The sequence below is a fragment of the Kitasatospora sp. NPDC057904 genome, from assembly GCF_042887925.1.
Lineage (GTDB): Bacteria > Actinomycetota > Actinomycetes > Streptomycetales > Streptomycetaceae > Kitasatospora.
Map to the genome: position 1 here is coordinate 556,354 of NZ_JBHVOL010000001.1, position 115,343 is coordinate 671,696.

A 115,343-nucleotide genomic window follows, 5' to 3' on the forward strand; every position below is an offset into this window, starting at 1 on the left:
GAGGTGCTCGCCGGGGTGCGCTCGGCGGTGTCCTCGACGGCCAGCAGGGCGTCCACGCGCGCCGCGGCGACGCTCGCCGCCTCCTCGCGCAGCCGCCACTGGCCGGCGACCTCGCGGTAGCCGCGTTCCTGCGCGGCGAGCATGGCGCGGACGGCGTCGGGGTGCGTCGACCCGGCGGAGTGCTTGACCCGGACGGCCCGGTCGGTGTCGAAGGCGCCGGACAGCAGTGCGGCGGGTTCGGGCACCCGGTGGCCGTGCTCCCCGGCGATCGCCGCGAGCAGCGGGCCGTCGGGGTCGGCCGCGGTCAGGCCCTTCGCGACGGCGGCCCTGACGTAGGCTCCGGCGATCACCTGTGCCGTCCGCCAGGGGACGCCGGCCTCCAGGGTCAGCAGGTTCGCGAGGGTGAAGCCGCCGAGGAAGTCCGCCTCGCAGGCCTCGCGCATCCGGTCCGTGCGGAACACCGCGCCGGCGAGGGCGGTGCGGGCCAGCCGCAGGGCCGAGCGCAGCGCGGCGACCTGGGCCTGGAGATGGCGCCCGGCCTCCTTGGAGACCTCGACGCTGTTGGCGTACGGGGTGCCGCACTGGGCGAACGCGAGCTGGGTCGCGCAGCCGACCACGTGCGAGCAGCGGCCGCGGATCCGTTCCAGGACCGGGAAGTTGCGCTTCTGCGGCATCGCGGCCGAGATCCCGGCGAGCGCGTCGGGGAAGTCCACGAAACCGAAGCCGGCGCCGCTCCACGTCATCAGGTCGGTGGTGAAGCGGCTGAGCAGCACGGCGGGGTCCGCCAGCGCGGAGGCGACCGCGAGGGCCCAGGACCGGGAGGCCACCGAGACCAGGGCGTGCGGCTGCGGCTGCCGGAAGCCCAGCAGGCCGGCCATCCGCTCGCGGTCCCAGGGCAGTTCCTGGCCGGCCATGCTGCCCGCGCCGAGCGGCGAGCGGTCGATCTCGTCGTAGGCGGTCAGCAGGCGCCGGGCCGCGCCGAGGATCTCCTCGGAGAGCGCCGAGAGGTAGAAGGCGGGCGTGATGGTCTGCGCGGCCTGCGCGTGGGTGTAGCCGGGCATGGGGCTGTCCGGCAGTTCGGCGGCGCGCGCCGCCGCCGTGCGTCCCAGGGCGATGAGGTCCCCGGCGACGGCCCGGACGTTCTCCCGGCAGGACAGCAGCTGGCCGCAGGCCTGGAAGTCGTTGCGGCTGCGGTCCACGTGCCAGGCCGCGAAGGGAGCGGTGGCGCCCCGGGCCACGTGGCGTTCCATGGCGAAGAAGATGTCCGACATGTTGTCCCGCGGGTCCGCCCGGATCAGCTCGGGGGTCAGCTCGTCGAGCCGTCCGGCGATCGCCGCAGCCCCCTCCGGGTCGACCAGGCCCATCCTGCGGTACTCCAGCAGCAGCACCTTCTCGATGGAGACGTAGTGCGGCAGCAGGGCCTCGGCCTCGTAGGCGAACTGCGGGGCCAGCACCTCCTCGTCCCAGACCTCGCTGGGCACGCCGTCGATCCGGCCGGTCACTGCCATGTCTCTCCCTCGGAGTCGTTCTGCTCGTGCCGGTGGGGCGTGGTGCGCCGGTCCAGCACGGCGGCCAGCCCCGCGACGGTCGGGTTCGCGAAGAAGGCGTCGACGGTGGTCTCGACGCCGTGGTCGGACGACAGCCGGGCGAGCAGGCGCAGTGCCTGCAGCGAGTGGCCGCCGGCCGCGAAGAAGTCGTCGTCGACGCCCACGCGGTCGACGCCGAGGACCTCCGCCCAGGCGCGGGCCACCAGGGCCTCGGCGGCGGTGCGCGGCGGTACGCGGCCGGGCAGTGGGGCCGGTGCCGCTCCCGGCCCCGGGCCCGGGCCGGCCGGGAGCCGGGACAGCGGGGTCGCCGGGTCGGCCAGGGCCGCCGTGAGCACCGCCGCGTAGTCGGCGAGCAGCCCCGCGGCGGTCTCCCGTCCGAACAGCGCGGTGTTGTACTCCAGGCGGACCGCCGTGCCCGAGACCTCCAGCAGCAGGTCGTCCTCGGCCGCCGTGGCCGGGGGCCCGAAGCCCTCGGCCGCCGTGACGTTGAACGCCAGCTGGTAGAGCGGGGGCAGGCCGGGCCCGCGCTGCGGCGCGAGCTGCTGGACCACGGCCTGGAACGGCATCTCCTGGTGGTCGCGCGCCGCCCGCCACACCGCCCGGACGCTGTCCACGAGCGCGGCGTACGAGGGGTCGCCCGAGGCGTCCACCCGGAGCGCCACCGTGTTCACGAACGTGCCGACGAGGGGCAGCAGTTCGGGCCGGTCCCGGCCGGAGAGCGGCACCCCGAGGACGAGGTCGTCCCGGCCGGAGCGCCGGTGGACGAGCGCGGCGTACCCGGCGAGCAGGAGCTCGAACGGCGTGGCCCCGGACCGGCCGGCCGCCGCGAGCGCCCGCGCGGTGGAGGCCGGGAGCGCGGCCCGGAGCTCCGCGCCGGCGAAGGACCGCCGGGCCGGGCGCGGCAGGTCCAGCGGAAGGCCGTGCGCGGGCGGCAGGCCGGCCAGCTGCTCCCGCCAGTAGCCGGCCAGCGGGGCGATCCCGTCGCCGCCGAGCCGGTCGCGCTGCTGCCGCGCGTAATCGCCGTAGGAGACGGGGAGTTGGGGAACGTGCGGCGTACGGTCCTGCTCGAAGGCCGCGCAGAATTCGGCGATCTCGGCGTGGAGGTTGAAGAGTGACGGTGCGTCGCAGACGGCGTGGTGGGCGACGAACAGCAGCCGCCAGCGGCCCGCGCCGAGCCGGACCAGCCCCGCGCGCCACAGCGGCGCGCGGGAGAGGTCGAAGGCCGTGTGCTTCAGCCGGTCGGCGAGGGCCTCGCGGTCCTCGCGCCGCCGCTCCTCGGGGCGGCCGGACAGGTCGACGACCTCGACGTCGGGGTCGACGCGGTCGTGGACGACCGCGGTCAGCACGCCGTCCACGACCCGGAACCCGGTGCGCAGCGGCTCGTGCCGCGCCACCACGGCGGCCAGCGCCGCCCGGATCTGCCGCTCGGAGAGGTCCCCGTGCAGCGGCCACTGGTCCGCGACGTGGTACAGGGCGGTGCCGGCCGCGAACCGGCTGGCCAGCCAGGCGCGTTCCTGCGCGAAGGACGCGGCGGTCATCCGGCCGCACCGCCGGGCAGGACGTGCCCGGGCAGCCGCACCGGGTCGCCGAGGACCACGGCGACCTCGCGGGGGCCCTCGTACGGCTCGCGGCTGTGGGCCGTCCGGATGTTGTCGACGACCAGGACGTCGCCGTCCCGCCAGGTCTCGCCGAAGGCGGCCGCGTCGTAGACCGCGTTGACGGCTGCGACGGTGCCGGCCCCGACCGGGGCGCCGTCGCCGTGGGCCGTGGTGAAGGGCAGGCCGGTCGGCCCGTACTGGTGGAGGAGGTACTCGCGGACCGCCGGGTCCATGGTCAGCTCGTTGAGGAAGGCGATCTGGTTGAACCAGCCGGGCACGCCGGTGCGGGGGTGGGCGACGACGGCGGCCCGGCGCTGCACGGTGCGCAGCGCGCCGTCGCCGGACCACGCGTGTGCGATGCCCTCGGCCGCGCAGTAGGCGTCGACCGCGGCCCGGTCGTCGGTGCCGAAGGCGTCGGTCCACGGCACGCCGACGTCCTGGTAGGCCCGCAGCAGCCGCCAGCCGTCCCGGCGGAACGGCTCGACCAGCTCCGGGGGCAGGGCGCGCAGCACCTGTTGGGAGTCGGCGAGCATCGTGCGGCCGCCGCGCCGCGGGGCGGTCAGGCACCCGAACACCAGCAGTCCCGGGACCTCGGCGGCGTAGCTCTGCTCGTGGTGCATGCACATCGGGGTGTCGGCGGGCCAGTGCGAGGCGGAGTGGACGCCCTCGCCGAGGCGGTCGCGGGGCGCGAAGCCCTCCCGTTCGGCCATCGGCTCGATCCCGAGCGCGGCGGTGACGGCCGCGAGCCCGGCGGCCGAGGCGACACCCAGGCCGCGCAGGAGGACGGCCCCGGAGGCCTCGACCTCGGCGAGGACCTCGGCGCGGTGTTCGGCGGCCCACTCCGGGCCGGGGGCGGCGGCGAGCACGCGCAGGACCGGCACGGCGTCGGCGGCGGGGGTCATCGGCGCGCCTCCGCGGTGCGGCCGGCCGCCTTGCGGTCGAGGAGCGCGGCCACCTCGGCGACGGTCGGGGTGTCCTTCAGCTCGCCCACCGTCACCGCGCGGTCCAGGGCGATCGCCAGCCGGATCGCGGCCAGCGAGGTGCCGCCGAGCTCGACGAACCGGGAGCCGCGGCCGACCCGGTCGAGCGGGACGTTGAGCAGCTCGGCCCAGAGCCCGGCGACCCGGCGCTCGGTGTCGGTCTCCGGGCGTGCCGCGTCGCCGTCGGCCGCCGCCGGGCCGCTCGTCCGGGCGTTCGTCCGGGCGGTGGCGGTGAGCGCCTTCCGGTCGATCTTGCCGTTCGCGGACAGCGGCAGCCGGTCGAGGCGGTGCAGTCGGCCCGGCACCATGTAGTGGGGCAGGACGGCGGCCAGGGCCCGCTCCACGGCCCCGGGCTCCGGCGCGCCGCCGCCGCTGTAGAAGCCCACCAGCTGCGGGTCCTCCGCCGTCCCCGCGATCACCACGGCGCCGTCCCGGACGCCGGGGACCTGGAGCAGCCGGTTCTCGATCTCGCCGATCTCGATCCGGAAGCCGCTCACCTTCACCTGCGAGTCCCGGCGGCCGAGGTACTCGAACTCGCCGGTGGGCAGCCGGCGGCCGAAGTCGCCCGAGCGGTAGAGCCGTTCGCCCGGCCGATACGGGTCCGCGCGGTACGCGGCGTCGGTGCGGGCGGCGTCGTTGACGTAGCCGCGGCCGACGCACACCCCCGCGAAGACGATCTCCCCCGGTGCCCCGTCGGGGACCATGCGCAGCCGCTCGTCCACCACGTACACCCGGACGTTGCGGGTCGGCGGGCCGAGCGGGACGGAGCGGCCGGCCGACGGGCCGTGCAGCACGCCGTGGTTGGTGTCGTCCGAAACCTCGGTGGTGCCGTAGCAGTTGACCAGCGGAATGCCGGGGAAGGCGGCGAACCAGCGGTGCACCAGCTCGGTCTTGAGCGCCTCGCCGGTCACCGCGAGGCAGCGCAGCGACGGCAGGCCCGGGCTGTCGCCCCGGAGCGTCTCCAGCACCAGGTCCAGGTAGGAGGGCACCAGCTGGGCCACCTGGACGCCGGCCCCGGTGACGGTCTCCACGAACCGGCGGACGTCGGTGACGGTCTCCTGCCCGACGATCTCCGTCCGGCCGCCGACCAGCAGCGCGCAGACCAGCTGCCACAGCGAGATGTCGAAGCACTGCGGCGCGGTCTGGGCGATGACGTCCCCCTCCCGGACGCCCAGGTCCTCGATCTTGGCGTAGAGGTGGTTGAGGAAGCCCGCGTGCTCGCACATCGCGCCCTTGGGCTCGCCGGTCGAGCCCGAAGTGAAGTAGATGTACGCCAACTGGTCGGCTGCGACCGCGAGTCCGAGGTCGTCCTCGCGGCCGGGCGCGGCCAGCACCTCGGTCAGCACCGAGACGGTCACCGCCTCGCGGCCGCGCACGGCCTCGTCGAGCTGCGCCGGCCCGGGGTCCGCGAGCACCCGGCGGCAGCCGCTGCGCTCCAGCACGACGGCGATCCGCTCGGCCGGGAACGCCGGGTCCAGGGGCAGGTAGCAGCCGCCCGCCTTGAAGACCGCGAGGACGGCGGCCAGCCACTCCAGCGAGCGCTCGGCCACCACGGCCACCACGTCCTCGTCGGCCAGCCCCTGCTCCCGCAGCGACCACGCGATCCGGTTGGCGCGGCCGTTCAGCTCCGCGTACGTCCAGCTCCGGCCGTCCTGCGCCGCGGCGACCGCGTCGGGGTGCCGGCGCACGCGCTCCTCGAACAGCTCGTGGAACCGGCGGTCCGGCAGCGCCCGGACCGGGCCGGCGGAGGCCGAGAGCACGGCGGCCAGCTCCTCGCCGGCGACCAGGCCGTGTGCGTCGTGCGCCTCGTCCGGGGAGCCGGTCATCCGCTCCAGGACCGTACGGACGTAGCCCTCGGTGCGGTCGGGGCCCACGTGTCCCTGCTCCGCCGCCTCTTGGAGGACCTTCTCCGCATCGGCCCGCCCCTCCGGGGCGGCCACCCGGGCGATCAGCTCCCGCCAGCTCCGGCCGCCGTCGCCGAGCGCGTCGGAGCCGGTCAGCACCGCCGCGACCTTGAACGACGCGGCCAGCCGCACGGTGTCCGGATCGACCCCGGCCTCGGCCGCCAGGGCCGCGACCGCCGCTTCGGCGTTCCTCATGATTCGTCACCCTTCAGCTCGTTCAGCTCGTTCAGCGCGTTCCGACGTGCCGGCAGGGGCCAGGGCAGCCGCGCACGATCACGTTTGTTGGTGGCGGTGCGCGGCAGATCGGCCAGCACCGCGATGAGGTCGGGCACGGCGGGCGCCGGCAGCCGCCGGGCCACGAGCCGGCGCAGCTCCTCCGGGGAGACCCCGGCGTCGGCCACCACGTAGCCCACCAGGCAGGGGTCGCCGGTCGCGGTGGTGCGCACGGCCGCGGCGGCCTCCCGCACCCCGGCCTGCCGCTCCAGGACCGCCTCGACCTCGTCCAGCTCGACCCGGTTCCCGCGGATCTTCACCTGGTTGCCGGTCCGGCCGGTGAACGCCAACGTGCCGTCGGCCCGCCAGTACCCGCGGTCGCCGGTGCGGTAGAGCGTCCGGCCGGGCCGCCACGGGTCGGGCAGGTACGCCGAGGCCGTCTCGGCGGGACGGCGGTGGTACGAGCCGGCCAGGAACGGGCTGCGCAGGTGGATCTCGCCGGGTACCCCGGCCGGGCACGGCCGCCCGAGGGCGTCGAGGACGAGCGCCTCCCGGCCCGGGATCGCCCCGCCGATCGGCACGGTGGCCGGGAACGCCGCGCCCGGGGGCAGTTCGTGGTGGGTGGCGAGGATGCACTCGGTGGGCCCGTACAGGTTGTGCAGCGCCGGGCGCACCGGCCGGTGCGCCCAGGCCTCGGCCAGGTCCACCGGGAACACCTCGCCGGCGACCAGGACGTGCCGCAGGTCCGGCAGTTCGCCGCCCTGCGCGTCCAGCGCCTCGGTGAGCAGCCGGAGGAACGACGGCACGGTCTGGATCTGGCCGATCCGCTCCCGCCGCAGCCAGCGCACCACCGCGACCGGGTCGCGCCGGGCCCCGCCGGGCGGCAGGCACAGCGCGGCGCCCGCAGTGAGCGCGGCGAACACCTCGGTGTACGCGGCGTCGTAGGTGAGCGGCGCCCACTGGGCGATCCGGCTCCCCGGCCCGATCCCGAACCGCTCCCGCTGCCACTCGGCGAACTGCGCGAACGCGGCCCGCGACAGCGCGATCCCCTTGGGCGTCCCGGTGCTCCCCGAGGTGTGCACGATGCACAGCGGGTGGTCGGCGGCGGGCGGGGCCTCGAAGCCGTCGTGGTCTCCCGGCGGGTCCTGGGGCGGGACGGGCTCCAGTGGGAGCACCGGCAGGCCCGCGAACCGGCCGTCCGGGTCGAGCAGTTCGGGGTGCGCCGCGACGGCGGTCCGGTCGGCCAGCACGCAGACGGCGCCCGTTCCGGCCAGGATGTCGCGCAGGCGGGCGTCCGGGTCGGCGGGGTTCAAGCACGTGAACGTGGCGCCGGTGCGCATGGCGCCGAGCACGGCCGCGATCCCGCCGGCGCCGCCGCCCGGCAGGATCGCCACCACCCGCCCGGGGCCCGCGCCGTGACCGGCCAGGGCGTGGGCGATCCGGCAGCTCCACCGGTCGAGCCCGCGGTAGTCGAGCGTGCCCTCCGGGGAGCGCACCGCGACCGCCTCGGGGGCCTCCTGCACGCGTGCCGCGAACTCCTCGTCCAGGAAGGCCAGGTAGTCGCGGTACGGCCGCGCGGTGCCGGGGACGGGCGCCGGGTGGGGCGCGGGGCGGCCGGAGAGGTCGAGTTCGGCCAGGGGCCGGTCCGGGCCGTCCTGCCCGAAGCGCAGCGCCCGGACGAGGTGGTCGGCGAAGCCCTCCGCCGTCGTCTCGCCGGGCAGGGTGCCGGTGAGGGCGACGGTGAACCCGTGCGGCCCGGTCACGGCCAGGGTCAGCCGGCCCCACGGGTCGGGCGGGGCGTCGACGGTCACCTCGGCCGCGACGCCCGGCAGGTCCAGGACCGCCGCCGGGAGGTCCCGCCCCGCGAACACGGCGCGGATCGGGAAGTCCGGTACGTCGTCGGCCTCCGGCGCGGTGCGCACCCGGGCGACCAACTGGGCGGACGTCAGGGCGCCGGAGAGGTCCAGCCGGATCGCCCGGTGCTCCGGACCGTCCGCCACCGCCACCACCGCCTCGGCCGTCCCGGCGTACCTGCCGAGCACGGCCGCGAAGGCGGCGAGCACCCGCTCGGCGCCGGCGTCGTCGGGCAGCTCGCGGGCCGCCCGCTCCCCCGGGAACCGGACGCCCGGCCGGGGGCCGGGCCCGGGCGCCGGTGCGGCCCCGGTCCGCGCACGGTAGGCGGCGCCGAGGTCCCCGGTCAGCGCCGCGACCGACCACTCGTCGGCCCGCGCCGCGTCCACCGCGATCAGGAGCTCGTACGCCCCGGCGCCCAGCCCCGCCAGGCAGGCCCGCAGCCGGGGGCGGCCGGCGGCCCCGACCGGCCGGGCGGCCTCGTCCGCCGCCAGGTCCGCCAGGACGCGCCCCTGCTGCTCCCCGCCGGACCGCGCGAGGTCGATGACCCTCAGCCGGACCCGGCCGGGCCGCTCGCCCTTGAGCTGCGGGTGCGCGGCCACCACGTCGTCGACGGCCGCGGACAGCGCGGTGACGTCCAGCTCGCCCGTCAGACGGGCGCGGAGCAGCGCGTTCGCGACGGAGGCCTTCGCGACGGAGGCGGTCACGACGGGCTCCCCGCCGTGCGGTCCGTCACCGCGGCGGCGAGCCCGGCGACGGTGGGGTCCTGGAGGAACGCGCGCAGCGGGAGGTCGACCCGGTACTCGTGCCGGACCCGGTCCATTAGGCGCGCGATCGCGAGGGAGTCGCCGCCGAGGAGGGTGAAGTCGTCGTCGCGGCCGATGTCCGCCAGGCCGAGGATCTCGCTCCAGATCGCCGCGATCCCGGTCTCCGTCGGCCCCTTCGGCGGTTCCGCGGCCTCCGCCGCCCGCTGCAGCGCGACCTTCGGCAGGGAGCGGCGCTCCACCTTGCCGTTGAGCGTCCGGGGGATCGCCGCCATGCGGACGAACACCGAGGGCACCAGGCCGGGCGCGAGGCGCCGCGCGGCGTGCGCGCGCAGGTCGGCGTCGGAGACGTCCGGGGCCACCACGTAGGCGACCAGGGCGGTCGTCACGTCCTCCGTGACCGCCGCCGCGCAGACGTCCTGCACCCCGGGGCGGCCGCGCAGGGCGTTCTCGACCTCGCCGAGGTCGACGCGCACGCCGTGGACCTTGACCTGCTGGTCGCGGCGGCCGTACAGCTCCAGGCTCCCGTCGGGCCGCAACCTGCCGAGGTCGCCGGTGCGGTGGGTGGTGGCCGTGCCGCGCCACTCGTCGTCGCCGAGGTAGCCGAGGAGCGGGAACGGGACCTCGATCTCCACCTCGCCGAGCGCGTCCGGCGGGTCGCCGGGCCCGGTCAGGACCCGGGCCGACACGCCCGGCAGCGGCCGGCCGACCGGCACCGGCCGGGCGTGGGCGTCCTCCTCCGTCGTCCGGTGGAAGAGCTTCGTCATGGTCGTCTCGGACGGCCCGTACAGGTTGACCAGCTCCTTGCCGCCGCCGAACAGGCCGCGCCACCAGGCGACGTCCGAGGGCTGGAGCGGCTCGCCCGCGAGCAGCACGGCGCGCAGCGCCGGGAACGAGCCGGGGGTGAGGGCGGCGGAGCGCAGGGTGCGGAAGAGGGTCGGCACGCAGTGCAGGACCTCGACCTCGTGCTCGGTGAGCCAGCGCGCCAGGCCCTCGCCGACCGGCGTCCCGCCGGCCGGGGGCGCGCAGACGGTGCCGCCCGCGCACAGCGGGGCGAAGGCGTCGCGCAGGAACGCGTCGAAGCCCGGCGAGGTCAGCTGGGAGACCCTGGTGCCCGCGCCGATCCCGAACTCGGCGATCTCCCAGTCGACGAAGTGGTGGACCGCCCGGAGGCTGCCGCGGATGCCCTTGGGGCGCCCGGTCGTGCCCGAGGTGAAGTAGACGTACCCGCGGTCCTCCGGGGCGGACCGCTGCCAGGCCTCCGCGGACCACGCCCGCGGCTCCAGCTCCTCCGGGCGGACGAGCCGTGCGCCGCCGGGCGGTTCGCGCTCCGCGAGCGCCGCGCGGCCCGGGGCGTCGGCCACGACCGCGCCCGGCCGCAGGGCGGCGAGCACGCCGTCCAGGACGGCCGCGGGCAGCCTGGGGTCGACCGGCGCGAAGGTGCGGCCGGCGGCCGCGCAGCCGAGGACGGCCGCGATCACCTCCACCGGGTCGGCGCAGGAGATCAGGACCGGGTCGGCGGGCCGCACCCCCTCGAAGGCGGCCTGGTAGCCGGCCACCCGGCCCGCCAGCTCTTCGTAACTCACCTTCCGCTCACCGGACTTGACGGCGCAGCGGGCGCCGTCGCGGGCCAGGCCGTCCGCCCATCGCGTCAGAACCGTCGGCGTGGTCATATCTCTCCGTTCCTGATCCGCCGTGCGATGACGGTCATCGGGTCGATGCTGGGCAGGTGGCGGGTCAGTCCGCGGGCCTCGATCGCCCTGGTCACCAGGTGCAGTTCGGTGCAGCCGGCGACGAACGCGGACGCCCGGTACTTCGGCAGCAGGCCGCGGACGAAGTCGACCGTCGGGAGCCGGTCGGCGTTGCGCTTGAGCCGGTAGATGTGGTGGTGCAGCTGTTCCTGGTCGGCCTCGTCGGGCAGGACCAGGCGCTGCGCGTACTGCGGCCACCGCTCGTGGCCGGTGAAGACGCCGGCCAGCACGCTGCCCCGGGTGCACAGCACCAGGTGCCGGCCGGGGCGTTCGGCGAGCTGCTCGAAGACCAGGTCCACCAGGGAGACGCAGCGCGAGCGCAGCGCCTCCGGCAGCAGCCGGATCGCGGGGTGCGCGGTGATGCAGGCCACCACGACGACGTCGGCGCCGGCGGTGAGCAGGCGCTCGACCGAGTCCTCCAGCGCGTCGCGGACGAGGCCGACCGTCCCGGACTGGATGGCGGTGGTCCGGTCGGCCACGGCCGGGTCGGACCACAGCAGGATCCGGGCGGCGAGCTGCTCGTGCTCGGGCGGTTCGAGCCCGTACACGGTGTTGAGCAGCTCGGTGGAGGCCAGCGGGCCCATTCCGCCGATCACGCCGATCAGCGGCTTGCGGGCCCCGGGCTCCCCGGTGCGCGCGGGGGCGCCGGCCGGCAGGGGTCGCGCGGCGGCCGCCGGGGGCGTGGTGACGCGTTCTCGGGTCATCCCAGGCACGGCAGGCCGAACTCCTCCAGGAAGATCGCGAAGGTCGCGATGACGAGCAGGTAGTCCGTGTCGAGGTGCGGGTGCACGGTGCGGGCCCCCGAGGTCTGGCGGCGGATCAGCTCGGCGACGACGGCCGGGTCGAAGTAGCCCTGCCGGCGCACGGTCGCGGGCGAGAGCAGGTCGTCGAACCACTCGTCGCCGGCCAGGAGCAGTTCGGTGCTGGTCTGGCTGCGGAAGCCGAACTTGCGGCGGTCGAGCACCTCCTGCGGGACGAGGCCCTCGGCCGCGCGGCGCAGCACGGCCTTCTCCCGGCCGCCGGCCGTCATCAGGGACGGCGGGATCGTGGTCGCGTGCCGGACGACGTCCCTGGCCAGGAACGGGAAGCGCATCTCGACGGAGCTCGCCATGGCCATCCGGTCGCCGTGGTCGCCGAGCAGGTGGTCGGCGAGCCGCAGGTGGAAGTCCAGGTAGGAGCGCTGGTGCAGCGGGTGGCGCCCGATCAGGCGCTCCGGGTCGACGAGGCGCTGGGAGGTGACCGAGAAGGCGTCGAACTCCTCGGCCAGCGGGCCGCTGTAGAGCTGGCGGCGCAGGTCGTGGGCGGGCACCTGGTCGGTCTCGTAGCGCAGGTCCAGGCCCCACATCCGGTGGGCGGCCGCGCGTTCGAGCTGCTCCTCCAGGAGGTCGGCCGGGCCGCGGCCGGGGCCGCCGGTGTCGAACAGGTAGCCCGGGTAGCCGCCGAACAGCTCGTCGGCGCCCTCGCCGCTGAGCACCGCGACCGTGCCGGTGGCGCGCACCTCTCGGGCCAGCAGCATCGAGCAGACGTTGTAGGACTCCTTCACCGGGGTCTCGGCGTGCCGGACCATGGCGCCGAGCAGGCCGGCGGTGTCGGCGGCGTCGACCGGCACCTCGTGGTGGCGGGTGCCGATCTTGCCGGCCACCAGCCGCTGGTAGCGCGCCTCGTCGATGCTGCTGCCGGGGAAGGTGACCGCGTAGCTGGGCCACGCGTGGCCGGGGCGGCCGGCGGCCAGGAGCGCGCCGATCAGGCTGGAGTCCAGGCCGCCGCTGAGGTAGGTCCCGACGGGGACGTCCGCGACCGAGCGGGAGCGGACGGCGACTTCAAGGAGGTCCCGGGTGCGGTCGGCGCAGGTGTCGAGGACGCGCGGGTCGCGCAGGGCGGCGGCGTCGCGGCGGCGGGCCTCGTCGTCCCAGAGCGGGTAGTCGAGGTCCCAGTAGCGTTCGGTGCGGTGGCCCGAGCGGTCCGCGACGAGCCGCTCGCCGGGGCGCAGCGACCTGATGCCCTCGAACATCGTCCGGGGGCTGACCAGTCCGGGCAGCGAGAGGACCTGGTCGAGTCCGCGCAGATCGACCCGGCGTTCCACCAGCGGGTGGCGCAGAATGCTCTTGGCCTCGGAGGCGAAAACGATTCGGCCGGCCACCTCGGTGTAGAACAGCGGCAGCACTCCGCAATGGTCGCGGGCGAGCACGAGGCGGTCCTCGCGCCGGTCGTAGAGGGCGAAGGCGAACTGGCCGTCGAGGTGGTCGGTGAGTTCGGTGCCGTATTCCTCGTAGAGGTGGACCAGGACTTCCGTGTCCGAACCGGACCTGAATGCGTGGCCCTTTCTCCGGAGTTCCTCGCGCAGTTCCCGGTGGTTGAATATCTCGCCGTTGCACACCGAGACCACCGAGGAGTCCGGGGTGGCGTGGGGCTGTCCCCCGCCGGCCAGGTCGACCAGCGACAGGCGGCGGAACCCGGCGGTGAACGCGCCGGTCTGGCAGGTGGTGTGCGCGTCTGGCCCCCGGTGCACCAGCGCGTCGGTCATGGCCGTCAGGACGTCGGGGTCCAGGCCGGCCGGGTCGTCGAATCCGTAGACCCCGGCTATTCCGCACATCGAGCACAGGCTCCCATCACCCGGTCGCTCACACGAATCCTGACGGAATCCGCTGTTCTTCCGATAACTCCGCCGGTCACATTAGGAGCGGCGCCTCGCACGGGTCAACGATTTACCGCTCGTCCTTTGGGACAGAATCCCGGCCCTACCGGAGTACAGGTCGGTTCTCGACCTGCGGGCGGCGACGCGCGGCGCTTTCCCGGCCTAGCGTGAGGGCCGAACGATTTCGCGTGGCAACGACGGTGAGGTTGGAGACTATGCGCGTCCTCGGCTACAGCGGGCTGAACGGCGGACTGGAATTCAAGCGGGCGGCTTTCCCCGGGCTCGATCCCCGGCTGCACAGGTTCGCCCAGGGCTACGACTCGGCGGCTGCCCTGGTGATCGACGGCGAGGTCGTGGCCGCCGCCGCGGAGGAGCGGTTCACCGGCGAGAAGACCACCGGGTCGTTCCCGGCCAACGCGATCGCGTTCTGCCTGGAGCAGGGCGGGCTGAAACCCGACGACGTCGACGTCCTGGCGCACGGCTTCGCCTACGGGGAGCCGGCCGGCGGCGCCGGGAGCACCTACGCGGCCACCCGGTTCCGCGAGGTGTACTCGACGGCGTCGCAGATCGCCCTGGCCGAGAAGTTCCTTCCCGGCCGGCCCTGGGGCGACCGCTTCCGGCCCGTCCCGCACCACCTCGCCCACGCCGCGAGCACCTTCTACCCCAGCGGGTTCGAGGAGTCGCTGATCGTGGTGAGCGACGGGATGGGCGAGTCCGAGAGCCTCACCGTCGCGGTCGGCCGGGGCGAGGAGATCGAGGTCCTGCGCACCGTCCCGGCCATGCACTCGGTCGGGATCCTCTACAGCCTGGTGACCCACCACCTCGGCTTCGTCCCCTTCATGGACGAGTACAAGGTGATGGGACTCGCGCCCTACGGGGACCCGCAGCGCTACTACGACCGCTTCGCCGACATGGTGCGGCTGCGGGAGGACGGCACGTACACCGTCCCCGTACTGGCCCGGGACCGCACGGCCTTCGAGCACGAGACCCACGAGGGCGTCCTGCGCGAACTGGCGGCCGTGCTCGGCCCCGCGCGGCTCCCGGGGCAGCCCTCGACCCAGGAGCACGCCGACATCGCCGCGGCCCTCCAGGCGATCACCGAGCAGTCGATGCTGCACGTCCTGCGCGCGGCCCGCGAGCGCACCGGCCTGAACCGGCTCTGCCTGGCCGGCGGCGTCGCGCTCAACTGCACGCTCAACGGCCTCGTGTCGCGCAGCCGGCTGTTCGACGACGTCTTCGTCCAGCCGGCCTCCAGCGACGACGGCACCGCGATCGGCGCGGCGCTCGCGGCGGACGCCGCCGCGTCCGCCGGGGCCGGGCGGATGTCCATGCCGTACTGGGGGCCCGGGTTCTCCGACGAGGAGCTGGCGGCGGCGGTCGGCGAGCCGGCGGGCTGCACCGTCGAGGAGTACGCCACCGACGCCGAACTCGCCGAGCGGGTCTCGGAGCTGCTGGCCGACGGCCGGATCACCGCGTGGGTCCAGGGCCGGATGGAGTTCGGCCCCCGCGCGCTCGGCAACCGCAGCATCCTCGCCGACCCGCGGACCGAGGCCATGCGCGACCGCCTGAACGAGGTGGTCAAGGAGCGCGAGAGCTTCCGGCCGTTCGCGCCGGTCGTCCGCGTCCAGGACGCCTCCGAGTACTTCGAGATCGAGCCCGGCACCGAATCCCGGTACGCCCACATGCTGTTCGTGACGCAGACCCGCGCCGGGCACCGCGACGACCTCGGCGCGGTCACCCACGTCGACGGCAGCGCGCGCGTCCAGGTGCTCCACCCGGAGAGCAACCCGCGGTTCTTCGAGCTGATCGGCGCCTTCGGCCGCCGCACCGGCACCCCGGTGGTGCTGAACACCTCGTTCAACCTGCGCGGCCAGCCGATCATCGCGACCCCGCAGGAGGCCCTGCGGACGTTCCTGCGCTCGAAGCTGGACGCCCTCGTCCTCGGCCGGACCGTCGTCGTCAAGGGCGCCGAGGAGTCGATCGCCGATGTCGGCTAATCCCTTCCCGTCCCCGGCCGCCCACGCGACCCTGCCGCCCGACCGGCCGCGCCCGCCGGTGCCGCAGTTCCGGCGCGCGACGGTGGGCCTCGACGGCGCCGCCTTCGCCGAGTGCCTCACGGAGGTCTCGGCCCGCTACGGGATCGAGCCGCGGACGGCGGCCGTCGCCGCGGTCGCCGCCGCGCTGGCCGCCCGCCACCGGCGCGGGCGCACGGTGCTCGCGGTCGGGACGGACCTCGGACCGGCCCGGCTCGTCGACGTCGGGGTCGAGCTGGGCGGGCGGACCGCCGCGGCGGCGGCCCTCGGCCGGCTGGAGGCCGAGCTCGAAGCCGGGCTGGACGCCGAACTCGAAGCGGAGTCGGGTCCGGAGTCCGCCGAACGCTCCGGCGTCGCCGTGCTGTTCGGGCGCCCGGCCGAGCAGTGGAGCGGCCTCGGACCCCGGCTCGCCGACCGGGACCTGGTCCTCAGCATCGACCCCGACCGCAAGGAGGCCGGCTGCGAGTTCGACCGCGACCTCTACGACCCCGCCGGCGTGACGGCCTTCTGCGCGGACGTCCGCCAGGTGCTGGCCGCACTCCTGGACTCGCCGGACCTGCCCGTGCTCGACGTCGAGGAGAGCCCCGGCCCGGAAACGGCCGACGCCACGGCCCCGGACGCTCCCGCGCTGAGCTCCGCCGAAGCCCTCCTGGCGGGCATCTGGGCCGAGGTGCTGGACGTCTCCCCCACCGAGATCGAGGCCGGCTCCGACTTCTTCGCCCTCGGCGGGCACTCGCTGCTCGCCGCCCGGGTCGCCATGCGGGCGGGCACCGTCTTCGGCGCCGAGGTCACCGTCGAGGACCTCTTCCACCACCCGACGCTGTCCGGCCTCGCCGCCCTGATCGGCCGGGCCGCGCCGACCACGGTGGCGCCGATCCCGGTGGCACCGGCCGGCGGCGCCCACCCGCTCAGCTCCGCGCAGACCGGCATCTGGCTCGCCGAACAGCTCGACCCGGGCGCGGCGCAGTACAACTTCCCGCTGTACTGGCGGCTGCGCGGCACGGTCGACCCGGCGGCGCTGCGGCGGGCCCTGGACGGGCTGGTGCGGCGTCACGAGGCGCTGCGGCTGCGGATCACGGAGTCGGACGCCGGCCCGGTCCAGGGCGTCGCCCCCGTCTCGGCGGTCCCCTTCGAGACGGTCGACCTGCCCGGACACGACGACGCGGCCCTCGCCGCACTGGTCCGGCGCACCGTCGACGCGCCCTTCGACCTGGCCGAGAACGCGCTGCGTGCGCTGCTCGTCCGCCTCGCGGACGACGACTGGGCCCTCGTCCTCGTCGTCCACCACATCGTCTGCGACCAGTGGTCGCTCGCCCACCTCGTCGACGAGCTCGGCACCCTGTACGCCAGCCGGGCGGGCGCGCCGCAGGACGGACCGCGCACCGGCTACCTGGACTACGCGTCCTGGCACCGGGACGTGCTGGCCGAGCGGCTGCCCGCGCTGCGGGAGCACTGGCGCGAGGACGTCGTCACCGCCCCCGAGGTGGACCTGACGGCCCTGCACCGCGCCGACGCCGGCCCCGGCCTGCGCGCCGGCTGCCACCGCTTCGAGATGCCCGCCGGGCTCCTCGGCGAGGTCGAGGCCCTCGGACGGCGCAGCGGCGCGACCCCGTTCATGGTGCTCTACGCCGCGTTCCTCGGGCTCCTCCACCGCTACTCCGGCCAGGACGACCTGACCGTCGGCACCTCCGTCGCCGGCCGCGGCCACCCCCAGCTGGAGACGGTGGTCGGCTCGTTCGTCAACCTCGTGCAGCTGCGCACCCGGCTCGCCCCCGGCGTCCCGTTCCGCGAGCTCCTGGACCGCGCCCGGACCACCGTCATCGACGCCTACGCGCACCAGGACTACCCGCTGGAGGCGGCCCTGCGGGAGCGGCGGGCCCACGGCGCCCCGGGCACGCCGCCGACCTCCGTCATCTTCGAGCTGCTCAACGTCGACCCGGTGCGGCTGACGCTCCCGGGCGCCGAGGCCGAGGAGGTGCCCGTCCGGGTCGGCTCGGCGAAGTTTGGCCTGATGGTGACGCTGGAGGCCACCGCGTCGGGGACCATCGGCAACGTCGAGTACCGGGCCGACCGCTACGACGCGGCGCGCATCGCCCGGTTCGTCGAGCACTACCTGTCGCTCCTCGCGGCCGTGGTGCGGGACCCGGAGCTGCGGGCCGACCAGTGGCTGCCGGCCGGGGACCCGGCCGTTCCGAGCCCGGCCGCCCAGGCGGTGGCGGTCGCAGCCGACCAGGAACAGGACCACGGCGCCACTCCGGCCTCCCGCCAGCGCGACGCCCTCGAAACCGTCCTGGCCGGCATCTGGGCCGACGAGCTCGGCGTCGCCGCCGTCGGCGCCGACGAGGACTTCTTCGCGCTCGGCGGCTACTCGCTGACCGCCACGAGGATCGTGGCCCGGCTGCGCCGCGAGCTGTCCGTCACGGTGCCGCTGCGCGTCCTGCTCGTCGACGGGACGGTCGCCTCGCTCGCGGCCTACGTCGAGGCGCACGAGCCCGACCTCCCCGGCCTGCAGCGGACCGTCCGGGTCATCCGGCTCGCGCGGGCGGACACCCACCGGCAGCGGCAGACCGCCGACCAGGAAGGGATGTGACCACCATGACCCGCTTTCTGTCCCCCACGCAGCACGGCATCTGGCTCGCCGAGCAGGTCAACCCGGGGCAGCCGGTCTACAACGTGCCGGCCGCGCTGCGCCTGCGGGGCGAGCTGTCCCCGGACGGCCTGCGGCACGCGGTCGAGGCGCTCGTCCGGCGCCACCGCGCGCTGCGGACGCGGTTCGTGTCCGTCGCCGGGCTCCCCCGCCGGACCGTCCTCGACCACGCCGACGTCCCGGTCCGGGTGCTGCGGCTGCCCGACGAGGCGGCGGCCCGGCAGGCCATGGACGAGGAGATCGCGCGGCCCTTCGCCGTCGCCACCGACCCCCTGCTACGGGTGTCCGTCATCCGCTACGCCGAGGACGAGTGCTTCCTGCTGCTGGTGTCCCACCACCTCGTGAGCGACGGCTGGTCGGTGGACGTCCTGCTGGAGGAGCTCGCCGCCCACTACCGGGCCGACGGGGACCCCGTCTCCGTGGATGTCCCGGCGGACGCACCGGCTGAGCCCGAGCTCCCGCCGCTGGACGCCGCCACCGCCGAGGAGAACCTCGCCTTCTGGGAGCGGACGCTGCGCGACGCCCCCGCGGCGACCGAGCCGCTCGGCTCCGGCCGCCGGCCGTCCGCCCGCACCAACCGCGGCATGACGTCCCGGTTCACCCTGCCCGACGAACTCTGCGCCACGATCCGCGAGTTCGGCCGGACCCGCCGGGTGAGCCCCGCCGTGACGCTCCTCGCCGGCTTCGCCGCGCTGCTCACCCGCTGCTCCGGGCAGCAGGACCTCGTCATCGGCACGTCGCTGGCCGGCCGCGACGACCCGGCGACGGAGCGGCTGGTGGACTGCCTCGTCAAGGTGGTCCCGCTGCGGATCACGGCCGGCGCGGGCACCGACTTCGCCGGGCTCCTCGGCACCACCAGGGACGCGTTCATCGACGCCCTGGAGCACCAGGACGTCGTCCTGGAGGACCTCGCCCGGCGCCTGGGCACCGATCGCGACGGCTCGCCGCTGTTCCGGGTCCTGTTCGGTTACAGCCGCGGGCACGCCGCACCGCGGATGGCGGGGCTGGAGACCGCCCACGTCCCGGTGAACACCGCGACCGCCAAGTTCGACCTGACCTGGAACGTCAACGACGACGGCGAGCGGATCGAGGTCGAGGTCGAGCACCGGACCGAGCTGATCGACGCGGCGCAGGCCGCGCGCCTGGCCGGGCACTGGTGCCGGCTGCTCGGGGCGCTCCTGGCCGAGCCGGAGGCGCTCGTGGCGCGGGCCGAACTGTTGTCGGCCGAGGAGCGGGCGCGGCTCGTCGGCGCGGCTCCGGCGCCGCGGGTGGGGCCGTCGGCGGCGGAGCGGTTCGCCGGGCGGGTGGCGGCGGCCGGTGACAGCGTCGCGGTGAGCGACGGCACCCTGGAGTTGACATATCGTCAACTCGACGAGCGTGCCGCGAGCTTCGCCGCCCTGCTCGCCGGGGCCGGCGTGAACCGCGGCGACCGCATCGGCCTGTGCCTCACCCGCACCGTCGACATGGCCGCCGCCGTCCTCGCCGTGTGGCGCCTCGGCGCCGCGTACGTCCCCGTCGACCCGGACAACCCGGCGAGCCGCATCGCGTACGTCCTCGGCGACGCCCGCGTCCCGCTCGTCCTCACCGACGCCGCCGACCACGTCCCCGCCGGACCCTGGCACACCCTCGACACCTCCCAGGCGACGGACGCCGTCCACACCGGCTCCGTCCGCCCCGAGGCCGGCGAACTCGCCTACGTCATCTACACCTCCGGCTCCACCGGCACACCGAAGGGCGTCGAAGTCACGCACGGCAACCTCGCCGCACTGCTGGACGCCGGCGAGGAGACCGTCGGCCTGCGCGACACCGACGTCTGGTCGCTGTTCCACTCCTTCGCCTTCGACTTCTCGGTCTGGGAGATCTGGGGCGCCCTCGCCTACGGCGGACGGCTCGTCGTCGTCCCCCGCGAGGTCACGCGCGACCCCGCGGCCTTCCGCGACCTGCTCGTCCGCGAACGCGTCACCGTCCTGAACCAGACCCCCTCCGCGTTCCGCCAGCTCGTCGCCCAGGAGGAGCGCCGCCCGGCCGGCGAACTGAGCCTGCGCCTGGTCGTGTTCGGCGGCGAGGCGCTCGACATGGCCCCCGTGCGCGCCTGGTGGCGCCGCCACGCGCCCCACCGACCGGTCCTGGTCAACATGTACGGGATCACCGAGACCACCGTCCACGTCACCTGGCGGGTCCTGGACGAGGAACGGATCGAGACCAGCAGCAGCCCCATCGGCCGCGCGCTGCCCGGCTACCGCGCGCTCGTCCTGGACGAGTACGGCGAGCCGGTGCCGGTGGGCGTGCAGGGCGAACTGTACGTCGGCGGCGACGCCGTGGCCCGCGGCTACCTCGGACGACCGGGCCTCACCGCCGAGCGCTTCGTCCCCGACCCCTTCACCGACGCGCCCGGCGCCCGCCTCTACCGCAGCGGTGACCTCGCCCGCTGGACCACCGACGGAGAGCTCGAATACCTCGGCCGTAACGACGACCAGGTCAAGATCCGCGGCTTCCGCATCGAACTCGGCGAAGTGGCCGCCGCCGTCGGCCGCCACCCCGCCGTACGCGGCGTCACCGTCGTCGTCCGCGAGGACAGGCTCGTCGCCTACGCCGCCTGCCCCGACAAATCCGAAGGAACCGGCACAGCCGACCCGCACGACCTGCGCGACCTCGCCGCCGCCCACCTCCCCTCCCACATGGTCCCGGCCGCGGTCGTCACCCTGGACGCCCTCCCCCTCACCCGCAACGGCAAGATCGACCACGCCGCCCTCCCCGCACCGGAGTTCTCCGGCGACACCGCCGGCTACGTGGCACCGCGCACCCCGGCCGAGGACATCCTCGCCGAGATCTGGGCCGAGATCCTCCAGGTGGACAAGGTCGGCGCGGACGACGGCTTCTTCGACCTCGGCGGCGACTCCATCCGCGCCGTGCAGGTGGCCGCCCTCGCCCGGGGGCGCGGGCTCGGCCTCGCCGTCGCGCAGATCTACGAGCACCGCACCCTCGCCGGCCTCGCCGCCGCCGCCGACACGGCCGGCGACCGCGCGGGCACCAAGCCCTTCGAACTGCTCTCCCCCGCCGACCGGGCCCGGATCGGCGACGGCCCCGCGGCCGGCCTCGACGACGCCTACCCCATGGCGGCGCTCCAGGTCGGAATGATCTACCACACGGCCTCCGATCCCCGCGTCCTCCCGTACGTCAACGCGGCGAGCTACCGCCTGCCGTACCGCTTCGACGAGGACGCCTTCCACCGGGCCGTGCGGTCCGTGGTCGCCCGGCACCCCGTGCTGCGGACCGGCTTCGACCTGGCGACCTTCGCCGAACCGATGCAGCTCGTGCACCGCGAGGCCGAACTGCCGGTCGTCGTCGAGGACCTGCGGGCCCTCACCCCGGCGGAGCAGGAGCGGGCCGTCGACGAGCTGATGGAGCGCGAGCGCCGCCGCCCGTTCGACGTGGAGCGCCCGCCCATGCTGCGCCTGGCCGCGCAGGTGCTCACCGACGACAGCTTCCAGTGGACGATGGTGGAGCACCACGCGATCCTCGACGGCTGGAGCCTGTGGTCGACGATCACCGAGATCCTCCTCCAGTACACCCGGCTCCTGGACGGCGCCGGCCTGGCCGAACTCCCCGCCCCGGCCTCGGCCTACCGCGACTTCGTCGCCCTGGAGCAGCGCGCCTCGGCCTCGCCCGAGGCCCGGCGGTTCTGGACGGAGACGCTCGCCGGGAGCACCCCGCCGCAGCTCCCGGCACGCGCCGGGGAGGCGCCCGCGCCCGCCGGGCCGACGCTGCGCAGCGACGGCGCGAGCGGCGTGGTCGACGGCTACGGCTGGCGCGACGCGCACGTCCCGGCGGCCCTGGCCCCGCGGGTCACGGCGCTCGCCAAGCGCCTCGGCGTGCCGGAGAAGACCGTCCTGCTCACCGCGCACCTCCAGGTGATCGCCGCGCAGACGGGCCTCGACGACGTCTGCTGCGGGCTCACGCTCAACGGCCGGCTGGAGGAGAACGGCGGCACCGAGGCCCGCGGACTGTTCCTCAACACCGTCCCGTTCCGGGTCGGCACCGCCGGCGGCAGCCGCGCCGACCTCGTCCGGCGGGTCTTCGACGCGGAGGCCCGGATCCTGCCGCACCGCCGGATGCCGCTGGCCCGGATCCGGCAGTTCACCGGCGGCCGCGACCTGTTCACGACCAACTTCACGTTCAACAACTTCCACGTCATGCGCGACACCATGGGCGACGGCGAACACGCGGGGCTGCTCAGCGGACTGGGCGAACTGACCGCCATCCGCCGCGTGGAGCCGGCCGACGTCCCGCTCACCGTCACGTTCTTCCGCAACCCGCTGACCGACGGCCTCCAGCTGTGCATCGACTACGACGCCAACCGGCTGGCCCCGGAGCAGATCGAGGAGATTGCCGAACAGCACGTCAGGGCGCTGGAGTTGCTGGTCGACGACCCCGAGGGCGAGCTCACCGGGCCGGCCGCGACGGCTGTGCCGGCTACAACACCCGCCGCGACGCTGAGCGCGCCGACGGCACCGACGGGAGCGCTGGAGCGGTTCGCGGCGCAGGTGGCGGCCCGCGGCGACCACCTCGCTGTCACGGACAGAACGGGAAAAGAACTGACGTATCGTCAACTCAACGAGCGTGCTGGCAGATTCGCCGCACTGCTCACCGAGTCCGGCGTGAACCGCGGCGACCGCATCGGCCTGTGCCTCACCCGCACGGTCGACATGGCCGCCGCCGTCCTCGCCGTGTGGCGCCTCGGCGCCGCGTACGTCCCCGTCGACGCCGACTATCCGGCGGCCCGGCTCGAATTCGTCCTCGGGAACGCGCGGGTCCCGCTCGTCCTGACCGACCCCGACACCGTCGGCCGGATCCCCGCCGGCACCTGGCGCACCCTCGTCACCACCCAGGTGACGGACGCCGTCCACACCGGATCCGTCCGCCCGGAGGCCGGCGAACTCGCCTACGTCATCTACACCTCGGGCTCCACCGGCACACCGAAGGGCGTCGAGGTCACCCACGGCAACCTCGCCACGCTGCTCGCCGCCGGCGAGGAGACGGTCGGCCTGTCGGACTCCGACGTCTGGTCGCTGTTCCACTCCTTCGCCTTCGACGTCTCGGTCTGGGAGATGTGGGGTGCCCTCGCCTTCGGCGGACGGCTCGTCGTCGTCCCGCGCGAGGTCACGCGCGATCCCGCGGCCTTCCTCGACCTCCTGGTCCGCGAACGCGTCACGGTGCTCTCCCAGACACCGTCCGCGTTCCGCCAGCTCGTGACCGCGGAGGAGCAGCGCCCTTGGGACGAACTGGTTCTGCGCCTGGTCGTGTTCGCGGGCGAGGCGCTCGACCTGGCCTCCGTGCGCGCCTGGTGGCGCCGCCACGCGCCCGACCGCCCGGTCCTGGTCAACATGTACGGGATCACCGAAACCACCGTCCACGTCACCTGGCAAGTCCTGGACGAGGAACGGATCGAGACCAGCAGCAGCCCCATCGGCCGCGCCCTCCCCGGCTACCGAACACTCGTCCTCGACGCCGACGGCAATCCCGCACCGGTGGGCGTGCAGGGCGAACTGTACGTCGGCGGCGACGCCGTGGCCCGCGGCTACCTCGGACGACCCGCCCTGACCGCCGAACGCTTCGTCCCCGACCCCTTCACCGACGCGCCCGGCGCCCGCCTCTACCGCAGCGGCGACCTCGCCCGCTGGACCGCCACCGGAGAGCTCGAATACCTCGGCCGCAACGACGACCAGGTCAAGATCCGCGGCTTCCGCATCGAACTCGGCGAAGTCGCCGCCGCCGTCGGCCGCCACCCCGCCGTCCGCGGCGTCACCGTCGTCGTCCGCGAGGACACCCCCGGCGACCGCCGGCTCGTCGCCTACACGGCCTGCCCGGACGGGACCGACCCGCGCGAGCTGCGCGACTTCGCCACCGTGCACCTGCCCGCGTACATGGTCCCCTCGGCGTTCGTCGTCCTGGAGACGCTGCCGCTGACCCCCAACGGGAAGATCGACCGCGCCGCCCTGCCGGCACCGGAGTTCTCCGGCGACGCCGCCGGCTACGTGGCACCGCGCACCCCCGTCGAGGAGGGCCTGGCCCGGGTGTGGGCGGAGATCCTCAAGGTCGACCGGGTCGGCCTGGAGGACGACTTCTTCGACCTCGGCGGCGACTCCATCCGCGCCGTGCAGATCGCCTTCCGGGTGCAGCGCGGGCTCGGCCTCGCGCTCAGGCCGGTCGACGTCCAGCTCCACCCGACGGTCGCGGAACTCGCCCGCCACCTGTCCGCCTGACCGTCCCACCGCGAGCACACCCATCCCTATTCCCTCTGAAGGCCGTGGAGGCTGGCATGTCGAACGACGAACTGGACCTGGACTACAAGGTCGTGGTGAACGACGAGGAGCAGTACTCGATCTGGCCGCAGGACCGGGAGAACCCGGTCGGCTGGCGGGACGCCGGGGCGCGCGGCAAGAAGCCCGAGTGCCTGGAGTGGATCGAGCGGAACTGGACCGACATGCGGCCCAAGAGCCTGCGCAGCGCCTAGGAACGGTCGGTCGGGACGGAGTGAGGAGGTACATCGAGATGTCTCGTGGTCTGGACGCCCCGGAGGACGGGTCGACCCCCGTCCCGGCTCCCGCCGGGACGGACACCCCCGCCGCGGCGGGCACCGGCAGGCTGCCGCTGTCCCTGGCGCAGCAGCGGCTGTGGTTCCTCTCCAGGCTCGGGGAGTTCCGAGCCGGATACAACATGCCCCGGGTGGTCCGGATCACCGGGCGGCTGGACCGGACGGCGCTGACGGCGGCGCTCGGCGACGTCGTGCGCCGGCACGCGGCGCTGCGGACGGTCTTCCCGGAGGTCGCCGGAGAACCGTGGCAGCAGGTCGTGGCCGCCGGTGACGTCGCCGCGCGGTTCGCGGTGGAGTTCGCCGAGTGCGGCTCCGGCGAGGTGGCCGAGCGGATCGGCCGGGCCTGCCGGCACGACTTCGACCTGACCTCCGAACTCCCGGTGCGGGCCTGGCTGTTCGCGACCGGCCCCGAGGAGCACGTGCTGGCGCTGGTGATCCACCACATCGCCGCGGACGGGTGGTCCGTCGGCCTGGTGGACCGCGACCTCGGGACGGCCTACGCCGCGCGCCGCGCCGGCGCCGCGCCCGAGTGGCCTGCCCTGCCGACGGAGTACACGGACCACGCGGTGCGCCAGCGGCGGTCGTTGGGCGCGGAGGACGATCCCGACAGCCTCTTCTCGCGGCAACTCGACTACTGGCGGGAGGAGTTGCATGGAGCGCCGCCGGAGCTGCGGCTCCCCCGCGACCGCCCGTGGCCGCAGTCGGCCGGGTCCGCCCGGGCCGGGTCCTCCCGGGCCGACTCCTCAACGACAAGCCCCTCCCGCGCCGGGACGGTGCACTTCGAGCTCGACGCCGACACCCACCGCGGGCTGGCCCGGCTGGCCCGCGAGCACCGGGTCACGCTGTTCACGGTGCTCCAGGCGGGTTTCGCGGCGCTGCTCAGCCGGCTGGGGGCGGGCACCGACCTCCCGATCGGCTCGCCGGTGGACGGCCGGACCGACGAGGACCTGCAGGAGGTCGTCGGGTTCTTCGTCAACACCCTGGTGTTCCGGCTCGACTGCTCCGGCGACCCGACGTTCGCGGAGCTCCTGAAGCGGGTGCGCCGGACGGCCCTGACCGCGATCGCCCACCAGGACGTCCCCTTCGACCGGGTGGTCGAGGCCGTCAACCCCGCCCGCACTGCGGGCGGGAACCCGCTGTTCCAGGTGAGCTTCGCACTGGAGGCCGGCGGGGACGGCGGCCTGGTCCTCCCTGGCCTGGAGGTCGCCGACGAGCCCTTCGAGGCGGGCTCCGCCAAGTTCGACCTGAGCCTGGGCGTGACCGAGCACCGCGACGGGGACGGCGGACCGGCCGGCCTGAGCGGGGTGCTGGAGTACGCCGAGGACCTGTTCGACCGGACCACGTCGCAGGCCGTGGCCCGCCGCTGGAAGCTGCTGCTGGCCGGGGTGCTGGCCGGGCCGGGGCGCCCGATCGGCGAACTGCCGGTGCTGGACGGGGCCGAGCGGCGGTGGGTGCTCGAACGGGCCGGCACGGACGCCTCGTTGCCCGGGGTGGGGCCGTCGGCGGCGGAGCGGTTCGCCGGGCGGGTGGCCGCGGCTGGTGACAGCGTCGCGGTGAGCGACGGCACCCTGGAGTTGACATATCGTCAACTCGACGAGCGTGCCGCGAGCTTCGCCGCCCTGCTCGCCGGGGCCGGCGTGAACCGTGGCGACCGCATCGGCCTGTGCCTCACCCGCACCGTCGACATGGCCGCCGCCGTCCTCGCCGTGTGGCGCCTCGGCGCCGCGTACGTCCCCGTCGACCCGGACAACCCGGCGAGCCGCATCGCGTACGTCCTCGGCGACGCCCGCGTCCCGCTCGTCCTCACCGACGCCGCCGACCGCGTCCCCGCCGGGCCCTGGCGCACCCTCGACACCTCCCGGGCGACGGACGCCGTCCATACCGGATCCGTCCGCCCGGAGGCCGGCGAACTCGCCTACGTCATCTACACGTCCGGCTCCACCGGCAGGCCGAAGGGCGTCGAAGTCACCCACGGCAACCTCGCCGGGCTCCTGGCCTCGACCGAGGGCCTGGCGAAGCCGTCGGAGCGCGACGTCTGGTCGCTGTTCCACTCCTTCGCCTTCGACTTCTCGGTCTGGGAGATCTGGGGCGCCCTCGCCTACGGCGGACGGCTCGTCGTCGTCCCCCGCGAGGTCACGCGCGACCCCGCGGCCTTCCTCGACCTGCTGGTCCGCGAACGCGTCACCGTGCTCTCCCAGACACCGTCCGCGTTCCGCCAGCTCGTCGCCCAGGAGGAGCGCCGCCCGGCCGGCGAACTGAGCCTGCGCCTGGTCGTGTTCGGCGGCGAGGCGCTCGACATGGCCCCCGTGCGCGCCTGGTGGCGCCGCCACGCCCCCGACCGCCCGGTCCTGGTGAACATGTACGGGATCACCGAGACCACCGTCCACGTCACCTGGCGGGTCCTCACCCCGGAAGGGACCGAGACCGCCCGCAGCCCGATCGGCCGCGCACTGCCCGGCTGGCGGACGCTCGTCCTGGACGGCCGCGGCGAGCCCGTCCCGGTCGGTGTGCCGGGCGAGCTGTACGTCGGCGGCGCCGGGGTCGCCCGGGGCTACCTCGGCCGCCCCGGCCTCACCGCCGAGCGCTTCGTCCCCGACCCCTTCGGCGACGCACCCGGCGCACGCCTCTACCGCAGCGGCGACCTCGCCCGCTGGACCGCCGACGGGGAACTCGAATACCTCGGCCGCGCGGACGACCAGGTCAAGATCCGCGGCTTCCGCATCGAACTCGGCGAGATCGAGGCCGCCCTCGGCCGCCACCCGGCCGTCCGGGGCGTCACCGTCGTCGTCCGCGACGACACCCCCGGCGACCCCCGGCTCGTCGCTTACGCCGCCTGCGCTGACGCAGCCGACCCGCGCGAACTCCGCGACTTCGCCGCCCTCCACCTGCCCGCCTACATGGTCCCCGCAGCGATCGTCACCCTGGACGCCCTCCCCCTCACCCGGAACGGCAAGATCGACCGCGCCGCCCTCCCCGCACCCGGGTTCGCCTCCGGATCCACCGGCCGCGAGCCCGCGAACGCGACCGAGGCGGCCCTGTGCCGGCTGTTCGCCGACGTCCTCGGCCTGGAACGGGTCGGCGTCGAGGACGCCTTCTTCGACCTCGGCGGACACTCGCTGCTGGTCATCCGGCTGGTGGACCGGATCCGCGCCGCCCTCGGCGTCGAACTGTCCATCCGGGCCGTGTTCGAGACCCCGACCCCGGCCGGCCTGGCCGCGGCCGTCGCCCTCGGAGAGCGGGCCCGGCCCGCCGTGCGCCCCGCGGCGCGCCCGGAGCGCCTGCCGCTGTCCTTCGCCCAGCGCCGCCTCTGGTTCCTCAACGAGCTCGACGGCGGAGCGGCCTACAACATCCCGTACGCGGCCCGCCTGTCCGGCGCCCTGGACGTCGACGCGCTGACCGCCGCCCTCGCCGACGTCGTGGAGCGGCACGAGGCGCTGCGCACCGTCCTGCCCACCGAGGACGGCCGGCCGTGGCAGCGGATCCTCTCCCGGGCCGAGGCCCGGACGGACCTCACCGTCACCGACACCACCCCGGACGCGCTGGACGCCGAACTCGCCGCGGAGAGCGAACGCGTCTTCCGGCTGACCACGGAACCCGCCCTGCGCGCCCGCCTCTTCCGCCTCGGCCCGGACGAGCACGTCCTCCTGCTGGTCGTCCACCACGTGGCCTGCGACGGCTGGTCGCTGGAGCCGCTGCTCGACGACCTCGCCGAGGCGTACGGCGCGCGCCACACCGGCACCGCGCCGGCCTGGCCGCCGCTGCCCGTCCAGTACGCCGACTTCACGCTGTGGCAGCGCGAACTGCTCGGCACCGAGGACGACCCGGAGAGCCGGCTCTCGCAGCAGACCGAGTACTGGCGCCGGACGCTGGCCGGCCTCCCGGACCAGCTGGCGCTGCCCTTCGACCGGCCGCGGTCGGGCACGGTCGGCCTGCGCGGCGGCGAGGTCGCGGTCGAGGTCGGCCCGGCGCTGCACGCCGCGCTGGCCGCCGCCGCGCGGGCCCACGACTGCACCGTGTTCATGGCGCTCCAGGCCGCCGTCGCCGTCGTGCTGTCCCGCTCCGGCGCGGGGCCGGACATCCCGCTCGGCACGGCCACCTCCGGGCGCGCCGACGCCGCGCTGGACGGCCTCGTGGGCTTCTTCGCCGGCACCCTCGTGCTGCGCACCGACCTCTCGGGCGACCCGACCTTCGCCGAACTCCTCGGCCGGGTCCGGGAGGCCGACCTCGGCGCCTTCGCCCACCAGGACGTCCCGTTCGAGACGCTCGTCGAGGCGCTCAACCCGGCCCGCGTGCCCGGCGCCAACCCGCTGTTCCAGGTGAGCGTCTCCATGCTGAACAGCATCACCGCGGAACTCGCCCTCCCCGGCCTGGAGGTGGCGTCCCACGACCTGAGCATGGGGATCTCGGCCTTCGACCTGTCCTTCGTGTTCGGCGAACGCCCGGGCGCCGCGGCCGGGCAGGCCGGCGGGCTGGTCGCCGCGATCGGGTACGACGCCGACCTGTTCGACCACGCCAGCGTCGAGGGCATCGCCGACCGGCTGGAGCGGGTGCTGGAGGCGCTGGCCGCCGACCCGGACGGCCGGGTCGGCGAGGTGGACCTGCTCTCCGCGCAGGAGCGGCGGCAGGTCCTGCGGGAGTGGAACGACACCGCCGCCGAGGTGCCGGAGCTCCCGGTGCCCGCACTGTTCGCCGCCCAGGCCGCGCGCACCCCCGCCGCACCGGCGGTGCGCCACCTCGACACCGAGCTGACCTACGCCGAACTCGACGCCCGCGCCAACCGGCTGGCGCACGAGCTGATCGCCCGCGGCATCGGGCCCGGGCGGCTCGTGGCCCTCGCCCTGCCCCGCTCGGAGCAGATCGTCGTGGCCCTGCTCGCCGTCCTGAAGGCCGGCGCGGCCTACCTCCCCGTCGACCCGTCCTACCCCGCCGACCGCATCGCCTTCATGCTGCGGGACGCGGCCCCGGCCTGCGTCCTCAGCACCACCGAGGTGGCGGCCGGGCTGCCCGGCGGCCCCGGCCTCCCGCTCCTCGCCCTGGACGACGCGCACGTGCGGCGCTCGGTCGCGGAGCGGCCGGCCACCGCGCCCACCGACGCGGAGCGCACCGCGCCGCTGCTCCCCGCCCACCCGGCGTACGTCATCTACACCTCGGGGTCGACAGGTCGGCCCAAGGGTGTGGTGGTCTCCCACCGCGGCCTCCCCAGCATGGTGTGCTCCCAGGCCGCGACGCTCGGCGTCGGCGGCGACAGCCGGGTCCTGCAGTTCGCCTCGATGAGCTTCGACGCCTCCGTGTGGGACACCTGGATGGCGCTGCTCACCGGCGGGTGCCTGGTCGTCGTGCCGGAGTCCCACCGGATCCCCGGCCCGGCCCTGGCGGACTTCCTGCGCGTCCACGGCATCACCCACGCCACCCTGCCGCCCGCCGTGGTGCTCGCCACCGAGTTCGACGAGGACGTCGCCGGGGTCACCCTGGTCACCGCCGGCGAGGCCTGCACGCCCGCCGTCCTCGACGCGGCCCGCCACTTCGCGAAGGTGGTCAACGCCTACGGCCCCACCGAGTCCACGGTGTGCGCGACGATGCGCACCGTCGACGGGGTGCCGCAGGCCGTCCCGATCGGCCGTCCGGTCGCGAACACCCGGGTGTTCGTGCTGGACGCGCGGCAGCGCCCCGTCCCGCCCGGCGTGCCCGGGGAGCTGTACCTCGCGGGCGCCGGGCTGGCCACCGGCTACCTGGACCGGCCCGCCCTGACGGCCGAGCGCTTCCTGCCCAGCCCCTTCGGCGGCGCCGGGGAGCGGATGTACCGCACCGGCGACCTGGTGCGCTGGACGGCGGACGGCGAGCTGGTCTTCCTCGGCCGCACCGACGAGCAGATCAAGATCAGGGGCTTCCGCGTCGAGCCCGGCGAGGTGGAGGCGGTGCTCGCCGGCCACCCGGAGGTCGCCCACGCCGCGGTGATCGCCCGCGAGGACCGCCCGGGGGACGTCCGGCTCGTCGCCTACGCGGTTCTGACGGACCGTCAATTCCAGGAGGACCCCGCCACGGCGCTGCGGAGGTACGCGGCCGAGCACCTGCCGGAGTACCTCGTCCCCGGCGACGTGGTGGTCCTCGACCACCTGCCGCTGACGCCGAGCGGGAAGGTCGACCGCAAGGCCCTCCCCGCGCCCTCGGCGAACGGCCCGAGCGCGAACGGCCAGCACACAAACGGCCAGAGCGCGAACGGCTTGAGTGCGAACGGCCCGAGCGCGAACGGCCCGGCCGTGAGCGGCGCGACCACCACGGACGACCCGCGCGTGGCGGTCCTGGTCCGGCTCTTCGCGCAGGAGCTCGGCGTGGACCGGGTCGGTCCCGAGGACTCGTTCTTCGAGCTCGGCGGCCACTCGCTGCTGGCGACCCGACTGATCGGCCGGATCCGCGCCCTGCTCGGGGCCGAGATCGGCATCGCGACGCTGTTCGAGACGCCCACCGCCGCGGAGCTCGCGACCCGGCTCGACCGGGCCCCGGCCGACCCGTACGCCAACGTCATCGAGCTCCGGCGCGGCCGGCCCGGTGCCCGTCCGGTCTTCTGCATCCACCCCATCGGGGGCCTCGGCTGGTGCTACGGCTCCGTACTGCCGCACCTGGAGCGGGACCAGCCTGTCCACGGGATCCAGGTGACGGAGAGCCACGGCCGCTTCAAGGCGGTGGAGTCGATCGACGCGCTGGCCCGGCGCTACGCGGACCTGATCACCGCGACGCACCCGGACGGCCCGTACGTCCTCATGGGCTGGTCGCTGGGCGGGGTCCTGTCCTACGAGGTGGCCCGCCTGCTTGAGGCCGCCGGCCGGACCGTCGACCTGGTCGTCCTCTTCGACGCCTGGCCGTACGAACGGCCGGTGACCCCGGAGGAGTTGGAGGGGGATTTCGCCGCCTGGGTGACCGGCGAGGTCATCGCCGGCCCGTCCGCCGACGGCACCCTCGACGCCCGGCAGAGCCGTGCCCTGGTCCGCGCGGCCAAGGGGGTCGCCGCCCTCCTCGGGCCGCCGCACCCGGACGGCTACCACGGGCGCGTCCTGAGCATCGCCGCCGCCAAGACCGTCGCCGAGCGCGGCTCCGCCGAGGAGGCCTGGCGGCCGTACCTCACCGACGCCGAGCACCACGTGGTGAACGCCGACCACGACGCGATGATGACGCCCGCCGTCCTGGAGCAGTCGGGCCCGCTGGTCACGGCCGCCCTGACGTCCCTGCCCGCGCGGCGCACGGAGGCCGACGGTGACTGAGCGCCACGACTCCACCGACCCCTGCGACCTCGACCCCGACCTGGACATCCCGGACCCCCGCGATCCGCGCCCGCTCGGCGACGACCGCTGCGTCTTCATCCGCCCGGTGCTCCAGCCCGGCGGGAAGGTCGTCGCCGGGAACTTCTCCTACTACGACGCCTCCGAGGACACCGCCGGGTTCGAGGAGGCCCGGGTCCGCTACGCGTTCGGCGCGGAGCGGCTGTTCATCGGCCGCTACTGCTCCATCGCCGCGGGCGTCACCTTCGTGATGGCCGGCGCCAACCACGTCTTCGACGGGCCCACGGGCTACCCGTTCCTCAGCTTCGAGGGCGACTGGCGCGACGCCCTGATCGACGACCTGATCGCCCGGGGGCCGGGCCGCAAGGGCGACACCCGGATCGGCAACGACGTCTGGATCGGCCGCGGCGCCACCGTCATGCCCGGGGTGACCGTCGGCGACGGCGCCATCATCGGCGCCGGCGCCCTGGTCGCCTCCGACGTGGCGCCCTACCGGATCGTGGGAGGCAACCCGGCCCGGGTGATCCGCGCCCGCTACGGCCCCGAGGACGTCGAGCGGCTGCTCGCGGCCCGCTGGTGGGACTGGCCGGTGGCGGCCGTCTCCCGGCACCTCCCGGAGCTGGTCCTCGGCCGGCCCGAACGGATCCTGTCCATCGCCCGGGCCGAGCACCTGCTCGGCCCGGCGCCGGCCACCCCCCAGGGGAGCGCATCATGACGACAGCAGCAGGCGGCCCCGGCGCCCCGCCGACCGTCGACCCCGCGGCGATCGACCCCACGACCGTCGACCCCGCGGCGGTCGACCCCACGGCGGTCGACCTCGCCGACCCGGCCCTGTACGGCACCGGCGACCCCGAGGCGGTGTGGGCCGGGCTCCGCCGCGACCACCCGGTCCACTGGAACGAGGGCCCGGACGGCGGCGGCTTCTGGGCCGTCACCCGGCACGCCGACGTCCAGCGCGTGCTCAAGGACACCGCGGCCTTCACCTCCGCCCAGGGCATGCGGATCGGCCACAACCCGACCGCCACCGCCGAGGCCGCCGGGAAGATGCTGATCGTCACCGACGCGCCCCGGCACGCGAAGATCCGGCGGGTCATCAGCTCCGCGTTCACCCCGCGCATGGTCGCCCGCCTGGAGCAGAACATGCGGACGATCGTGCGCGAGGAGCTGGCGGCCGTCCTGACCGACGAGCCCTGCGAGTTCACGGACTTCGCCGCGGTCCTGCCGGTCGCGGTGATCTGCGACCTGCTGGGTGTGCCGAAGAGCGACTGGCGGTTCATGCTCGACTCCACCCGGGCCGCGTTCGGCGCGTCCGGCGTCGACCCGATCGCCCGGCTCGAAGCCCACGCCGGCATGCTCGCCTACTACGCCGACCTCGTCGACTTCCGCCGCGAGGAGCCGGGCGAGGACGTCGTCAGCGCCATGGCGAACGGCCTGGTCGACGGCGTCCCGCTCACCGACGAGGAGATCTTCCTCAACTGCGACGGCCTCATCTCGGGCGGGAACGAGACCACCCGGCACGCCACCGTCGGCGGCCTCCTCGCCTTCGCCGCCCACCCCGACCAGTGGCGGCTCGCGGCCGCCTCCCCCGACGGGATGGACACCGTCGTCGACGAGGTCCTGCGCTTCACCAGCCCGGCGATGCACGTGCTGCGCACGGCCGCCCGGGACGTCGAGGTCGCCGGGGTGACGATCCGGGCCGGCGATCCGGTGACGGTCTGGATGCCGTCCGCGAACCGGGACGAGACGGTCTTCGAGGCCCCCGAGGCCTTCGACGTCCGGCGCACACCCAACCCGCACGTCGCCTTCGGCAGCGGTCCGCACTTCTGCCTCGGCGGAGCGCTGGCTCGCACCGAACTCCGCGTCCTGTTCGGCGAGTTGCTCACCCAGGCCGCGGGCGCCGAACCCGCGGGACCGGCCCGGCGGCTCCACTCCAACCTCATCCGGGGCTTCGAGTCCGCGCCCGTCCTGCTGCACCCCGGCGACAGCCTGGAGAGGCGGTGAAGCCACTCGCGGACCCCCGCTTCCGCCGCCTGCTCATCGGCCAGGCGCTCTCGGGCTTCGGCAGCAGCGCCCTCTACCTGACCCTGGGCATCTGGGCCAAGGACCTCACCGGCAGCAACGCCGCCGCCGGCGGGGTCGAGGCCGCCCTCGGCGCGCCCATGGTGCTGTCGCCGCTCTTCGGCCACCTCGCCGACCGGGTGCGGCGGCGCCCGCTGCTCATGGTCACCAACGCCCTCATGGGGCTGGCCGTGCTGTCCCTGCTCGCGGTGCGCGGCGGCGAACAGCTCTGGATCATCTACCTGGTGGCGGTCTGCTACGGCGTGGCCTTCGGCGTCCTCGGCGCCGCGTCGGCCGGGATCCGCCGGGACCTCCTCCCCGACGACCAGCTGACCGGCGCCAACGCGATCCTCCAGACGACCACGCAGGGGCTGCGCATCCTCGCCCCGCTCGCCGGCGTGGCCGTCTACGCGGTCGCCGGCGGCGGCACGCTCGCCGTGCTCAACTCCCTGACCTTCCTGGCCGCGATCCTGGCGCTCGCCGGCCTGCGGGTCGAGGAGTCCGTCGGTCCCGAGGCCTCCGGCGAAGCGTTCCCGCGCAGCGCCCTCGCGGGCCTGCGGCACATCAACGCCACTCCGGTCCTGGCGCAGATCGGCTACGCCGCCGCCTGCGCGTTCTGCGTCATCGGCCTGAGCCAGACCGTCATGTTCGCGGTCGTGGACGAGGGGCTGGGCCGGCCGCCCTCGGCGCTGGGCACGCTCAACGCCGTCCAGGGCGTCGGCGCCGTGGCCGGCGGCCTCACGGTGTCCGCGCTGATCCGACGGGCCGGCATGGCGCGCACGGCGGGCCTCGGGATCGGCGCCTTCGCCCTGGCGGCGCTCGCCTACTGCGTGCCGCACATGGCGTTCGTCGTCGCGGGCGAGGTCGCGGACGGCATCGCCATCACCTGGCTCATGGTGGTGCTGTCGTCGGCGGCCCAACTCCACACGCCGCCACGGCTCCAGGGCCGCGTCAACGCCATGTGCACGATGCTGGTGCTGGTACCGCAGTCGCTCTCGCTCGCCGCCGGCACGGTCCTCATCGACCGGTTCGACTACCAGTCGCTGCTGGTCGTGATGGCGGCGGTCACCGCCTGCTGCGCGGCGGTCCTGGTACTGCGGCCGACCGCCGCACTCACCGAGCGGACGTTCGTCACCTCGGCGCCGGGCGGGCCGGAGAACCGGGAGGCCACCGACTCCGCGCCGTCGGCGCAGCACTGAGGCCGTCGGCGGGCCGGGGCCGGTCGGCTCCGCCCCGCCAGGACGGCACCTCGGGACCTTTGACAATCCGCCTATCGTCATACAGTCTTCTCGACATGTCTGCCCGTCACCCGATCGAGTGCGCCGCCATCGAGCTGGCGCTGATCGGCGTGGCCGCGCACTGCGTCGCCGACAACCTCTGTCGCTGAACCCGCCTGCCCCGACGCGTTGCGGTGACCGCCGCGCCGGGGCGTCGCCCCTTCCCGCGGGCGCGGTGCCGCTCACCCTTCCCCAGGCCTCACTCCTCCCCAGGCCGCACTGCCGCCCGCCTTCCTCCGTGCACCATCGGTAGCGAAAGGCTCCCTTTCCGATGTCTCGAACCACCTTCACCCCTCGCCGCCTCGCCGCGGCGGCCGTCACCGTCGCCCTGGTCGCCGGACTGGCGGCGTGCGGCCCGAAGGCCGACGGCGGTGGGAGCACCGGCAAGGACGCCGCGCCGCGGCAGGGCGGCACCCTCACCGTCCTCAACCAGAACCCGGAGGACCAGTTCGACCCCGCGCGGCTCTACACCTCCGGCGGCGGCAACGTGCCCTCGCTGGTCTTCCGCACCCTCACCACCCGCAACCGGGCCGACGGCGCGGCCGGCACGAAGGTGGTCCCGGACCTCGCCACCGACACCGGCACCCCGTCGGAGGGCGCGGCGGTGTGGACGTACCACCTCAAGGACGGCCTCACGTACGAGGACGGCTCGCCGATCACCACCGCCGACATCAAGTACGGCATCGAGAGGTCGTTCGCCCCTGAACTATCGGGCGGGGCGCCGTACTTGAGGGACTGGCTGGTCGGCGCGGCGGACTACCAGGGCCCCTACAAGGACGGCCGCGGCCTGGACGCCGTCCAGACCCCCGACGACAGGACCATCGTCTTCCGCCTGAACAAGCCCGAGGGCGACTTCCCGTACCTGGCCACCCAGACCCAGTTCGCGCCCGTGCCGAAGGCCAAGGACACCGGGACGAAGTACCAGGACCACCCCGTCTCGTCCGGCCCCTACCAGGTCGTCAAGAACGAGAACGACGGGACGCACCTCGTCCTCGCGCGGAACCCCCACTGGTCCGCGGCGACGGACGACCAGCGCAAGGCGTACCCGGACACCATCGACGTGCAGTCCGGGCTCGACCCGGCGGTGATCAACCAGCGGCTCTCCGCGGGCACCGGCGCCGACGCGGCCGCCGTCACCACCGACACCAACCTCGGCCCCTCCGAACTCGCGCAGGTGAAGGACGACAAGGCCCTCGCCGCCCGGGTCGGCACCGGCCACTTCGGCTACGTCGACTACCTCGCCTTCAACCCCAAGGTGAAGCCGTTCGACGACCCGAAGGTCCGCCAGGCCGTCGCCTACGCGCTCAACCGCACCTCGGTCGTCAACGCCGCCGGCGGCTCCTCGCTCGCCGAGGCCGCGACCACCTACCTGCCCACCCAGGAGACCTTCGGGTACACGCCCTACGACCCGTTCCCGGCCGGCCCCACCGGCAACCCGCAGAAGGCCAGGGAGCTGCTGAAGGAGGCCGGTTACCCCGACGGCCTGACCATCACGCTCACCCACTCCACCGCGACCGGCCGGGGCTACGGCCCGGACCTGGCCGCCGCCGTCCAGGACGGCCTGAAGGCGGCCGGGATCACCGTCCGGCTGGACGCCCTGGAGTCCAGCCGGTACTCCAAGACGATCCACACCGTCGCCACCGAGCCCGGCCTGTTCCTCTCCGGCTGGGGCGCCGACTGGCCCTCCGGCGGCCCGTTCCTCGCACCCGTCTTCGACGGCCGGCAGATCGTCACCGACGGCTACAACTTCAACTCCGCGCAGCTGGACGACCCTTCGGTGAACGAGGAGATCGACCGGATCAACAAGATCACCGACCACGCCGAGGCCGCCAAGCTGTGGGGCGCCCTCGACAAGCGGCTCGGCGAACAGGCCCTCACCGTCCCGCTGTTCCACCCCGTCTACAAGCGGCTGTCCGGCAAGGACGTCCGCAACATCGTCATCAGCGACTGGACCGGCGTGCTCGACATCTCCCAGGTCGCGGTCAAGTAGCGCACGGGACCGGACGGAACGGATCGGATCGGACGGAAATCGGACCACCATGGCTCCACGGAATCCCGCTGCCGGGGGACGGCCGGTGTGGCGGCGGCTGCTCGCGCGGCGCGCCGTCCTCGCCGGCGGCCTCGTCATCCTCCTGCTCGCCCTGACCGCGGCGGCGGCACCGCTGCTCGCCGCGATCGAGGGCCAGGACCCCACGAGTTACCACGACGGCCTGCTCGACTCCGCGGCCGGCGGCGTGCCCACCGGCTCGTTCGGCGGCATCACCGCCGAACACTGGCTCGGCGTCGAACCGGGCACCGGACGGGACGTGTTCGCCCGGCTCGTGTACGGCGCCCGCATCTCGCTGCTCGTCGCCGTCGGCGCCACGCTCGTCCAGGTCGCGACCGGCGTCCTGCTCGGCCTCGCCGCCGGCCTCGGCAACCGTCTGCTCGACCAGCTGATCGGCAACACCTCCGAGGTGATGCTCGCCCTGCCCTCGCTGGTCTTCGCCATCTCCCTGATGGCCGTCGTCCCCTCGGGCTTCCCCCGCCCGGTCCTGCTCACCCTCGTCATCGGGCTGCTGGGCTGGGCCGGCACCGCCCGGCTCGTCCGGGCGCAGACGCTGAGCCTCCGGCAGCTCGACCACGTCGCCGCGGCGCGGCTGGCCGGCGCCTCCCGGTGGCGGATCGCCCGCCGGGAGCTGCTGCCGGCCCTGGCCGCGCCGGTCATCACCTACGCGGCCGTCCTGCTGCCGTCCAACGTGGTCTCCGAGGCCGGGCTGTCCTTCCTCGGCGTGGGCGTCAAGCCGCCCACCTCGTCGTGGGGCCAGATGCTCTCCGGCGCGACCACCTGGTTCCGCGCGGACCCGATGTACGTACTGCTCCCGTCCGCGCTGCTGTTCACCACCGTGCTCGCCTTCACCGTGGTCGGCGACGGCGTCCGCACCGCGCTCGACCCCCGCGCGGCCTCCCGGCTGCGGGCCGGCTCCCCGGCTGCCCCGAAGACCGAGGAGGCCGCCGCATGACCCGCTTCCTGCTCCGCAGGGCCGTCGGCATGATCGGCGTCCTGATCGTCCTCTCCCTGATCGTCTACGCGGTGTTCTACATCGCCCCCGGCGACCCCGCCCAGCTGGCCTGCGGCGAGAAGTGCAGCCCCGCCCAGGTCCACCAGGTGCGCGAACGGCTGGGCCTCGACGCTCCCGTGTACCTGCAGTACGCCCACTTCCTCCAGGGTGTCGTCGCCGGGCGCGACTTCAGCGCCGGCACGGGCCCGCTGCACTGCCCGGCGCCCTGCCTGGGCGTCTCCTACCGCAGCGGCGAGCAGGTCACCGACATGATCGCCGCCCGGCTCCCGGTGACGGCCTCGCTGGCCCTCGGCGCGATGGTGCTCTGGCTGGTCCTCGGCGTCGGCACCGGGCTGCTCTCCGCGCTGCGCCGGGGCGGGCCGACCGAGCGCCTGCTCACCGCGCTGACCCTGGCCGGCACCGCCGTACCGGTGTTCGTCATCGGACTGGTGCTGCTCATCGTCCTCTGCGCCCAGCTCCAGTGGCTGCCGTTCCCGAGCTACGTGCCGCTCACCGAGGACCCGCAGCAGTGGTTCTGGGGCCTGCTCCTGCCCTGGATCTCGCTCGCGCTCATCGAGTCCGCCAAGTACGCCCGGCTGACGCGCGCGTCCATGCTGGAGACCCTCGCGGAGGACCACATCCGGACCTTCCGGGCGTACGGCGTCAGCGAACGGCACCTGGTGACCAGGCACGCGCTGCGCGGCGCGCTCACCCCGGTGATCGCGCTCACCGCCCTGGACCTCGGGACGATGTTCGGGTCCGCCGTGCTGACCGAGTCGCTGTTCGGCCTCCCGGGCCTCGGCAAGCTGCTCGTCGGCTCGGTGAGCCTGATCGACCTGCCCACCGTCGTCGGCCTCACCCTCGTCACCGGGTTCGCCGTCGTCCTCGCCAACGTCGTCGCGGACGTGCTCTACGCGGTGGCCGACCGAAGGGTGGTCCTGGCATGAGCGCCGAACCGCTGGTGAACGTCCGGGACCTGGTCGTCGACTTCCCGGTCGGCGACGGCCGCGTCCGCGCCGTCGACGGCGTGGGCTTCACCCTGGCGGCCGGGCAGGCGCTCGGCATCGTCGGCGAGTCCGGCTCCGGCAAGAGCACCGTCGCCCACGCCCTGCTCGGCCTGCACCGCGGGACGGGCGCCCGCACCGGCGGCTCGGTCCGGGTCGCGGGCGTCGACGCCGTCACCGCCGGGCGCGACGAACTCCGCCTCCTGCGCGGCGGGTTGGCGGCCATGGTGTTCCAGGACCCGCTCTCCGCGCTCGACCCGTACCACGCCGTCGGGGACCAGATCGCCGAGGTCGTGCGGGTGCACCGGGACGTCTCGCGCCGGGACGCCCGGGCCCGGGCCGTCGAGGTGCTCGACCGGGTCGGCATCGCCGACGCGGTGCGCCGCTCGCGCTCGCGCCCGCACGAGTTCAGCGGCGGCATGCGCCAGCGGGTGCTGATCGCGATGGCCCTCGCCTGCGAGCCGCGCCTGCTGGTCGCCGACGAGCCGACGACCGCGCTGGACGTCACCGTCCAGGCCCAGGTCCTCGACCTGCTGCACGAGTTGCGCGCCGAGACCGGGGCCGGGCTGGTCCTGGTGACCCACGACCTGGGCGTCGTCGCCGGGAGCGTCGACCGGGTGCTCGTGATGAAGGACGGCCGGGCGGTGGAACACGGGCCGGTCACCGAGGTGCTCGGCGCTCCGCGCGAGCCGTACACCCGCGCGCTGCTGTCGGCGGTGCCCCGCGTCGACGCCGCCGAGGCGCCCGGCCCGGCGGCCGCATCCGGGGGCGAGGTCCTGCTCGAAGCCACCGACCTCCGGAAGGAGTTCGCCACCCGCGGCCCCCTCGGGCGGCGCGCCGCCCCCGTGGTCGCCGTGGACGGCGTCTCGCTCACCGTGCGGGCCGGCGAGACGCTGGGCATCGTCGGCGAGTCCGGCTCCGGGAAGACCACCCTCGGCAGGATGCTCGTCCGCCTCCTGGACCCGACGGGCGGCCGGCTCCACTACCGCGGCCGGGACATCGGGACGCTCGGCGACAAGGACCTTCGCCCGCTCCGGCAGGAACTGCAGATGGTCTTCCAGGACCCGGTGTCCTCCCTCAACCCGCGCCGCACCATCGGCGAGTCCGTCGCCGACCCGCTGCGCATCGCCGGCGAGCGCGACGAACGCCGCATCCGCGCCCGGGTCGGCGACCTCCTCGAACGCGTGGGCCTCGACGCCGACTGGTACCACCGCTACCCGCACGAGTTCAGCGGCGGCCAGCGCCAGCGCGTCGGCATCGCCCGGGCCCTGGCACCCCGGCCGCGCCTGCTCGTCTGCGACGAACCGGTCTCCGCACTGGACGTCACCACACAGGCCCAAGTGGTCCGTCTGCTCGGCGAGTTGCAGCGGGACCTCGGCCTCGCCCTGGTCTTCATCGCCCATGACCTCGCCGTGGTCCGGCAGGTGAGCGACCGGGTCGCGGTGATGCGGGCCGGCCGGATCGTGGAACAGGGCGACGCGACGGCGGTGTACGAATCCCCGCAGCACGAGTACACCAAATCCCTGCTGGCCGCCGTCCCGGTCCTCGACCCGACCGAGGCCACCGCCCGCCGCCACGCCAGACTGGCGGCCACCCGGGCCTGACCGCCACCCCCGGCTCCGGGGGTGGCCACCCCGCCCCCGAAGCCGGGCGCTCCCGCCGACCGGAGCATCAGCCCGACCGCTCGGTCGACGCGCGGGCCGGACTGTCGGTCCCGCACCATAACGTGATCACATGAGTTCCTCCCTCAGCGCCTTCCTGATCGACCCCACGGCCGCGCGCGGTTTTGTCGGCTCCGGAGACGAACAGCTGCTCCAGGTCGTCCGCGACGAGTTCGGCAAGAACCTGGCCGCGGACGACGGCTGGTTCTCCTCCCAGATCGAAGAAGGCGCCCCCACCGCCTACGAGGCGCTGCACGCCGTGGTGCACGACGGCCCCTACTCCGACAACCCGGACCACGCCTTCCAGTACGGCTACGCCTACAAGCGCCTGGTCTCCCTGACCGGGAGTTTCCTCGACAACTCCAACTTCTGCCCGTTCCGGGGATCCTGGCTGGAGGTCGTCGACGAAGGGCTCCAAGCGCTGCGGATCACCGCGGTCTCCGTCGCCGAGTTCGGCCACTCCTCCGGCATGCCCGACGGCATCCCGTACTCCTACCTGCCCGGCTGCGGAGAATGGACGCACGAGCGCTGCCTCGAAGCACTGGAGCAGTTCGAGCAGACCAAGCGCGACGACCACGCCCCGCCGCTCGATCCCGAGGTCGTCGACGCCGTCTCCGACGTCATCTCCTGGCTCCGCCACGCCCAGGCCCACCCCGGCTTCGGCGTCATCGGCTTCGTCTCCTGAACCAGTGGGGCCATCTGCCCCTCGACAGCCGTGCCGTTGGAACAACGTCGTCTGCCGGGCACCCAGACCCGCACTCGTCCTCCCCTACAGGGGCGTGCCGGACGACGCGGGCAGCGGGCCGTCAGGTAGCCGCGGCCCCGGTGGCGAGCATTGAATTCGCCCGCCCCGTTCAATTCCGCGCGCGAATCCTGCGCTTGCGGCCGACTACGGCGAAACCGTGCAAGATGGGGAGGAGGAACACCAGCAGGCCGGTCACGGCATGCCAGTTGCTCGTGTACCCGCCGAACACCGCGACCAGATCGGCCGCGTAGAGCAGCAGCCAGAAGACCAGGTTGGCCACCAGGGCGGTCCACGAGTTCCCCGGGCGCGCGAAGGTGACCTGTCCCCAGAAGGCCTTCACTGTGTTCATCGAGCTGTCCTTGCGCCATTGTTCTAAAAGGGGATTCGTCGAATGGAGCGCACCTCGGTCGGTGCGCTCCATTCGACTCGGTCGGACTATAGGTTATGGACTAGTACAGGATCCAGTAGACCGCATTGTCGATCGCATTCCACGAGCCCCACCCGAGGAATCTCACGATCGGACCGCGTGCATACGTCAGCAAGTACCTGATCTCGAAGCGGTACCTGCTCAAGGCGTAGCTCATGGCCCCGCCGAAACCGATGCCCCAGGCGAAGGTCGTCCCGAACTTGTACCCCGCCGTGCTCCAGCTCCAGCAGCGGTTCATGCACTGGTAGGCGTACTTCGCGACCGCGAGCAGCCCGGACCAGATGGCGCTGCACACGAAGCCGGCGACGCCGCACGCGGCTTCGAGCGCCCAGCCTCCGGCGTAGTCGAGCGAGTAGAACATCGCCTGGCAGCCCCAGCCGCAGCTGCGCGCGCTCGACCGGCCGTCGAGGTCGACCCGGTTCAGCGGGTCGCCGTAGGTGTAGTCGTAGGCGTTGGCGTTGGCCCCGCGGATCGGGTCGACCGAGAGGAAGCGCCCGAGGGTGGGGTTGTACAGGCGGGCGCCCATGAGGACGTCGCCGGTGGGCGTCTCGCTGGAGCGCTCCTTGCCGCCCAGGTAGTCGTACCGGGCGGTGCCGGTGCCGGTGAGTGCGTTGCCGTACTCGTCGGTGGCCAGCACGGTGACCGGCGTCGTGGAGTTGCCGATCGGCAGGGTCATGGTGACGTCGCTGTGCAGGTTGGTCAGCTGCAGGACGATGTCGCCGTTGGCGGAACTGTAGGTGGCCCCCAGGTCTCCGGCGAGGTCGGCGACGTTGCGGGTGAACGCGCCGGTGCCGGTGTTCTCGACGGTCCAGGACGGCGAGTCGCCGGTGCCGTCGTAGTGGTTGACCCGCGACGCGGTCTGGGACCACGTGCCGCCGGAGTTGGCCTCCGTGGTGGAGGTGCGGAACCGGCCGGTGGGGTCGAGCTGCCAGGTGGTGCGGTTGGTGCCGGAGACCTGCTGGTAGGCGAGGTCGTTGGCGTAGTAGGCGGTGGTGGTGCCGTTGGCCTCGGCCGTGGTGCGGCCGAAGGCGTCGTACGTGTAGCCGGTGTCGGCCAGGCGGTCGGCGCTGTCGTAGGTGTGGTTGAGGGTGGTGCCGCCGCTCGTGGGGCAGGACGGGGTCGTGCCGTCGAGGGTGGTGGCGCTGACCGCGGTGTTCTGGCTGGTCCGGTTGGTGTCCTGGTCGAACCCGTAGGAGCGCGCCGTGCAGGTCTGCGCCTGGTTCTGGATGACGGTCTCGTTGGCCGCGGTCAGGCGGCCCCGGGCGTCGTAGCCGTAGGTGTCGTTGATGCCGAGCCCGCCGGAGGTGGACAGGGCGCGGGTGACCCGCTGTCCGGCGGCGGAGTAGCCGGCCTGGTCGGAGACCAGGACGTTGCCCGTGGCGCCGGTGTAGACGCGGGAGGTGTGCTGGCCGGTCTCGTCGACGTTCTCGGTCAGGGTGACCGAGCCGGGCAGGGTCTCGGTGGCCGGGGCGCCGTTGCCGTCGTAGGTGACGCCGAAGGTACCGGCGTTGGAATCGGACTTCGAGGTCGGAAGACCGCGCGCGTCCTTGGTGGTGTCGTAGGTGTAGGTGGTGGTGGACGGCGCCGAGTCGGTGACCTGGGTGGGCCGGTCCAGCGCGTCGTACTGGGTGCCGGCGGTGTTGCCGTCGGCGTCCGTGTACGAGGTCTGGCGGCCGAGCTGGTCGTAGGAGCGGGTGACCGTCTTGCCGTCCGGGGTGGACGCGGTGGCGAGCAGGCCGGTGGCCGTGTCGTAGCCGACCGTGCTGGTCTGCACGGCCTGGCCGACGCCGCCGGACACGGCGAGCTGGGTCTTGCGGCCCGCGCCGTCGTAGCTGGTGGTCACGGTGCGGGAGCCGCCGTTCGCGGTCTCCGTCACCGTGGCCACGGACCCGTAGCGGTTGTACGTGGTCGTGGTGGTGCCCACCTGGGACGGGTTCGAGCCGCCGCCGGTGATCGCCCCGGCCGGGGCGGTCTGGCAGAGCAGGTCGGCCCACTCGGGGTGCCCGCCGCAGGGCGCGGAGCCGGTCGCGGTGTAGTAGGCGGTCGCGATGGTCCCGGCGTCCGTCCCGTTGGAGGCGGGCTGGGAGACGGCGGTGGTCTGGCCGGCCTGGTTGTAGGCGGTCACCGTGGTGATCGCCAGACCCGCCGGGTCGACGACCTTCCTGGTCGGCTTCCCGACGGTCCAGTCGTAGACGGTCTGGACGGTGCGGGTGTCGGCGTCGGCGGCGTAGCCGCTGATCGCCGCGCCGGTCACCGAGGTGGTGGCGAGGTCCGAGGTCTTCGCCGAGCCGTCGGTGGGACGGTTCTCGTCGAAGCCGGTGTGGACGTGGGTCCGGGCGTTGACCACGGCACCCGCGCCGAGCGCGGCGGACGTGCCGGACGCGGCGAGCGCGTGTTCCAGGGTGGTCTTGTGCAGCGGGCCGTAGGTGTCGGTCTTGATCAGGCCGGAGGTGTCGTAGACGTTCTGGGTCGACAGCAGCGTGGCGCGCTGCGCGGTCGGCATCGGGGCGATGCCGAGGGCGTTGAGCTCCGCGTTGGTGCTGCCGGCCAGGGCCAGTTCACGGTTGGCCGCGGTGAGTTCGCGGACCGTGTTGCCGAAGGAGTCGGACTCGCTGGTGGTGATGTGCCCGCCCGGCGAGGCCGCGTTGACCTGACGGCCGGTCACGTCCAGGTAGTAGACCGAGGCGCGGTTGTAGGAGGTGGAGGTCAGGTTGCCCGCCCCGGTGTTGGCCGAGGGGACCTGGTCGGAGGGGAAGACGGCCGTCGCGTCGGTGGGCACGTCGCTCTGCGCCCAGCCGGCGACGTCGGAGGCGCCCATGGCGTAGGGGCCGCCGGCCGCCGTCGTGAGCGGGACGCCGTAGACCACGGTGGTGGCGGCGGTGCCGTTGGTCTGCGACGCCGAACCCGGGGTGAGGGTCGCGCGGGAGACGTTCAGCAGCCGGCCGGCGTTGGTGTCGCCGTCGGTGCCGGCCGTGCCGTAGGCGAAGGTCCAGGCGAGCTGGCCGGGCGGGGTGAGGGTGGTGACCCGGCCCGCCGCGTCGTAGCCGTAGGACGTCACGAGGTTGGGCGTGACGCGGGGGTCCCACTCGCTGCGGAGCAGGCCGGCCGTGTCGTAGGCGTACTGGGCGACGACGGTCGAGGTCTCGGTGCCGGTGGCCGGGTCCATCGCCCACAGCGTGACGGTGGCGGCCCGGCCGGCGTAGTCACCGAAGGTGCCGCCGGTCGCGGTGGTGGTGCCGGCGTAGCCGAGCTCCAGGACGCGGCAGCCCGCGGCCGGGGTGGCCGGCGTCAGGCAGGAGGCGGTGAGGTCGGAGATCGCCGACGTCGGGGCCGCCATCCGGGCCAGGCGGGCCGAGGTGGTACCGCCCGAGGTGACCGTGTCGAAGCGGTACTGGATCGTGTTGCCGAGCCCGCTGGAGGTCGTCGAGGCGACCGTCCAGACGCCGGTGGCACCCGACGCGCCGAACACGGTGACGGTGCCGTTGGTGTCGGTCAGCGTGTACCGGTTGGCCGTGCCGTCGTACGCGAGCGTGTACTGCTTCGCGCCCGGCTCGGGCGCCCAGCTGCCGTCGGCGTTCTTGGTGAAGGCCACCTCGGCGCCGCTGGCGAGCACCAGCTGGACGGCGGTGGCGGTCACCGAGCGGATCTCGGTGTAGTCGGTCGAGGCCTGCGCCGCGACGCCGCCGAAGGACCACTGCGGGCCGAACGGCGCGACCTGGCCGGCCGCCGCCGCGGCGCCCGGGTTCCGGGAGGAGGCCGTGCGCGTCACGACGAGCCCCAGCGCCGAGGTGTCGGTGCCCGACAGCTGGAAGTCGCCGGTGGACAGGTTGAGCGTGCCGGGGCCGACCTGCGTGGTGGAGGCGCCGGAGGACTTGCGGTCCACGGTCGCGGTGACGGCCGAGGAGTCGTACGGCGTCGTGGCGGTGGTGAACTCGCCGCGCAGCTGGACGGATCCGTCGTCGGTGAGGGTGGTGGCGGCGTCCCAGACCAGGGCCGGGGAGGTGCCGCCGCTCATCGCCACCGGCCAGGCCGACAGCGGGGTGCCGCCGGAGGTGACGTCACCGACCGGGATGTCGCTCCAGGCGTCCGAATCGGCGCGCCGGTACTGGAACTTCACGGCGCTGGAGCCGGCCGGGCCGGCCGCGGTCAGGGAGAAGCGGCGCGAGGTGCGGTCGCCCAGCCTGGGCGAGGTGACGGCGCCGCCGCCCGCGTTGAACGCGTAGGTGACGGGGTTCGAGACGCTCCCGGCCACGTTGGTGGTGAACACGGTGAGCGTGTGCGGGCCGTCGGTGGCCGGGGTGACCGCGACGGTCACCGCGGATCCGGTGGTGGCCACCGTGGTCTGGGGCCCGGAGTCCAGCTGCCAGACGATGCCGGCCGTGTCCGTGGCACCGGACGGCGGGGTCACGGTGACGTTGCCGCTGCGGCCGGCGCCGAGCGCCCAGCCGCCGGACGGGTAGTCGGTGGAGGTGACGGTCGGCGTGCCGGGCGTGGTGGTCTTCACCGTGAAGACCAGCCCGCTGGGCACGGTCTGGCGCGACCACAGCGATCCGCTGTAGCCCCAGGGCCACGCGGTGTACTGGTGGCCGTCGACCAGCTTGCCGGCCGGCACCGTCGCGCTGGAGATGCCGCCCGACGCCGTCCAGGAGCCGCTCAGGTTGGAGATGACCTGGGTGTTGCCGCCGCCGGTGGTGTCGTAGACGTTCCATTGCGCCATCACGTTGCCGCCGTCGGCGTCCGTGACGGTCGACTGGAGCTGCGGCGTCGCCGTGTTCGTGTAGAGCGTGGTGGTCGAGCCCGACACCGAGGAGACGCCCGGCGAGACCGCGGGGGCGGAGCTCATCGGGTACGAGTTGTACGTCACCGACAGGTACGGCACGTTGCTGCCGTTGTTGGCCGAGTAGAACCGCTTCCAGCTGTTGGAGTCGGTCTCGTTGGTCGCCCTCAGGCCGATGTTGGCGTAGTTGTAGCCGTGGTCACCGGCGTACTGCAGGAACGAACTCGGGTCGATCGACACCCAGCCCGGCGCTATCGAGCCGCCGCAGTTCGACGGGTAGCCCTTGGTCTGCGTGGTCGTGGCGTACTTCGTCATCCACGAGGGCTGGTTGGTCCACACCGTGGAGGTGCCGGCCGCATTGGTCTGCCACAACTCCCACGAGTTCTGGCTGCAGTTGGCCGACCAGTACTCGTACAGGTTGAGCGAGGAGGAGAGGATCTTGGTGTTCGCCAGCTGCTGCACCGGGAACTGGAGGAACGACCGCGCGACGTCGCCGCCGGCGTTGTACGTGCCCAGCTTGAGGTCGGTGGAGGTGTACTGCGGCGTGGTGTAGCTGATCTGCGCGAAGGTGTCCAGCACCGTCGACAGGCTGACGGACGGGTCGACGGTGACCGGGTACGTGGTCGCCGGGTCGGCCAGGAACTTCTCGTCCGGGGTCAGGGTGAGGTTCACCGTGTCCCCGGACTGCGTCATCGTCATCGCCACCGGCGCCTGGTGCGGGTGCTCCAGCGACTTGGCGTCGACCGTGGCGTCCCACATGAACGGTGCCGGGATGCTGCCGGCCGGCTTGCCGTTGGTGTCGGTGAAGGTGACCGTGCCGTCCGCGTCCTGCTTGGCGGTCAGGCCCTTGGCGGTCACCGGGATCGTCACCCGGTAGCCCGCGGCCGGGCGCGACTTGAGGAGCACGCTCTGCTCGAAGCCGTTCCGGGTGGCCTGCACGGACACGTCCGTGCCCGGGGTGACGTCGGTGTAGGTCGCGGTGTCGCCCTTGAGGGTCGGCTTGGGCAGGTCGCCCTGCCAGCCGATCGAGACCCGGTGGTCACCCTCGCCCTGCGCGGCGAGGGTGACGTTGTGGCCGCCGCCGGCCAGCTTCAGGCCCCGGACGTGGCCCTTCGGCGCCACCGAGTGGTCCGGCGCCTCCTGGAGGGAGGTGTCCACGGCGACCCACTGGCCGTCGCGCTTGAACCGGAACGGCAGCGCGTACGAGTCGGTGGTGAGCGTCCCGTCCGGGTTGGCCCACGTCTTGGTCTGCTCGGTGCCCTGGTCGAGCACCTCGACCTTGGCGTTGCGCAGGCGCGCCGTGGCGATCGCCGACGGCACGTCGGGTGCCGTCAGCGGTCCCACGGGCTGCTTGCCCTGACTGGACGTGCCCTTGTCGCTCTTGGGCCCGACGGCCACGGCCTGGCCGGTGACGGCGAGCGTCACCGCCGTCTCCGCTGCCAGGACCAGCGCCACGACGGCGGCCGTCCTCGCGATTCGGCGCCCTGAGGCACCACCAGAAGAGCCGCTCGGGAAGCGGCCCACTCTTGGCTTCATGCAGGTTCTCCTCGGTTCACATCCCGGATTGATCACCCGGGATGCTGGAAGAACCTAGATCCTCCGGCGCCCTGTCAGAACCACCTAAAGAACCGCTCTGACGTGCAACGATTCGCCGACGCTCCATCAGAAAATGATCCGAGTTCAAACGATCTAGCTGTCACACCGACCAGACCGTCACTCAGAGTAGCCAGGGCCCCGACGCCGCCCCGGAGCGCCGCTGCACGGTGATCCGAACGTCATCAGATCGAGATGACGGCTCGCCACGCCGTCAACCGGTTGCCCGCCCCGATCCGGGCCGGCGTGAGGTGATGCCTACTGACGGGCTACGGGCGGACTACGGACGGGCTACGGGCGGGTGCCCTTGACCGTGGGCTGGGTCTTCTGGTTGTAGATCTCCTTGCCGTCGGCGTTGTAGGCGTGGACGTAGGGGAACGGGGGGAAGGAGTCGCGGGTGAGCTCGGTGGAGATGGCGGCGCTGTAGACGAACGCGCCGTCTGCCATGACGGCCGGGTACTGCGTCGGGTCGTCGCCGTAGCTGATGGTGACCTTGGCGACGCCGGGTTCGTAGTGCCCGGCGCCCAGCGAGAGGATCTGTCCCGTACCGGCGGGCGAGCTGACGGAGTCGAAGAACTCGATCAGGTGACCGGTGCCCCACAGGCGGTCGTTGATGAACGTCGGAGGGACGGACATGCTGGTGCCCTTGTTGCCCTTCGACTCGCACTGCACGTACTGGTTGGCGGAGTTGACGGCGAGGACCACGCCGTCCTTGGTCTCCGAGGCGACGGGAGTGCGGACCGCGATCACCGCGTGGTACTGCGACGCGTCCGAGCCCAGGCAGGAGGCCAGGATCTCGGCAACGGCCCCGGCATCGATCGGGACCGTCTTCGCGCTGGTGACGGTGAAAGGAGCCTGGGTGACAGTGACGCGGGCATCGGATGAGCCGCTGCTGGGGACCGCCGGGGCGCCGGCCGAGCCGGTGCCGCCGGCCGCGGGGGTGGGCGTGGCGGTGGGCGCTTCGGAGGGCTTGCCGCCGGCCGTGAGGGTGGGCGCTTCGGAGGGCTTGCCGCCGGCCGTGAGGGTGGGCGCTTCGGAGGGCTTGCCGTGGGCCGCGGGGGTGGGCGTGGAGGTGCTGGTCGCGGCGGTGGCCGCTCCCCCCGCGGTCGCGATGACCGCGGCGGAGGCGGCGATGAGCATGATCGGGCGGATGCGCATGAATCCGTGTCCTTTCCTGCGGGGCGTCCGGTTGAAGCCCGCGCCCCTGTACGCCTCCCTGCGCCCGGCAGGTCGCACCCCGCACACGTGATCCAGGTCATAGGCCCTGGGCGCAACCCGGGGACGGCGCTCGTGCGTACAGGGCGGGAGGCTCCGCCCAGGACGCACGGCTCCACCGCCGCGGCCGAGGAGTGCTCCCTCGCGAGCCGCCTGAGCCGCGAGCCGACGGACAGTCCCGGAAGAGAGGCCCTTGATGACGCCCCAGGAGTTCGACGCGTTCTACGCGGCGTCCTTCTCCCGCCTGACCGGGCAGCTCTACGCGATGACCGGCAACTGGTCCGAGGCGCAGGACGTGGTCCAGGAGGCCTTCATCCGCGCGTGGGACCGAAGGCTCACCTTCAACCCGGACGGTGCCCCGGAGGCGTGGATCCGGACCACGGCCCGGCGGCTGGCCCTCTCCCGCTGGCGGCGGCTGGCCCGGGGCCTGCACTTGGCCGGACGCCATCACCGCCAGGAACCACCCACCGTCGAGCCGCCCACCGAGGAGCACCTGCTGGTGGTCACCGCGCTCCGCGACCTGCCCGAGGCGCAGCGGAGCGCCCTGGTCCTGCACCACATGTGCGACCTCTCCGTCGAGCAGGTCGCGGTCGAGACCGGCGCCAGCGTCAGCGCCGTCAAGAGCCGCCTCGCCCGCGGCCGGACCGCGCTCGCGGCCAGACTCGCCGACCGAACCCCGACCAGCGAGGAAGGAAGAATCCGTGTCTGACCCCGTCCACGACACCCTCGGCGACCGGCTGCGGCTGCTCGGCACGCAGATGCCCGCACCGACCCTGCCCGCTGCGGAGATCCGCCGACGCGCCGACCGCCGACGCCGCCGGCGGCACGCCCTGGGCGCGACCGCGGCCTGCACCGCAGCAGCCCTGTGCCTGGCTGTCCCGTCCGTGCTGCACTCACCGGGACCACACCAAGGATCCGCGCTGAACTCACCGGAACCACAACAAGGAGCAGCCACCACGGACGCCTCCTCCGCGTCGGCTTCCCCCCACCCCCCGGCCGCTTTCACTGTCACCAGCGCGAAGACGGTCCCGATCGATGCCGGGGCCGTTGCCGAGATCCTGGCCTCCTGCCTGGGCTCGGACGCGTCGCAGTACCACGCGGTGATCGCGGTCCGCACTCCCGTCGCCTCGGAGACCAAGGACGGCGTGGTCCTCGCCGTCAACTCCGCCAACCAGTACGTGCAGTGCGAGTCGAAGGGCAACAAGGGCACCAGCATGTCCGTCCCTCCGACGTTCATCAACGACCGCCTGTGGGGCACCGGTCACCTGATCGAGTTCTTCGACTCCGTCAGCTCGCCCGCCGGCACCGGACAGATCCTCTCGCTGGGCGCCGGGCACTACGAACCCGGCGTCGCCAAGGTCACCATCAGCTACGGCGACGACCCGACGCAGTACCCGGCCGTCATGGCAGACGGCGCGTTCGTCTACAGCGCCGCCATCTCCACCGAGCTCACCCGCGACTCCTTCCCCCCGTTCCCCTACGTCCACGCCTACAACGCCGACGGCAAGGAGATCTACAACCAGAAGACCCAGCCCACGGTCAAGGGCACCCGCCCGTAGCCCGCCAGCAGGCATCACCTCGGACGCCCGGTGGTGCGGCGGGCGCCCCGGCGCCGGCGGGTGGCCGGCACCGGGGCGCCCGTGGGTCGTGCGGGGTGGGGCGGGGTCGTTCGGGTCAGCAGGGCTCGGCGGTGCGGCCGAACTTGGTGGACCAGATCGCCTTCCACCGGTCCGCGCCCTCGCCGGCGGCGTGCCCCTTGTAGAGGACGAGGTTGCCGTCCTGCTGGACGCGCAGCCAGACGTACCGGCCGCCGCAGGACGGTCCGGTGCCGGCGTTCCAGGCGGCCCGGCCGTCGGCACCGTAGACGACGAAGTTGCCGTCCTCCTGCATGATCGCCACACCGGGGCGGGTGCCGGCGGTGCCCGAGTTCCAGATCACCTCGGTCGTGGTCGTGCCCTGCTGGCAGTCGGGGCCGCCGCAGAACGGGATGTCCGCCTCCCAGTGGGACAGCACGAGGTTGCCGTCGGTCTGGTACTCCAGCTTCCAGCCCTCCTCCGTGGTGTTGATGCCGAACAGGCCGGAGCTGCCGTACTTGATGGACGTGTCGATGTGCTGGCCGGGGCGCAGGCAGCGGCCGCTGTCCAGGTGGTCGACCGTGCCGTCCCAGGTGTCCCTGGGACCGTTCGGCAGGTCCTGGCAGTTGGGGAGCGGGAGGGGCAGGGGCAGGGAGTCGGGGCCGCGGAACCCGCCGCCCGAGCCGCCGCCACCGGTCGACCCGCCGCCGGTGCCGCCACCGCCGCCGGTCGAACCACCGCCGGTGTTGCCACCTCCCGTGCCGCCACCGGTCGAACCGCCGCCGTCGAAGGGAAACGTGTCGAGCTTCCACCACTGCGCAGTGGTGTCACGGCACTGCCAAATGGCCAGGTCCTGGTCGTTGTTGACGGCAGTGAGGCAACCGCCGTCCGTGGCCGAGATGATCCGGTACCAGCCACGCGCACCCTCCTGGAAGCGCCACAGCTGATTGGCATTGCCCTCCTGCGAGCCGATGAGATGGGTGCGGTGAGTACTGGGGTCATGGTCCATGACCATCCCCCCACCGACCTTGGTCTCGATCAGCCACTGGCTGTTCGGCTTCTGCCAGAGCGTCCACTGCTGAGCGAGGGCACCGTTGGCACCAAGCGACTTGATCCGCGTGCCCGAGGCATTGGAGCCGCGGTCGAGGTCGGCGACCATCCAGTTGTTGCCGGACACCAAAGACCCCGTCACACCATGCCGCGGATCACTGCCACCCGGAGCCTGCGGAGAACCAGGACTCCCGGCACTGCCACCGGGAACCGCACCACCACCGGTGCCGCCGCCGGTCGAACCACCGCCAGTGCCGCCACCTCCCGTGCCGCCACCAGTCGAACCACCACCGGTCGAACCGCCCGTGCTACCGCCGCCGGTGCCGCTGTCGCCGCCCTGGGTCGGGCCGTTCTGGATGTTGTCGAGTCGCCAGCGCTGCCGGTCCGAGCCGTCGCAGGCCCAGATGCCCAGCTGTTCACCGCTGTTGGCGGCGGTCAGGCAGCCGTTGTCGGTGTCGCTGGTGATCCAGTACCAGCCGCCGCCGGCGTCGCGGAACGCCCAGTGCTGGTTGGCGTTGCCGTCCGAGACCCGGATGAGGTGGGCGCGGTGGCTGCCCGGGTCGTGGTCCATCACCATGCCCTGACCGGCCGCCGTCTTCCCGTCGGTGAGCAGGGTCTCGATGATCCACCGCCCGTTGGCCGTCGGCCAGAACGCCCAGCGCTGCGCGTCGTTGCCGTTGGCGCCGAGCGCCTTGACCGGCGTCCCGGCGGCGGTGTTCGCGCGGTCCAGGTCCGCCACCAGGCCGGCGTTCGCCGAGCGCAGGGTGGCGACCTGCGAGGAGCCGATGCCGGGGCTCACCACCGGCGTGGTGCCCGGCTGCGGGGCCGGCTGCGGGGCCGGCTGCTTCTCCTGCCGGGGCGGGACGGTGCCCAGGCCCCAGCGCTGGGAGTCGCTCTGGTTGCAGTCCCAGAGCTGGAGCGGGGTCTCGTTGACGGCCTTGCCGTCGGTCACGTCCAGGCAGCGACCGGAGGCGGGGTTGACCAGCGAGTAGCCGGGGCCCTGCTGCCAGTCCTGCGCGGGGCTGTCGTTGCAGGTGTACAGGCCGACCCGGGTGCCGCCGGCGGTCTTGCCGTCGGCGACGTCCAGGCACGTGCCGAACGCCTTCAGGGTGAACACGCCGCTGCGCGCGGACGGGGTCCACTGCTGGGACGGGCTCGCGTTGCAGTCGTACAGGTCGGTCGGGGTCCGGTCGGCGGTCTTGCCGCCGGCGACGTCCAGGCACTTGCCGGGGAAGGCCGAGTACACGGTGACGGGGGCGGGGCCGTTCCCGCCGCCGTCCGCGACCACGCCGTTCAGTCGCCACTTCTGGCGGTCGGAGCCGTCACAGGGCGCCACGGTCAGCGGCTGGCCCTTGGCGGCGAGGGTGAGGCAGCCGCCGCCGTCGCCGTTGGCGATCGTGCTCCGCCCGTCCCCCGCGTCGGCGAACCGCCACAGCAGGTCGTTCCGGCCGTCCGCCACCGGCTGCAGCGCCGTACGGTGGGTGGCGGTGTCGTGGCCGAGCACCAGCCGCTCCTCCGGCCGGCTCCGGCCGTAGGTGAGCCGCGTCTCGATCAGCCAGTTGCCGTTGCCGCGGTCCCAGAACGCCCAGCGCTGCGAGTCGGTGGTGTTCGGCTGCCAGGCCTGCACGGGGGTGCCGGCGTTCGCCACCCCGTCGCGCACGTCCGGCACGAGCTGCGGGTCGGCCGCGGAGACGACACGGATCCCCTGCGTCGGATCGGGCTGCTGCCCGCCACCGGAGGGACCGCCCCCCGGCAGGCTCGGCCCGCCGGGCCCGCCGGGGCCCCAGCCGAACGGCGGCAGCAGCGGCAGGAACGGGAAGCCGGGCAGCGTGATCCCGGGCAGCGAGGGCGCCGGCTTGGTCCCGGTCCCGGGGTTGGTCCCGGTCCCGGGATTGGTCCCGGGGTTGGTCCCACCGTTGTCGCCACCGGGGGTGCCCGGGTCGGGCTTGCCGGGGTCGGGCTTACCCGGGTCAGGCTTGCCCGGGTCGGGCTTGTGGGGATTCCTGCACGCTCGGACCGGCGGGTCCGCCGGGAGCGGCTTGTCCGGCAGGTTGGGGAACCCCGAGGCGGCGGGCCACGGAGTCGTCGGCAGGCCCGGCAGGGACGGCCAGGGCACGCTCGGGAAGTTCGGGATCGACGGCCACGACCAGGCGGGGAAGCCGGGCAGCGAGGGCCGGCCGCCCGTGGGCAGGTTCGGCGCGCCCGGCCAGGAGATGGCGGGCAGGTCCGGGTGCCCCGGCCACGGGACGTCCGGCGCACCGGGCACCGACGGCCACTTGACGTCCGGGAAGCCGGGCACGGTCGGCCACTTCAGCTCCGGATGACCGGCGACGCCGGGGGTGGCCGGTACGGGCTGACCGGGGATGATCACCTCGCTACCGGGGTCGGCACCAGGGGCGACCGGCAGAGGCAGGATCGGCCACGGCACGTTCTTGGTGCCCGGCATCGTCGGCCAGGCGACCCCGGGGAATCCGGGCACCGTCGGCCAGCCGGTGCTGCCCTGCTGGGTCGGCAGGAGCACGGCCGGCAGCTGCGGCGCGCCCGGCCAGTCGACGGCCGGAAGGTCCGGTCGGCCCGGCATCGGCACGTCCGGGTAGCCGGGCACCGACGGCCACGGGATGCCCGGCGCGCCGGGCAGCGCGGGCCAGGTCAGCTCGGGGTGTCCCTTGACGGTCGGCCACGGCAGGCCCTGGTAGCCGGGCACCGTGCGCCCGGCACCGCTCGGCGTGCCCGGGTCGGCGGGCACGCACGGCGCGGCGAGCTTCCACTTCTGCGGGATGCCGCCGTCGCACGGCCGGACGCTCAGCCCGGCGGACTGCTGCCCGGCCATGGTCAGGCAGGACTGGTCGGCCGCGCTGACGAGATTGAACGTGCCGTCACCGGCGTCCTTGAACGTCCACTGCTGGCCGGTGCTGCCGTTGGGCCGGCCCGCCGCGTCGTTCTGCACCGGCCGGATGACGGTGTTGTGGCTGTCGGCGTCCTGCTGGAGGACGGTGCCCTGGGCCAGGGCGCTCTCCACCACGTACCGGCCGTTCGCCACCTCGCGCAGCCGCCAGTTCTGCGAGGCGGTGCAGTTACGCGCGTACGCCTGGACCACCGTGCCGTCGGCCTTCACACCGCCGCGCACGTCCAGGTTGAAGGTCGGACCGTAGGCGGACGCCGCCGCCGTGAGCTGGTACGTCGCACCATCGAACGGCCGCGCACGGCCCGCGTCGGTGGCGGCCGGGGTGGTGACCGGCGCGTCGGCGGAGGCCGTCAGCGCCGCCGTCGACACCTTCGGCGCAGCGCCGGCGGCGGCGACCGTGGTCGCGGTCGATCGCAGCGCGGCGGACCTCAGCGTCGCGGCCGTGCTGCTCGTTGTCGCGTCGGGCTTCTTGCACTCGGGGTCTTCGTCGGCGGGGCCGCCCTCGCACTCCTTCTTGTTCGCCATGTTCGGTGCTTCGGCCACCCAGACCCGCGAGTTCCAGCCGAAGTCCCCGAGATCCGGTATCGCCGTCTGATTCGGCTGCGGGACGGTCCTGTGCCTCTCGTCCAGCACATCGAACTCGTTGCTGGGCAGCAACTCCCCGAGGACCCTGTTGTACGCCTGGCGTACATGCACCGCCGATTCCACGAACTCGCCGGGGATGGCCCCGATCGCCGCCCACTCGTACTCGCCCTTGGCGCTCGTGGGTGCTTCGAGCTCGGGGAACTGGTCAAGAACGTAGAAGAAGCGTTTATCCGGCCTGATCTTGTAGACCCAGCCCTCCTTCCACGCCCTCACCACCGTGCCGTCGGGGTCGGTTTCCACCCGGCTGAAGCCGGTGTTGCGCGCGGCGAACGCGTTCGCCGTCCCTTGTTCGGCACTCGTGCTGACGTAGCCCGAGTTGGCGGTGCTGTGGCCGGTCTTAATATCTCCGTCCACGTGTTCGTACAGGTCGAAGGAGGACGGACCCGCCACCGAGCCCCTGGACCTGAATCCGTCCCGGAAGATCGTGTCCGGGTCCATACCCTCGACGAGGGGACCCACCGTGCCCTGGTTGTCGTCCGTCGGACTGCCGCGATTGAGGCCGACCCCACGGTAGACGAACGGGGGAAGCGCCCTGCTCGTGTCCAAACACGGGTGCAGGTACGGCGGCGCCTCGGCCGCCTGGGCGGCCGGTGCTACGGCGCCCAACAGGGGAGCCATCAGCACCCCCGCGGTCACCACGGTCGCCAAGGACCGGATTGTGGATCTGAAGAAATCGCGGCGCATGAGCGTCGGCGACCTCACCTTCGTACTGGCATGCCGATCAAGCCCCACGCTCGGCGAGCGCGGGCCCGCCGAAGCTATAGACCGCCCGTATACAACTGATCAACGCAGGTCAGCGGCGGGCCCCGGCGGCCCTCCGGCCCGCTCGGCGTGCCCGGGACGTCTGCGCCCGAAGTCGTCTCGTGCTGCCGGGTCGTCAGGTTCGCAGTGCGGGAACGGAGCCCCGCGGTCCGCCGCGATGCGCGCCTGGGCCCGGTGCATCGTGTCCGGAATAATCGGACGCCATCCACGGTCGCCGCCGACAAGCCCCTCAAGGAGCTCGACTCCTTCAAGCCCGGGCAAAGCCCCGACGCCCAGCGGGACCTGACGGTCGACAAGTCGGTGCGCCTGTCCTACCGGCGACGACCTGCAGCGGGTCGTACTGAACCTCGCCCGCGCCGACGGGCTCGGCAAGGGCCGGGGCGGATCCGCCGGGCCCGGCGCGGCGCCGGCCCCCGGAAAGCCGCTCACCGGCGCCCAGTCCGAGGAGCTGCAGCGCCTCGGGATGAGCCCGGCGGAGCAGGAGGTCTACACCAAGCTCGGCCTCGGATACGAGGACATGAAGGACATCGCCCAGAAGGGCTGACCCCTGGTCCTTCCCCACGCTGTCCGGTCCGCCGCCGTCGCGGCGGGCCGGTCACCGTCGTGCGACGGCCCGCGGCCGGGCGGGACGCACGGCCGCGCGTACGCACTGTCGGTGGGGACACGTAGGGTGCCGTCCGGTCCCGAGGAGACCATCCCGGCCTCCGGCGAGCCGTGCGCTCGCCGGGGGCCGTTGGCATCGGTGCGGCCCGGGGGCTCCGGCCGCGGGCAGCGGACCACATCGCCCGGCAGAGTGTCCAGGTGACCGGCCAGCCCGTCGGGGCAGCCGCATGGCAGCAGGTGCCCTCGACATACCTCGTCTGCACTCAGGACCGGGGCACCCCACCGCAGTTGCAGCGCGAGTTCGCCCACCGGGCCGGCAACGTCGTCGAGCTCGACGCCGGCCACCACCCGTTCCTGTCCCAGCCCGCCGCGGTCCGGGACCTGCTGCTGAGCCTGTGAGGACGGCGACAGCCGATCGTCGAAGTGCCCGAGCAGCACTGACGGGCCGTCGCTCCTACAGTGGGCGGCATGACCAGCCCTCGCGCCACCTCAGCCTTCCACGCACCCAACGCCGACCCCGCGATCACCGACCGCATGATCACCGCACTGGACGTCCAGGCCGCCAATCCCGGTGTGCGGCGGCTGCGGGAGTGGGCACACGCACAGCTTGCCGCGCGGCCCGGCGAGCAGGCACTGGACGTCGGGGCCGGGACCGGGTCGGAAACCCAGGTGCTGGCCGCGGCGGTCGGCCCGCAGGGCGCGGCGACCGGGCTCGAACCCCACCCAGGACTACGGGCGGTGGCCGAGCAGCGCGCCGCCGAAGCGGGCAGTTCGGCGCGCTTCCTCGACGGAACCGCCCTCGCCCTGCCGCTGCCCGACAGCAACGTCGACGTGATCTGGTGCGAACGAGTCCTCCAGCACCTGGACGACCCGGCGGCAGCGGTCGCCGAGATGAGCAGAGTCCTGCGCCCGGGCGGCCGGGTGGCCCTACTCGACACCGACTGGGCCACCTTCGTGCTCCACCCGGTCGACCCGGAGCTGCGCCCCGCGCTGGCCTCCGTCGCCCAGGCCACCGCCGCCACCCCGGACGCCGGCCGCCGCCTGACCGGCTGGCTGGCCGGGGCGGGCCTGACCGTCGACCACGTCGGCGCCGACGTGCTGCTCCACGACACCGGCAACGTCACCTGGCCGATCGTCCGCGGCCTCGCCACGGCGGCGCTCGGGCGCGGCCTGATCACCGAGAAGCAGCGCGACGGGCTCTACGACGACCTCACGGAAGCCGCCGAACTGGGCGCCTTCCACCTCTCCGTGACCATCTTCGCCGCGGTGGCGCACCGACCGGGCTGACCGTCCGGCCACCTCGCCCGGCACCGGCTTGCGCAGGAAACCGGGCTGGTCCGACTTCCTGCGCGCACACGGCCGTGTCCGTGTGCGGCCGGCCATGAATCGGCGATTCCGGCTCACGTCCACCGGTCGCGAGATTGCGCGACGCCCCCCCAGCGCGGGCGCAGCGCCTCGACGAGCCGCCGGTGAGCGGCGCCGAGATCGCCGTCGGCCGGCAGGCGGGCGATGCCCGGCGCCGGGTCGGCCCGCAGGGCCTCGATGCGGTGCAGGTGATCGGTGGTGTCGTCCATGGCGAAAGTCAACCGTGTGCCGCTGACAGGGCCTGATCCGACAGACGTCACACCGGCGGTTCAGCGCCCTGCACCCGTGATTCCGCCCGGCCGCCTTTCGCGGTGCGAACGGGCAGCCGGGGGACGCTGCTGATCGTCGAAGTTCCCGGGCAGCCCCGACAGGCCGCCGCTCCTACGGTCCGCAGCTTCCACACGATCCCGTTCAACAGCAGCCGGTCGTCCGACCGCGGACGACCGGCAAACCCCCGAAGCCAGCAGGAATCGTGACAGCACAACCCACTTGACGTCCGAGAGCCTATGACGACGCGCCGTGACCGACATGATCGCCCATCACTTGATCAGCTTTGAAGACGACCCAAGGCGCCGATGTCCTCCGGGTGGAAGAGGCGGAGGTCGTCGACGGTGCTCTCCAGACCCGTGCGTTCGCGTTCGCGGAGGCGGCGGGCCTGGGCGGTCTGGACGGAGGCGAGGAGTTTGCGGATCTCGCGGGCGTTGCCGAGGGCGTAGTCGGGGGCGTGGGTGGCGAGGTGGGAGCGCACGGCGGCCAGGGTGTCGGCGGGGAGGGTGTAGCCGGCGGGTTCGGCCATCCGGACCAGGATCTCGACGAGTTCGTCGGGGCCGTAGGCGGGGAACTCGACGGTGGCGGAGAAGCGGGAGGCGAGGCCGGGGTTGGCGGCGAGGAAGGACTGCATCTCGTCGGTGTAGCCGGCCACGATGACGACGACCTCGTCGCGGTGGTCCTCCATCAGCTTCACCAGGGTGTCGATCGCCTCCTGCCCGTAGTCGGGCCCCGAGCCGGCCGGGCGGACCAGGGCGTAGGCCTCGTCGATGAACAGCACGCCGCCGCGGGCCCGTTCGAAGGCCTCGGTGGTCAGGGCGGCGGTCTGCCCGGTGAACGCGCCGACCAGGCTGGCGCGGGAGACCTCGACGACCTGCCCGCGCGCGAGGACGCCCAAGGCCGCGAGCAGCGAACCGTACAGCCGGGCGACGGTGGTCTTGCCCGTCCCGGGTGGGCCGGAGAAGACCAGGTGGCTGGGCAGAGGATCGGCGGGCAGGCCGGCCGCGCGGCGGCGCCGGGCCATCACGATCAGGTCCATCAGGTCCCTGATCTGCTGTTTGATGCTCTCCAGGCCCACCATGGCGGAGAGTTCGCCCAGGATGGCGTCCAGCTGATCGGTGTCCCTGGTCTCGCCGAAGCGTGTGCCCAGGCCGCGGTCGACCACGTCGTTCAGGTCTTCGGGCAGGAGCTGCACCAGATCCTCGGGCGAGGGGTCGTCGTGGTCGGCCAGCCGCAGCGCCTGCTGCTGGATGGCGGCCTCGAATACGCGCCGGGCCTCGCGCCCGTTGCCGAACGTCGCGGTGCGGCGGGCCTGCTGGAAGTGGGCCTTCAGCGCCTCCCGGGTGCCATCGGCGAGGACGAAGTCGAACTGCGCGGTCAGCCCCTCGACGATGGCGACGAGTTCGTCCGGGGTGTAGTCCTCGAACTCGATGGTGCGGGAGACCCGGGACTGGAGGCCGGGGTTGGCGGAGAGGAACTCGCGCATCTCGGCCGAGTAGCCGGCGAACACGACGACGACCTCGTCGCGGTGGTCCTCCAACAGCTTCACCAGGGTGTCGATCGCCTCCTGGCCGAAGTCCGTGCCCACGCCGAAGCGGCGGGAGAGGGCGTAGGCCTCGTCGATGAACAGCACGCCGCCGCGGGCGTTGTGGAAGACGGCGGTGGTCTTCTGGGTCGTCTCGCCGAGCACTTTCCCGACCAGGTCGGCGCGGGAGACCTCGGTGACGTGGCCGTCGGCGACCACGCCCAGGGCGGCCAGCAGCCGCCCGTACACCCTGGCGACGGTGGTCTTGCCGGTGCCCGCGGAGCCGGAGAACACCATGTGCCGCCCGATCGGCGGTCCTGGGGTCACCCCCGCGCGTCGGCGCTGCTCGGCCACCCGCAGGAACTTGACCAGCTTGCCGATCTCCTCCTTGACCTCGCGCAGGCCGATCATGGCGTCCAGCTCGGCGAGCAGCGCGTCCAGGGAAGTGTTCGGGGCGGCGGTCGGCGCCGTACTACCGGTCGGACGCTCGGCGGGCGGGACGAGCGGGCGGGACGGCGCCGACGGCGGGGAGGGGGTAACAGCAGGAGCTGTGGTGGAGTCCGGTGCGGACTTCGGCGCCGGCTGGAAGTCCCGCAGGTCGCCCTTCTGGTTGTCCGTCGAGACCAGTGCTTTGATGTCGGCGTCGGCGCCCCGGAACACGATGAGCCCGGGGCCCTCGGTCCTGGTGACGGTGACGCTGTGCAACCGGGCGGGCCCGCCGGGCATGAGCACCAGGCCGGCGTCGGCGTTGCGGGTCAGCTCGACCCCGGTCATGGTGAGCGCGCCGTCGTCGCCGAAGCCGACGCCGACCTTGTTCCGCTCGATCCGGCCGCCGGTCACCTCGGTCCGGCTGCCGCCCCCACCGGCCGCGAGCCCGAGGTCCGTCGACCCCTCAACGACGCAGTTGGTGAGCGTGGCCACGCCGCCGTCGTCCACGACGGCCCCGTAACGGCGGGCGTCCTGCACGGTGACCCCGTCGGCGGTCAGGACACCGCGGGTGGTGCACCAGACGCCGTCCTGCGCAGCCGCGGTGATCCGCAGCCCCTCCACGGTGGCGTGGGCGTCGTCCCGGACCACGAGCCCGCACTGCTTGGAGCCGGAGACGGAGCCACCGCGGATCGCGGCCCTGGCGTGGCCGTCGATCACGATCCCGCCTTGGTCCGTACCGTCGATCTCGCACTGCTCGATCAGCGGGTTGGCCCGCGCGGTGACCCAGATCCCGTGCTCCCCGGCGCCGCTGATCCGGCAGTTGCGCACGCTCACCCGGGCGCCGTCACGCAGCGCGATCCCGCACGCCCCGGCGCCGATCACCTCGGTGCCCTCGATCACGCCGGCGGCGTCCCGGTAGGCGATGCCGGCGTCGCGGACGGTGCTCCCGCGCAGGAACAGCTCCGCGCCGCCGCGGGCCCACACGCTGGTGGCCGACCGGCTCATGAACTCGCAGTCCTCCACCACCGCGGTGCCGCCGACGACGCTCAGCGCCAGCCCGTCCGGGTGCCAGTTGCGCAGAACCAGGCGTTGGAGCGTCGTGCGGCCCTCGATCTGGAGGTTGTGCTCGTCGGAGCAGTCGATCACTACGGACCCACGCGGGCCGAGCGCGGTGATCGTCGCGGTGCCCCAGAACCGGTACGCGTCGGTCCGGTAGTGACCGGGCGTGATTGCGATGTTGACCGCCCCGACCGGGGCTGCCTGCAACGCATCGCCTAGCGTCCGGTACGCCCTCGGCTCCGTCTGCGACACCAGCAGATTGAACATCCACACCCCATGCCCCGAACCACGATGCTCCCAGACATGATCGTATGTCAGGGCCCGGACTCGGCCGACCTGCGGTGTCGGTCGGCGGAGTCCGGGGCAGAGCGGGGACGGGAGTTTGAAGACCAGCCCCAGGTACAGCACCCGTACGATCGCCTCCAGCTCGGCGTCGGTGGTGCCCACGACCTACCGGCGCGAGCTGCCGATGGGCCCGCGAGGCGATCGCGGTGCCCACGCACCACCAGGAATCAGCCGGCCGCAGCGGCGTGGTGGCGGCGGCACGGGCCCGTACCGCAGAACGTCAAGGAGCTGATCGTGAACTCGCCGCGGTTCGCCGTCGAACGGGCCATCCCGCTAGGCAGCATCACCCTCGAAGTGATGACCGACGCGGTAGAACGGATCCTCATCAAGGCCGGGTGGATCGTGGACCGGACCCTGATCGGTGTCCACGACTCGGCGATCAAGATCCGCGATCGGATCCCAACCGACGATTAACCCCAGGCGCTGGCTGGAACCCCCTGCGGCCGTCCCTCGCACGAGGCGGACCAGTCGCACCGATCACACGATGTCGACGAGTTCGCTGAAGTGGTTCGGCTCGTGCCGACCGGGAAGGTAAAACCCGAACTGCTCCGGGCGGCGTGAGCGGTTGCGCCTCTTCTGCAGGACGTCCTGCTGGAGTACCGGCGGCTCGCCGGTCAGGGCACCGGGACGCGGTAGGGCTCCGGGGCCGGCTCGGCCCGGTGGTGGTGGGCCGGGCGGAGCGGCCACCAGAGGGCGCGGCCGAGCAGGGCGGCGACGGCGGGCACCAGGACCAGGGACAGGACGGCGGCGGAGAGCAGGATGCCGAGCGTCAGCGCGAAGGCGACCTGTTCGCTGCCCGGGGTGGCGGCGAGGGTCGCGAAGGAACCGGCCAGGACCAGGCCGGCCGTGGCGATGGCGGGCGTGGTGTGCCGTACGGCACGGGCGACGGCGGCGCGGGGCGGGCCGGGGCGCTGCATCTCCTCGCGGATCCGGTCGGTGATGAGGATGTTGTAGTCGGTGCCCAGTGCCACGACGAACAGGAACAGCACCAGCGGGAGGGTGAAGCTGACGCCCGGTTCGCCCAGCCCGTGCTGGAACAGCAGGGTCGCGGCGCCGAGGGTGGCGGCGAAGCCGAGCCCAACGGAGACCATCAGGACCAGCGGGGCGAGCAGGCTGCGCAGGAGCAGCAGCAGGATCAGGGCGATCAGGGCGGCCGCGACCGGGAAGACGATCGTCAGGTCGTGGTCGACGGCGGTGGAGATGTCGGCGAAGATCGCCGCCGTGCCGCCCACATGGGCGCTGGTCCCGGCGGGTGTGTGGGCGGCGACCGTGGCGCGGACCGGGCCGGAGGCCAGGTCGCGGGCGCGTCGGCTCTGCGGGTCTGCGGTCAGGTAGAGGTCGATCCGGGCGGCGCGCCGGTCCCCGTTGAGGACGGTGCCGCCCGTCTTGCCGACGCCCTCGACCTGGGTGAGGGCGTGGGAGAGGCCGTCGAGCCGGCCGGGGGTGAGGGTGGTGCCGTCCGTGGTGACGACGTAGACGCTCGTCGGGTCGGAGACGCCGGCCGGCAGGGTGCGGGAGATCTCGGCGGCGGTGGCGGCGGCCGGGGTCCGGTCGCCGGCGCCGCCGAGGCCGTAGTCCATCCGGATCCCGGTCATCCCGGCGGCCAGTGCGCCGAGCAGGGCGAGGGCGGCGAGCAGCATCGGCAGTGGCCGCCGGGCAACGAGCGCGCCGAAGCGGGCGGCGAAGCCCTCGCCCGGCTGGCGGCGCAGGCTGCGGGAGGGCCAGAACATGCCGCGGCCGCAGGCGGCGAGCAGGGCGGGCATCATGGTGAGGCTGCCCAGCAGCATGACCAGGACGGCGACGGCGATGGCCGGGCCGAGCGAGCGGAACTGGCCGAAGCTGGCCACGCCGAGGGTGGCGAAGGCGGCGACGATGGTCAGCGCGGCCGAGGTGATCGCGGTGCCCACCCGGGCGGTCACCTGGGCGGCGGCTTCGCGGGCGGGCTGCTCGGGCCGGGCCCGCAGGTGCTCGCGGAAGCGGAAGAGCAGGAAGAGCAGGTAGTCGACGCCGATGCCGAGCAGGACCACGGAGACCAGCCCGGGGGTGCCGGCGTCGAGCTTGAGGCCGGTCAGCGTCGCGGCGACGGCCACGGCTCCGCCCGCCACGCTGCCGATCATGGCGACGGCGAGCAGCGGCAGCAGGGCCGCCGCCACGCTGCGGAACACCAGCACGTTGAGCAGGACGATCAGCCCCATGACGAGCGCGCTGCCGACCGTCGCGGCAGTGCGGTGGGAGTCGGCGGTGTCCACGGCGTCGGCCAGTCCCCCGGTGAACCCGGTGCGCATCCCGGCGTCGGCGAACCGGGCCCGGGTGGCGTCCCGGAACGCCCGGTAGACGCCCTGGACGCCCTCGTCCGCGGCGTTGCCGGTCAGTTCGGCGGAGAGCAGTTCGAAGCTGCGGTCGGGCGCCACCATGGCCGGGGCGACCCGTGGGGTCTGGGACCGGTCGGGGACGAGGAAGGCCGGCTCGTCGTCCTTCCTGGGCATGACGACCCGGCGCTGGGCGAGCTTCGCCGCCTCGGCCTCGACCCGCTGCTGGTCGGCGGCGGTGAGCGCCTCGCCGTCGGTCCTGGCGACCAGAACCGTGACCGTGGTGGCGTCGGGTTTCATCCCGAAGTCGTCCTCGGCGATCCGCAGTGCGGCGGCCGAGTCGTAGCTCTTGGGCAGGAAGTCCCCGGTCTGGGACTGGGTGACCCGGGCGAGCAGCATCGGGCTCAGCAGGGCCAGGGAGATTCCCAGCACCACCCAGAGGGCGATCACCTTCCACGGGTTCCTGGTTGAGTATCCGGTCAGTGCACGGATCACGGTTTCCTCCGGCGGTGGACGCGAGCGTCCGCAGGGTCGGTCTCGGCTGCGGGGGTTCCCGGCCGGGTTCCAGACCATCACCCGGGGTGGGCCGAGGACGTCCCTGCGACGGACGATCCACACCGGGGCCCCTGCTCCTCGGCCGGGCCCGGACCCGGGACCGTGGTCCTGGTCCGGGCTCCGTGATCGGCCGTGGGGACCATGCAGGGGCGGGGTGGGTCGATGCCAGAATGGGGTCATCGGGCCTGATCAGGGCCGATGACGGTTGGATCAGGGCCGATGACGGTTGGTCGGGGCCTGATCGGGGCCTGGCCGGGGCTCATCGGAGCCCGGTCGGGGCTCAACGGGGCTCAACGGTAGGGCGCGGCGCGGGCCGGGCGCGGAGGGGAACGGATATGGGCGGGCGTCAGCGTCCCGGGGCGGAGGCGGCACTCGGGGCGGAGCGGGCAGACCCGGCGGACCCGGCGGACTCCGACGGTGCGCCGTGGACGCGCGCCGACGCGCTGCTGGCCGTCGGTGCCTGCACCATCGACCTGCTCGGCTACCTGGTGTTCAACGGGGATGCCGGTGACCACGGGGCGAGCCTGACGGGTTTCCTCCTGGTCACGCTGTCGGCCCTGCCGCTGCTCGCCCGGCGCAGCCGCCCGGTCGCGACGCTGGCCGGCGTCCTGGTGCTGCAGTCGGCGGCCGACCTGTCCGCGCCGGCGAGCCCCCACTTCGGCGCCGCGCTGGTGGTCGCCCTGTATTCGGTGGCCAGGGCCCGCACCGCCCTGGAGACGGCGGCAGCCTCGGTGGTGACGTCGGTGCTGACAGTGCTGAGCCAGAGCCACCTGCGGATGCCCGCCTGGCAGGCGGTCGTCAGCGCCCCCGTCTCCGCCCTGCTCGTGGTCGGCGCCGGCCTCGCCGTGGCGCGCTGGCAGCGGGAGGTCGCGGCCAACCGCAAGCTGCTGGCCGACCGCGCTGTGGCCGATGAACGCCGCCGCATCGCACGGGAGTTGCACGACATCGTGGCGCACCACATCACCACCATGCAGCTGATGGCCGGCGGCGCCCGGGCCAACCTCGCCCACCCGGAGGTGGTCCGGGACGCCCTGGTCACCCTGGAGTCCTCCGGGCGACTGGCCCTGCGGGAGATGCGCCAGCTCCTGGACGTCCTGCGGGCCGGCGACGAACCGGACACCGCCCCGCCCTCGCCCCAGCCCGGGGCCGAGGACCTGGGCCGGCTGGTGGACGAGTCCCGGGTAGCCGGCCTGCCGACCGACTTCGGCGTCCAGGGGCCCCGCCGCCCGCTGCCGCCCACTGTCGGCCTGACCGTGTTCCGGATCGTCCAGGAGGGCCTCACCAACGCCCGCAAGCACGCCGGGCCCGCCCGCGCGACCGTCACCCTGACGTACGGTCCGGACCGGGTCACCGTCGAGGTGCGCGACGACGGGGGCACAGCGGACACGGCGGGCACGGCGGGCACGGGCGGCGCCGCACCGCAGGAGGCGGTGCCGGCCGGCGGCCGGAGCGGGTACGGCCTGATCGGCATGCGCGAGCGCGTCGCCCTGCACGGCGGCACCCTGCGGACCGGACCACGTCCGGAGGGCGGCTTCGCCGTCCTGGCCGACCTGCCACTGGCCCCGGAGGAAACGGCCGACGCGGCCGTCCAGCACGGAACGGCGACGGCCCGGTGAGCGCGCACGGCGACGGCCCGGTGGGCGCGGCGGCACCGGGCATCCGGGTCCTCATCGCGGACGACCAGCCGCTGGTGCGGCGCGGCCTGTCCCTGATCCTCTCCCCCGACCCGTCCTTCGAGGTGGTGGGCGAGGCCGAGAACGGGGAACAGGCCGTCACCGCCGCCCGCCTGCTGCGCCCCGACGTCGTGGTGATGGACATCAGGATGCCCGTGCTCGACGGGGTCGGCGCGACCCGGGAGCTGGCCCGCACCCTCCCCTCCTGCCGAGTCCTCGCCCTCAGCACCTTCGACATGGACGAGTACGTGGTGGCCGCGCTGCGCGCCGGCGCCCACGGGTTCCTGCCCAAGGACGTTTCGCCGGAGGAACTGGGCGCGGCGATCCGCACCGTCCACGCCGGCGAGGCGGTGGTCGCCCCGCGCCTGCTCACCCGGCTGATCTCCACCTACGTCCGGGCCCCGGTCGGCGCCTTGCCGCCGGTCACCGACACGGGCGGGCTGACGCCCCGGGAGGTCGAGGTGTGGCGGCTGATGGCCACCGGCCTCGACAACACCGAGATCGCCCGGGCCCTGGACATCAGCCTGTCGACGGTGAAGAACTACATCACCAGCATCTTCGGCAAGCTCGACGTCCGGGACCGCGCCCAGGCGGTCATCGCGGCCTACGAGTCCGGCCTGGTCACGGCGCGCACGGGAGGCGGGTAGCGGGGGCTTTCCGTCTGCGGGCCCTTGTCGACCGCGAGCTCTGCCCGCCCGGGTCCTGGACCGAGGATCGGGACCGCTGCCGCGCGGCGAAGATCCCCGACGAGCGGGAGTTCCACACCAAGGGCCGGCTCGCCAAGGCCCTGGTCCTACGGGCACTCGCCTCCCCACTGCCCGCCGCCCGGGTCACTGCCGACTCGGCTTACGGATGGGAAGGACGCTTCCGCCGACTGCTGGAACAGTCCGTTGTCGGCTATGTCCTGGCAGTGCCCAAGTCCCAGTTCGGCGTGGGCTGTCCACGCATCGACTGGCTGTTCTCCCAGGCCCCGGCCGACGCCTGGCAGCGGATCTCGTGCGGTGCCCGCGACGCACCGGACTTTCCCGCGGTGCATGCTCACGATCACCGCCACGCCGACGAACGGCCACAGCCCGACCAGTTACCGAACACGCCTCAGCGCGGGGTCGTGTCGTCGGCCTCGAACGGGCCGCCGTGGCCGGGCACGATCAGGTCCGCCGCAGCCAGCACCCGCAGCCGTGAGGCGCGCAGCAGTTCGCGGTCCGGGGCTACCGGATCGTCCGCCGGGCCGTGCGTGTGCCACCACAGGTCGCCGGCGAAGGCGACGACGCCCGAGTCCGTGCCCGCCAGCAGCGTGATGTCCTCGGGGCTGTGGCCTGGGGTGCGGATCAGGCGCAGCGAGGGGGTGAGTTCGTAGCCTTCTGCGTCCCGGTTCTTCCACTGGTCGCCCTGGTACTCCACCTTGTGGTCGTGTACCCGGGCGCGGCGGAAGAGGCCGACGTTCATGGTGTTGTCCGGGTGGTGGTGGCTGAGTACCACGTCGGTGATGTCTTCGGGGGTCAGGCCCAGTTCCGCGAGCGGGGCGAGGATGTGGTCGGGGCTTGCCACCATGCCCGGGTCGAAGATCACGTGTCGTCCTGCGTCGGAGATGTAGGAGACGGTTGCGGCGACTCCGGGGCCGGTGGATCCCACGTAGCCGGTGGTCAGGACCTTGTATGTGGCGCTGCGGCCGAGCGGTGCGTCTGTCATGGCCTCAATCCTTCCGGGTGCGGCGGTGGTTCACGAGTGGCACTGATGCCCTTGATCGCAGGATTCGTGCCAGGTGTGCCAGACTGCGACGGTGCCGCCTTTCAAGACCGTCGCCGCGTACGCCCCTCCTGGTGTCGGCCTGCTCGCCGCCGGCATCGTCACCGAGGTGTTCGGTCCCCATGGGGCGGAGCTGCCCGGGTTCGACTTCGCCCTGTGCGCCGACCGGCCCGGACCGGTGCCGACGGACTGCGGCGTGCCGCTGTCCGTCGCGCACGGGCTGGACCGGCTCGCCGGCGCCGATCTGCTCATCGCCCTGCCCGGGACCGCATTCCGCGCACCACCGGCCCCGGCTGTGCTCGACGTGCTGAGGGCCGCGCACGAGCGCGGCGCCACAGTCGCGGCCCACTGCGTCGGCACGTTCGCGCTCGCCGCCGCCGGACTGCTCGACGGCCGTCGGGCGACCACCCACTGGCGGTTCGCCGAACTCCTCGCCGACCGCCACCCGCAGGTCACCGTGGAAGCCGGCGCGCTCTACATCGACGAAGGGAGCGTCGTCACGGGTGCCGGAGCAGCCGCGGGCTTCGACCTGTGCCTCCACCTGCTGAGGCGCGAGTACGGCGCCGCGCTCGCCAACGCCGTCGCCCGGGACATGGTGCTGCCGTCCCACCGCGACGGCGGTCAGGCCCAGTACCTGGCCGCGCCCGTCCCCGAGGACGGCCGGGACGAGCGGCTCGCCGAGGTCCTCGGCTGGGCCCGCGAGCACCTCCACGAGCCGCTGCCCGTCACGGAACTGGCCCGCCGCGCCATGATGAGCAAACGCTCCTTCGCCCGCCGCTTCACCGCGGCGACCGGTACCACCCCGCACGCCTGGCTGCGAAGCCTGCGGCTGAGCAGAGCCGAGGAACTCCTCGAAACCACGGACCTCCCGGTCGAAGAGGTCGCCCGCCGGGTCGGCTACGGCAGCGCGGCCGTGCTGCGCGAGCAGTTCGTGCGGCGCCGAGGGGTGCCTCCCCGCTCCTACCGGCGCGCCTTCACCAGCGCACCGAAGCGAACCGGGCAAGCCACCGCCGGATGAGCAACGAACTCGTCCTCGTCCGCGACACCGCCCGCTGATCACCCGCCGGCCGAGCCCCTGGGCCGGCGCCTCCGGAAGCTCGAATTCCCCCGAGACCGGTACGTATCAGGGGCGACTCCGGGGCGGCTGGGGGCTGATCCCTGATGGCTGGACAGTCAGCCTCCGGCAGGCTCGAGGCATGACTTCCGAAACCTTGCCGACCAACCGCGCGACCGCCACCCTGAAGGGCCGCAGGAGGCGGCTGCCGCTCGCGGGGCTGGCCTGCATGGCTCTCACCGCAGTGGTCCTGAGCGCCGCTGCCCCGGCTCTCGCCGCGCCGGCCGGGCGCCCCGCAGCCGTCGCGGCGGCCTCCGAGGCGTCTCTTACCGAGCTGAACGTGGCTGCGCTCCGGGCGGCGGTCGCAGGTGCCCCTGCCACCACGACAGCGGTGCTGGCCCGGGTCAGCGGGCCGGCCGGGCACTGGACGGGAACGTCCGGGGTCGCCGATGTGACGACGGGGGAGGCCGTCCCGGTCGACGGCCGGTTCCGCCTCGGCAGCGTCACCAAGATGTTCATCGGGACCGTGGTGTTCCAGCTGGCCGCGGAGGGCCAGGTCGATCTAGACCGTCCTGTCCAGGAGTACCTGCCGGACGTGCTGCCCGCCGACTACCCGGCGATCTCCGTGCGCCAACTGCTCGACTACACCAGCGGTCTGCCCGAGCTGACGGCACAGGACCTGCCGACCGACCCGCAGGGGATCGTCGAGCACCGGCTCGACGACCACTCCTTCGGCGAGTTGGTCGCCATGGCGGTCAAGCATCCCCGGCTCTTCGACCAGCCCGGCACCATGCAGAGCTACGGGGCCACCGGCTACTACCTCGCCGCGATGCTCGTGGAGAAGCTGACCGGCCGGAGCTACCAGCAGGAGATCACCGACCGGATCCTGCTGCCGCTGGATCTGCGGCACACCACCGCGCCCGAGACGGACACGACCATTCCCGGTCCGCACACCCACGGCTACATCGACCTCTCCCCCGCACATGACAAGAGCGGGCTGGTCGACATCACCGAGCAGAATCCGGGCGCCGGAGGCATGATCTCCACGACGGCGGACCTGGACCGATTCCTGACGGCGCTCTTCCGGGGACGGCTCCTGCCGCCCGCGCAGCTCGACGAGATGTTCACCGTCCCCGATGTCCCCTACCTGGGTGGCAGTGACCAGGACCCGGGCCGCGGCCGGGCCTTCTACGGCGCGGGCCCGATGCGTGTCACCCTCCCCGACGGCGTGACCGTGTGGGGCAAGACCGGCAGTACGTTCGGCTACACCGACGGCATGTTCGCCACCCGTGACCTGAAGCGCCGGCTCGTCTACTCCTTCAACCCCATCACCGGAGGCGGCAACGACCGCCGCCTCGTCAACCAGATCATCTCGGCGGCCTTCAACGCGTGAGCGGACGGAGAGGTACCACCGGTTCCCGACGTCGCCCGGTGGTGCTGTACGGCGACACCTTCTTCGTCCCGTGGTTGCCGTTGCCATGTCCCCGGCCTTCAAGGGACCCGAGCACGACGAGCAGAGCGCATGGCCGAGCGAACGATCTACCTCGATCCGGATCGACGCGATCCACGGTCCCGAAGATCCATGTCCGGTCCTCCCACGGGAGCCTCGTCAGCGGACGACGTCGAACACGTTCTTCTGCAGGCCGTTGGCGTAGGTCTCGTGCTCGACGAGCTTGAGCTTCTGGGTGTCCTTGTCGGTGGCGCTGAACAGGCGCTTTCCGGCGCCGAGGAGCAGCGGGAAGACGAGGAGGTGGTAGCGGTCGATGAGGCCGGCGTCCGAGAGGGCCTGGTTGAGGGCGGCGCTGCCGTGGACGATGATCGGGCCGCCTTCGGTCTCCTTCAGTGCGGCGACCTCGTCGAGCGAGCGGAGGATGGTGGTCTCGCCCCAGTTCGACACCAGGTCACCGTCGGTGAGAGTGGTGGAGACGACGTACTTCGGCATCACCTTGTAGTCGGCGAAGTCCTCCATGCCGGGCCACACCGGGCTGAATGCCTCGTAGCTGGTCCGGCCCAGCAGCATGGCGGTGGCTTCCTTCTGCTCCTGGCCCTTGATGCCGAACGCCTCGGGAAGGAACTCCGTGTGCTTGAAGGTCCAGCCGGTGTTGCGGTAGCCGGGTTCGCCGCCGGGGGCCTCGACGACGCCGTCGAGCGAGATGAAGGCGGTGCTGATCAGAGTACGCATCTGGGGTTCCTCGGTGTCTCGTGTCAGGTTCTCGGTTGATTCAATCGGTGCGCGCATCGATCGCAGTCGCGGCCGAGGCGCACCAGCCGTGATCTATGACTGTGGATCACAGCAAAACTCATCGCTCGTCGCCGATTCTCCACAGGCTCCTCGGGTTCAACGGCCCGAGCGGTTCGCCACGGAGGTCGTCCAGGACCTCGGCGATAGGCCGCCACCCGGGTCTACTCCACCGCCGCCTACTGGGCCGCCGCCGCCTTCGGCTGCCGTTCGGTGTCTGCCCGAAGTTCGGTGCCGTCGTGGCCGCGATCCCGGGCGGGGTGCTCGGCGGGATCACCGTCATCCTGTACGGCATGATCGGCCTGCTCGGCGCGCAGATCTGGATCACCGCCAAGGTGGACCTGCGCAACCCGCTGAACCTGGTGCCGGCCGCCGCGGGCATCATCATCGGCATCGGCAACGTCTCCATGAAGTTCACCGACACCTTCAGCCTCAGCGGCATCGCGCTGGGCACCATCGTCGTCATCACCGGCTACCACGCGCTGCGGGCGCTGGCCCCGGCGCACCTCAAGGCGCAGGAGCCGCTGCTGGACTCGGGCACGTCCTCCTACGACGCCGAGGAAGCGGGTGGGGCGGGCCCGACGAGGTAGGCGGACCGGCCCGTGCTATGGGCCCCGGCGGAGTGACGAGCGTCACCTCCGCCGGGCGTCCGGGCCGGCGGGACGGCTCCAGGCCCCGTGCGACACGGGCGGGCGGCCCGCCGGCACGGCCGGAAGGCCCGTCCGCTTCGGGACCTTCGTCGGGAATCCGGCCGACCTTCGGCCCGGTGGCGAGCCCGGTGCACCGGGGCAACCGTGGACGGTCGCCTTCGGGCGGCGGCGCCGTCCGACCGGGCGGCGTCCGTCCTGTCGTCTACCCGGCGCACGGCGCGCGAACAGCGCCGCCGTACGCTCCGGAGGATCCCCGAGACCATGTCCCGGACCATCGACAACGCCCCCTATACCGCCTTCCACCGCAGGCTGGCCCTCGCCTGTTCCGGTGGGCCGCTGCTCGACGGCTACATCCTGAGCATCGTCGGCGTCGCCCTCATCGGGATGCGGCCCGACCTCGGCCTGTCCACCGCGGAGGTCAGCCTGATCGGCGCCGCCGCCCTGGTGGGCATGTTCGTCGGCGGCGCCCTGTTCGGCGTGCTGACCGACAAGATCGGCCGGGAGGTGATGTACACCGCCGACCTGCTGGTCATGGTCGCCTGCTCGGTGCTCTCCTTCTGGGTCGACGCGGTGTGGGCGATCGCCGTGCTGCGCTTCGTGCTCGGCATGGCCGTGGCCGCCGACTACCCCATCGCCACCTCCCTGCTGGCCGAGTGGCTGCCCGCCAAGCACCGCGGGCGCCTCCTCGGCCAGCAGATCGTCGCGTGGTACGCCGGTTCGGTCCTCGCCTACGTGGTGGGCTACCTGTTCCTGGAGCTGGCCGGTCCCGGCAGTTGGCGGTGGATGCTGGCGAGCTCGACGGTGCTGTGCGTGGTCTTCCTCGTGATCCGCCGCGGCTCCCCCGAGTCTCCGCGCTGGCTGGCCGCCAACGGGCGGGTCGGTGACGCCGTCCGCCTGGTCGAGAAGCACCTCGGCGTGCGGGTGGACGGCCGGGAGCTGATGCCCGAGGCCGTCGGCGCCGCACGGCGCCCCGGCGGCCTCCGGCTGCTGATGACCCCGCCGTACCGCCGCCGCACCCTGTTCTGCGGCCTGTTCTTCCTCTGCCAGGTGGGCCCGCTGTTCGCGATGCTCACCTTCGGCCCGCAGATCCTCTCCTCGTTCGGCATGCCGGGCGGCACCGTGATGGAGACTCTCGGCACCGGGCTGATCAGCCTCGTGTTCCTGCTCGGCTGCTACCCCGCCCTGCGGCTGATCGATACCAAGGGCCGACGCCCCGTCATCATCTGGTCGTTCGCGCTCATGACCGTCCCGCTCGCGCTGCTGGGCGTGTGGCCCACCGCGCCGGCCGCCGTCGCGCTCACCGCGCTGTGCGCGTACGCCTTCCTGTGCGGCGGGCCCAACGTGCTCGACTGGACCTACCCCAACGAGCTCTTCCCGACCGAGATCCGGGCCACCGCCGTGGGCGTGGCCACCTCGGTGAGCCGGATCGGCGCGGCCGTCGGCACCTACCTGCTGCCGCTGTCGCTGACCGGGCTCGGCACCGGCCCGACCATGCTGATCGCGGCCGGGACCACGGCGCTCGGGCTCCTGGTGTGCGTGCTGTGGGCCGAGGAGACGCGCGGGACGGCGCTGGGCGCCACGCCGACGCCGGCGGGCACGGCGGCCGTCCCGGCGCAGCGGGTGCCGCAGGCGGTGCGCTGACGACACGTGGGTCGGCGGCGTTGCCCGGGAAGCCCCGGGCAGCGCCGCCTGCGCGTCATCAGTGCCCCTGCGGGGCGGACGGGTTGAGGACCGCGCCCAGGAGGCGGTTGGACAGCGGGCTCGGGGCGGAGAAGTCGGGGCTGAGGTTGGAAATGGAGTAGACGGCGCGGATCGACAGGTCGCGGGTGGCGAACATGCCGTTGGCGTAGCCGTCGTCGTGGCCGGTCTTTCCCCAGAGCACGGTGCCGTTCGGCAGCGGGGTGGACATCAGGCCGGCGCCGAAGCAGGCCACCTTGTCGCAGGAGGTGCCGCCGACGAACGGCACGGGCTTGCCCTCGGTGTCCCTGGGCACGGCGAAGAGCTCGTTCTGCTGTGCGGCGGGCAGCAGACGGCCCTGGAGGAGGGCGGTGATGAAGTGGTCCAGGTCGGCGGTGGTGGAGATCATGTTGGACGGGGTGCCGCCCTGCTCGCTGACGTCCACCGCGTCGCCCTGGCTGTCGGTCATGTAGCCGTGGAGGTAGGGGCGGGGCATCTCGGGGTCGTCCTCGGGCACCGAGGTCTGGTCGAGGTGCAGCGGTTCCAGGATCCGGCCGGTGATCTCGTCCCTGAAGGAGTCGCCGGTGGTCTGCTCGATCAGCTTGCCCCCGATCCGGAAGGCGAGGGAGTTGTACTCCTGCTTGGTGCCGGGGTCGAAGTGCGGGCCGGGCCACGGGCGGTCGGCGGGGCGCAGGGTGTCCTGGATGACCTCGTCGAAGGTCCGGTAGGAATAGCGGTCGGCGATCGTGTCGTCGACGCCGTCGGCGGGCTTGCCCTCGTCCACGTCCGGCAGGCCGCTGGTGTAGTCGACCAACTCGCGGACGGTGACCGGGGCGAAGGTGTCGGGGAGCAGGCCGGGCAGGTAGCGCTGGACGGTCTGGTCGAGGTCGAGCCGGCCCTCGGCGGCGAGCTGGAGGATGACGGTCGTCTCGAACACCTTGGAGATGCTGCCGGCGTGGAAGTGCGCGTTCTCCGGGATCTTGCGGCCGGTCTGGGAGTCGACGGTGGAGCCCGTCCACAGCCGACCCGGCTCGGCGACCCGGACGACCGCACCGGCGGCGCCGTCACCGGGCCGGGTCTGGATGGCGGCCTCCAGCGCGGCGGGGTTCAGCGGCGGGAACGCCGTCGTGGTACTCGGACCCCCCTCGGCGAAGGCCTGGGCCCCCGACACGACGGTGACGCCGGTCAGGACGGAACAGGCCAGGCCGAGGGCGGCGGCGCGGCGGACGAGGGGATTCATGTGGCACTCCATGGAGTGATTCGGGTTGAGCTCTGGTCGCTTGGCTACGAGATCGATCGTGCTCGGCCCTCGCCCGGACGGGTATCGGGAACAACCCTGAACGACCCCCGACCCACCGCGCCGCCGTGTCAGGGTGACCACCCATCAGCTCGCGGCACGGTTCGGCCGTCGCCGAACTGTTCCGCGCCTAGCGTGGCCCCATGACGATCTCCGAACCGTCCGTCCGCAGCGTCCATGACGTCCACGGCGTCCACGGCGTCAGCTCGTACGCCGACGCCCGCGCCGTGCTCGAACAGCCCCTGCTGGTCCCCGAACCCGCCGCCGGCGCGGCGGACTCCCCCGTCGGCTCCCTGGCCTGGCTGCGCGCGACCGTCGCCCGGTTCACCGGCGACGAGCAGGTGCACGCGCGTCGGCGCGCCCACGCCGAGGCCGGACTGGCCGGGCTGGACCCGGAGCAACTCCGGCTCGCCGAAGCCGGTTCGGCGGCGGGTGCGGACGACAGGCGCGGCGACGACCGGCCCGCGGACAACCGGCACGCGGACGACCGGCACGCGGTGGTCCGCACCCTGGCGGAGGCGCTCGGGCTGCCACGGCCGGACGCGGTGGCCGAGGCGGTCGTCGCCGTCTCGGCGGGGTACTTCGGCGGCACGCTGACGCCCGTCGAGGCGAAGGCCGCCGACGAGGCCGTCGCCCTGCTGCTGGCCCACGTCGGCGACAACGGAAGCCCGGAGGCCGCGGCGCAGCGGATCGGGCTGCTGGTCCAGGCGTGCGACGCGACGGCCCGCCTGGTCGAACACGCCCGCCGCGCGACGCCGGACGGGCTGCCGGCCGGCGGCGCGGCGGGCGTCCTCGGCGAGGTGCTGCGGTACGACCCGCCGGTGCCGGCGCTGCGCCGCCGGGCGGTCGCGGACGTCCGTGTCGGGGAGCGTGAAGTCCGGTCCGGTGAGGCCGTGTTGATCGACGTGGCCGCCGCCCAGCGGGACGCGCCGGACCTCCTCGTCTTCGGCGCCGGCCCGCACCGCTGCCCCGGCCGGGCCCACGCGCTGGCGCTCGCCGCCGGGCTGCTGGAACGGAACGGCCGGGCCGGGCACGTCGCCACGGCGCCGGGCGCCTGACCCGGGAAACTGGGGCGACCAACGCCCCGCACGCAGCCCACCACCTCGCCTTCTCAGGAGCAGCCATGACCAGCACCGCTTCCACCAACGCCGCTTCCACCAAAGCCACTTCCGCCAACACCGCCGCCGCCAACGCTGCCGCCTTCCGCGAGCTGCACGACCGCCCCGGTGAGCCCCTGCTGCTGCCGAACGCCTGGGACCACGCCTCCGCCGCCGCCCTGGCCGCCGCCGGATTCCCCGCCATCGCCACCACGAGCCTGGGCGTCTCCGCCGCGGCCGGACTGCCGGACGGCACCGGCGGGACGCGCGCCGAAATGCTCCAGCTCGCCCGCAGGTTCGGCCACGGGAGGTTCCTGTTCACCGTCGACATCGAGAACGGCTACAGCGACGACCCGGCCGAGGTCGCCGACCTCGCCGCCGAGCTCGCCGAGACCGGCGCGGTCGGCGTCAACCTCGAGGACGGCCGCGCCGACGGCGGCCTCACCCCGCCGCACGTGCACGCCGCGAAGATCGCCGCGATCAAGGCGGCCGTCCCCCTGCTCTTCGTCAACGCCCGTACCGACACCCACTGGCAGCGCGAGCCGGACACCGCCGAGACGGTGTCCCGCCTGGCGGCCTACCAGGACGCGGGCGCGGACGGCGTGTTCGTCCCCGGCCTGACCGACCCGGCGGCCATCGCCGAGGTGGTGGCCGCGATCCCGCTCCCGCTCAACCTCCTCGCCCCGACCGGCGGCCCGTCCCTCAAGGCCCTCGCCGACCTCGGCGTCCGCCGCGTCAGCCTGGGCGGCCTGCTCTTCCGCATCGCCCTCGGCGCGGCCGTGGACGCCGCCGTCGCCCTGCGCACGGACGGCGTCCTCCCCGCGATGCCGAACGTCCCCGGCTACGCGGCGATCCAGGCGCTCGCGGAGTGATCCCCTGACGGGGCCCGGCTCTCCGGACCGCGTCGGCACCCGGCGCCCTCGGCATGACCCGGACGGACCCAACTTGCGTGGAAAGGAGGGCAATTCGTCCGTGCTGCGGAGTCGGCCCGGGCACCCCGGCCGCGAGGCCGTCGACCATCGGGTTGCCGGTGGTGGCCGCCCTGCTTCCCTGGCCGTGGCCGTGGTGGCACTGTGGGGGTGACTCCGCACGATCGGAGCGTGACACGTGACGACCGTCGTCTGGCTGACCGAGGGCACCTGGCCCGCCTGTGTCGACGCCGCGCGCGAGCATTCCCCGCCCGGCGCCGACATCGTCCTGCTGTACGTGCGCGACCCCGAGGTCCCCGGGGCCGCGCACGGCGCCTTCGGCCGCGGCCACCGGCGGGAGGACTCCGATCATCTCCCGGGCGACGGCTGGGGCGGCGACCCCGGCAGCCGTCTGGAACACCTCGCGGCCGCCTCCGGTGAACACCTCGTGCGCGCCGCCGCCGAGCGCCTCGACCTCCCCTGCACCGCCCAGGTGCGCACCGGCCGCGCCGAACGGGAGGTCGTCACCGCGTCCGAGGCCGCCGACCTCCTGGTCCTCGCCCGCGACGGCGACCGCACCCACCCCGGCCCGCGCAGCCTCGGCCCGGCCACCCGTCACGTCGTCGACCACGCCCCCTGCCCGGTCCTGCTCGTCTGGCCCTGACGGAGGACCCGCCGGGGCCCGCTGGCGGAGGTTCGGCCCGCGCCCGGCCACGCGCTCTCCCAACCGCTCCTCCGTCGGACCAAGTCGTCAAACTTCTTGACTATCAAAGTTTGTGACTGCTTCACTGGGTCCAGCGACCGCACCGCGGCACGCACTCGTGAAGGCGTAACAGCCATGCACGGAACGACCACTGACGGATCGTCGCGCTTCACCGAGCAGCTCACCGCGGACAACGCCACCCTGCTGCTCGTCGACCACCAGATCGGGCTGCTCGCCGCCGTGCGCGACTACACCGTCGCCGAGCTCAAGCACAACGTGGTCGCGCTGGCGCGGGCCGCGCGAGTGCTCGGGGTCCCGATCGTGGTGACGACCACGGCGGCGGAGTCCCTGTGGGGGCCGCTGGCGCCCGAACTGGCCGCGGCCCTGCCGCCGGAGCTGGAGGTCATCGACCGGAGCACGGTGAACGCGTGGGACGACCCCCGCGTCCGGGCGGCGGTCGAGGCCACCGGGCGGAAGAAGCTGATCGTCGCCGGCGTCTCCACCGAGGTCTGCCTGACCCTGCCCGCCCTCTCGGCCACCGGTGCCGGCTACGACGTGTACGGCGTCGTCGACGCCTCGGGCACGTTCAACGACACCAAGCGCACCACCGGCATCCTGCGGATGCAGCAAGCCGGGGTCATCGCCGTCGACTACGCGTCGGTCGCCGTGGAGATGCTCGCAGACAACGCGAGCCCGCTGGCCCCCGCGCTGTACGAGGCCGTGGGCATGGACTTCGGCATCCTGAACGGCCAGCTCCGCGAGGCCTACGCCAAGCAGGCCTGATCAAACAGGCCTACGCCGAACTGGCCTGATGCCGAGGGGCTTGAGACGAAGCAAGCCCTGGGCGCCGTCCTGCGGTGGCCGACCCGGCCGGCGCGGACCGCCGGCCGGGCGGGCGATATCGTGCACGGACCAGACCAGCGACCCGCTGCCGATCCGAAGGGGGACCGCCATGCCGGAGGACGACGCCTGTGCGACGAGCGCCGCACCGGAACCGGACCTCGGGGTGCTGACCGGCATCCTCTTCCGCGCCCTCCAGGACGAGCTCTGGCACACCATGGCCCACGAGGGGTTCGGCGACCTCGCCCCCCGGCACGGCGCCCTCCTCGCACACCTGCGTCCCGACGGCGTGCGCCCCAGCGAGCTGTCCCAACTGGCAGGCCTGCACAAGCAGATCATCGGCAACACCGTCGACGAGCTCGAAGCCCTCGGCTACGTCGAACGCCGGCCCGACCCCGCCGACCGCCGCGCCAAGCTCGTCGTGCCCACGGAGCGCGGCACCGCCGAGATCGCCGCCGCGCGCCGCGTCCTCGCCGCGATCGGCCGCCGCCACGCCGACGCGATCGGGGCCGAGGAGTACACGCGGTTCATGCGCTCGCTGACCCGCATCGCGCACCTCCAGCAGCGGGCCGTGCAGCAGCCCTGAGCAATGGCCCGACGTGGTCACCACCCACCCGTAGGCCGGAGAGTGAAGGAGCACCACCGCCCGTGAAGATCGAATTCGACCCCTCGTACGCCTTGGGGGACGTCTCCGGCTCCGCCGAGGACCTGAACCTTCTGGCCCGCGTGGTGGCCGAGGGGGAAGGGGTGATCGACCTCCCGTCCTCGGCCGCGACGGGCCGCCACGACCTCACGGGGGTCGAGGTCAGGGACACACCCGGCCCCGGCGTGCTGCTTCACCTGGACGCCTCGCGCCGGCTACTGGTGATCAGCGGCGACGGCCCGGCGCGGGCGGTGCTGGCCGACAACCTGCGGGAAATGGCCGAGCTCGACGACGGCGGCCACCTCCACATCGAGTACTTCCCCGACCACTTCTACCTCGCGGAGGGATCACTGGCGCTGGTGGTCAACAGCCCGCACGGGGGCATGCCCCGGCGGTGAGACCACACAGGAGCGATGTCCTTCGCGGTCACTGTCGTTCGCGTCAGTCCGACGATTCGGGCACGCGCCGGTAGCGCTCGTAGACGACGCGGGAACCGAACGTCCTGGTGTCGACCAGGTCCAGCCGGACGTCCTCCGTGACGGGCGGCAGGAAGGGCGTGCCGCCACCGACGACGATCGGGTGGCGGAACATGCGCAGCTCGTCGACGAGCCCTTGCACGACCGCCTGTGCCGCCAGGTCGGCGCCACCGACCTGGACGTCCAGGTCGGTGGCGGCGAGCGCCGCGGCGGCCTCCTCGGCCAGCGGCGCCCGGGCGAGCCGCGCGTTGCCCTCGACGCGGTCGAGCGTCCGGCTGAAGACGACCTTCGGGATCCCGCTCCACACGTCGGCGAACTCGGCCCACAGCTCGGTGTCGCGCATCGACGGGTCCGTCTCCCACGGCAGCATGGTCTCGTACAGCCTGCGGCCGCACAGCAACCCGCCGAGCTCCCTGATCTGTTCGACGTGGAAGCGGAACTGCTCCTCGCTCGGGACCGACCAGCCGAACTTGCCCCCGCGGTCGGAAATGAACCCGTCCACCGAGACGCCCATCGAGTAGATCAGCATGGCTCCGAGCCTATGCCGCCCGGCGCGCTCACGCCGCTTCCAACGCGACCACGCCCTGGCCGGACTCCAATGCCGCCGAGGCCGGCCGGGCCGACCGGCCAGGACCGACCGGCCAGGACCGACCGGTCAGGCGCCGGCGGCGATGGCCTCGGCGAGGTCGGCGTTGGTGAGGGCGCGGCCTCCGATGCCCCAGGCGCCGTCGCGGGCGTTGAGGATGTTGACCCACGTGTCGGCGGCGTCGTGGCCGGGGACGGACAGGTGCTCGACGCTGCTGCAAGGCGCGCACGTGCTGTGCCGGGCGGCCGGCGACCTCGCACCCTTCGAGCAGGTCGTACGGACGGCCGGCGCACTCGTGCCGGGGCTGTGACGGAACGGCTAGGAACCGCCCAGCAGCAGCCAGAGCAGCAGCGTCAGGTACGGCGTGGCCAGCGCCCCGCCGAGGCCCGCGCCGAATGCCAGCCCGAAGAGCAGGTCGGCCAGCCACATCACGCGCGTCGGCGCGATCACGCGCGACGGGTCGCGCAGGTCGTAGCGGACCTCGTTGCGCCGGTTGCCCCAGCGGACGGACTCGTCGTGCGCGGAGCCGTCGAGCGCGCGGAACAGTGCGCGGAGGTCACCGGCCTTGGCGTACGTGGCGAAATCGGGCTTGAACTCCGCCCGCACCGTCACCCCGCGCCGCCACACCTGCCAGCGCTTGACCGGCTGGACCACCCGGAGGGACAGCCCGATCAGCCACAGGCCGGCCGCCGCCATCGCCCAGGCCACGAACGTGAGCCAGCTTCCGGCCAACAGGGCGACCGGCACGGCGAGCGCCGCGTGCCCGATCTGCACGCGGACGAGCGGCGACGAGGCACGCAGGGCCCGGGCCGTCCGCCGCACCGCCCTGACCACGGCGGGCGGCGGCGTGACGTCCCGGATCGGCGGGCGGTCGCCCGGTCCGGGGCTGTCGCCGATCAGCGGCTCGATCTCGTCCGCGAGCGCCCGGGCGACCTCCGGCAGCCGGTGCCGGAGCGTCAGCGAGGTGTCGTCGAAGAGCTCGACCGTCAACGTCCCGCCGTCCACGCCGACCCTGCGCACCCAAACGCCCGGGACGACGATCAGCTCCCGCCCCCGCTGCCAGTGCACCGCGCCGTCGGCCACCCACAGCCGGGCCCGGCCCTGCACCAGGATCACTCCTGATGACCTGTCAACCGCGCTGCCATCCCCCATGAATGATCATCATACGGACACGGGGCTTCCGGCGGCTCCGAACAGCGATCAACCGAGGAAGTCCACCCGGTCGATCAGGCCCTCGCGGACCCGGTAGCCGACCAGCACCCGGACGGGGTCGGCCTTGATGCCGTGGGCGATCTCCCGATCCACGACCCACTCCCCCTCGGTCAGCCGTCCGACGATCTCGGCCCGGCACTGCGCCTTCGCGAACATGCCCGCGTACACCTCGCGCAGCGCCTCGCGCCCGTCGAGACGGCTGCCGTCGCGGCGGTTGACGGTGACGTCGGGGGCGTAGGTCGCCAGGAAGGCGTCCAGGTCATGGCTGTTGTAGGCGGCGAGCTGGCGTTCGACGACGATCTCCGGAGTGGTCATCGGACGATCATGCAGCGCGAGCTGCCGTTCGTCCAGGGATGACCGGGTGACCGTTCGTCTCAGACGTACTGGAGCAGCGGGGAACCCGGAAAGCCGTCGAGGCCCGCCCACTCGAACACGCAGACCGCGGCCACGACGTCCACCCGGGCTTCCAGAGGATCTCCAGCGAACAGCCAGTCGGCGCCGTCCGATTCGTCGTCGGCGAACTCGACCGGGCCGCTTCCCCACCCCTCCGCACCCGTCTCGTGCCCCGGGATGCGTTCCGTGCGTCCGCCGGTCCTGTGTCCGGCCCGGTGAGGGCTATCGCTTCCAGGGGCGGGCGAACTCGTGCAGGGCCGCCACGGCCGCGGGTGCCAGGGTGTGGTCGTTCACCGGCGTGCCGGCCGGGTGGAGGAAGTGGTCGACGCCGTCGAGGGTGCGCAGGCCCGGGCCGGTGGTGCGGGCATGGGCGAGGGCGGCGAGCAGGGGCGGGGTGGTCGCGCAGGGGACGTTGGTGTCGGCGGTGCCGCACGTGACGGTGACCCGGGTGCCGGGGCGAAGGGCGCGGGCGACGTCGGGCGGGTAGACGGCGTCGTCGCTGCGCACGAAGCGGGCGTTGTTCGGGCCGAACAGCGCGTTCAGGAGGGCGGCGAGCGGGGGCAGCAGCGTGCTCGTGTCGGCCGGGCGGCCGGCCCGGAATTCCGCTATTGCGGCGCTCACGCCCGCCTTGTTCGCCTCGGCCTGCGCCGCGGTGACCTGGCCGGCGGCGACGGCCTGGTCGAGCTGGCCGACGAGTTGGGCGGCGAGGAGGTCGAGGAGGCGGGCGTCCTGCGGTGCCAGCAGTGCGAGGCCGGCCGGCGCGGGCCGGACCGTCCGGGCGACGAGGAGGGCCTGCAGGCCGCCCTCGCTGTGGCCGACGACCAGGAGGGCGTGCGGGTCGGCCTCGGGCTGGTCGCGCAGGGTGGTGTAGGCGGCCGCGGCCTGGCGGGTGAAGGCGGCGAGGTCGAGCCGGCCGGGGTCGCCCTGGTAGGCGCCGGGGCCGGTGCGGCCGGTGAAGTACTTGTCGAAGCGCAGCGTCATGACGCCGTCGCCGCCGAGGGTTTCGGCGAGTTGGGCGAGGGTGCCCGGGGTCAGTGCGGGCGGCTCGTCGCCGTTGCGGTCGGTCGGCCCGCTGCCGGGGAGCAGCAGGGCGGCGGCGAGGCGGTGTCCGGCGCGGTGGGCGGGGACGTGGAGGGTGCCGTAGGCAGTGGTGCCGTCGGCGGTGAAGCGGATTTCGCGGTCGGCGGCGGGGATGAGCCCGCCGCGGTCGGCCGCGGTCGCGGCGGGTGTGCCCAGCCCTGCCACGGAGACTGCGGCGAGCAGGACGGCCGTCGCCGAGGTACGCCAACGCATCTGTGTTCTCCCGAGAGTTGAGGTGTGGTTCAGTGGCCGATCAGTTGCATGACCGTCACGAGGGCGGCCGGATCCCCAACCTACGTGAGCATCTCGTGGATGCGGCGGCGCGGGCCGTGCTGCCGGTCGACCGGCGGGAGCGCCGGGGCCGTGGCCCGAATGCGACGCCGTCGGGACCCGGCGGTCCTCGGCCCGCAGGTCCGCTGGCATCATGAACGCCCGGCGGCGGTCGGCCGGTTCGGGGAGGGAAGGGCAGGGGACGGGATGCCGTTTCGGTTCCACTTCACGGGCGAGGACCTGGCCCGCACGCGCGTGGCCGGGAGCGTGGCTCCGATGATGGAGCTGAACGCGGCCCTGCGCGTCCTGCAGGACCGCGGCCAGGACGTGCGGTTCGGGGCGTGGCGCCGCGAGGTCCGGGGCCGGCTGGAGCCGCGGGCGCGGATGGTCCTGGACCTGGTGCCGTCGCACGGGCTGTCGCCGGGGTTCCTCAACCCGACGGGCACCCGGAGCGTCGCGGAGCTGCTGGAGGCCGTCGCGGCCACGCCGGGCCGGCGGATCCGGGAGGACCTCGCCGAGGTGGCGGCCGTGCAGCCGGTCCCCGGGTGGGCCCGGGCGCTGGGCGAGGACCGGGAGTTGCTGGGCCGGCTGGTCGGGGCGCTCGGCCACGTCCACGACGTGCTGCTCGCGCCGTACCGGGCGCCGGCGGAGGACCTGCTCGCGGCCGACCGGGCGGCCCGTGGGCGCGACCTGCTGGAGGGCGGGGTCCAGCGGCTGTTCAACCAGCTGCTTCCGTCGCGCATCCGGTGGGAGGCGCCGGTGTTGAGCGTCAAGATGTTCTCGGGGCTGGACGAGGACATGCACCTGGACGGCCGGGGGCTGCTGCTGGTCCCCTCGGCGTTCGTCACGGGGGCGGCCGTGGTGTTCCCGGAGGGGAGGCCGCAGCCCGTGCTGCTCTACCCGGCTCACCAGCCGGACGCCGTAAGGCCGTTGGGAGCCTCGTCGGTGCCGACGTCCGCGGCGCTCGCGGCGCTGCTGGGCCGTACCCGCGCGGCCGTCCTGCTCACCATCGCGGAGCAGGACGGCTGCACGACGGGCGCGATCGCCTCCGCCGTCCGGATCTCGGCGGCCAGCGCGAGCGAGCACGCGACGGTGCTGCGGGCGGCCGGGCTGATCTCGACCCTGCGAGACCGGACCACGGCGATCCACTCCCCCACGACGGCCGGCCTCACCCTCCTCGGCGCGGGCGCCGCCTGACGCCTGATGCCTGACACCTGATGCCTGATGCCGCGAAGCGCCCGGGGCGGCGGCGGCCGGAGACCACCCCCGTCGGCCTCCGGCCGGCGCGGCCCCGCCCCGGTGCTCCCATCGTCCCGAGAGTGCCGCGGCGCTGTCGCCGTCCTTCGGCCTGGGCCGAAAAAGGACGGATCCGCAGCCGACTTCAGGAGGCCGTCACGCGCAGACCGGCGAGCAGCGTGCCGCCGTCGGGGGTGACGGCCAGGACGCGGCCGCTGCGGTGCCACAAGGTGACCGCCCCCGCGTGGTGGCGGATGCCCACCGGGGTACCGGCCGCGCCCGGGAAGCCGGCCGTGAACGCGGGCGTCGCGCCGGGGCCGGCACCGGCGCGGACGTGGGCGCCCGTCGCGTCCGTCGCGGTGTACGCCCACCACGCGCCGTCGGTGCGCGCCTCGCCCTCGCCGTCCACCTCCAGGGAGACCGATCCACTCTCGCCCGTCCAGCGGAGCGCGCCCGGCCCGACGCTCAGCAGACGGCCGTTGGCCAGCGGCTGCGCCGCGACCCGGTCGTCCTCCTCCAGTCCCAGGCGACGGCGCAGTTCCCAGCTGGGCTGGTCCCAGCGCCAGAGTTCGGCCTGGCCCGGCGTGCGGCCGTCGGAGCGGGTGCGCACCAGCGCGGCGCAGCTGGTCGCCGAGCGCACCACTGGGCCCGACAGTCGCTGGTCGTGGCCGAGTTCGCGCCACACGACGGTGGGACGCGGGGTGTGGGTGTCCAGGACGGTGATGCCGTCGTCGTCCGCCGTGAGCAGGTGGCGGCCGTCGAAGGACGGGACGATCTGGCGGGTCCGCAGCGTCGTCCACGGGTGGAGGGTGCGGGTGGCGAGGTCGAGGCGGACCAGTTCGTGGACGTCACCGTAGTGGGCGACCAGGAGCGCGGTGCCGCCGTGGTCGGCGACCACGAGCTGGTCGGCGGGCACGTCCCAGCGGGCCCGGGTGCGGCCGTCGGGGGCGAGCAGCCGGACGCCCGCGTGCCCGCAGGCGACCAGGACCGAGCCCGAGCCGAGCCGGACGGCGTCGAGGACGGGGAGCGTGCCGGGGCGGTCGGGGGCGGTCAGGTGCGGTACGCCGGCCACGCTGTGCTCGGCGCGGCGCAGGCGGGGCAGGTCGACGGCGGCGAACGGGTCTGCGCGCTTCAACAGCCGCTCGTGGAGCAGGTGTTCGGTGTGCGCATCGCGCGTGCCGTCCGGCCGGCCGAAGCCGCCGGCCCGGATGACGGCGCGGAGCGCGGCGGTGGTGAGCTCGCGGTCGACGGCCGGGTCGGCGGCGGGGAGGTCGGCGAGGGCGGCGGCGAGGGCGAGGCTCCCGGCGGCCTCGTCGCCGCCGTCGAGGAGGGCGCGGGCGAGTCGACGGGTGGCGTCTCCCGCGCCGAGGGCGAGCAGGTGGGCGAGGGCCCGGCCGCGGACGGGCCCGCCGAGGGCGACGGCGTCGCGCAGGTCGGCGGCGACGGTCGGGCGCAGGACGAGGTCGGGCCAGGCGGCGGCGACGGCGCCGAGCCGGTCGCCGCGGGAGCGGCAGTGCTCGACCCAGGCGGTGCGCAGGTCGCGGGCGGCGGCCCGGTCGGTGTCGGCGAGGCGCTCGACGGCGCGGGCGAAGGCGCCGCGGCGGTGGGCGGTGCGGACGGCGCGATCGCGGTCGCCGGCCCGCCACCAGAGGCGGACGATCAGGTGGGCGGCGAGGCGGCGGCCCTCGGCGAGTTCGGCGGCCTGGGCGGCGCGGTCGTGCCGGGCGAGCAGGGCGACGGCTTCGGCGGGGGCGTCGAGGAGGTCGGCGAGGACGAACGCGGCCTCGTCGATCCGCCCTTCGCCTTCGAGGGCGCGGGCGGCCTCGCGGTAGAGGTCGGTGAGGTACTGGTGGACCGTCGGGCCGCTGATCGGACTGGCGACGAGCGGACCGTCGGCGAGCCGCGGGGTGGGCCTGAGGGCGCCGGTGAAGCGGCGGGGCAGGCGGCGGCCGAACCAGACCGGCTGGTCGCGGGAGCCCGCGGCGGCGAGCCGGATGGCGTCGCGCAGGGCGTCCTCCCAGCGGCGCTGCTCGAATGCCCGGGTGAGGTCGCGGAGGTAGCGCAGGTGGCGGCGGTGGAGCGCGCCGGAGGTGGACGGCGTGCGCCGGGCGCCGCGCGGCCTGGCCGTGCTGCGGGCGGCAGCACCGCCGGCCGCAGCGTGGGCGGCACCGGCCGACCGCGCCTGGCGCCGGTCGTGCAGGACGAAGCCCAGGAGGACCGCGGCGGCGCCGCCGACGGCGAGCAGGAACGCGCCGAGGTGGAAGCCCCTGCGGGCGATCAGGTTCGAGAAGGGGATCGCGGCGATCGCGGCGACCAGGAACACCGCCGCAGCGGCGACCCACCCCTCGTTGGAGCGGTCCGGGCCCGACGCCGTACGGCGGCGCACACGGTCGGTCGACTCGGAGATCCCTGCGGCCGCACGAAGGTCCACGGCGGGCGCCTGCGGGACATCCTCCCGGACGGGCTCGGGCACGACCGGGGCACCGACCGCGCCGAGCCGGTGGAGGGTGAGTCCGGACAGGTCGAGCCAGTCCTCTGGTCTCAACCGTGGTAGTGCATCGATGATATGACGCTCAATCACACTACCAACGTGGAGCAGGAGTTCACCGGGAGCCGCATTCTCGTCACCTCGCAGCCCGACGGCCTCCAGCCCGCCCCCAACCGCGCGAAGCGGCTCCCCCGGAGCGCCGTCGACCCGGATCGGCGTCGGCTCGGGAAGCGTGAAGAGCCAGCGGCCGTCCGGAAGTTCGCGCAGCTCGGCGCCCGGCCGCCAGGCCGCCAGGACGCGGTCGGCGGCCTCGGCCGCACCGATCACGGGGGCGTCGAGCACGAAGCCGGACGCGTGGATGACAGGGCTCATTCGTCGTTCTCGATCGAGAGGAGGGTCTTGCCGGTCGCCGCATTGCCGGCCCTCAGCCGGCCCGGCCGGGGCTCGGCCGCGATCATCGGCCAGCGCGGGTGGACGGCGGGCACCGCGGGCCCGCCGGAGAAATCCGTGAGCGTGCGGACCTGGCCTTCGCGGACGGCGCGGACCAGGTGGGCGTCGCGGGTGCACGTGAGGAGCACGGGCGCACCGGACTCGTCCTCGATGATCGCGATGACATCGCCGCCGCCGGGGAGTTCGAGGTAGCGGCGCTCGCCCTTCCGGGTGCGGATGTCCCACCCGAAGTCGTCCTCGGACCACGCGAGCAGCCCGCCCGCGCCGTGCACGAGGTGCTCGCACTCGGCCACGCCGGGCGGGAGCTCGCCGTCGAACAGCCGCGGCTCCCGGGCCCGGACGAAGGGCCGACCGCCGGCGGTCGACACCACCGGCCCGTCGAGGGTGACCCGGCCGCCGGGCGCGATCCGTCGCCAGTGCCCGGCCAGGGGGACGACGAGGTCCTCGCCGTCGCGCACGAGCGGCAGGACGGGCTGGTGCGCGAGCGCGGGGAGTGCGGTGGTGTCGAGCCCGAGGTCGTCCAAGTCGACGTCGTAGCGGCCCGGTTCACCGAAACGGCTGCCGCTGACGTGGAGGAGGAGGCGGTTCCGCTCGGCGTAGTAGACGAGCAGGCGCCGACCGGTCCGTCCGGCGGCGACCACCTGTCCGCGCAGTTGGTGGCGGCGCGGCCGGGCGCTCCCGGCGAAGTGCGCCGCACTCGGCGGCAGCCTCACCGCGAGCAGCACGGAGGCGTCCCGGCCGCGCGCGAGCAGCGTCGCGGAGTCCGTGGTGAAGGCGGGCAGCGCCCCGGTGCCGCTGGGGAGCGGCGCGAAGACCACGCCGCCCCGGCGGAACTCGGAGCCGCGCAGCGCCCGGACGGCGACGGCGCCGGTGGGCAGCGGGAGTTCGGCCTTCGGCCCGCCGTCCACCCGGATCGCGACGCGGGCGGCGCCGTCGGCGGTCCAGCCGGTCTCCTCGGTGCTCAGCACGCCCTTGCGCGACGGCAGTTGCTCGGCCAGGCGCGGCGAGGCGAGCAGCCAGGCGCGGTCGCCGTCGGCCAGCGACTCCTCGGCGCGGCGGACGTCCTCGGGCGTCGGGTCGGCGTGCCGACGGGCGACGAGCCAGCGCGGCAGCACCTCGGCGAGGTCGCCGCCCAGCAGCCGGCCGGACGGGTCCCCGAGCACGCCGACCAGCAGTTCGGTGCCGCGGGCGACGGCCCGCCGGTGCAGCACCAGCAGGACGGCGAGCTGGACCAGCCGGCCCGCGCCCGCCTGGGCGGGGCCGGTGTCGACCAGGGCGACGACCCGGCCGCGACCGGTGTCCGTGGTCGACTCGGGCGCGAGGTGCAGCAGTTCGCGGTCCGCGTACCGGCGCAGGAACTCGTCCGGGGCCTCGTCGGCGAGCAGCCACTCGGAGGGCAGCAGCTGGTCCGGGCGCCCGGTGCGTGCGAGGCCGCCGTGGCCTTCGGGCGTGCCGAGGACGCCGGCGGTGCTCTCGTACCCGCCGATGATGGCGTCCAGGCGGCGCAGCAACGGATCGAGGGCGTCGGCGAGTTGGGGGCTGATGGCGGCAAACGAGCCGGCCCGGCCCACGGGCTCGGCGGACGGACGGACGGTCATCGCTCCCCCTCCCCGCGCGCGACGGACTCCAGCGCCGCTTGAGAACTGATGGCGCCGACCGAGGCGGCCCGGCCCACGGACTCGACGGTCGGTCGGACGGTCATCGCTCCCCCTCCCCGCGCGCGACGGACTCCAGCGCTGCCGGGTCCGTCCCGGGCGGTGGCCGGTCGGCCACCAGCGCGTGCCCCGGCACCAGGACGCACAGCTGCCCCTCGCCCGCCCCGAGGGCGGCGCACCACAGGGCGGCGGCGGGCTGCGGCCGCGCCGTAGTCGGTACCAGCAGGTCGCCGTCGAGGCCGAGGTAGCGGGCGCCGGGGGCCCACGGCAGGTCCTCGGTGGCGCCGAGCACGAGCAGGGCGGTGGCGTCGGCGGCGACGCCGAGACGGGTGCCGGTCAGGAGGCGTTCGCGGGTGGCGACGGCGAGGGCCGGGACGTCCTCGCCGAGCGCGAGCACGGCGGCGGCCGGCAGCGGCGGCTCACGGCGCTCCCAGCGGAGCGGGACGGGCGTCGGACGAGAAGCGTCAGCCGACACGTGGCGGTCCCCGCCAGTCAGGCGGGGGTCGTCAGCCGACACCTGGCGGTCGTCACTCGTCATGCGGGGGTCGCCGCCCGTCATGCGGCGGTCGTCACTCGTCATCCGGCGGTCGTCGCCCGTCATGCGGGGGCGACCGCGGCGACCAGGCCGGCGCGTATGCCGACCAACGCTCCGGGCAGGTCGGCCACGGCGAAGCCGGCGTCGATCTCGCGCAGGACGGCCTCCAGCCGCAGCCGCGAGTCCCGCCCGTCGGGCAGTCCGGCGTGCTCGGCGAGCAGAGCGGCGCCCGTGCGCACGAGCCGTTCGGCGCGCGCGGCGGTGCTGCGGGAGAGCTCCTCGGCGGTGTGCGCCAGGCTGCGGTTGGCGGCGCCGTCGATCAGGTCGGCGAGGGTCTCGCGGGCGAGCGCCTGGGTGTCGGCGGTGGGCGCGACCAGCGGCAGCACCCACAGGTCGCGCGCGGAGGCCGTGGTGCGCCCGTCGAGGACGGCGGCCGCCGCGACGAGGTTCTGCGAGCGCACCGCCCGGCGGTCGCTGATCGGGACTCCCGCCGCCCGCAGGCGCCGCAGCGCCGTGCCGAGCAGCGGGGTGACGGCGCCCAGGTCGCAGGACCGGGCCGCGGCGGCGAGCCGGTCGAGCGCGCCGAGCAGCCTCGCCGGCCGTTCGGGTGCGGTGTAGGGCCGCCGGCCGGCGGTCAGCAGGTCCTCCAACTGCCCGTCGGGGACGGGTTCGACGAAGACGCGCGCGAGGAACCGGTCCGCGAAGGCGGCGAGGGCCGGGTCCTCGGGCAGGTGGTTGGCGGCGCCGACGCACACCCGCAGCGGGCTGGCCAGCACCGTCCGGCCGCGCCGGAACACCCGGTCGTTGAGCAGGCCGAGCAGGGTGTTGAGCACGGCCGTCGAGCCGAGGAAGACCTCGTCGAGGAACGCGAACTCGGCCTCGGGGAGCATCCCTTCGGTCGCGAACTCGACGTGGCCCTCGCGCAGCCGGCGCAGGTCGACCGGGCCGAACAGCTCGTTGGGCTCGGTGAACCGGCCGAGCAGGTACTCGAAGTACCGCCCGCCCAGCTGCCCGGCGACCCGCCGCACCGCCTCGGACTTCGCCGTCCCGGGCTCGCCGATCACCAGCACGTGCTCCCCGGCGACGGCGCACAGCGTCACGACCTCGGCGACCGTCCCCCGGCCGACCAGCCCTTGCCCGGCGGCGGCCGCCGCGGCGGCGACCAGGTCGCCGTCCTCCGCGGTCGACCCGGCGGCGGACGGTCCCGGGCCGCCCCGCCCGTCACCGGCAAAACCGGACACGGTGTCGGATTCGGGCGTCGAGGCGGCCCGGGATGCCCCGGGGGCACGGCGGGTCGGGGCGGGACGGGACGTCAAGGCGTCGGTGGCGTCCGTGGCATCAGCGGTGTCAGTGGCGTCGGTGGCGTCGGTCACGAGCACGGGAGTCTACGGGTGCCCCGTTCGCGCCCACCAGCGGGTTTGGCGCCGCTCGGTTCCGCGCCCGCAGCGAAGGCTCCGGAGCCCGATCACCCGATCCGGCTGAGCCGGGCCCGCGTCGCCGGATCGCCCCCGACGGACGGGACCGCGGCCGGACGGTCCGGCTCGACCCGCTCCGGCCCGGCGAGCAGGATCGTGCGCTGCAGCCGCCGCAGACCGGCCGAGGGCTCCATGCCCAGCTCCCGGACCAGGGTGTTCCGCAGCCGCTGGTACGCCTCCAGCGCCTCGCCGCGCCGCCCGGAGCGGTGCAGGGCGAGCATGTACTGGCCGTGCAGGCTCTCGTGGGTGCGGTAGCGGTCGACCAGGACGGTCAGTTCGGCGAGCAGGACGCGGTGGCGGCCGAGGCGCAGGTCGGCCTCGATGCGCTGGTCCAGCGCGCAGAGCCGGGTCTCCTCCAGGCGTTTGGCCTCGACGGCGAGCTGGCCGCCGAGCGGGACGTCCGCGAGGGCCGGGCCGCGCCACAGGGCGAGGGCGTCGGCCAACTGCCGGGCCGCGAGCGCGTGGTCGCCGCCGTCCATGGCGCGGTAGCCGAGGCCGGCCAGGCGCTCGAACTCGTGGAGGTCGACGGTGCCGCCGCCGGTGTTGAGCATGTAGCCGCCGGGCGACGTCACCAGGACGTCCTTCGCGCACGTGGCGGCGCACGGCTCGTCGGCCTGGGCGAGCGCCTTGTCGATCAGGTCGCGCAGTTGCAGCACGTAGGTCTGGACGGTCGTGCGCGCGCTGCGCGGCGGGCGGCCGGACCACAACTCCTCGGCGAGGACGCCCGCCGGGACGACCTGGTCGGCCCGTAAGGCCAGCAGCGCGAGCACCTGCCGCGGTTTGGGCGCGGAGGGCACCACCGACTCCCCGCACACCCGGACCCCCAAAGCCCCCAGCACCCGGATCTCCACGATGACCACCCCACATCCAGACGCGTCGGCGGCCCCGACGGCCACCGGTCGGCCGAGTACCCGTCAGCCGGACGGCAGGGCACCCACCACCATCCAAAAACAGGGCGGACGGTTTGTCAATGGAAAACCGACCAAGCTGTTTGTTTTATGCCGAACAATTCGCCACCCGAAGCTCGACGGAGACCGACGGGGACCGACGAGCCCGACGGGCGGAGGCCTCAGCCGGCGTCCGCGCCGCCCACGGCGTCCGTCTCCTCCGGCGCTCCTGACGTCGCATCGGCCGCATCCGCACCGGCCGCCGCCCGCGCCGCCACCTCGGCCGCCACCCTGGCGCCGCGGTCGGGCGCGAGGTCGAGCGTGGCCAGCACGCCGGGCATCGCGATGCTCGGCATGACGAGCCGGTAGAGCCCGGACACCCGACGCTCCAAGTCCGCCCGCCCGGTGAGCTTCTGAGACTGGATCTGCACGCCGGTCCACGCTCCGGTCAGCAGCCAGGCGGTCTCGGCCGGCACCACGTGCGGCAGCAGTTCACCCTGCTCCTTCGCCGCCACGAGCACCTCCTCCAGCCGGCTGATCCAGCCCTGGAAGGCGCCGCCACGGAGATCGCCGAAGACGTCCTGGCCCAGCGAGAGCCGCGCGCCGGCGCTCAGGAGCGCATCCCGCGGCATCAGGTGCGCCACCACCATCCCGGTGTCGACGAACTCCTGGAGCTTGCAGCTCCGTTCGGGCAGCGGCCCTTGGACGAACTGCTCCTCCACCACGCCGAGCGCGAGGTCGCGCTTCGAGGCGAAGTGGAAGTACAGCGCCCCGCGCGTCACGCCCGCGCGCGCGACCACCTCGCCGATGGTCGCACCCTCGTAGCCGAACTCGTCGAAGACCGTCGCCGCGGCCTCCAGGATCGACCGCCGGGTCTGGACCGCCCTCTCCTGCCGCACCAACGCCACCACCCCTGAACCGTTCGGAGAACCAAACCAAACACCCTGTATCTTAGCCGTACAGGAACGGGCCGGTCCCCCTCCCAGGCGGTGACTCGTCCGCTCGGGAACGCGGTGAAAACCGTGTGGACGGTATGGGTCGGACAGGCGACGCACGATTCGCCCGCGATCGGCCGGTACGGAACGCCGCCTCCCACTTCCCTCCGCCGTCCCCCCGGCCAAAGCGTGGTCAAATCACGCCCAAGTGTTCTTCCACCGTCGAATTGACCGCAGGTCAGGCACCCGTCTGCAAGCGCCGACGGCCTCCCGGACCCCTCGGTGCGCACCCGGAGCGACGAGATCGCAACGCTCGGTCGCCGACGAACCGTGGTCCGGACTCCTTGAAAACCAAACCGGAAGGTACGTATCTTACGAGCCCTGAGCAGCCCTACCCGCCCGCCACGGCCCTTCGGAGCGCTCCCGTGACCCAGCTTGCCTATCGTGCCCCCGCGCCCTCCCGCGCCGCTACCGGCCTTCCCCGCGGCCTCTCCACCGGGCTCTTCGCCGGCTTCTCCGACGACCTTCCGGACGACCTCTCCACCGGCATCCCCGGTTTCGGGCCCGCGCATGCCGACTCCGCCGCCGGGCTCGCCGACCGCCCGATCGGTGCGAAGCCCCGACTGACCACCACCGTCCCCAAGGAGTACGTCCACCGCGCCTGTCACGCCGAGGTCTTCCTGACCGGCAGTGAGCAGTTGAGCGACACCACGTTCACCGTCACTGCGCAGTGGCCGCGCGCCCACACCTTCTTCAGTACGCCGGACGGCACCCGGCACGACCCGATGCAGGCCGCCGAGACGATCCGCCAGACCGGGCTCTACCTCGCCCACACCCGCTTCGGCGTGCCGCTCGACCACCGGTTCATGATGTGGAACCTCGACTGCACCACCCACCCCCGGCGACTCGCCATCGGCGGCACGCCCACCGACCTCACCATCGAGGCCAGACTCGAGCCGCAGCCCAGAACCCGCACGACGATCGACTTCACCCTGACCATCACCATGCGCCGAGGCCCCCACGTCGCCGCGACCGGCCTCACCCGCTTCACCACCGTCTCCGACGCGACCTACCGTCGCCTGCGCGGCGCCTGCCGCAACCCCGACACGGACCGCACGGACGGCACTAACGGCACGGACCGCACCGACCGCACCGACGGGCCCGGCAGCCCCGACGGCGCGAGCACGTCCGAGCGGCTCATCCCCGCACAAGCCCCGGCCGGCCCGCCACTGCCGCCCGCCCGGGTCGGCCGACTGCGCCCCGCCGACGTCGTGCTCACCCCGTCCGACGAGCCCGACACCTGGCACCTCACGCCCGACCCGTGGCACCCGATCCTCTTCGACCACGCCATCGACCACATCCCCGGCATGGTCCTGCTGGAGGCCGCCCGCCAGGCCGCCAACGCCCTCACCTCCCCGGTCACGATCGCGCCGACCACCATGACCACCACCTACCACCGCTACGCCGAGCACGACGCGCCGACCACCGTCACCGCGTGCCTCACCCGCGCCGAGGACCCCGACGCACTCACCACCGTCGTGACCGGCCACCAGTACGGCGCCCCGATCTTCACCACGGTCATCACCGGCCGCCCGGAACACGGGTGAGGCACGGGCGAGCCACGGCCCATCCGCCGGACGGGACGTCCACATCGTGACAACGACCGGTCCCACCACCGGGATTGGCATCGGGCGAACACCTACGCGAGGATGAGCACCCTTTGGAAGGCTGTCACCGGGAGTGCACGATGAGTGAAGTCGCTTCGCAGCAGAACGAGTTGATCAGACTCGCCGACCGCCCGGGCGGCGCCGGGAAGAGCCTGCGGGTCCTCGTCCTCGGCCGGCACGCCCCGGTCACGCCGCTCGGACACGACCGGCTGGACTGCGAGATCGTCGCCACCGCCGAGGCGCTGACCGCCCGGTTCGCGACGGTCCTGACGGAACAACACCTCATCGACTGGGAAGCCGCCCTGGAGCGGCTCTCCCGCCGGGAGGCGGTCCGCTGGCTCGACGAGGAGCACGGGCCGGAGCTGCGGGTCGAGCCCGGCCGGCCCGGCGGGGTCTGGGTCACCGTCTCCGACGCCGAGGACTCCGGCGTGACCCTGCGCTTCATCCTCTCCCTCGCCCCCGGCTGGCTGGAGGAGCAGCACGCCCTCCTGAAGATCCTCCGGGAGGGCTACCCCGTCGAGGCCGTCGTGCACTCCCCCGACGACAACGACGCGCAGTAGGAGAGCAACTCCCGTTTCCTTGTCCTCAGTTGTGCGCGGCCGGCGCGAGCCTGCGCAGCGAGCGGTCGGGCAGGACGAGCGCGAGCAGGAGGGCGGCACCGCCGAGCATGAACAGCGCGAGGTGGTGCAGCCCCGCAGTGGTGGCGCCGTGGGGGAAGAACGCGGCATTGGCCGCGGAGGCCGCCATCGCGCCGAGGTACGTGAACGTGCGGAGCAGGCCCGCCGCGGAGCCGATCCGGGCCGGGTCGGCCTGGTGGTAGAGGGCGGCCTGGTTGGCCAGGCCGATGAGCCCCTGCGGGATCCCGGCGAGTATCCCGACGGCGACCAGCAGCCAGATTCCGCTCCCGGTTCCGACCAACAACATCGCCGAACACGCGGCGAGTTGGAGGCAGGAGCCGACGACCAGCTTGCCCCGGACGGCCGTGCTGCGGCCGGTGGCGGCGGAGACGGCGAGGGCGGCGCCGGAGAGCGGCAGCAGGACCAGTCCGGCGGCCGAGGGCGTGAGCCGGCGGCCTTCCTCCAGCCACTGGGTGTAGCCGTAGAGGAAGGCGTAGGAGGCGGTGTAGCCGAGGAGCTGGCGCAGGTAGGTGACGATCAGCGGGCGGTTCCCGGCGAGCGTCCGCAGGTCGATGAAGGGGTCGCGGACACGCAACTCCCGTGCGGCGAAGGCGCAGGCGGCGGCGACGGCGGCCGCCGGCAGGTACCAGTGGGCGGCCTGCGGCTTCATGAGGAAGAGCATCAGGGCGACGAGCATGGCGGCGAAGAGTGCGATCCCGGTGCCGTCCAGGCGGGCGGAGGTGCGCCGCGTGCGGGCCGGCCGCCTCGGCAGGCGGGCCGCGCCGAGCACCAGGCAGGCCAGCGACAGCGGCACGTTGACGGCGAAGACGGCCCGCCAGCCGCCGGCGCCGATCAGCAGCCCGCCGAGGGTGGGGCCGATGACGGCAACCGTCTGGTTGGCGACGGCCAGCGCGGTGAGCACGCCCGCCGGGCTGTCCCGCCCGGTCCGCGCGGCCTCGCTGCGGGTCAGGTGCATCGCGGCGGGATAGGCGGCCGACGTGCCGAGGCCCAGCAGCACGCGGGCGGCGATCAGCAACCCGAGCGAGGGGGCGAGCACGCCCAGCAGGCCCGCGACGCCGACCAGCGCCGTCCCGGCGAGGTAGAGGCAACGGGGCCCGTGGGTGTCGACCAGTCGCCCGATCACGGGTTGGCCGACGGCGGTCGCGAGGTAGAGCGCGGAGACGAGCCAGGCCGTCTCCGCGAGCGGGGCTCCGAAGGCGGTGCCGATGGGCACCAGGGCGACGGCGATCATCGAGGAGTTGACCGGGTTCAGCACCGAGCCGAGGACCATCGGGGCGATCAGCCGCCGGTCGAACTCCCCCTCCCGGCCAGGCCGTTGTCCACCGCGGGGTAGCGACCGGATCCGGGCGAGCAGCGCCGGCGCCTCCGGCACGGTGGCGCGCTCGGCGGACTCGCCGACGTCGGCAGGTATCTCGTTCACTCCGTCCACGGTAGGTTCATCAGCCTTGACTGTCCAGTCTTGCTGTACAGTTTCCCTGTGCAGTTTTGCTGCACAGTTTGCCCACCGGAACCGTCCACCGCCGCGCAACCGCCCCCAACCCCCTAGACCTCACCCGCTCCGGCACGACGGGCGACGCCTGGTCCGCCACCCTCGCCGGCCGGAAGGACGCCGGAACCGGCGCAGCCCGTTTCGGCGTTGGTGAGGACGGGAGGGAATCGACATGACAAGGAAGCCGTACCGGATCACGATCGCCGCGGTCGCACTGCTCGCCGCCGCCCCGCTGTTCACCGCGTGCAAGAACGCCGACCAGGCGCTCGACTGCGGGAAGCGGGCCATCAGCGTCACCGGCGACGTCCAGGACCTGGCCGACTCGGCGATCAACGTCGGGCAGATCACCGACGACAGCAAGCGGCAGCACACGCTCGACGCCCTGAAGAAGATCAGGGACGACGTCAAGAAGGTCCGCGAGAGCGGCAGCGACGGCAAGCTCGACAAGGCCACCGACAAGCTGTCCAAGACCATCGACGACGCCCAGAAGGCCGTGAACGACGGCAAGCAGCCCGACGTCGGCGCCATCGTGAGCGCCGCCGCCGACGTCACGACGGCCTGCGGCTCGTCCTGACGACCCGCGCCGACGAACACGCCGGGTGCGGCGGCAGCCCGCCGCCCACCCGGCCTGTCGCCGCATCCGGCCCCCGGCGAGGCGGTAGGAAGGGACGCCGGGGCCGCACCGCCCAGCGCCCCACCCGCAGCGCCCGTCCACGGAGGCACCAGGTGAACCACCCGATCCTCGCCCAGATCCAGCGACTGCGCGCCGAACTGGCGCCCGGCGACACCGCCCCAGCCCTCGTCACGGCCCTCGCCGACGGCCGGGCCCCGCTCACCACCCTCGCCGAACTCGCCGCCCAGCAGCACCGGATCATCACCTCCGACCGGCGCAGCCTGCTCCTCCTCGCCACCCGCTGCGCCGACCGCCCGGCGGGCGCCTGGTTCGCCACCCTGGCCGACGGCGAGAGCGCCGCGCTCCGCACCCTCCCCGCCCTCGCCTCGGCCTGCGGCCTCGACCCCGACGGACTCGCGCACCACCCGCCCCTCGCCGGCTGCCAGGCCTACCCCGCGTACCTCGCCTGGCTCGCCCTCAACGCGCGGCCGCCCGCGGCGGCCGTCGCCCTCGTCGCGAACTTCGCGGCCTGGGGCGGCTACTGCGCCACGATCGCCCAGGCCCTGCGCCGCCACTACGGCTTCCCGGACGAGGCCTGCGCGTTCTTCGACTTCTTCGCCCAGCCCGCGACCGCCCTCGAGGAACAGGCCGCCGAATCCCTCGGCCCGCACCCCCTCGACGACCACACCCTCGCCACGGCCCGCGAACACGCCCTCCTGCTCCAGGCCTACGAACACCTCTTCTGGAACACCCTGGCCACGCCCTCCTAGCGCTACGGCCCAGCGCTACGGGCCGAAGGCGCCCGCGAGGCTGGTCAGGACCGAACCGGACCAGTCGCTCTGCCCGAACACGCCGGCCGGCAGGGCGAGCACGCCGTACTCGCGCCGGAGCGTCTCCGCCGGGATCCCGACCGGGAAGAAGTAGTTGCCGGGAGACGTCCGGCTCGCCGCGGGAATCGCCCCGAGGACGTCGGCCGGCAGCCGCGCGAACAACCGCCCGGCCCATGCGGCCAGTTCGTCGGCGACCTGCCGGGGCACGTCGCCGTGCTCGGTCAGCAGGCGGTCGGCGAGGCTCAGTTGGGCCGGTGTCGGCGGGTCCGCCCGGAACGCCTCGGCCAGTTCGGGCTGCTCCGGACCCAGCAGGACCACGCCGAACGTGCGCGGCCACAGCCAGCCCTTGGTCACCGAATGCAGCAGGACCGCACGGCCGGTCTCCAGCAGTCGCCGCGTGCCGGCCGCGAACGGGGCTCCCAGGTCGTAGACGGCGTCGATCAGCAGACGGCGGTGCGGCGACTCCCGCAGCCACGAGATCACCGCGGCGCACTCGGTGTCGGTCAGGTACCGGCCGAGCGGCTTGCTGGGGTTGGCGAGCAGCAGGTATTCGGGCCGGTCGTCCGCCGGCGACGCCGGCAGGACCGGCGCCGGAAGCGTCGGGTAGGACCCTGGCTCCAGACCCGCGGCGCGGGCCAGCTCGAAGTACACCGGGTACACGTCGCCGGGCAGCCACAACCGCGCCCGCTCGGCGCGCAGCCGCGCGAACACCACCCCGAGGCCGTGCCGGACCCCGCGGGAGACCATGGCCCGGCGGGACCACTCCTCCGGCAGCCCGTACCGCCGCAGCCAGGCACGGGCGAGATCGCACCGGTACACCGTGTGCGGCTCGGCCGGCGGCTCCGGTCGCAGTGCCGCGAGCGCCCGGTACACATTGGTCTCGGCCGCGTCCAGCAGCGAGGGTTCGGCGCCGAGTTGCCGCTGCCGGAACTCCTGGAACTCGTCGAACCTCATGCGGGTGCTCCTTCCCGCACGATCTCGCTCGCCCGGTCCTCCAGGGAGACGTAGCAGCGTCCGTCCGCCAGAACGTTCCAGCTCCGCGCGGTCCCGGTGGTGCGTTCCCAGAGCAGGCTGGGCTCGGTGTACGCGGCGATCCGCATGGGCCGGCCCTCCCAGGTGCCGTCGTAGACCGGCGCGCCCCAGGGCAGCCGGCTCGACAGCGCAAAGCCGTGCTGCTCGGCGAACCGGGTGACGACGGACAGCGAGACCTGGTGCTGCCGGCTCCAGACGTTGGCCGCGCGCTCGAAGTAGAGGGACTCGGTACTGGTGGAGACGTAGAGCTCCTTGAAGCACACCTCGTCGACGCCGAGGTCCGCGGCCCACGAGAGGTAGTCGGCGACGCCGCTCGCGTCGGCCACACCGCCGTGTTGCAACACGCAGATCAGCCGCATCCGCAGCCCCGGCCAGCGCTCGCGCTCCGCACGCCAGGTCTCGACGACGGAGCCCACCGGCGTGCGCAGCGACATCAGCCGCTCGCTGACGGCGTCGTCCTGGTGGTGCCGGGAGACGGCCAGCACGCTCAGGCCCGCCGAGCTCAGGGCGGCCAGCCGGTCGGCCCGATCGGCGTGCTCGCCCTGCGCCAGGTTGTGCGCGTTGGTGATCAGGACGACCTTCGGGAAGGCCGCCGAGCAGGCGGACACCAGCCGCAGCTGCTGGTCGAACGGCAGCAGCGTGGGCTCGCCGCCCCCGGTGATCACCGCTCGCTCGGCACCCGCCGCACGGGCGCGCTCCAGCCAGGAGGTGACGCTGTCCCACGGCACCCGGGCCGGTGCCTGGTCGCTGGAGATCGAGGCCGCGGAGAAGCAGAACGAGCACCGGGCCTGGCAGGCGGAGGCGACCGGCAGGACCGAGACCGAGCGCGGCCGCAGCTCGGCGTAGGGTCTCCGGGCCGCCTCCTGCAAGTGCAGGGAGGCCGCCATCGCGTCCTCGACGGTCGTCGGGCGCAGGGTGACCTCGTCGTCCGCGTGGTCGAGCTCGTGGACGGCCGACAGCCGGATGCTCGCCTCGTGCAGTTCCATGCCGAGGCCGGTCCTCGTGTTGGGCACCAGCGCGTCGGGATCCACCGAAGTCTCCAGCACCAGCAGCCGGTCGCCCGGAACTGCCAGCCGCTCCAGCAGGCGCCGCGCCTTGCCGACGCCGATGCCCAGCTCCGCCCGGGTCAGCAGGTGGAACCGGTCCGGGTAGGTGCTCTCCGGGATCCCCGCCTTGCCGTAGGCGAACGCGTACTTGTCGAAGCCCCTCGCGAAGTTCGACAGCACGATGACGTGGAAGCGCTGGTCGCTGGATATCATCCCGTCATCATGCATGACCGGACCTCTCAGTCCGATTCCTCCTTCTGCAGGTGCAGGACGAGGAACAGCGCGAGGACCAGGTCGTCCGACAACGGTCCGTACCCGTCCGGCAGCTGCACCCAGCGCGGGCGCGCGCCGAGCCGGTCGTAGTCGAGCCTCATCGGACCCACCGCGCGCACGCGGTTTCCCATGTGGTCGGCTTCGAGGTCGTACGGGCCGATCCGGTGGAGCCGGTTGCCCATCCGGTCGTACTCGAGCGTCCAGCCCCCCGCGGTGCGCAGCCGGTTCCCCATCCGGTCGTACGTGAGCTCCACGTGCCCGACCCCCGCCAGCCGATTCCCGAGCCGGTCGTAGCGGAGCTCCCAGGCCCCGAGCGTCCGCGGCTTCGCCCCGAACCGCCGGTACCCGAGCTCCCGGTCCCCGATCGCCGTCAACAGACCGCCCATGCGGCTGTACACCAACTCCACCTGCATGCCGTTCCCCCCGAGACGCCCCACTGCAGACCCGACACGCTCCTCCGGGTCTTCTCCACCATTATGGAGTGGTGCGGGCGGGCGAGCGGTTCCTAGAGTTGCCCGATGCCTGCTCACATGGACCAGACCGCACCGGCCGCGCCGACCAACGTCGTGGGGGCGGGCCCGGTGTTTACCGATCCGCTCTGGCGGGTTCCCGTCGAACTCAGGCCCGTGGAAGTCGAGTTGCTTCGGAGCGAGCCGTTGCGGCGGCTGCACTTCGTCGTGCACGGCGGAGCCTCGACGATCAGTACGCTGCAGTCGTACTCCAGGCTTGAGCACACCCTCGGGGTACTCGCGCTGGTCGTGCGCTTCCGGCCCCGGGACGAGCTCCTGCGGGTCGCGGCGCTGCTGCACGACATCGGGCACCTGCCGTTGAGCCACACCTTCGAAGGCCTCGGCGGGCTCGATCACCATGCGATCGGCTCGCAACTGCTACGAGCCGAGCCGATCCGGGGTGTGCTGGAGAAGCACGGGGTCGATGCCGACGCCGTCGTCTCCCTGCTCGACGGGAAACCGCTCTCGCCGCTGACCGGGCGCTCGGGGCTGCTGAACCTCGACCACCTCGACTCCTACGCGCGCAGCGGTCGTGCCGCCGGGCGGCTCGACGTCGATCCGGCCGCGCTGCTGGGGCGGCTCGGGCTGGCGGACTCGGCGGTGTCGGCCGGCCGCGAGGACGCTGCCGCGCTCGTCGGGCTGGTCGCCGCGGAGGCGCGGCTCCACACCTCGTGGGACAACGTGGGGCCGGTCTCGGTGGTCCGGCGGCTGGCGGGCCGGCTGCTCGACGACACCGGGCTCGCCCCGGCGCGGGTCGCCCGGATGACGGATCACGAGTTCTGGTCCGCGCTCAACGCCTGCGCCGCCACCCGGACGGAGAGCGGCAGGAGCCGGTACGAGCCGCACCGGCTGAAGGTCACGATCGGGCACGCCCCCGACGACGGCACCGGGTGGGACTTCTCCCTGCGCAAGATCTACAGCTCCGCACCGCTGGTGGACGGCGAGCGGATCGAGACCGCCGCCCCCGAACTCGCGGACGAACTGGACGCCCTGCGCCTGCTGCCCACCGACTTCCACGTCCGGTGGAGCTGAGCGTCAGGAAGCCCCATAGCGCAGGAAGTCGGCCGGGCCGACTTCCTGCGCGGCAGGTATGGCCGCTCTCTCACGCCTGCCAGTGCGGCTTGCCGCTCACGATCCGGCAGGTGATCATCCGGCCGTTGGCGTCGTGGGTGCTCAGGCCGAGGTCGGCGTCGCGGCAGAACTGGCCGGCCGCGTAGCAGTTGCCCGCGTTGGAACGGATCTCGCAGCCGCCGCCACCGGCGGCCGCGGGCTGCTGGGGCTGCGGGTCGGTCGGCGGCTGGGCCGTCGTCACCTTGGGCTGCGGTTGCGGCTGCGGCGCCTTGGTCACCGGCGGCTTGCTCGCGGGAGCGGGAGCCGGAGCGGGCGCGGACACCGGTGCGTGCGTGGCGGGCGGGGCCGGCGGCTGTGCGGCGGTCGTCGTCGGTTCGGCCGCCGGCGTGGTCGCCGCGGGCGGAGCGGGAGGAGCCGAGGGTGCGGAAGTGGCGGGCGCGGCCGTCGGGGTGGGCGAGGTCGAGGCCTTGGCGCCGGCGTCCGCCGCCGAGGGGTCGCAACCCGTCAGCGCCAGGCCGACGGTGAGGACGAGTCCGGCGAAGGCCGCCAGACCCGCGCCCCGGCGGGCGCTGCTGCGGCCCACGCGTATCCGTGAAGGCATGAGGGGAGAACGCTCCGTTCCGATTCGGGTGAGGTGGGAGAGGTGAGCGAGTCAAGCAGAACTCCCTCACCGGCCGGGCACGGATCGCACACTCGTTGGCGGATCGAGACCTGCCGACTACCGAGCGTTGACCATCCCGGCCTCCCATCAGCCGCGCGCCCCTGAGCGCCTCGCGCATGCGCGCACGCCCCTCCACGCCTCCGCACCCCCCACGCGTCCGCCATTCGAACACCCCATCGCGCCCGAGCGGTGACGGCGCGGGGGTATAACGCCGGAGCACGGGGGGTTCCGGCATGTTCCTGAGGTCACGTCACGATCGCTACGGTCGCTCCAACCCCCACGCGAACCAAGGAGATTCCCCCATGCTCCGAATCCGTGCACTCGCCGCAGCCTGCGCGCTCGCCGCCCTCGCGCTCGCCGCCGCCCCCGCCTCCGGCGCCACCACCGGAACCGGCGCCGACGAACCGTCGATCGCCGCCGCCCTGGCCGCCCCCACCCGGCCGGTCGCCGCATCGCCCGCCCTCCTGCACGCGATGCAGCGCGACCTCGGCCTGTCCCCGCAGGCCGCGACCGACCGGCTCGCAGAGGAGGGCCGGGCCACCGCCGTCCAGTCGGCGCTGCGTCAGGCGCTCGGCGACCGCTGGGCGGGCGCCTGGGTCAGCGGGCCCGGCGCCACCCTCACCGTCGCCACCACCGACGCCTCCGCCGCCCGCGAGATCACCGCCCACGGCGGCACCGCCACCGTCGTCCGGCACAGCCTCGCCGCCCTCGACGGCGCGAAGAACGCGCTGGACCACGCCGTCGCCGCCACCACGCCCGAGGCCACGCCGCTCTGGTACGTGGACGTCACCGGGAACACCGTCGTCGTCCAGTCCACCGACACCGGCCGCACCGAGGCGTTCCTCCGGCAGGCGGGCGTCGACCGCGGCCTCGTCCGGGTCGAGCGCGCCGCCGAGGCCCCGCGGCCGCTGGCCGACCTGCACGGCGGTGACGCGTACTACATCGACGGCGCGGCCCGTTGCTCGATCGGCTTCCCGGTCACCTCGAACGGCCGGCCGGGCTTCGTCAGCGCCGGCCACTGCGGCCAGCCCGGTTCCAACGCGACGGCCTCCGAGGGCAGTTCGATCGGCACCTTCCAGGGCTCCACGTTCCCGGGCAACGACTACTCGTGGGTCCAGGCCGATTCGAGCTGGACGGCGCAGCCGCAGGTCAGCGACTACGCCGGCGGCGCGGTGACGGTCTCCGGCTCCACCGAGACCCCGATCGGCGGATCGATCTGCCGCTCCGGCTCCACCACCGGCTGGCACTGCGGGACCGTCCAGGAGTTCAACGCGACCGTCAACTACGCCGAGGGCACGGTCTACGGCCTGACCCGCACCGACGTGTGCGCCGAACCCGGCGACTCCGGCGGCTCGTTCATCTCGGGCAGCCAGGCGCAGGGCGTCACCTCCGGCGGCTCGGGCGACTGCACCTCCGGCGGCACCACCTACTTCCAGCCCGTCAACCCGATCCTGCAGACCTACGGCCTGACCCTGGCCACCGCCTGACCGTCCGTCCGTCTACCGGTGCGCCGCCCTCCCGCCGCAAGCGCGACGGGAGGGCGGCGGCGCCGGTCGCGGCCGGGATCAGTCCGCGACCCAGCCGCCCGTCATCGTCTGCACCGCCGAGCCGTCGAGGTCCGCCAGCTTGGTGCCGGCGAACGCCCGCGCCGCCGCCGAGGTCTGGATCCGGAACGCCGGGCGCTCGGCCGTCAGCGCCTCGACGACCGGCGCGGCGGCCTCCTCCGGCGTCTGCGCCTGCCCGAATGCCTTGAGCGTGCGGTCGACGTACGCGCCGAGGGCCGGGGCGTACGGGCCGGCCGCGTCGAGCAGGGCGGGCACGTCGATGGCCTGGTTGCCGATGAACTCGCTGGCCACCGCGCCCGGTTCGACCACGCTGACGTGCACGCCGACGGAGGCGGCGGTCGGGGCCAGCGACTCCATGAAGCCCTCGACGGCGAACTTCGAGGCGCAGTACGCCTCGTTGAACGGCTGGCCGACGACGCCGCCCACGCTGGTCACGGTGACGACCCGGCCGCCGCTGGCGCGCAGGTGCGGCATGGCGGCCCGGGTGACCTCGACGACGCCGAAGTAGTTCACCTCCATCGTGAACCGGACCGGCTCCATCCCGTCCTGCTCGATCGTGCCGACCCGCCCGGCACCCGCGTTGTTGACGACGGCGTCGAGCCGGCCGTACCGGGCGACGACGGCGTCCAGGCAGGCCGCGACGGACGCCGGGTCGGTGACGTCCAGCCGCTCGACCTCGACGCGCCCCGCGACGCCGGCCTCCTCGGCGGCGGCGCGCAGCGCACCGGCGCGGCCGGTGTCGCGCATGGTGGCGACCACGTGGAACCCGGCCCGGGCGGCGGAGACGGCGGCGGCGAGGCCGATCCCGGACGAGGTGCCGGTGATGAGGACGATCGGGGCGGTGGTGGTGTTCATCGATACCTCTTGCATCTGCTGGTGCGCCGACGGGGACGGGCTCCACGACTGTGTGCGTGTGCACGCACTCTATCGTTGTGTGTGCGCACACGCAAATACGTGCACGAATACCATCGGGTCGGTCACAACCGCGCTTCCGCCCAGTCAAGGTTTCGCCCTCTTCCGGGCGTGCCGGGCCGCGGGGCGTGATCATGGGCGTATGCAGTTCCGGCACGGCCACCGAACCGAGGACCCCGCCCCGGGCGACCAAGGCCCGTCCGCCACGCCCGAGCGCCGGTCCGCGACGGCGGCAGCGGCGACGACGACGGGCCTCGCCGCGCGCTCCGGCCCGGTGACCGGGAGCGACGGGCCGGACCTCCACCGCGACGTCCTCGCCGCCGCCCCCGTCGCGGTCGCGCTGCTCGACGCCGACCTGCGCTGGGAGTACGCCAACCCCGCCTTCACCGCCGTCACCGGCCTGCACCCCGCCGACCTGCTCGGCCACCCCGCCCACGCCACCGCCTTCGCGGGCGCCACCGCCGCCCTGCGCCGCGTGCTGGCCGACGGCCGCGACCGCGAACAGGTCACCGGCGGCCCCGACGCCCCGGGCGCGCCCGTCCCGCCCGGCCTGCGCGTGCGCTACCGGCCGCTGGAGCGCGCCGGACGGACCGCCGGCGTCGTCGTGGTCGTCCTCGACGACCCCGGACCGGCCCGCGAGCAACTGCACGAGCTCGAACGGGCCCGCGCACGGCTCGCCCTCCTCGACGCCGCCGCCGAGCGCATCGGCACCACCCTCGACGTCGACACCACCTGCGCCGAGCTCGCCGCCTTCGCCGTCCCCCGGCTCGCCGAGTTCGTCACCGTCGACGTCCTGCCGCCCGAGGCGACCGCCGACCGAACCGGACGGGGCGGCACCCAGCGGTTGCACCGCGCCGCCGCCGAGTCCGTCCTGCGACTCCAGGCCGCGCTCGACGAACTGCCCCGGCCGGGCGAGTCCGTCCGCCACCGCGAGGGCTCCCCCGGCGCGCGCAGCCTCGCGGGCGGCGTCGCCGTGCTCACCGACGGAGCGGACGCCGCCGCCGGCCTCGCCTCACTGCTCCTGCTGCCGCTGACCGCCCGCGGCCACGTCGTCGGCCTGATCACCCTCGGCCGCACCGACGCCGTGCCCGCCTTCACCCCCGACGAGACCGAGCTGCTCGGGGACCTGGCCGGCCGCGCCGCCACGAGCATCGACAACGCCCGCCGCTACACCCGCTCGCAGGGCATCGCGCTCGAACTCCAGCGCGCCCTGCTCAGCGAGCCCGGCAACCCGCACCAGAACCTCGACCTCGCCTCCCGCTACCTGCCCTCCGGCACCACCTCGGTGGTCGGCGGCGACTGGTACGAGAGCGTCCGGCTGCCGTTCGGGCGCACGCTGCTGGTGATGGGCGACGTCATGGGCCACGGCGTGGAGGCGGCGGTGGACATGAGCCACTACCGCTCCACCCTGCGCGACGTGGCCGGGATGGACCTGCCGCCGCACCGCATCCTGCGCCAGCTCGACACCGTCATCTCCGCCAACGACTCCGCCCGCCCGGCGACCTGCCTCCTCGTGCTCGCCGACCCCAGCCGCGGCCGCTGGACGCTTTCCAGCGCGGGCCACCTGCCGCCCGCCCTCATCGCCCCGGGCCGCGCCACCGAGCTCCTGCGGATCCCCACCGGCCCGCCGCTCGGCACCGGACTCGGCGGCTACGAGCAGGCGACCCACCCGCTCAGCCCGGGCCAGACCCTCCTCCTCTACACGGACGGCCTGGTCGAGCGCCGCGGCGAGGACATCGACGTCTCGCTCGCGCGGCTCGCCGACCTCCGCCTGCCCGCCGCGGGCGAGCTGGACGACCTCCTCGACGCGCTCCTCCACTCGATCGCGCCGGCGGCGGCCGAGGACGACATCGCGCTCCTGGCCGCCCGGCCCCGGCCGCGCTGAGCCGACTGCCCCGCTAGAGCTTCGCGAGCGCCTGCTCCAGGTCCGCCCACAGGTCCTCGGGGTGCTCGATGCCCACCGCGACCCGGACCGTCCCCGCGCCGATCCCGGCCGCCGCCAACTCGGCGTCCGACAGCTGCCGGTGGGACGTGCTGGCCGGGTGCAGCACCAGCGTGTGCACGCCGCCGAGCGACGGCGCCAGCGAGGCCAGCCGGACGGACTCGGTGAACGCGCGGGCCGCCTCCCGCCCGCCCGCGAGGTCGAACGCGAGGACGCCGCCGTGCCCCTCGGGCAGCAGGCGCAGTGCCAGCCCGTGGTCGGGGTGCGCCGGCAGGCCCGGGTAGTGGACGGCGGTCACCGCCGGGTGCGCGGCGAGGCGGCCGGCCAGGTCGAGGGCGGTGTCGCAGTGGCGGCGGACCCGCAGCGCGAGGGTCTGCAGGCCGCGCAGGGTGAGCCAGGCGGCGAACGGGTCGGCGGTGGCGCCGAGTTCGAGCGCGTGGTGCCAGACCTTCTCGTGGAGCTCCCGGTCGGCGAAGACGGCGAGTCCGGCCAGGACGTCCGAGTGGCCGCCGAGGTACTTGGTGGCCGAGTGGATCACGATGTCCGCGCCGTGCTCGATCGGCCGGCACAGCAGCGGCGTCGCGAAGGTGTTGTCCACGACGGTGACGACCCCGGCCGCCTTCGCCGCGGCGATCAGGCCGGGCAGGTCGGTGACCCTCGTCGTCGGGTTGGAGATCGTCTCCAGGTGCAGCAGCCGCGTGTTGGGCCGCAGGGCGGCCGTCACCTCGGCCGGGTCGTCGCCCCCGACGTGGGTGACCTCGACGCCCCAGCGCTCGACGAGGTCGGCCAGCGTCGCGAACGTCCCGCCGTAGAGGCTGCGCTGGGCGATCACGTGGTCCCCGGAGCGCAGCAGGGCGAGCAGGACGGTGTTGATGGCGCCCATCCCGGAGGAGGTGGCGAGCGCGCCGGTGCCGCCCTCCAGGCCGGCGACGGCCTCCTCCAGCGAACGGACCGTCGGGTTGCCGTTGCGGTTGTAGACGAACCCGCCGTCGGGGCCGCTGAAGGCCGCCACGAGGGCGTCGCTGGAGTCGAAGGCGAACACGTGGCCCTGGTGGAGCGGCACGCCCATCGGGCGGCTGCCGTTCACCTCCACGACGGGCGGGTGGACGATCCGGCTCTCGGGGCGCAGCGTGCGGTCGAAGTCGCTCATGCCGCCATCCTGGGGCCGGACGACCGCGCCGCCCAGGGCCAATCGCGATCAATTGGCCCTGGGCGGCGGGGTGCCGGCGGGCTGTCGGCGCGGTGGGGCGCTCAGCGGCGCCGGCTGAAGATCCGCTTCACGAAGTAGATGATGCCGATGATCAGCAGCACGAAGAGCAGGATGATCAGGATCACCACGACCAGCAGGAACTTGCCGAGCTTGGCGAAGAACCCGGACTTCTTCTTCTGCTGGGACTGGGGCGCCGCGAGCCGAGCCGCCGACTGCGAGCGCTCGGCGACCGTCACGGTCGGCACGGCGTGCGCGTCCGCCGAACCGGCCGTGGACTGACCAGCCGTGGACTGACCGGCCGTGGACTGGGCGACCGCCACAGCGCGCGGTGCCGCCGCCGCGGGCGCGCCCGACGCCACGGCACCGAGGCCGAGGGCGGCCAGCAGCGCCACCAGGGCGCCGGCCATCGAACGTGCGATCCGCTGAGTCATCGTGCTCCTCGTACTTCGGCGCCCGGGTCCTGCCCGGGCGTCAACCAAGGAGAACGACGACGCATCCGGGCCCCGGGGTTCCCGTCCGGCGGCCGGAAATCGCGGACGTGCGCCCCGGAACGGAATCCGGAGCACACCCCTCCCCCGTCTTCCCCGCCCCCGTCTGCCCCGTCTGCCCCGGCGTCAGCGCCTGGTGCCGCAGGACGGGCAGAACGCCGAACCGTCCGGCACCTCCTTGTGGCAGCCCGCGCACTCGGACGGCTGCGCGAGCCGGTACCCGCAGCCCGGACAGAACGGCGTGCCGTGCGTCTCCGCCGAGCACTGCGGGCACACCAGCTGCCGTCGCGCGTTCACGTCGAACTCCGCACCGGACTGCTGGCCGACGCTGTAGGCGCGCTCGGACACCATGTCGTTGAGGCCGCGCCGCTGCGCCACCATGGCCTCGGCGGCGGTGTCCGGGGCGCAGTTGTGGCACAGGCCCTGGCCCGGGTCGAAGCAGCGGCCGCACACGTAGGTGGTGCAGCGGGCGCAGCGGTTGAAGTGCGTCTGGGCGTTGGTGATCGCGCGCTGGAACGCGGCGTCGCGCGCGCTGCCCCAGGTGTGCCCGGCCAGGCCGTCGGCGGCGTTGCTGATGGTGTTGGCGTTGCCGCCGATGAGGTTCCAGGCGGCGCTGACGCCCTTGCCGATCCACCCGGCGACCTGGCCGGTGGTGAACGCCTCGAACGGCGAGCGCCAGGTGTCGGAGCAGCGGTAGCAGGAGAATTCGAACTGGAAGCCCGCGCCGGTGCCGTACTGCTCGCACATGTCGCGGTAGTTGCTGCTGAAGTAGATCTCGGAACTCACGTCGTCCCCGGAGAGGTGGAGTGGCAGGTGGGTGGTCATCACGTCGACCGCGCCCGAAGCGACGTTCGCACGGACCGGGGCGGTTGCGCCAGGTCCCGCAGGCCGGTTGCAGCACGACCAGGGCCGAACCGTGACATTCGCCGGCCCCGGGATACCTCCTGCTCAGGCCGCGGTCACAGCCCCGCCGCCGGGAGTAGCACCACGCGCGACGGGTCGAACCGCTCCCAGCCCGCCGGGCGGCCGCTGCGGGTGACCCGCAGGCGGCACCAGCGCTCGCCGCCCGCGTCCTGCCACCAGCCGCTGATCCGGCCGAGCCGCCAGGAGCCGTCCGGGAGGTGCACCTCGACCGGCTGGTACACCCACTGGACGTCCGGCCCGTCCGGCTCCCCGCCGTCCGCAGGACTGCGCCGACTCTCCACCACGGTTCCGCCTCCCGGCCCGGACGTGGCCGGCGGCCTCCCGGGTCGGGCGGCCACGCGACCAGGCGTGCAGCTCACCCGTCGAACTCTACAGGCGTGTAGAGCAGCGCGGGCGGGGTTCCGCAGACCCGGGCAGGCCTCAGCGACGCGCCCGGCGCCGGCGCCGCCACAGCGTCAGCGGCACGGCGGCGACCAGTGCCGCCGCGCCGGGGGCGGACGGCGCCTCCAGCGGCGACCGCGGGGCGGCCGGCGCGGCGAGGCCCTTCTGGTCGAAGGTGTCGGGCACCGGCAGGGTGCTCCAGTGCGAGACGGGCCAGGCGACGACGAAGGCCCGGCCGACGACGTCGTCCACCGGCACGAAGCCGTCGCCGGTCTCGTTGTGGTGCGGCCGGGAGTCGCGCGAGTTGTTCCGGTGGTCGCCCATCACCCACAGGTGGTCCTTGGGGACGGTCACGGTGCCGACCGGGTCGTTGTCGCAGGGCGCGGAGCCGGGGAAGATGTACGGCTCGTCCAGCGCGACGCCGTTGACCTTCACCGGGCCGCCCTTCTTGCACTCGACGGTGTCCCCGCCGACCGCGATCACCCGCTTGATCAGGTCCTTCTCGTCGGCCGAGGGCATCAGGCCGACGGTGCTCAGGACCTTCTGGACGGTGCCCATCACGGAGTCGCCGGACTGCTTCGGCGGGCCCTCCAGCCAGCCGCCCGGATCGCGGAACACGACGACCTCGCCGCGTTCGGGCTTCGCCCCGAACCAGGGGGTGAACTTGTCGACGAGCACGCGGTCGCCGATGTCGAGGGTCTGCTCCATCGAGCCGGACGGGATCGAGAAGGCCTGGACGAAGAAGGTCTTGATGCCGAGCGAGAGCAGCAGGGCGATCACCAGGAGGATCGGCAGCTCCTGCCAGAAGGGCCGCTTCTTGCGCTCCTTGCGCCGCCTCCCGCCCCCGCTCCCGGCCCGCTCTCCGGCTCCGCCGCTGTCCCCGGTCTCCGTGCTCTGCTGGACACTCATCTCCTCGGCCCCTCCCGATGGCCTGCGGGAGTCCGGAACGGAAAGCCCCCGCTGTCAGGAAACGAACCTACCGAACAGAGGTTCCCGGGCGCGCCCTGACGTGGATGCGCTCGCCCTGCGGCCCGAACAGGCTGAGGAACTCCACGGGCTGCGGGCCGGCGTTGCCGAAGGCGTGCGGGGTGCGGGTGTCGAACTCCGCGGCCTCCCCGGCACCGAGCTCGATGTCGTGCGGACCGAGCAGCAGCCGCAGCCGGCCGGAGAGCACGTACAGCCACTCGTAGCCCTCGTGCACCTTCAACTCCGGCCCGGGCCCGGTGCCGTGCCCCGGCGGCATGATGTGCTTGTAGGCGTGCAGCCCGCCCAGGTGGCGGGTGAGCGGCACGATGGTCTGCCCGTTCCTGGTCACCGGCCGCGGGTGGATCCGCGGGTCGCCGGTGGCCGGCGCGCCGACCAGTTCGTCCAGCGGCACCCGGTACTCGCGCGCCAGCGGCAGCAGCAGTTCCAGCGTCGGCTTGCGCTGGCCCGACTCCAGCCGGGACAGCGTGCTGAGCGAGATGCCGGTGGCCGCCGCCAGCTTGGCCAGCGTCGTCCCCCGCTCCCGCCGCAACGCCCGCAGCCGGGGGCCCACCGTGTTCAGGACGTTCTCGAGATCCGCGTCGTCGGCCATACCCGCCATTCGCCGCCACGGCAACCCGGTTTGTCAAACCGGCACAGCGGGGACGGCGGCGGAATCCTTCCTCCGCGCCCACGCCGAGGAGCCCGGTGACGGACGGAGCGTCACCGGGCCCTCGTCCGGACGTGTCAGCGGTACTCGCGCAGGCGGGGGCGGACACCGACGGCGACCAGGACGAGCGCCGCCGCCAGGACGACCGCGGCCAGGGTCGCGGTGGTGCCGTCGAGGGCGTCGTCGGTGTCGGCGACGGCCGCGTCCATGGCGCGGGAGTTGACGTCGATGGTGTCGCCCATGGCCTTGCTCAGCTGGTCGAACTCGTAGTTGGACTGGCCCTTCGAGAGGCCGGTGTTGAGCGTCACCGCGTCCTTCAGCTGGCCGGCGTCGTGCAGGACGCGGATCTTGTGGTCCACCTGCTGGTAGGACCGGAAGGCCGCCAGCACCCGCTCGGCCGCGTCCCGCTCGCCGGGGAAGGTGATGTTGTTGAGCTCCGTCCCGAGGTAGCCCCCGAACGGCACCGAGCGGTCGGCCAGGTGCTTGGCGGCGGCGGTCTCCAGCCGGCCGTCGTAGTCGGTGACGGTCGCGCCGTCGAGACGGACGACCGCCTGGCTCTTCTCCAGGTAGGTCCGCTGGTACGTGGCCGCGAGCACCGGGTCGGCGAGGTAGCGGCTCTCGTCGGCGTTCATGTCGTAGGCGACGGCGCGGGCCCGGCTGAGCGCGATCACCGAGTCGTAGGCGTTGCTCTTGGCCGTCACCAGGTTGCCGTCCGCCGTGGAGACGAGGTGCAGGCCGGCCGCGAGCACGACGGCGGTCACCAGGGTGACGGCCGCCAGCGCCGGGTTGACGACGCGGTGGTAGCGCACGGCCAGCGTCCGCTGGAGCGCGAACAGCGCGACGAGCGCGAACAGGCCGACGGCGGCCAGCTCCCACCAGCCGCCGTCCAGGTCGGAGCGCTGCTGCGCGTAGACGTGGTCGACGACCGCCTCGTTGGCGGCGGTGACCTGGTCGGCGGCCGGGAGCAGCTGCTGCCGCAGCAGGTCGGTGGCCTGCCGGTAGGCCGTGAGGGCCTCCTCGGAGGGCTTGCCGGCCGGGGCCTTGGCCTGGTCCTCCAGCAGCTGGGCGCGGGCCACCAGGGCCTCGTAGCTGCCGAGTTCGCCGAGGACGCGCTGGACCGCGCGCTGCGAGGCCGAGTCGTCGGCGGCGGCCTGGGCGGCCTGCTGGAGGTCGTCGTCGGCCTGGGCGCGACGCTGCTCGTAGGTGTCGAGGGTGGTCCGGTGCAGCGCCGTGTAGTCCGGGTCGGCGCCAATCAGCAGCAGGTTGGCGGCCTGGGCGTCCATGTCGCTGAGCGCGAAGTAGAGGTCGGCGGCGCGGGCCGCCTGCGGGGCGGCGCCGTGGCCGATGGTGTCGGTGCCGTCACGGGCGCCGCCGAGGACGCCGGTGGCGGTGGCGCCGAGGCCGAGCAGGGCGGCGAGGCTCAGCGCGGTGAGGCCGCGGACGAGGCGCGGGGTGGTCCAGTAGGCCCGGCCGCCCATCCGGCGGGCGCCCTGGCGGAGTCGGTGGCCGAGGCCGGTCGGGAGGTGGTGCGGGACGCGGGGGGCGGCGGGCTTCGGCGGCGCGGCCGCTGGGCTCCCCTCCCCGGGGTCGGAGCCCGCCGCGGAGCCCGCCGGGGCGCCCGCTGAGGCGGCCTCCTTGGATGTGGCCGTTCTGCCCTTAGCCGCCGTCGTCATGACCGTACGTCCTCTTCCCCGTTGTACGGTCCGCGGGACCTCCCCTTCGGGGCCCGCGCGGAACCGTTTCCTCTCCGCCGAGCGACGCTGTTTCCGCGCCGTCGACGATGAGACTCCTCCCGACGCCTCCTTGGCACCGCCGGACGCCGATCTTGACGAACTCTTAGCGCCGTCGGCCCTTGGGTGCAGGCGACGTCTGCGATCCGGCGGTGTCCCGGCCAGGCGGAGCGCCCGTCCGTCGGAGCCGGCCGCAGGAACGAGCGGGGCAGCTGCACGAACGAGCGGGGGCAGCCGCACGAACCGCACGAGCCCCGTGCCTGCACGATCGTTTCCCCGTGGCGGTTCGCCCCGGGGGCACTCGGCGGCGACCCGGCGCGCGCGTCAACAGGCGCCCCAGCAGCGCCCGTTCACACCACCGATCCGTTACGCGCGCACCATCGCCCAACTACGCTACGTCGCATGACTTCTTCGGAGACGGCCCCCGGGCGGGGCACGGCGGTGGTGATCGGCGGTGGACTCGCCGGAACGGTGGCGGCCTGGGCGCTGCGCGGCTACGCCGAGCGGATCGTGGTGGTGGAGCGGGACCACTACCCGGCGGAGCCGCAGTTCCGCGCGGGTGTCCCGCAGGGACGGCACGCGCACCTGGTGCTGGAGGCCGGACACCGGGCACTGGAGGAGATGATGCCCGGCATCAAACAGGAGTTGACGGACGCGGGCGCCACCCGGGTCGCCGCTTCGGGTGATCTGCGCTGGCTCAGCTCGGCCGGCTGGATGGCCGACTACCCGGCGCAGGTGGCCTTCCTGTCCTGCACCCGGCCGGTGATGGACAAGCTGATCCTGGACCGCGTCCGCGCCGCCCCGTCGATCGAGTTCCTGGAGGGCACCGACGTGGTCGGGCTGCTCGGCTCGGCGCACGCGGTGACCGGCGTCAAGGTCCGCGAGCGCGGCCCCGAGCGCGGCGAGGTCCAGGAGATCCCGGCCGAGATGGTCGTCGACGCGACCGGCCGCTCCACCGGGGTCGCGGGCTGGCTGGCGGAGCTCGGCTGCGCGCCGGTGCCCGAGGAGCGGGTGGACGCCGGTGTCACGTACACCTCGCGGCTCTTCCACCGCCCGGCCGGCGCCGGCGACCTCGGCTGCAAGGCGATCTACCTGCAGACCAAGGCCCCGGACGCGCCCCGCCTCGGCGTCCTGCTCCCGGTCGAGGGGGACCGCTGGATCGTCAGCCTGGCCGGCATGCGCGGCGCCGAGCCCGAGCCGGGCGAGGCCGGGTTCGACGGTCAGCTGGCCCGGCTCCGCGACCCGGCCATCCGCGACGCGCTGCGCGAGGCCGAACCCGCCGGCGAGGTCCGCGGCTTCGTCCCCGGCCCGGGCGTGCGCCGCCACTACGAGCGCCGCTCGCCGGAGGGCCTCGTCGCGATCGGCGACGCCCTCTGCACGTTCAACCCGGTGTACGGGCAGGGCATCACGGTCTCGCTGCTGAGCGCCCGAGAGCTGCGCCGCGCGGTGCTGCGGCACGGCGGCATCGGCCACGCCGCCGCGCGCGACGCCAGGCGCGGAGTGGCGGCGGCGTCGAAGAACGCCTGGGTGATGTCCTGCAC

At 73.9% G+C, this 115,343-nt stretch carries 81 protein-coding genes and 2 pseudogenes (2 of these 83 only partly in view); 42 read left to right on the forward strand and 41 right to left on the reverse strand.

Annotated features, from left to right (window positions below; all coding sequences use genetic code 11):
* The 8 genes in view from ACFVSN_RS02720 to asnB are tightly spaced (each overlapping or abutting the next) and all read right to left on the reverse strand, a layout consistent with a single transcriptional unit that may run on beyond the window.
* Positions 1-1,508: the 5' portion of an argininosuccinate lyase gene (locus tag ACFVSN_RS02720; protein ID WP_387598091.1), read on the reverse strand. 4 nt of this gene lie to the left of the window's left edge; the window shows 1,508 of its 1,512 coding nt (coding positions 1-1,508); the start codon lies at positions 1,506-1,508; its stop codon lies beyond the left edge, outside the window.
* Entirely contained in the window at positions 1,499-3,085 is a 1,587-nt protein-coding gene (locus ACFVSN_RS02725) for a condensation domain-containing protein (RefSeq protein ID WP_387598094.1), read from the reverse strand. The genes ACFVSN_RS02720 and ACFVSN_RS02725 overlap by 10 nt, the downstream gene beginning before the upstream one ends.
* Entirely contained in the window at positions 3,082-4,047 is a 966-nt protein-coding gene (locus ACFVSN_RS02730; protein ID WP_387598097.1) for a TauD/TfdA family dioxygenase, read from the reverse strand. The genes ACFVSN_RS02725 and ACFVSN_RS02730 overlap by 4 nt, the downstream gene beginning before the upstream one ends.
* Positions 4,044-6,224, reverse strand: a complete 2,181-nt coding sequence (locus ACFVSN_RS02735; RefSeq protein WP_387598100.1) for an amino acid adenylation domain-containing protein — start codon at positions 6,222-6,224, stop codon at positions 4,044-4,046. Before ACFVSN_RS02735 ends, ACFVSN_RS02730 begins: the two co-directional genes overlap by 4 nt.
* A complete protein-coding gene (locus ACFVSN_RS02740) occupies positions 6,221-8,800 on the reverse strand; it encodes an amino acid adenylation domain-containing protein (protein WP_387598102.1) in 2,580 nt (859 codons plus the stop codon). Before ACFVSN_RS02740 ends, ACFVSN_RS02735 begins: the two co-directional genes overlap by 4 nt.
* Positions 8,797-10,530: an AMP-binding protein gene (locus tag ACFVSN_RS02745; RefSeq protein ID WP_387598105.1), complete on the reverse strand. Its 1,734-nt coding sequence runs from the start codon at positions 10,528-10,530 to the stop codon at positions 8,797-8,799. Before ACFVSN_RS02745 ends, ACFVSN_RS02740 begins: the two co-directional genes overlap by 4 nt.
* On the reverse strand, positions 10,527-11,312 hold the full coding sequence (locus ACFVSN_RS02750) for an aspartate/glutamate racemase family protein (protein ID WP_387598108.1): 786 nt from the start codon (positions 11,310-11,312) through the stop codon (positions 10,527-10,529). Before ACFVSN_RS02750 ends, ACFVSN_RS02745 begins: the two co-directional genes overlap by 4 nt.
* Positions 11,309-13,201, reverse strand: a complete 1,893-nt coding sequence (gene asnB, locus ACFVSN_RS02755; RefSeq protein ID WP_387598110.1) for an asparagine synthase (glutamine-hydrolyzing) — start codon at positions 13,199-13,201, stop codon at positions 11,309-11,311. Before asnB ends, ACFVSN_RS02750 begins: the two co-directional genes overlap by 4 nt.
* Positions 13,202-13,458: 257 nt before the next feature.
* On the opposite strand from asnB, the gene ACFVSN_RS02760 reads away from it, so the two are divergent.
* The 14 genes from ACFVSN_RS02760 to ACFVSN_RS02825 all read left to right on the forward strand — a co-directional run bounded on the left by ACFVSN_RS02760 (position 13,459) and on the right by ACFVSN_RS02825 (position 41,518).
* Complete coding sequence (locus ACFVSN_RS02760; protein ID WP_387598113.1) at positions 13,459-15,240, forward strand: carbamoyltransferase; 1,782 nt, start codon at positions 13,459-13,461, stop codon at positions 15,238-15,240.
* Positions 15,230-17,866, forward strand: coding sequence for a condensation domain-containing protein (locus ACFVSN_RS02765; protein WP_387598116.1), 2,637 nt, complete (start codon positions 15,230-15,232; stop codon positions 17,864-17,866). The genes ACFVSN_RS02760 and ACFVSN_RS02765 overlap by 11 nt, the downstream gene beginning before the upstream one ends.
* Positions 17,867-17,871: 5 nt before the next feature.
* Positions 17,872-24,186 (forward strand): amino acid adenylation domain-containing protein, encoded by a 6,315-nt coding sequence (locus tag ACFVSN_RS02770; protein WP_387598118.1) that lies wholly within the window; start codon positions 17,872-17,874, stop codon positions 24,184-24,186.
* Positions 24,187-24,242: 56 nt separating this feature from the next.
* On the forward strand, positions 24,243-24,437 hold the full coding sequence (locus ACFVSN_RS02775; RefSeq protein WP_380448963.1) for an MbtH family protein: 195 nt from the start codon (positions 24,243-24,245) through the stop codon (positions 24,435-24,437).
* 38 nt (positions 24,438-24,475) lie between these two features.
* Entirely contained in the window at positions 24,476-31,774 is a 7,299-nt protein-coding gene (locus ACFVSN_RS02780) for an amino acid adenylation domain-containing protein (protein WP_387953595.1), read from the forward strand.
* Complete coding sequence (locus ACFVSN_RS02785; protein WP_387598124.1) at positions 31,767-32,507, forward strand: CatB-related O-acetyltransferase; 741 nt, start codon at positions 31,767-31,769, stop codon at positions 32,505-32,507. Before ACFVSN_RS02780 ends, ACFVSN_RS02785 begins: the two co-directional genes overlap by 8 nt.
* Positions 32,504-33,793 carry a cytochrome P450 gene (locus tag ACFVSN_RS02790; RefSeq protein WP_387598127.1) on the forward strand — a complete coding sequence of 430 codons (1,290 nt, stop codon included), beginning with the start codon at positions 32,504-32,506 and terminating at the stop codon, positions 33,791-33,793. The genes ACFVSN_RS02785 and ACFVSN_RS02790 overlap by 4 nt, the downstream gene beginning before the upstream one ends.
* Positions 33,790-35,049: an MFS transporter gene (locus ACFVSN_RS02795; protein WP_387598130.1), complete on the forward strand. Its 1,260-nt coding sequence runs from the start codon at positions 33,790-33,792 to the stop codon at positions 35,047-35,049. The genes ACFVSN_RS02790 and ACFVSN_RS02795 overlap by 4 nt, the downstream gene beginning before the upstream one ends.
* A gap of 95 nt (positions 35,050-35,144) precedes the next feature.
* Positions 35,145-35,237 (forward strand): Ms4533A family Cys-rich leader peptide, encoded by a 93-nt coding sequence (locus ACFVSN_RS02800; RefSeq protein WP_380435284.1) that lies wholly within the window; start codon positions 35,145-35,147, stop codon positions 35,235-35,237.
* A 161-nt stretch (positions 35,238-35,398) separates the two neighbouring features.
* Positions 35,399-37,117 (forward strand): ABC transporter substrate-binding protein, encoded by a 1,719-nt coding sequence (locus ACFVSN_RS02805; RefSeq protein WP_387598132.1) that lies wholly within the window; start codon positions 35,399-35,401, stop codon positions 37,115-37,117.
* Between the two features lie 49 nt (positions 37,118-37,166).
* Positions 37,167-38,129, forward strand: coding sequence for an ABC transporter permease (locus tag ACFVSN_RS02810; RefSeq protein WP_380490976.1), 963 nt, complete (start codon positions 37,167-37,169; stop codon positions 38,127-38,129).
* On the forward strand, positions 38,126-39,115 hold the full coding sequence (locus tag ACFVSN_RS02815) for an ABC transporter permease (RefSeq protein WP_387598135.1): 990 nt from the start codon (positions 38,126-38,128) through the stop codon (positions 39,113-39,115). The genes ACFVSN_RS02810 and ACFVSN_RS02815 overlap by 4 nt, the downstream gene beginning before the upstream one ends.
* On the forward strand, positions 39,112-40,776 hold the full coding sequence (locus tag ACFVSN_RS02820; protein ID WP_387598138.1) for an ABC transporter ATP-binding protein: 1,665 nt from the start codon (positions 39,112-39,114) through the stop codon (positions 40,774-40,776). Before ACFVSN_RS02815 ends, ACFVSN_RS02820 begins: the two co-directional genes overlap by 4 nt.
* Positions 40,777-40,906: 130 nt before the next feature.
* Positions 40,907-41,518, forward strand: a complete 612-nt coding sequence (locus ACFVSN_RS02825; RefSeq protein WP_387598140.1) for a hypothetical protein — start codon at positions 40,907-40,909, stop codon at positions 41,516-41,518.
* A 169-nt stretch (positions 41,519-41,687) separates the two neighbouring features.
* Here the strand turns inward: ACFVSN_RS02825 and ACFVSN_RS02830 are convergent, their stop codons facing one another.
* The 3 genes from ACFVSN_RS02830 to ACFVSN_RS02840 form a co-directional block, all read right to left on the reverse strand.
* Positions 41,688-41,999, reverse strand: a complete 312-nt coding sequence (locus ACFVSN_RS02830; protein ID WP_387598143.1) for a hypothetical protein — start codon at positions 41,997-41,999, stop codon at positions 41,688-41,690.
* A gap of 28 nt (positions 42,000-42,027) precedes the next feature.
* Positions 42,028-48,318, reverse strand: coding sequence for a DNRLRE domain-containing protein (locus ACFVSN_RS02835; RefSeq protein ID WP_387598145.1), 6,291 nt, complete (start codon positions 48,316-48,318; stop codon positions 42,028-42,030).
* A 348-nt stretch (positions 48,319-48,666) separates the two neighbouring features.
* Positions 48,667-49,533 (reverse strand): hypothetical protein, encoded by an 867-nt coding sequence (locus tag ACFVSN_RS02840; protein ID WP_387953597.1) that lies wholly within the window; start codon positions 49,531-49,533, stop codon positions 48,667-48,669.
* 253 nt (positions 49,534-49,786) lie between these two features.
* Here ACFVSN_RS02840 and ACFVSN_RS02845 point away from each other — a divergent pair, with 253 nt between their 5' ends.
* On the forward strand, positions 49,787-50,299 hold the full coding sequence (locus ACFVSN_RS02845; RefSeq protein WP_387603987.1) for a SigE family RNA polymerase sigma factor: 513 nt from the start codon (positions 49,787-49,789) through the stop codon (positions 50,297-50,299).
* Positions 50,292-51,149, forward strand: a complete 858-nt coding sequence (locus ACFVSN_RS02850; protein ID WP_387953598.1) for a hypothetical protein — start codon at positions 50,292-50,294, stop codon at positions 51,147-51,149. The genes ACFVSN_RS02845 and ACFVSN_RS02850 overlap by 8 nt, the downstream gene beginning before the upstream one ends.
* Before the next feature lie 115 nt (positions 51,150-51,264).
* Here ACFVSN_RS02850 and ACFVSN_RS02855 read toward each other — a convergent pair whose 3' ends face one another.
* On the reverse strand, positions 51,265-56,403 hold the full coding sequence (locus ACFVSN_RS02855; protein WP_387602883.1) for an RICIN domain-containing protein: 5,139 nt from the start codon (positions 56,401-56,403) through the stop codon (positions 51,265-51,267).
* Positions 56,404-57,240: 837 nt separating this feature from the next.
* Here ACFVSN_RS02855 and ACFVSN_RS02860 point away from each other — a divergent pair.
* Together ACFVSN_RS02860 and ACFVSN_RS02865 are read left to right on the forward strand one after the other, a co-directional pair.
* Complete coding sequence (locus ACFVSN_RS02860; RefSeq protein WP_387602852.1) at positions 57,241-57,528, forward strand: alpha/beta fold hydrolase; 288 nt, start codon at positions 57,241-57,243, stop codon at positions 57,526-57,528.
* Positions 57,529-57,597: 69 nt separating this feature from the next.
* Positions 57,598-58,416, forward strand: coding sequence for a methyltransferase domain-containing protein (locus tag ACFVSN_RS02865; protein ID WP_387602855.1), 819 nt, complete (start codon positions 57,598-57,600; stop codon positions 58,414-58,416).
* A 113-nt stretch (positions 58,417-58,529) separates the two neighbouring features.
* On the opposite strand, the gene ACFVSN_RS02870 is transcribed toward ACFVSN_RS02865, so the two are convergent.
* Entirely contained in the window at positions 58,530-58,703 is a 174-nt protein-coding gene (locus ACFVSN_RS02870; RefSeq protein WP_387602858.1) for a hypothetical protein, read from the reverse strand.
* A gap of 338 nt (positions 58,704-59,041) precedes the next feature.
* Positions 59,042-61,981 (reverse strand): AAA family ATPase, encoded by a 2,940-nt coding sequence (locus ACFVSN_RS02875; RefSeq protein ID WP_387953600.1) that lies wholly within the window; start codon positions 61,979-61,981, stop codon positions 59,042-59,044.
* 372 nt (positions 61,982-62,353) lie between these two features.
* Here ACFVSN_RS02875 and ACFVSN_RS02880 point away from each other — a divergent pair, with 372 nt between their 5' ends.
* On the forward strand, positions 62,354-62,533 hold the full coding sequence (locus ACFVSN_RS02880) for a hypothetical protein (RefSeq protein ID WP_387602863.1): 180 nt from the start codon (positions 62,354-62,356) through the stop codon (positions 62,531-62,533).
* Between the two features lie 200 nt (positions 62,534-62,733).
* On the opposite strand, the gene ACFVSN_RS02885 is transcribed toward ACFVSN_RS02880, so the two are convergent.
* Positions 62,734-64,878 carry an MMPL family transporter gene (locus ACFVSN_RS02885; protein WP_387953602.1) on the reverse strand — a complete coding sequence of 715 codons (2,145 nt, stop codon included), beginning with the start codon at positions 64,876-64,878 and terminating at the stop codon, positions 62,734-62,736.
* Between the two features lie 440 nt (positions 64,879-65,318).
* Here ACFVSN_RS02885 and ACFVSN_RS02890 point away from each other — a divergent pair, with 440 nt between their 5' ends.
* The 3 genes and pseudogenes from ACFVSN_RS02890 to ACFVSN_RS02900 all read left to right on the forward strand — a co-directional run.
* Positions 65,319-66,599, forward strand: coding sequence for a sensor histidine kinase (locus tag ACFVSN_RS02890; protein ID WP_387602868.1), 1,281 nt, complete (start codon positions 65,319-65,321; stop codon positions 66,597-66,599).
* Complete coding sequence (locus ACFVSN_RS02895) at positions 66,596-67,303, forward strand: response regulator (protein WP_387602871.1); 708 nt, start codon at positions 66,596-66,598, stop codon at positions 67,301-67,303. Before ACFVSN_RS02890 ends, ACFVSN_RS02895 begins: the two co-directional genes overlap by 4 nt.
* A 14-nt stretch (positions 67,304-67,317) precedes the next feature.
* A pseudogene (locus ACFVSN_RS02900) lies at positions 67,318-67,566 on the forward strand (transposase); the annotation flags it as partial.
* Positions 67,567-67,751: 185 nt separating this feature from the next.
* On the opposite strand, the gene ACFVSN_RS02905 reads toward ACFVSN_RS02900, so the two are convergent.
* Positions 67,752-68,345 carry an MBL fold metallo-hydrolase gene (locus ACFVSN_RS02905; protein WP_387602874.1) on the reverse strand — a complete coding sequence of 198 codons (594 nt, stop codon included), beginning with the start codon at positions 68,343-68,345 and terminating at the stop codon, positions 67,752-67,754.
* A 91-nt stretch (positions 68,346-68,436) separates the two neighbouring features.
* Here ACFVSN_RS02905 and ACFVSN_RS02910 point away from each other — a divergent pair, with 91 nt between their 5' ends.
* Both ACFVSN_RS02910 and ACFVSN_RS02915 read left to right on the forward strand, forming a co-directional pair.
* Positions 68,437-69,420, forward strand: a complete 984-nt coding sequence (locus ACFVSN_RS02910) for a GlxA family transcriptional regulator (protein WP_387602877.1) — start codon at positions 68,437-68,439, stop codon at positions 69,418-69,420.
* Between the two features lie 178 nt (positions 69,421-69,598).
* Entirely contained in the window at positions 69,599-70,849 is a 1,251-nt protein-coding gene (locus ACFVSN_RS02915) for a serine hydrolase domain-containing protein (protein ID WP_387602880.1), read from the forward strand.
* A 216-nt stretch (positions 70,850-71,065) separates the two neighbouring features.
* On the opposite strand, the gene ACFVSN_RS02920 is transcribed toward ACFVSN_RS02915, so the two are convergent.
* Positions 71,066-71,638, reverse strand: coding sequence for a dihydrofolate reductase family protein (locus tag ACFVSN_RS02920; RefSeq protein WP_380448478.1), 573 nt, complete (start codon positions 71,636-71,638; stop codon positions 71,066-71,068).
* A gap of 207 nt (positions 71,639-71,845) precedes the next feature.
* Between ACFVSN_RS02920 and ACFVSN_RS02925 the strand changes: the two are divergent.
* Together ACFVSN_RS02925 and ACFVSN_RS02930 are read left to right on the forward strand one after the other, a co-directional pair.
* Positions 71,846-72,285: pseudogene (locus tag ACFVSN_RS02925) on the forward strand (solute carrier family 23 protein); the annotation flags it as partial.
* Between the two features lie 321 nt (positions 72,286-72,606).
* Positions 72,607-73,986: an MFS transporter gene (locus tag ACFVSN_RS02930; protein WP_380510283.1), complete on the forward strand. Its 1,380-nt coding sequence runs from the start codon at positions 72,607-72,609 to the stop codon at positions 73,984-73,986.
* 58 nt (positions 73,987-74,044) lie between these two features.
* Here ACFVSN_RS02930 and ACFVSN_RS02935 read toward each other — a convergent pair whose 3' ends face one another.
* Positions 74,045-75,262 (reverse strand): serine hydrolase domain-containing protein, encoded by a 1,218-nt coding sequence (locus ACFVSN_RS02935; RefSeq protein WP_387590611.1) that lies wholly within the window; start codon positions 75,260-75,262, stop codon positions 74,045-74,047.
* A 200-nt stretch (positions 75,263-75,462) separates the two neighbouring features.
* Between ACFVSN_RS02935 and ACFVSN_RS02940 the strand changes: the two genes are divergently transcribed.
* The 6 genes from ACFVSN_RS02940 to ACFVSN_RS02965 all read left to right on the forward strand — a co-directional run bounded on the left by ACFVSN_RS02940 (position 75,463) and on the right by ACFVSN_RS02965 (position 79,908).
* Positions 75,463-76,377, forward strand: coding sequence for a hypothetical protein (locus ACFVSN_RS02940; protein WP_387590608.1), 915 nt, complete (start codon positions 75,463-75,465; stop codon positions 76,375-76,377).
* A 65-nt stretch (positions 76,378-76,442) separates the two neighbouring features.
* A complete protein-coding gene (locus tag ACFVSN_RS02945; RefSeq protein ID WP_387590605.1) occupies positions 76,443-77,288 on the forward strand; it encodes an isocitrate lyase/phosphoenolpyruvate mutase family protein in 846 nt (281 codons plus the stop codon).
* 235 nt (positions 77,289-77,523) lie between these two features.
* A complete protein-coding gene (locus ACFVSN_RS02950) occupies positions 77,524-77,988 on the forward strand; it encodes a universal stress protein (RefSeq protein WP_387590602.1) in 465 nt (154 codons plus the stop codon).
* A 174-nt stretch (positions 77,989-78,162) separates the two neighbouring features.
* On the forward strand, positions 78,163-78,810 hold the full coding sequence (locus ACFVSN_RS02955; RefSeq protein WP_380442576.1) for an isochorismatase family protein: 648 nt from the start codon (positions 78,163-78,165) through the stop codon (positions 78,808-78,810).
* Positions 78,811-78,979: 169 nt separating this feature from the next.
* Positions 78,980-79,453, forward strand: a complete 474-nt coding sequence (locus ACFVSN_RS02960; protein ID WP_387590599.1) for a MarR family winged helix-turn-helix transcriptional regulator — start codon at positions 78,980-78,982, stop codon at positions 79,451-79,453.
* A 62-nt stretch (positions 79,454-79,515) separates the two neighbouring features.
* Positions 79,516-79,908, forward strand: a complete 393-nt coding sequence (locus ACFVSN_RS02965; protein WP_387590596.1) for a hypothetical protein — start codon at positions 79,516-79,518, stop codon at positions 79,906-79,908.
* 43 nt (positions 79,909-79,951) lie between these two features.
* Here the strand turns inward: ACFVSN_RS02965 and ACFVSN_RS02970 are convergent, their stop codons facing one another.
* Complete coding sequence (locus ACFVSN_RS02970) at positions 79,952-80,515, reverse strand: dihydrofolate reductase family protein (protein ID WP_387953604.1); 564 nt, start codon at positions 80,513-80,515, stop codon at positions 79,952-79,954.
* Positions 80,516-80,741: 226 nt separating this feature from the next.
* On the opposite strand from ACFVSN_RS02970, the gene ACFVSN_RS02975 reads away from it, so the two are divergent.
* Positions 80,742-80,882, forward strand: a complete 141-nt coding sequence (locus ACFVSN_RS02975) for a hypothetical protein (protein WP_387590594.1) — start codon at positions 80,742-80,744, stop codon at positions 80,880-80,882.
* A gap of 8 nt (positions 80,883-80,890) precedes the next feature.
* Here the strand turns inward: ACFVSN_RS02975 and ACFVSN_RS02980 are convergent, their stop codons facing one another.
* The 3 genes from ACFVSN_RS02980 to ACFVSN_RS02990 all read right to left on the reverse strand — a co-directional run bounded on the left by ACFVSN_RS02980 (position 80,891) and on the right by ACFVSN_RS02990 (position 83,470).
* Positions 80,891-81,688, reverse strand: coding sequence for a hypothetical protein (locus tag ACFVSN_RS02980; protein WP_387953605.1), 798 nt, complete (start codon positions 81,686-81,688; stop codon positions 80,891-80,893).
* A gap of 84 nt (positions 81,689-81,772) precedes the next feature.
* Positions 81,773-82,099: a nuclear transport factor 2 family protein gene (locus ACFVSN_RS02985; RefSeq protein WP_380442565.1), complete on the reverse strand. Its 327-nt coding sequence runs from the start codon at positions 82,097-82,099 to the stop codon at positions 81,773-81,775.
* Positions 82,100-82,399: 300 nt separating this feature from the next.
* Positions 82,400-83,470 carry an alpha/beta hydrolase gene (locus ACFVSN_RS02990; protein WP_387590588.1) on the reverse strand — a complete coding sequence of 357 codons (1,071 nt, stop codon included), beginning with the start codon at positions 83,468-83,470 and terminating at the stop codon, positions 82,400-82,402.
* A gap of 264 nt (positions 83,471-83,734) precedes the next feature.
* On the opposite strand from ACFVSN_RS02990, the gene ACFVSN_RS02995 reads away from it, so the two are divergent.
* Positions 83,735-84,724, forward strand: coding sequence for an ArsR/SmtB family transcription factor (locus ACFVSN_RS02995; protein ID WP_387590585.1), 990 nt, complete (start codon positions 83,735-83,737; stop codon positions 84,722-84,724).
* A gap of 184 nt (positions 84,725-84,908) precedes the next feature.
* On the opposite strand, the gene ACFVSN_RS03000 is transcribed toward ACFVSN_RS02995, so the two are convergent.
* From ACFVSN_RS03000 to ACFVSN_RS03025, 6 genes are all read right to left on the reverse strand, one after another.
* Entirely contained in the window at positions 84,909-87,623 is a 2,715-nt protein-coding gene (locus ACFVSN_RS03000; protein ID WP_387590582.1) for a bpX6 domain-containing protein, read from the reverse strand.
* A complete protein-coding gene (locus ACFVSN_RS03005) occupies positions 87,620-89,299 on the reverse strand; it encodes a hypothetical protein (protein WP_387590579.1) in 1,680 nt (559 codons plus the stop codon). Before ACFVSN_RS03005 ends, ACFVSN_RS03000 begins: the two co-directional genes overlap by 4 nt.
* A gap of 100 nt (positions 89,300-89,399) precedes the next feature.
* Positions 89,400-89,936, reverse strand: a complete 537-nt coding sequence (locus ACFVSN_RS03010) for a hypothetical protein (protein ID WP_387590576.1) — start codon at positions 89,934-89,936, stop codon at positions 89,400-89,402.
* Positions 89,937-89,953: 17 nt separating this feature from the next.
* Positions 89,954-91,264: an AAA family ATPase gene (locus tag ACFVSN_RS03015; RefSeq protein WP_387590573.1), complete on the reverse strand. Its 1,311-nt coding sequence runs from the start codon at positions 91,262-91,264 to the stop codon at positions 89,954-89,956.
* 92 nt (positions 91,265-91,356) lie between these two features.
* Positions 91,357-92,217 (reverse strand): BTAD domain-containing putative transcriptional regulator, encoded by an 861-nt coding sequence (locus ACFVSN_RS03020; RefSeq protein ID WP_387590631.1) that lies wholly within the window; start codon positions 92,215-92,217, stop codon positions 91,357-91,359.
* Positions 92,218-92,435: 218 nt separating this feature from the next.
* Positions 92,436-93,152, reverse strand: coding sequence for a ScbR family autoregulator-binding transcription factor (locus ACFVSN_RS03025; protein ID WP_380510180.1), 717 nt, complete (start codon positions 93,150-93,152; stop codon positions 92,436-92,438).
* Positions 93,153-93,613: 461 nt separating this feature from the next.
* Between ACFVSN_RS03025 and ACFVSN_RS03030 the strand changes: the two genes are divergently transcribed.
* Together ACFVSN_RS03030 and ACFVSN_RS03035 are read left to right on the forward strand one after the other, a co-directional pair.
* Entirely contained in the window at positions 93,614-94,795 is a 1,182-nt protein-coding gene (locus tag ACFVSN_RS03030; protein ID WP_387590570.1) for a ScbA/BarX family gamma-butyrolactone biosynthesis protein, read from the forward strand.
* 140 nt (positions 94,796-94,935) lie between these two features.
* Positions 94,936-95,415, forward strand: coding sequence for a DUF5959 family protein (locus tag ACFVSN_RS03035; protein WP_387590567.1), 480 nt, complete (start codon positions 94,936-94,938; stop codon positions 95,413-95,415).
* Between the two features lie 25 nt (positions 95,416-95,440).
* Here ACFVSN_RS03035 and ACFVSN_RS03040 read toward each other — a convergent pair whose 3' ends face one another.
* Positions 95,441-96,847: an MFS transporter gene (locus ACFVSN_RS03040; RefSeq protein ID WP_387590628.1), complete on the reverse strand. Its 1,407-nt coding sequence runs from the start codon at positions 96,845-96,847 to the stop codon at positions 95,441-95,443.
* Between the two features lie 307 nt (positions 96,848-97,154).
* Here ACFVSN_RS03040 and ACFVSN_RS03045 point away from each other — a divergent pair, with 307 nt between their 5' ends.
* Together ACFVSN_RS03045 and ACFVSN_RS03050 are read left to right on the forward strand one after the other, a co-directional pair.
* On the forward strand, positions 97,155-97,556 hold the full coding sequence (locus ACFVSN_RS03045; RefSeq protein WP_387590564.1) for a hypothetical protein: 402 nt from the start codon (positions 97,155-97,157) through the stop codon (positions 97,554-97,556).
* A 152-nt stretch (positions 97,557-97,708) separates the two neighbouring features.
* The gene (locus ACFVSN_RS03050; RefSeq protein ID WP_387590561.1) at positions 97,709-98,365 is read left to right on the forward strand and encodes an iron-containing redox enzyme family protein; all 657 of its coding nucleotides are present in this window, start codon (positions 97,709-97,711) and stop codon (positions 98,363-98,365) included.
* 15 nt (positions 98,366-98,380) lie between these two features.
* Here the strand turns inward: ACFVSN_RS03050 and ACFVSN_RS03055 are convergent, their stop codons facing one another.
* Genes ACFVSN_RS03055 through ACFVSN_RS03065 form a run of 3 tightly spaced genes read right to left on the reverse strand, consistent with a single transcriptional unit; the run spans position 98,381 to position 101,189 of the window.
* The gene (locus ACFVSN_RS03055; RefSeq protein WP_387590558.1) at positions 98,381-99,379 is read right to left on the reverse strand and encodes an aminotransferase class I/II-fold pyridoxal phosphate-dependent enzyme; all 999 of its coding nucleotides are present in this window, start codon (positions 99,377-99,379) and stop codon (positions 98,381-98,383) included.
* Positions 99,376-100,716, reverse strand: a complete 1,341-nt coding sequence (locus ACFVSN_RS03060) for a radical SAM protein (protein WP_387590555.1) — start codon at positions 100,714-100,716, stop codon at positions 99,376-99,378. Before ACFVSN_RS03060 ends, ACFVSN_RS03055 begins: the two co-directional genes overlap by 4 nt.
* A 26-nt stretch (positions 100,717-100,742) precedes the next feature.
* Positions 100,743-101,189 (reverse strand): hypothetical protein, encoded by a 447-nt coding sequence (locus tag ACFVSN_RS03065; protein WP_380442530.1) that lies wholly within the window; start codon positions 101,187-101,189, stop codon positions 100,743-100,745.
* 105 nt (positions 101,190-101,294) lie between these two features.
* Here ACFVSN_RS03065 and ACFVSN_RS03070 point away from each other — a divergent pair, with 105 nt between their 5' ends.
* The gene (locus ACFVSN_RS03070; RefSeq protein WP_387590551.1) at positions 101,295-102,317 is read left to right on the forward strand and encodes an HD domain-containing protein; all 1,023 of its coding nucleotides are present in this window, start codon (positions 101,295-101,297) and stop codon (positions 102,315-102,317) included.
* 70 nt (positions 102,318-102,387) lie between these two features.
* Here the strand turns inward: ACFVSN_RS03070 and ACFVSN_RS03075 are convergent, their stop codons facing one another.
* Positions 102,388-102,939 (reverse strand): hypothetical protein, encoded by a 552-nt coding sequence (locus ACFVSN_RS03075; RefSeq protein ID WP_387590548.1) that lies wholly within the window; start codon positions 102,937-102,939, stop codon positions 102,388-102,390.
* A 380-nt stretch (positions 102,940-103,319) separates the two neighbouring features.
* On the opposite strand from ACFVSN_RS03075, the gene ACFVSN_RS03080 reads away from it, so the two are divergent.
* Positions 103,320-104,504 (forward strand): S1 family peptidase, encoded by a 1,185-nt coding sequence (locus tag ACFVSN_RS03080; RefSeq protein ID WP_387590545.1) that lies wholly within the window; start codon positions 103,320-103,322, stop codon positions 104,502-104,504.
* 78 nt (positions 104,505-104,582) lie between these two features.
* Here the strand turns inward: ACFVSN_RS03080 and ACFVSN_RS03085 are convergent, their stop codons facing one another.
* Positions 104,583-105,437 carry an SDR family NAD(P)-dependent oxidoreductase gene (locus tag ACFVSN_RS03085; protein ID WP_387590542.1) on the reverse strand — a complete coding sequence of 285 codons (855 nt, stop codon included), beginning with the start codon at positions 105,435-105,437 and terminating at the stop codon, positions 104,583-104,585.
* Between the two features lie 199 nt (positions 105,438-105,636).
* On the opposite strand from ACFVSN_RS03085, the gene ACFVSN_RS03090 reads away from it, so the two are divergent.
* Positions 105,637-107,379 (forward strand): SpoIIE family protein phosphatase, encoded by a 1,743-nt coding sequence (locus ACFVSN_RS03090; protein ID WP_387590539.1) that lies wholly within the window; start codon positions 105,637-105,639, stop codon positions 107,377-107,379.
* Positions 107,380-107,392: 13 nt separating this feature from the next.
* On the opposite strand, the gene ACFVSN_RS03095 is transcribed toward ACFVSN_RS03090, so the two are convergent.
* The 7 genes from ACFVSN_RS03095 to ACFVSN_RS03125 form a co-directional block, all read right to left on the reverse strand.
* Positions 107,393-108,586 carry a trans-sulfuration enzyme family protein gene (locus ACFVSN_RS03095; protein WP_380490893.1) on the reverse strand — a complete coding sequence of 398 codons (1,194 nt, stop codon included), beginning with the start codon at positions 108,584-108,586 and terminating at the stop codon, positions 107,393-107,395.
* 101 nt (positions 108,587-108,687) lie between these two features.
* Positions 108,688-109,077, reverse strand: a complete 390-nt coding sequence (locus ACFVSN_RS03100) for a hypothetical protein (protein ID WP_387590535.1) — start codon at positions 109,075-109,077, stop codon at positions 108,688-108,690.
* A gap of 183 nt (positions 109,078-109,260) precedes the next feature.
* On the reverse strand, positions 109,261-109,959 hold the full coding sequence (locus tag ACFVSN_RS03105; protein ID WP_387590533.1) for a zinc ribbon domain-containing protein: 699 nt from the start codon (positions 109,957-109,959) through the stop codon (positions 109,261-109,263).
* Positions 109,960-110,093: 134 nt separating this feature from the next.
* On the reverse strand, positions 110,094-110,342 hold the full coding sequence (locus tag ACFVSN_RS03110; RefSeq protein WP_329931473.1) for a hypothetical protein: 249 nt from the start codon (positions 110,340-110,342) through the stop codon (positions 110,094-110,096).
* Between the two features lie 136 nt (positions 110,343-110,478).
* Complete coding sequence (lepB, locus tag ACFVSN_RS03115) at positions 110,479-111,348, reverse strand: signal peptidase I (protein WP_387590529.1); 870 nt, start codon at positions 111,346-111,348, stop codon at positions 110,479-110,481.
* 67 nt (positions 111,349-111,415) lie between these two features.
* Positions 111,416-112,015, reverse strand: coding sequence for a helix-turn-helix domain-containing protein (locus tag ACFVSN_RS03120; protein ID WP_380445766.1), 600 nt, complete (start codon positions 112,013-112,015; stop codon positions 111,416-111,418).
* Between the two features lie 134 nt (positions 112,016-112,149).
* The gene (locus tag ACFVSN_RS03125) at positions 112,150-113,745 is read right to left on the reverse strand and encodes a MerC domain-containing protein (protein WP_387590526.1); all 1,596 of its coding nucleotides are present in this window, start codon (positions 113,743-113,745) and stop codon (positions 112,150-112,152) included.
* A 459-nt stretch (positions 113,746-114,204) separates the two neighbouring features.
* Between ACFVSN_RS03125 and ACFVSN_RS03130 the strand changes: the two genes are divergently transcribed.
* A protein-coding gene (locus tag ACFVSN_RS03130; protein ID WP_387590523.1) for an NAD(P)/FAD-dependent oxidoreductase crosses the window boundary here: on the forward strand, positions 114,205-115,343 show its 5' portion. 202 nt of this gene lie beyond the right edge of the window; the window shows 1,139 of its 1,341 coding nt (coding positions 1-1,139); its start codon is at positions 114,205-114,207; its stop codon lies beyond the right edge, outside the window.

Excerpts from the sequence above, each read along its gene's own strand:
- ACFVSN_RS02725 (WP_387598094.1), bottom strand. The coding sequence starts at position 3,085 with ATGACCGCCGCGTCCTTCGCGCAGGAACGCGCCTGGCTGGCCAGCCGG.
- ACFVSN_RS02730 (WP_387598097.1), bottom strand. The coding sequence starts at position 4,047 with ATGACCCCCGCCGCCGACGCCGTGCCGGTCCTGCGCGTGCTCGCCGCC.
- ACFVSN_RS02735 (WP_387598100.1), bottom strand. The coding sequence starts at position 6,224 with ATGAGGAACGCCGAAGCGGCGGTCGCGGCCCTGGCGGCCGAGGCCGGG.
- ACFVSN_RS02745 (WP_387598105.1), bottom strand. The coding sequence starts at position 10,530 with ATGACCACGCCGACGGTTCTGACGCGATGGGCGGACGGCCTGGCCCGC.
- ACFVSN_RS02750 (WP_387598108.1), bottom strand. The coding sequence starts at position 11,312 with ATGACCCGAGAACGCGTCACCACGCCCCCGGCGGCCGCCGCGCGACCC.
- asnB (WP_387598110.1), bottom strand. The coding sequence starts at position 13,201 with ATGTGCGGAATAGCCGGGGTCTACGGATTCGACGACCCGGCCGGCCTG.
- ACFVSN_RS02760 (WP_387598113.1), top strand. The coding sequence starts at position 13,459 with ATGCGCGTCCTCGGCTACAGCGGGCTGAACGGCGGACTGGAATTCAAG.
- ACFVSN_RS02765 (WP_387598116.1), top strand. The coding sequence starts at position 15,230 with ATGTCGGCTAATCCCTTCCCGTCCCCGGCCGCCCACGCGACCCTGCCG.
- ACFVSN_RS02770 (WP_387598118.1), top strand. The coding sequence starts at position 17,872 with ATGACCCGCTTTCTGTCCCCCACGCAGCACGGCATCTGGCTCGCCGAG.
- ACFVSN_RS02775 (WP_380448963.1), top strand. The coding sequence starts at position 24,243 with ATGTCGAACGACGAACTGGACCTGGACTACAAGGTCGTGGTGAACGAC.
- ACFVSN_RS02780 (WP_387953595.1), top strand. The coding sequence starts at position 24,476 with ATGTCTCGTGGTCTGGACGCCCCGGAGGACGGGTCGACCCCCGTCCCG.
- ACFVSN_RS02790 (WP_387598127.1), top strand. The coding sequence starts at position 32,504 with ATGACGACAGCAGCAGGCGGCCCCGGCGCCCCGCCGACCGTCGACCCC.
- ACFVSN_RS02800 (WP_380435284.1), top strand. The coding sequence starts at position 35,145 with ATGTCTGCCCGTCACCCGATCGAGTGCGCCGCCATCGAGCTGGCGCTG.
- ACFVSN_RS02805 (WP_387598132.1), top strand. The coding sequence starts at position 35,399 with ATGTCTCGAACCACCTTCACCCCTCGCCGCCTCGCCGCGGCGGCCGTC.
- ACFVSN_RS02810 (WP_380490976.1), top strand. The coding sequence starts at position 37,167 with ATGGCTCCACGGAATCCCGCTGCCGGGGGACGGCCGGTGTGGCGGCGG.
- ACFVSN_RS02815 (WP_387598135.1), top strand. The coding sequence starts at position 38,126 with ATGACCCGCTTCCTGCTCCGCAGGGCCGTCGGCATGATCGGCGTCCTG.
- ACFVSN_RS02820 (WP_387598138.1), top strand. The coding sequence starts at position 39,112 with ATGAGCGCCGAACCGCTGGTGAACGTCCGGGACCTGGTCGTCGACTTC.
- ACFVSN_RS02825 (WP_387598140.1), top strand. The coding sequence starts at position 40,907 with ATGAGTTCCTCCCTCAGCGCCTTCCTGATCGACCCCACGGCCGCGCGC.
- ACFVSN_RS02830 (WP_387598143.1), bottom strand. The coding sequence starts at position 41,999 with ATGGAGCGCACCGACCGAGGTGCGCTCCATTCGACGAATCCCCTTTTA.
- ACFVSN_RS02835 (WP_387598145.1), bottom strand. The coding sequence starts at position 48,318 with ATGAAGCCAAGAGTGGGCCGCTTCCCGAGCGGCTCTTCTGGTGGTGCC.
- ACFVSN_RS02840 (WP_387953597.1), bottom strand. The coding sequence starts at position 49,533 with ATGCGCATCCGCCCGATCATGCTCATCGCCGCCTCCGCCGCGGTCATC.
- ACFVSN_RS02845 (WP_387603987.1), top strand. The coding sequence starts at position 49,787 with ATGACGCCCCAGGAGTTCGACGCGTTCTACGCGGCGTCCTTCTCCCGC.
- ACFVSN_RS02865 (WP_387602855.1), top strand. The coding sequence starts at position 57,598 with ATGACCAGCCCTCGCGCCACCTCAGCCTTCCACGCACCCAACGCCGAC.
- ACFVSN_RS02870 (WP_387602858.1), bottom strand. The coding sequence starts at position 58,703 with ATGGACGACACCACCGATCACCTGCACCGCATCGAGGCCCTGCGGGCC.
- ACFVSN_RS02890 (WP_387602868.1), top strand. The coding sequence starts at position 65,319 with ATGGGCGGGCGTCAGCGTCCCGGGGCGGAGGCGGCACTCGGGGCGGAG.
- ACFVSN_RS02905 (WP_387602874.1), bottom strand. The coding sequence starts at position 68,345 with ATGACAGACGCACCGCTCGGCCGCAGCGCCACATACAAGGTCCTGACC.
- ACFVSN_RS02915 (WP_387602880.1), top strand. The coding sequence starts at position 69,599 with ATGACTTCCGAAACCTTGCCGACCAACCGCGCGACCGCCACCCTGAAG.
- ACFVSN_RS02920 (WP_380448478.1), bottom strand. The coding sequence starts at position 71,638 with ATGCGTACTCTGATCAGCACCGCCTTCATCTCGCTCGACGGCGTCGTC.
- ACFVSN_RS02930 (WP_380510283.1), top strand. The coding sequence starts at position 72,607 with ATGTCCCGGACCATCGACAACGCCCCCTATACCGCCTTCCACCGCAGG.
- ACFVSN_RS02935 (WP_387590611.1), bottom strand. The coding sequence starts at position 75,262 with ATGAATCCCCTCGTCCGCCGCGCCGCCGCCCTCGGCCTGGCCTGTTCC.
- ACFVSN_RS02940 (WP_387590608.1), top strand. The coding sequence starts at position 75,463 with ATGACGATCTCCGAACCGTCCGTCCGCAGCGTCCATGACGTCCACGGC.
- ACFVSN_RS02945 (WP_387590605.1), top strand. The coding sequence starts at position 76,443 with ATGACCAGCACCGCTTCCACCAACGCCGCTTCCACCAAAGCCACTTCC.
- ACFVSN_RS02955 (WP_380442576.1), top strand. The coding sequence starts at position 78,163 with ATGCACGGAACGACCACTGACGGATCGTCGCGCTTCACCGAGCAGCTC.
- ACFVSN_RS02960 (WP_387590599.1), top strand. The coding sequence starts at position 78,980 with ATGCCGGAGGACGACGCCTGTGCGACGAGCGCCGCACCGGAACCGGAC.
- ACFVSN_RS02970 (WP_387953604.1), bottom strand. The coding sequence starts at position 80,515 with ATGCTGATCTACTCGATGGGCGTCTCGGTGGACGGGTTCATTTCCGAC.
- ACFVSN_RS02985 (WP_380442565.1), bottom strand. The coding sequence starts at position 82,099 with ATGACCACTCCGGAGATCGTCGTCGAACGCCAGCTCGCCGCCTACAAC.
- ACFVSN_RS02990 (WP_387590588.1), bottom strand. The coding sequence starts at position 83,470 with ATGCGTTGGCGTACCTCGGCGACGGCCGTCCTGCTCGCCGCAGTCTCC.
- ACFVSN_RS02995 (WP_387590585.1), top strand. The coding sequence starts at position 83,735 with ATGCCGTTTCGGTTCCACTTCACGGGCGAGGACCTGGCCCGCACGCGC.
- ACFVSN_RS03000 (WP_387590582.1), bottom strand. The coding sequence starts at position 87,623 with ATGAGCCCTGTCATCCACGCGTCCGGCTTCGTGCTCGACGCCCCCGTG.
- ACFVSN_RS03005 (WP_387590579.1), bottom strand. The coding sequence starts at position 89,299 with ATGACCGTCCGTCCGTCCGCCGAGCCCGTGGGCCGGGCCGGCTCGTTT.
- ACFVSN_RS03010 (WP_387590576.1), bottom strand. The coding sequence starts at position 89,936 with ATGACGAGTGACGACCGCCGCATGACGGGCGGCGACCCCCGCATGACG.
- ACFVSN_RS03035 (WP_387590567.1), top strand. The coding sequence starts at position 94,936 with ATGAGTGAAGTCGCTTCGCAGCAGAACGAGTTGATCAGACTCGCCGAC.
- ACFVSN_RS03045 (WP_387590564.1), top strand. The coding sequence starts at position 97,155 with ATGACAAGGAAGCCGTACCGGATCACGATCGCCGCGGTCGCACTGCTC.
- ACFVSN_RS03055 (WP_387590558.1), bottom strand. The coding sequence starts at position 99,379 with ATGAGGTTCGACGAGTTCCAGGAGTTCCGGCAGCGGCAACTCGGCGCC.
- ACFVSN_RS03060 (WP_387590555.1), bottom strand. The coding sequence starts at position 100,716 with ATGATATCCAGCGACCAGCGCTTCCACGTCATCGTGCTGTCGAACTTC.
- ACFVSN_RS03065 (WP_380442530.1), bottom strand. The coding sequence starts at position 101,189 with ATGCAGGTGGAGTTGGTGTACAGCCGCATGGGCGGTCTGTTGACGGCG.
- ACFVSN_RS03070 (WP_387590551.1), top strand. The coding sequence starts at position 101,295 with ATGCCTGCTCACATGGACCAGACCGCACCGGCCGCGCCGACCAACGTC.
- ACFVSN_RS03080 (WP_387590545.1), top strand. The coding sequence starts at position 103,320 with ATGCTCCGAATCCGTGCACTCGCCGCAGCCTGCGCGCTCGCCGCCCTC.
- ACFVSN_RS03085 (WP_387590542.1), bottom strand. The coding sequence starts at position 105,437 with ATGAACACCACCACCGCCCCGATCGTCCTCATCACCGGCACCTCGTCC.
- ACFVSN_RS03090 (WP_387590539.1), top strand. The coding sequence starts at position 105,637 with ATGCAGTTCCGGCACGGCCACCGAACCGAGGACCCCGCCCCGGGCGAC.
- ACFVSN_RS03095 (WP_380490893.1), bottom strand. The coding sequence starts at position 108,586 with ATGAGCGACTTCGACCGCACGCTGCGCCCCGAGAGCCGGATCGTCCAC.
- ACFVSN_RS03100 (WP_387590535.1), bottom strand. The coding sequence starts at position 109,077 with ATGACTCAGCGGATCGCACGTTCGATGGCCGGCGCCCTGGTGGCGCTG.
- ACFVSN_RS03105 (WP_387590533.1), bottom strand. The coding sequence starts at position 109,959 with ATGACCACCCACCTGCCACTCCACCTCTCCGGGGACGACGTGAGTTCC.
- lepB (WP_387590529.1), bottom strand. The coding sequence starts at position 111,348 with ATGAGTGTCCAGCAGAGCACGGAGACCGGGGACAGCGGCGGAGCCGGA.
- ACFVSN_RS03120 (WP_380445766.1), bottom strand. The coding sequence starts at position 112,015 with ATGGCCGACGACGCGGATCTCGAGAACGTCCTGAACACGGTGGGCCCC.
- ACFVSN_RS03125 (WP_387590526.1), bottom strand. The coding sequence starts at position 113,745 with ATGACGACGGCGGCTAAGGGCAGAACGGCCACATCCAAGGAGGCCGCC.